103 protein-coding genes, 2 tRNA genes and 4 pseudogenes are annotated in these 115343 nt (G+C 66.3%); 35 read left to right on the forward strand and 74 right to left on the reverse strand.

Going from position 1 to position 115343, the window contains the following annotated elements; translation table 11 throughout:
- Positions 1-440: 440 nt before the first annotated feature.
- From tyrS to ACFVUS_RS38440, 3 genes are all read right to left on the reverse strand, one after another.
- The gene (gene tyrS, locus ACFVUS_RS38430) at positions 441-1730 is read right to left on the reverse strand and encodes a tyrosine--tRNA ligase (RefSeq protein WP_387778636.1); all 1290 of its coding nucleotides are present in this window, start codon (positions 1728-1730) and stop codon (positions 441-443) included.
- A 224-nt stretch (positions 1731-1954) separates the two neighbouring features.
- Positions 1955-2440, reverse strand: coding sequence for a DoxX family protein (locus ACFVUS_RS38435; protein WP_387778639.1), 486 nt, complete (start codon positions 2438-2440; stop codon positions 1955-1957).
- A gap of 74 nt (positions 2441-2514) precedes the next feature.
- Positions 2515-3183, reverse strand: coding sequence for a FadR/GntR family transcriptional regulator (locus tag ACFVUS_RS38440; protein WP_387778642.1), 669 nt, complete (start codon positions 3181-3183; stop codon positions 2515-2517).
- A 214-nt stretch (positions 3184-3397) separates the two neighbouring features.
- On the opposite strand from ACFVUS_RS38440, the pseudogene ACFVUS_RS38445 reads away from it, so the two are divergent.
- Positions 3398-4726: pseudogene (locus tag ACFVUS_RS38445) on the forward strand (2-isopropylmalate synthase); the annotation flags it as partial.
- 205 nt (positions 4727-4931) lie between these two features.
- Here the strand turns inward: ACFVUS_RS38445 and ACFVUS_RS38450 are convergent.
- The 5 genes and pseudogenes from ACFVUS_RS38450 to ACFVUS_RS38470 form a co-directional block, all read right to left on the reverse strand.
- Positions 4932-5351 (reverse strand): annotated as a pseudogene (locus ACFVUS_RS38450) (Clp protease N-terminal domain-containing protein); the annotation flags it as partial.
- Between the two features lie 93 nt (positions 5352-5444).
- Positions 5445-6059: a DNA-3-methyladenine glycosylase gene (locus ACFVUS_RS38455; protein WP_387778645.1), complete on the reverse strand. Its 615-nt coding sequence runs from the start codon at positions 6057-6059 to the stop codon at positions 5445-5447.
- A 194-nt stretch (positions 6060-6253) separates the two neighbouring features.
- Positions 6254-6577, reverse strand: coding sequence for a DUF3761 domain-containing protein (locus ACFVUS_RS38460; RefSeq protein WP_387778648.1), 324 nt, complete (start codon positions 6575-6577; stop codon positions 6254-6256).
- Positions 6578-6754: 177 nt separating this feature from the next.
- Complete coding sequence (locus ACFVUS_RS38465; protein ID WP_387778651.1) at positions 6755-7657, reverse strand: RNA polymerase sigma-70 factor; 903 nt, start codon at positions 7655-7657, stop codon at positions 6755-6757.
- 104 nt (positions 7658-7761) lie between these two features.
- On the reverse strand, positions 7762-8946 hold the full coding sequence (locus tag ACFVUS_RS38470; protein WP_387778654.1) for an NAD(P)/FAD-dependent oxidoreductase: 1185 nt from the start codon (positions 8944-8946) through the stop codon (positions 7762-7764).
- A 179-nt stretch (positions 8947-9125) separates the two neighbouring features.
- Here ACFVUS_RS38470 and ACFVUS_RS38475 point away from each other — a divergent pair, with 179 nt between their 5' ends.
- Complete coding sequence (locus ACFVUS_RS38475) at positions 9126-9851, forward strand: DsbA family oxidoreductase (RefSeq protein ID WP_387778657.1); 726 nt, start codon at positions 9126-9128, stop codon at positions 9849-9851.
- Between the two features lie 4 nt (positions 9852-9855).
- Here ACFVUS_RS38475 and ACFVUS_RS38480 read toward each other — a convergent pair whose 3' ends face one another.
- The 4 genes from ACFVUS_RS38480 to ACFVUS_RS38495 are packed head-to-tail and all read right to left on the reverse strand — an operon-like array spanning position 9856 to position 12914.
- On the reverse strand, positions 9856-10260 hold the full coding sequence (locus ACFVUS_RS38480; protein WP_387778660.1) for a hypothetical protein: 405 nt from the start codon (positions 10258-10260) through the stop codon (positions 9856-9858).
- Positions 10257-11525, reverse strand: coding sequence for a molybdopterin-dependent oxidoreductase (locus tag ACFVUS_RS38485; protein WP_387778663.1), 1269 nt, complete (start codon positions 11523-11525; stop codon positions 10257-10259). The genes ACFVUS_RS38480 and ACFVUS_RS38485 overlap by 4 nt, the downstream gene beginning before the upstream one ends.
- A 37-nt stretch (positions 11526-11562) precedes the next feature.
- The gene (locus tag ACFVUS_RS38490) at positions 11563-12252 is read right to left on the reverse strand and encodes a DUF2064 domain-containing protein (RefSeq protein WP_387778666.1); all 690 of its coding nucleotides are present in this window, start codon (positions 12250-12252) and stop codon (positions 11563-11565) included.
- Positions 12249-12914, reverse strand: a complete 666-nt coding sequence (locus tag ACFVUS_RS38495; RefSeq protein ID WP_364643048.1) for a glycosyltransferase family 2 protein — start codon at positions 12912-12914, stop codon at positions 12249-12251. Before ACFVUS_RS38495 ends, ACFVUS_RS38490 begins: the two co-directional genes overlap by 4 nt.
- Before the next feature lie 125 nt (positions 12915-13039).
- Here ACFVUS_RS38495 and ACFVUS_RS38500 point away from each other — a divergent pair.
- The 3 genes and pseudogenes from ACFVUS_RS38500 to ACFVUS_RS38510 all read left to right on the forward strand — a co-directional run.
- A pseudogene (locus ACFVUS_RS38500) lies at positions 13040-13666 on the forward strand (hypothetical protein); the annotation flags it as partial.
- 1220 nt (positions 13667-14886) lie between these two features.
- Complete coding sequence (locus tag ACFVUS_RS38505; RefSeq protein WP_387778670.1) at positions 14887-15582, forward strand: response regulator transcription factor; 696 nt, start codon at positions 14887-14889, stop codon at positions 15580-15582.
- The gene (locus ACFVUS_RS38510) at positions 15572-16606 is read left to right on the forward strand and encodes a sensor histidine kinase (RefSeq protein ID WP_387778673.1); all 1035 of its coding nucleotides are present in this window, start codon (positions 15572-15574) and stop codon (positions 16604-16606) included. Before ACFVUS_RS38505 ends, ACFVUS_RS38510 begins: the two co-directional genes overlap by 11 nt.
- Before the next feature lie 115 nt (positions 16607-16721).
- On the opposite strand, the gene ACFVUS_RS38515 is transcribed toward ACFVUS_RS38510, so the two are convergent.
- Entirely contained in the window at positions 16722-17777 is a 1056-nt protein-coding gene (locus tag ACFVUS_RS38515; protein WP_387778676.1) for an NAD-dependent epimerase/dehydratase family protein, read from the reverse strand.
- A gap of 158 nt (positions 17778-17935) precedes the next feature.
- On the reverse strand, positions 17936-19132 hold the full coding sequence (locus ACFVUS_RS38520; protein ID WP_387778679.1) for a low temperature requirement protein A: 1197 nt from the start codon (positions 19130-19132) through the stop codon (positions 17936-17938).
- A gap of 185 nt (positions 19133-19317) precedes the next feature.
- Here ACFVUS_RS38520 and ACFVUS_RS38525 point away from each other — a divergent pair, with 185 nt between their 5' ends.
- The 4 genes from ACFVUS_RS38525 (at position 19318) to ACFVUS_RS38540 (ending at position 23099) form a co-directional block, all read left to right on the forward strand.
- Positions 19318-20838, forward strand: a complete 1521-nt coding sequence (locus ACFVUS_RS38525; RefSeq protein ID WP_387778682.1) for a multicopper oxidase family protein — start codon at positions 19318-19320, stop codon at positions 20836-20838.
- A 145-nt stretch (positions 20839-20983) separates the two neighbouring features.
- Complete coding sequence (locus ACFVUS_RS38530; protein WP_387778685.1) at positions 20984-21715, forward strand: ABC transporter ATP-binding protein; 732 nt, start codon at positions 20984-20986, stop codon at positions 21713-21715.
- Positions 21712-22500: an ABC transporter permease gene (locus ACFVUS_RS38535; protein WP_387778688.1), complete on the forward strand. Its 789-nt coding sequence runs from the start codon at positions 21712-21714 to the stop codon at positions 22498-22500. Before ACFVUS_RS38530 ends, ACFVUS_RS38535 begins: the two co-directional genes overlap by 4 nt.
- On the forward strand, positions 22497-23099 hold the full coding sequence (locus ACFVUS_RS38540) for a TetR family transcriptional regulator (protein WP_387778691.1): 603 nt from the start codon (positions 22497-22499) through the stop codon (positions 23097-23099). Before ACFVUS_RS38535 ends, ACFVUS_RS38540 begins: the two co-directional genes overlap by 4 nt.
- A gap of 29 nt (positions 23100-23128) precedes the next feature.
- On the opposite strand, the gene ACFVUS_RS38545 is transcribed toward ACFVUS_RS38540, so the two are convergent.
- From ACFVUS_RS38545 to ACFVUS_RS38555, 3 genes are read right to left on the reverse strand one after another with little or no spacing between them, the layout of a single operon-like run.
- Entirely contained in the window at positions 23129-23350 is a 222-nt protein-coding gene (locus tag ACFVUS_RS38545) for a Trm112 family protein (protein ID WP_387778694.1), read from the reverse strand.
- 10 nt (positions 23351-23360) lie between these two features.
- Positions 23361-23927, reverse strand: a complete 567-nt coding sequence (locus ACFVUS_RS38550; protein ID WP_387778697.1) for a GtrA family protein — start codon at positions 23925-23927, stop codon at positions 23361-23363.
- A complete protein-coding gene (locus ACFVUS_RS38555) occupies positions 23924-26149 on the reverse strand; it encodes a hypothetical protein (RefSeq protein ID WP_387779873.1) in 2226 nt (741 codons plus the stop codon). The genes ACFVUS_RS38550 and ACFVUS_RS38555 overlap by 4 nt, the downstream gene beginning before the upstream one ends.
- A gap of 332 nt (positions 26150-26481) precedes the next feature.
- Here ACFVUS_RS38555 and ACFVUS_RS38560 point away from each other — a divergent pair, with 332 nt between their 5' ends.
- Entirely contained in the window at positions 26482-27516 is a 1035-nt protein-coding gene (locus ACFVUS_RS38560) for a glycosyltransferase (protein ID WP_375968228.1), read from the forward strand.
- On the forward strand, positions 27506-28645 hold the full coding sequence (gene rffA, locus ACFVUS_RS38565; protein WP_387778700.1) for a dTDP-4-amino-4,6-dideoxygalactose transaminase: 1140 nt from the start codon (positions 27506-27508) through the stop codon (positions 28643-28645). The genes ACFVUS_RS38560 and rffA overlap by 11 nt, the downstream gene beginning before the upstream one ends.
- 49 nt (positions 28646-28694) lie before the next feature.
- Here the strand turns inward: rffA and ACFVUS_RS38570 are convergent, their stop codons facing one another.
- Both ACFVUS_RS38570 and ACFVUS_RS38575 read right to left on the reverse strand, forming a co-directional pair.
- Positions 28695-29312, reverse strand: a complete 618-nt coding sequence (locus ACFVUS_RS38570; RefSeq protein WP_387778703.1) for a methyltransferase domain-containing protein — start codon at positions 29310-29312, stop codon at positions 28695-28697.
- A 169-nt stretch (positions 29313-29481) separates the two neighbouring features.
- Entirely contained in the window at positions 29482-32445 is a 2964-nt protein-coding gene (locus ACFVUS_RS38575) for an AMP-binding protein (RefSeq protein ID WP_387778705.1), read from the reverse strand.
- Positions 32446-32925: 480 nt separating this feature from the next.
- Between ACFVUS_RS38575 and ACFVUS_RS38580 the strand changes: the two genes are divergently transcribed.
- The 4 genes from ACFVUS_RS38580 (at position 32926) to idi (ending at position 36274) form a co-directional block, all read left to right on the forward strand.
- Entirely contained in the window at positions 32926-34332 is a 1407-nt protein-coding gene (locus tag ACFVUS_RS38580; protein WP_387778708.1) for a family 2B encapsulin nanocompartment shell protein, read from the forward strand.
- 12 nt (positions 34333-34344) lie between these two features.
- Complete coding sequence (locus ACFVUS_RS38585) at positions 34345-34746, forward strand: hypothetical protein (RefSeq protein ID WP_387778711.1); 402 nt, start codon at positions 34345-34347, stop codon at positions 34744-34746.
- Between the two features lie 92 nt (positions 34747-34838).
- Positions 34839-35708, forward strand: coding sequence for a geranyl diphosphate 2-C-methyltransferase (locus tag ACFVUS_RS38590; protein WP_364643083.1), 870 nt, complete (start codon positions 34839-34841; stop codon positions 35706-35708).
- The gene (gene idi, locus ACFVUS_RS38595; protein ID WP_387778714.1) at positions 35705-36274 is read left to right on the forward strand and encodes an isopentenyl-diphosphate Delta-isomerase; all 570 of its coding nucleotides are present in this window, start codon (positions 35705-35707) and stop codon (positions 36272-36274) included. The genes ACFVUS_RS38590 and idi overlap by 4 nt, the downstream gene beginning before the upstream one ends.
- Before the next feature lie 5 nt (positions 36275-36279).
- Here the strand turns inward: idi and ACFVUS_RS38600 are convergent, their stop codons facing one another.
- The 5 genes from ACFVUS_RS38600 to ACFVUS_RS38620 all read right to left on the reverse strand — a co-directional run bounded on the left by ACFVUS_RS38600 (position 36280) and on the right by ACFVUS_RS38620 (position 40965).
- Positions 36280-37512, reverse strand: coding sequence for a globin domain-containing protein (locus tag ACFVUS_RS38600; RefSeq protein WP_387778717.1), 1233 nt, complete (start codon positions 37510-37512; stop codon positions 36280-36282).
- An 8-nt stretch (positions 37513-37520) separates the two neighbouring features.
- The gene (locus ACFVUS_RS38605) at positions 37521-37979 is read right to left on the reverse strand and encodes an RrF2 family transcriptional regulator (protein WP_387778720.1); all 459 of its coding nucleotides are present in this window, start codon (positions 37977-37979) and stop codon (positions 37521-37523) included.
- Between the two features lie 90 nt (positions 37980-38069).
- Positions 38070-39560 carry an NCS1 family nucleobase:cation symporter-1 gene (locus ACFVUS_RS38610; protein ID WP_387778723.1) on the reverse strand — a complete coding sequence of 497 codons (1491 nt, stop codon included), beginning with the start codon at positions 39558-39560 and terminating at the stop codon, positions 38070-38072.
- An 80-nt stretch (positions 39561-39640) separates the two neighbouring features.
- Positions 39641-40366, reverse strand: coding sequence for a GntR family transcriptional regulator (locus tag ACFVUS_RS38615; RefSeq protein WP_387778726.1), 726 nt, complete (start codon positions 40364-40366; stop codon positions 39641-39643).
- A gap of 80 nt (positions 40367-40446) precedes the next feature.
- A complete protein-coding gene (locus tag ACFVUS_RS38620) occupies positions 40447-40965 on the reverse strand; it encodes a hypothetical protein (RefSeq protein WP_387778729.1) in 519 nt (172 codons plus the stop codon).
- 181 nt (positions 40966-41146) lie between these two features.
- Here ACFVUS_RS38620 and ilvA point away from each other — a divergent pair, with 181 nt between their 5' ends.
- A complete protein-coding gene (ilvA, locus tag ACFVUS_RS38625) occupies positions 41147-42361 on the forward strand; it encodes a threonine ammonia-lyase (protein WP_387778732.1) in 1215 nt (404 codons plus the stop codon).
- Between the two features lie 23 nt (positions 42362-42384).
- Here ilvA and ACFVUS_RS38630 read toward each other — a convergent pair whose 3' ends face one another.
- The 22 genes from ACFVUS_RS38630 to ACFVUS_RS38735 form a co-directional block, all read right to left on the reverse strand.
- On the reverse strand, positions 42385-42708 hold the full coding sequence (locus tag ACFVUS_RS38630) for a DMT family transporter (RefSeq protein WP_387778735.1): 324 nt from the start codon (positions 42706-42708) through the stop codon (positions 42385-42387).
- 508 nt (positions 42709-43216) lie between these two features.
- Positions 43217-44638: an argininosuccinate lyase gene (gene argH / locus ACFVUS_RS38635; RefSeq protein WP_375967861.1), complete on the reverse strand. Its 1422-nt coding sequence runs from the start codon at positions 44636-44638 to the stop codon at positions 43217-43219.
- Positions 44635-45552 (reverse strand): SAM-dependent methyltransferase, encoded by a 918-nt coding sequence (locus ACFVUS_RS38640; protein WP_387778738.1) that lies wholly within the window; start codon positions 45550-45552, stop codon positions 44635-44637. Before ACFVUS_RS38640 ends, argH begins: the two co-directional genes overlap by 4 nt.
- Before the next feature lie 65 nt (positions 45553-45617).
- A complete protein-coding gene (locus ACFVUS_RS38645; protein WP_387778741.1) occupies positions 45618-46820 on the reverse strand; it encodes an argininosuccinate synthase in 1203 nt (400 codons plus the stop codon).
- Between the two features lie 83 nt (positions 46821-46903).
- A complete protein-coding gene (locus ACFVUS_RS38650) occupies positions 46904-48406 on the reverse strand; it encodes a hypothetical protein (protein ID WP_387779876.1) in 1503 nt (500 codons plus the stop codon).
- A gap of 55 nt (positions 48407-48461) precedes the next feature.
- Positions 48462-48941: a hypothetical protein gene (locus ACFVUS_RS38655; protein WP_387778744.1), complete on the reverse strand. Its 480-nt coding sequence runs from the start codon at positions 48939-48941 to the stop codon at positions 48462-48464.
- A 1-nt stretch (position 48942) separates the two neighbouring features.
- The gene (locus tag ACFVUS_RS38660; protein ID WP_387778747.1) at positions 48943-49341 is read right to left on the reverse strand and encodes an Imm7 family immunity protein; all 399 of its coding nucleotides are present in this window, start codon (positions 49339-49341) and stop codon (positions 48943-48945) included.
- 12 nt (positions 49342-49353) lie between these two features.
- Positions 49354-50712, reverse strand: coding sequence for a restriction endonuclease fold toxin (locus ACFVUS_RS38665; RefSeq protein WP_387778750.1), 1359 nt, complete (start codon positions 50710-50712; stop codon positions 49354-49356).
- Positions 50713-50745: 33 nt separating this feature from the next.
- Positions 50746-51048 (reverse strand): WXG100 family type VII secretion target, encoded by a 303-nt coding sequence (locus ACFVUS_RS38670; protein ID WP_387778753.1) that lies wholly within the window; start codon positions 51046-51048, stop codon positions 50746-50748.
- Positions 51045-51368 carry a WXG100 family type VII secretion target gene (locus ACFVUS_RS38675; RefSeq protein ID WP_387778756.1) on the reverse strand — a complete coding sequence of 108 codons (324 nt, stop codon included), beginning with the start codon at positions 51366-51368 and terminating at the stop codon, positions 51045-51047. The genes ACFVUS_RS38670 and ACFVUS_RS38675 overlap by 4 nt, the downstream gene beginning before the upstream one ends.
- A gap of 107 nt (positions 51369-51475) precedes the next feature.
- Complete coding sequence (locus tag ACFVUS_RS38680) at positions 51476-51847, reverse strand: hypothetical protein (protein WP_387778759.1); 372 nt, start codon at positions 51845-51847, stop codon at positions 51476-51478.
- A gap of 6 nt (positions 51848-51853) precedes the next feature.
- Positions 51854-52252: a hypothetical protein gene (locus tag ACFVUS_RS38685; protein WP_387778762.1), complete on the reverse strand. Its 399-nt coding sequence runs from the start codon at positions 52250-52252 to the stop codon at positions 51854-51856.
- Between the two features lie 34 nt (positions 52253-52286).
- Complete coding sequence (locus tag ACFVUS_RS38690) at positions 52287-52817, reverse strand: arginine repressor (RefSeq protein ID WP_364643122.1); 531 nt, start codon at positions 52815-52817, stop codon at positions 52287-52289.
- A complete protein-coding gene (gene argF, locus ACFVUS_RS38695) occupies positions 52814-53755 on the reverse strand; it encodes an ornithine carbamoyltransferase (protein WP_387778765.1) in 942 nt (313 codons plus the stop codon). The genes ACFVUS_RS38690 and argF overlap by 4 nt, the downstream gene beginning before the upstream one ends.
- Positions 53752-54951, reverse strand: a complete 1200-nt coding sequence (locus ACFVUS_RS38700; RefSeq protein ID WP_387778768.1) for an acetylornithine transaminase — start codon at positions 54949-54951, stop codon at positions 53752-53754. The genes argF and ACFVUS_RS38700 overlap by 4 nt, the downstream gene beginning before the upstream one ends.
- The gene (gene argB / locus ACFVUS_RS38705; RefSeq protein WP_387778771.1) at positions 54948-55865 is read right to left on the reverse strand and encodes an acetylglutamate kinase; all 918 of its coding nucleotides are present in this window, start codon (positions 55863-55865) and stop codon (positions 54948-54950) included. Before argB ends, ACFVUS_RS38700 begins: the two co-directional genes overlap by 4 nt.
- Positions 55862-57073 carry a bifunctional glutamate N-acetyltransferase/amino-acid acetyltransferase ArgJ gene (argJ, locus tag ACFVUS_RS38710; RefSeq protein WP_387778774.1) on the reverse strand — a complete coding sequence of 404 codons (1212 nt, stop codon included), beginning with the start codon at positions 57071-57073 and terminating at the stop codon, positions 55862-55864. Before argJ ends, argB begins: the two co-directional genes overlap by 4 nt.
- Positions 57070-58128: an N-acetyl-gamma-glutamyl-phosphate reductase gene (gene argC / locus ACFVUS_RS38715; RefSeq protein ID WP_387778777.1), complete on the reverse strand. Its 1059-nt coding sequence runs from the start codon at positions 58126-58128 to the stop codon at positions 57070-57072. The genes argJ and argC overlap by 4 nt, the downstream gene beginning before the upstream one ends.
- 76 nt (positions 58129-58204) lie before the next feature.
- Positions 58205-59680 carry a GntP family permease gene (locus ACFVUS_RS38720; protein ID WP_387778780.1) on the reverse strand — a complete coding sequence of 492 codons (1476 nt, stop codon included), beginning with the start codon at positions 59678-59680 and terminating at the stop codon, positions 58205-58207.
- A gap of 10 nt (positions 59681-59690) precedes the next feature.
- On the reverse strand, positions 59691-60299 hold the full coding sequence (locus ACFVUS_RS38725; protein ID WP_387779879.1) for a bifunctional 4-hydroxy-2-oxoglutarate aldolase/2-dehydro-3-deoxy-phosphogluconate aldolase: 609 nt from the start codon (positions 60297-60299) through the stop codon (positions 59691-59693).
- Between the two features lie 8 nt (positions 60300-60307).
- Entirely contained in the window at positions 60308-61924 is a 1617-nt protein-coding gene (locus tag ACFVUS_RS38730; protein WP_387778783.1) for an amidohydrolase family protein, read from the reverse strand.
- 10 nt (positions 61925-61934) lie between these two features.
- Positions 61935-63254, reverse strand: a complete 1320-nt coding sequence (locus tag ACFVUS_RS38735) for an amino acid deaminase (RefSeq protein ID WP_387778786.1) — start codon at positions 63252-63254, stop codon at positions 61935-61937.
- A gap of 139 nt (positions 63255-63393) precedes the next feature.
- On the opposite strand from ACFVUS_RS38735, the gene ACFVUS_RS38740 reads away from it, so the two are divergent.
- The 5 genes from ACFVUS_RS38740 (at position 63394) to ACFVUS_RS38760 (ending at position 67874) form a co-directional block, all read left to right on the forward strand.
- Complete coding sequence (locus tag ACFVUS_RS38740; RefSeq protein ID WP_387778789.1) at positions 63394-64428, forward strand: sugar kinase; 1035 nt, start codon at positions 63394-63396, stop codon at positions 64426-64428.
- Positions 64425-65180 carry an IclR family transcriptional regulator gene (locus tag ACFVUS_RS38745; RefSeq protein ID WP_387778792.1) on the forward strand — a complete coding sequence of 252 codons (756 nt, stop codon included), beginning with the start codon at positions 64425-64427 and terminating at the stop codon, positions 65178-65180. The genes ACFVUS_RS38740 and ACFVUS_RS38745 overlap by 4 nt, the downstream gene beginning before the upstream one ends.
- A gap of 10 nt (positions 65181-65190) precedes the next feature.
- On the forward strand, positions 65191-65598 hold the full coding sequence (locus ACFVUS_RS38750; protein ID WP_387778795.1) for a RidA family protein: 408 nt from the start codon (positions 65191-65193) through the stop codon (positions 65596-65598).
- Positions 65599-65812: 214 nt separating this feature from the next.
- Entirely contained in the window at positions 65813-67297 is a 1485-nt protein-coding gene (locus ACFVUS_RS38755; protein ID WP_387779882.1) for an LCP family protein, read from the forward strand.
- Between the two features lie 76 nt (positions 67298-67373).
- Positions 67374-67874: a nitroreductase/quinone reductase family protein gene (locus tag ACFVUS_RS38760; RefSeq protein ID WP_387778798.1), complete on the forward strand. Its 501-nt coding sequence runs from the start codon at positions 67374-67376 to the stop codon at positions 67872-67874.
- Between the two features lie 137 nt (positions 67875-68011).
- Here ACFVUS_RS38760 and ACFVUS_RS38765 read toward each other — a convergent pair.
- The 10 genes from ACFVUS_RS38765 to ACFVUS_RS38810 all read right to left on the reverse strand — a co-directional run bounded on the left by ACFVUS_RS38765 (position 68012) and on the right by ACFVUS_RS38810 (position 75776).
- Positions 68012-68087, reverse strand: a tRNA-Glu gene (locus tag ACFVUS_RS38765).
- Between the two features lie 25 nt (positions 68088-68112).
- Positions 68113-68191, reverse strand: a tRNA-OTHER gene (locus ACFVUS_RS38770).
- Between the two features lie 152 nt (positions 68192-68343).
- Positions 68344-69075: a helix-turn-helix domain-containing protein gene (locus ACFVUS_RS38775; protein ID WP_387778801.1), complete on the reverse strand. Its 732-nt coding sequence runs from the start codon at positions 69073-69075 to the stop codon at positions 68344-68346.
- Positions 69076-69345: 270 nt separating this feature from the next.
- Positions 69346-69714, reverse strand: a complete 369-nt coding sequence (locus ACFVUS_RS38780) for a DUF6188 family protein (protein WP_387778804.1) — start codon at positions 69712-69714, stop codon at positions 69346-69348.
- Positions 69715-69733: 19 nt separating this feature from the next.
- The gene (locus ACFVUS_RS38785) at positions 69734-70777 is read right to left on the reverse strand and encodes a hypothetical protein (RefSeq protein WP_387778807.1); all 1044 of its coding nucleotides are present in this window, start codon (positions 70775-70777) and stop codon (positions 69734-69736) included.
- A 35-nt stretch (positions 70778-70812) separates the two neighbouring features.
- The gene (locus ACFVUS_RS38790) at positions 70813-71322 is read right to left on the reverse strand and encodes a PspA/IM30 family protein (RefSeq protein WP_387778810.1); all 510 of its coding nucleotides are present in this window, start codon (positions 71320-71322) and stop codon (positions 70813-70815) included.
- A gap of 78 nt (positions 71323-71400) precedes the next feature.
- Complete coding sequence (locus ACFVUS_RS38795; RefSeq protein WP_387779885.1) at positions 71401-72276, reverse strand: SDR family oxidoreductase; 876 nt, start codon at positions 72274-72276, stop codon at positions 71401-71403.
- A complete protein-coding gene (locus tag ACFVUS_RS38800; RefSeq protein ID WP_387778813.1) occupies positions 72276-73739 on the reverse strand; it encodes a flavin-containing monooxygenase in 1464 nt (487 codons plus the stop codon). The genes ACFVUS_RS38795 and ACFVUS_RS38800 overlap by 1 nt, the downstream gene beginning before the upstream one ends.
- A gap of 22 nt (positions 73740-73761) precedes the next feature.
- Positions 73762-74745, reverse strand: coding sequence for a PDR/VanB family oxidoreductase (locus ACFVUS_RS38805; RefSeq protein ID WP_387778816.1), 984 nt, complete (start codon positions 74743-74745; stop codon positions 73762-73764).
- A gap of 137 nt (positions 74746-74882) precedes the next feature.
- On the reverse strand, positions 74883-75776 hold the full coding sequence (locus ACFVUS_RS38810; protein ID WP_387778819.1) for a metal-dependent hydrolase: 894 nt from the start codon (positions 75774-75776) through the stop codon (positions 74883-74885).
- A 99-nt stretch (positions 75777-75875) separates the two neighbouring features.
- Here ACFVUS_RS38810 and ACFVUS_RS38815 point away from each other — a divergent pair, with 99 nt between their 5' ends.
- Both ACFVUS_RS38815 and rho read left to right on the forward strand, forming a co-directional pair.
- Positions 75876-76493, forward strand: coding sequence for a TetR/AcrR family transcriptional regulator (locus ACFVUS_RS38815; protein WP_387778822.1), 618 nt, complete (start codon positions 75876-75878; stop codon positions 76491-76493).
- A 262-nt stretch (positions 76494-76755) separates the two neighbouring features.
- Positions 76756-77862 (forward strand): annotated as a pseudogene (gene rho / locus ACFVUS_RS38820) (transcription termination factor Rho); the annotation flags it as partial.
- Positions 77863-77865: 3 nt separating this feature from the next.
- On the opposite strand, the gene ACFVUS_RS38825 reads toward rho, so the two are convergent.
- From ACFVUS_RS38825 to ACFVUS_RS38840, 4 genes are all read right to left on the reverse strand, one after another.
- Positions 77866-78636, reverse strand: coding sequence for an alpha/beta hydrolase (locus tag ACFVUS_RS38825; protein WP_387778825.1), 771 nt, complete (start codon positions 78634-78636; stop codon positions 77866-77868).
- Between the two features lie 116 nt (positions 78637-78752).
- Entirely contained in the window at positions 78753-81254 is a 2502-nt protein-coding gene (gene pheT / locus ACFVUS_RS38830; RefSeq protein ID WP_387778828.1) for a phenylalanine--tRNA ligase subunit beta, read from the reverse strand.
- Between the two features lie 35 nt (positions 81255-81289).
- Positions 81290-82351, reverse strand: coding sequence for a phenylalanine--tRNA ligase subunit alpha (pheS, locus tag ACFVUS_RS38835; RefSeq protein WP_387778831.1), 1062 nt, complete (start codon positions 82349-82351; stop codon positions 81290-81292).
- 154 nt (positions 82352-82505) lie between these two features.
- Positions 82506-83150: a nitroreductase family protein gene (locus tag ACFVUS_RS38840; protein ID WP_387778834.1), complete on the reverse strand. Its 645-nt coding sequence runs from the start codon at positions 83148-83150 to the stop codon at positions 82506-82508.
- A gap of 75 nt (positions 83151-83225) precedes the next feature.
- On the opposite strand from ACFVUS_RS38840, the gene ACFVUS_RS38845 reads away from it, so the two are divergent.
- Positions 83226-83597, forward strand: a complete 372-nt coding sequence (locus ACFVUS_RS38845) for a winged helix-turn-helix transcriptional regulator (protein WP_387779888.1) — start codon at positions 83226-83228, stop codon at positions 83595-83597.
- A 36-nt stretch (positions 83598-83633) separates the two neighbouring features.
- Here the strand turns inward: ACFVUS_RS38845 and ACFVUS_RS38850 are convergent, their stop codons facing one another.
- The 4 genes from ACFVUS_RS38850 to ACFVUS_RS38865 all read right to left on the reverse strand — a co-directional run bounded on the left by ACFVUS_RS38850 (position 83634) and on the right by ACFVUS_RS38865 (position 88893).
- Positions 83634-84164 carry a DUF6301 family protein gene (locus tag ACFVUS_RS38850; RefSeq protein WP_387778837.1) on the reverse strand — a complete coding sequence of 177 codons (531 nt, stop codon included), beginning with the start codon at positions 84162-84164 and terminating at the stop codon, positions 83634-83636.
- 57 nt (positions 84165-84221) lie between these two features.
- Positions 84222-86315 (reverse strand): hypothetical protein, encoded by a 2094-nt coding sequence (locus ACFVUS_RS38855; RefSeq protein WP_387778840.1) that lies wholly within the window; start codon positions 86313-86315, stop codon positions 84222-84224.
- Between the two features lie 439 nt (positions 86316-86754).
- Positions 86755-87324 (reverse strand): hypothetical protein, encoded by a 570-nt coding sequence (locus tag ACFVUS_RS38860; RefSeq protein ID WP_387778843.1) that lies wholly within the window; start codon positions 87322-87324, stop codon positions 86755-86757.
- A 117-nt stretch (positions 87325-87441) separates the two neighbouring features.
- Positions 87442-88893, reverse strand: coding sequence for an MFS transporter (locus ACFVUS_RS38865; RefSeq protein ID WP_387778846.1), 1452 nt, complete (start codon positions 88891-88893; stop codon positions 87442-87444).
- 104 nt (positions 88894-88997) lie between these two features.
- Here ACFVUS_RS38865 and ACFVUS_RS38870 point away from each other — a divergent pair, with 104 nt between their 5' ends.
- A complete protein-coding gene (locus tag ACFVUS_RS38870) occupies positions 88998-89567 on the forward strand; it encodes a TetR/AcrR family transcriptional regulator (protein WP_387778849.1) in 570 nt (189 codons plus the stop codon).
- Positions 89568-89576: 9 nt separating this feature from the next.
- On the opposite strand, the gene ACFVUS_RS38875 is transcribed toward ACFVUS_RS38870, so the two are convergent.
- The 5 genes from ACFVUS_RS38875 to infC form a co-directional block, all read right to left on the reverse strand.
- Positions 89577-91094, reverse strand: a complete 1518-nt coding sequence (locus ACFVUS_RS38875) for an APC family permease (protein ID WP_387778852.1) — start codon at positions 91092-91094, stop codon at positions 89577-89579.
- A 79-nt stretch (positions 91095-91173) separates the two neighbouring features.
- Positions 91174-91977 (reverse strand): TrmH family RNA methyltransferase, encoded by an 804-nt coding sequence (locus ACFVUS_RS38880; RefSeq protein WP_387778855.1) that lies wholly within the window; start codon positions 91975-91977, stop codon positions 91174-91176.
- A gap of 37 nt (positions 91978-92014) precedes the next feature.
- Entirely contained in the window at positions 92015-92395 is a 381-nt protein-coding gene (gene rplT, locus ACFVUS_RS38885) for a 50S ribosomal protein L20 (protein ID WP_043650578.1), read from the reverse strand.
- Positions 92396-92486: 91 nt separating this feature from the next.
- Positions 92487-92681, reverse strand: a complete 195-nt coding sequence (rpmI, locus tag ACFVUS_RS38890; protein WP_330181812.1) for a 50S ribosomal protein L35 — start codon at positions 92679-92681, stop codon at positions 92487-92489.
- 64 nt (positions 92682-92745) lie between these two features.
- Positions 92746-93468 (reverse strand): translation initiation factor IF-3, encoded by a 723-nt coding sequence (gene infC / locus ACFVUS_RS38895; RefSeq protein ID WP_387779891.1) that lies wholly within the window; start codon positions 93466-93468, stop codon positions 92746-92748.
- A gap of 341 nt (positions 93469-93809) precedes the next feature.
- Here infC and ACFVUS_RS38900 point away from each other — a divergent pair, with 341 nt between their 5' ends.
- Positions 93810-94178, forward strand: coding sequence for a DUF1844 domain-containing protein (locus tag ACFVUS_RS38900; RefSeq protein WP_387778858.1), 369 nt, complete (start codon positions 93810-93812; stop codon positions 94176-94178).
- Positions 94179-94185: 7 nt separating this feature from the next.
- Here ACFVUS_RS38900 and ACFVUS_RS38905 read toward each other — a convergent pair whose 3' ends face one another.
- On the reverse strand, positions 94186-95040 hold the full coding sequence (locus ACFVUS_RS38905; RefSeq protein WP_387778861.1) for an SGNH/GDSL hydrolase family protein: 855 nt from the start codon (positions 95038-95040) through the stop codon (positions 94186-94188).
- A 392-nt stretch (positions 95041-95432) separates the two neighbouring features.
- Here ACFVUS_RS38905 and ACFVUS_RS38910 point away from each other — a divergent pair, with 392 nt between their 5' ends.
- From ACFVUS_RS38910 to ACFVUS_RS38935, 6 genes are all read left to right on the forward strand, one after another.
- The gene (locus ACFVUS_RS38910) at positions 95433-96257 is read left to right on the forward strand and encodes an LppX_LprAFG lipoprotein (RefSeq protein ID WP_375968234.1); all 825 of its coding nucleotides are present in this window, start codon (positions 95433-95435) and stop codon (positions 96255-96257) included.
- A gap of 268 nt (positions 96258-96525) precedes the next feature.
- Entirely contained in the window at positions 96526-97989 is a 1464-nt protein-coding gene (locus ACFVUS_RS38915) for a fatty acid desaturase (RefSeq protein WP_387778864.1), read from the forward strand.
- Between the two features lie 99 nt (positions 97990-98088).
- Positions 98089-99249, forward strand: a complete 1161-nt coding sequence (locus ACFVUS_RS38920) for a type III polyketide synthase (RefSeq protein ID WP_387779895.1) — start codon at positions 98089-98091, stop codon at positions 99247-99249.
- 36 nt (positions 99250-99285) lie between these two features.
- Positions 99286-101256: an ATP-binding cassette domain-containing protein gene (locus tag ACFVUS_RS38925; protein WP_387778867.1), complete on the forward strand. Its 1971-nt coding sequence runs from the start codon at positions 99286-99288 to the stop codon at positions 101254-101256.
- Between the two features lie 45 nt (positions 101257-101301).
- On the forward strand, positions 101302-102171 hold the full coding sequence (locus ACFVUS_RS38930) for a helix-turn-helix transcriptional regulator (RefSeq protein WP_387778870.1): 870 nt from the start codon (positions 101302-101304) through the stop codon (positions 102169-102171).
- Positions 102172-102255: 84 nt separating this feature from the next.
- A complete protein-coding gene (locus ACFVUS_RS38935; protein WP_387778873.1) occupies positions 102256-103047 on the forward strand; it encodes an SDR family NAD(P)-dependent oxidoreductase in 792 nt (263 codons plus the stop codon).
- A 142-nt stretch (positions 103048-103189) separates the two neighbouring features.
- On the opposite strand, the gene uvrA is transcribed toward ACFVUS_RS38935, so the two are convergent.
- Together uvrA and ACFVUS_RS38945 are read right to left on the reverse strand one after the other, a co-directional pair.
- Positions 103190-106213 carry an excinuclease ABC subunit UvrA gene (gene uvrA, locus ACFVUS_RS38940; protein WP_387778876.1) on the reverse strand — a complete coding sequence of 1008 codons (3024 nt, stop codon included), beginning with the start codon at positions 106211-106213 and terminating at the stop codon, positions 103190-103192.
- A 125-nt stretch (positions 106214-106338) separates the two neighbouring features.
- On the reverse strand, positions 106339-107121 hold the full coding sequence (locus ACFVUS_RS38945; protein WP_387778879.1) for a hypothetical protein: 783 nt from the start codon (positions 107119-107121) through the stop codon (positions 106339-106341).
- A 225-nt stretch (positions 107122-107346) separates the two neighbouring features.
- Here ACFVUS_RS38945 and ACFVUS_RS38950 point away from each other — a divergent pair, with 225 nt between their 5' ends.
- Entirely contained in the window at positions 107347-109077 is a 1731-nt protein-coding gene (locus ACFVUS_RS38950; RefSeq protein ID WP_387778882.1) for a GAF domain-containing protein, read from the forward strand.
- Between the two features lie 49 nt (positions 109078-109126).
- On the opposite strand, the gene ACFVUS_RS38955 is transcribed toward ACFVUS_RS38950, so the two are convergent.
- Positions 109127-110269: a beta-ketoacyl synthase N-terminal-like domain-containing protein gene (locus ACFVUS_RS38955; RefSeq protein ID WP_387778885.1), complete on the reverse strand. Its 1143-nt coding sequence runs from the start codon at positions 110267-110269 to the stop codon at positions 109127-109129.
- Positions 110270-110494: 225 nt separating this feature from the next.
- Here ACFVUS_RS38955 and ACFVUS_RS38960 point away from each other — a divergent pair, with 225 nt between their 5' ends.
- The gene (locus ACFVUS_RS38960) at positions 110495-111829 is read left to right on the forward strand and encodes a diguanylate cyclase domain-containing protein (RefSeq protein ID WP_387778888.1); all 1335 of its coding nucleotides are present in this window, start codon (positions 110495-110497) and stop codon (positions 111827-111829) included.
- Between the two features lie 269 nt (positions 111830-112098).
- Entirely contained in the window at positions 112099-114384 is a 2286-nt protein-coding gene (locus ACFVUS_RS38965) for a HelD family protein (protein WP_387779898.1), read from the forward strand.
- Between the two features lie 65 nt (positions 114385-114449).
- Here ACFVUS_RS38965 and ACFVUS_RS38970 read toward each other — a convergent pair whose 3' ends face one another.
- On the reverse strand, positions 114450-114902 hold the full coding sequence (locus ACFVUS_RS38970; protein ID WP_375967940.1) for a universal stress protein: 453 nt from the start codon (positions 114900-114902) through the stop codon (positions 114450-114452).
- Positions 114903-115343 lie beyond the last annotated feature (441 nt).

Raw genomic sequence — 115343 nt, forward strand, 5'->3', positions numbered from 1 at the left:
ATGTCCGACCCACCCACACGGGGGTGTGGAAGGCCGGAACCAATAAAATATTGGCACTGACATTCATCGACACACTATTGAGTTCTCAAAGAACAGGCGCACAAATCATCCGGCCGCTTTAGCGACCCTCAGAAGAGGCAACTTTTCCAGCCTACCGGCCGCATCCCACAGAGTCAAACTCGGGGTTTTGGTTCGGTTCGCAGGCTGCCAGGCGCTCCTCGTACGACCTCGTTGTCCGGTTCCGCGTTTCCAGCTTCTGAGCTGGGCGTTTGGCACCCGGTCGGTGTCCGTGTCGCTCTGACCTGGAATAAGTTACGTGGCGGAAAACGGAGAGTCAAATCGCCTGGTCACGGGCGCGTCGTCGCAGTTCACGAGGGTGCGCTCCGGGGCGTTTCCCAGCCCGGGCCACGTTTTTGTGACCCAGGTCATGGAAAACATGATCATTCGGCTCGGCGAACGCCCGCGAAGTTCTTCTTGCCGCGGCGCAGCACCAGCCAGCTGCCGTGCAGGTAGTCCGAGTCCGAGGGCGTCCACTCCAGATCGGAGACCCGTTCGTTGTTCACCGATGCGCCACCCTCATTGACAGCGCGGCGAGCCGCGGCGCGACTCTCGGAAAGTCCGCTGGACACCAGCAGGTCGACAATCGTCGATTCACCGGTGGCCTCGGGGACCTTGCCCTCGACCGCGGCCTCGGTCAGCGCGGCGGCCAGGGTCGACTCGTTCAGGTCGCGGAGTTCGCCGCGGCCGAACAGCGCCTGACTCGCCAGCTGCACCGAGCGGGTGTTCTCCTCACCGTGCACGAGCGTGGTCATCTCGGCGGCGAGGCGGCGCTGCGCCTCGCGGGCGTGCGGGCGCTCGGTGGTCGCGGTCTCCAGTTCGTCCAGTTCCTCGCGGGACAGGAAGGTGAACCAGCGCAGGTAGCGGACCACATCGGCATCGGCCGTGTTCACGAAGTACTGGTACCAGGCGTAGGGGCTGGTCATCTCCGGATCGAGCCAGAGGCTGCCGCCGCCGGTGGACTTGCCGAACTTCTTGCCGTCGGCCGCGGTCACCAGCGGAACGGTCAGGGCGTGTACGTGTTCACCGTCGACGCGGCGGTTCAGCTCGACGCCCGCGATGATGTTGCCCCACTGATCCGAACCACCGACCTGCAACCGGCATTCGTGGTTGCGGCGCAGCTGGAGGTAGTCGTTGGCCTGCAACAGCATGTAGGAGAACTCGGTGTAGGACATGCCGTCGCTCTCCAGCCGTCGCTTGACGGTGTCGCGGGCCAGCATGACGTTCACCGAGAAGTGCTTGCCGATATCGCGCAGGAAGGAGACCGTGCTCAGCGGGCCGGTCCAATCCATGTTGTTCGCGATGATCGCACCCGTCGGGGAGTCGTCGATATCGACGAAACGCTCCAGCTGGGAGCGGATGCGCCCGGCCCACTCGGCCACGGTGTCGGTGGAATTCATCGAGCGTTCGCCCACGTCACGCGGGTCGCCGATGAGGCCGGTGGCACCGCCGGCGAGGACAACGGGGCGATTGCCCGCGCGCTGAAAACGCTTGAGCGCCAACAGCGGAACGAGGTGTCCGGCGTGCAGGCTGGCGGCGGTGGGATCGAATCCCGCATAGAGGGTGATCGGGCCCTTCGCCAGCTCCGCACGCAATGCGTCCAGATCGGTGGACTGCGCGATCAAACCGCGCCAGGTCAGTTCATCAATGATGTCGCCGCTCACGTGTCCCATCTTTCCGCACCTGGAATGCCCGCTGACCAGTAGGTCGGCTCCGGCCCCCGCGACGCCGCGTCACGGGGGCCGGAGCCTCATCGCTTCGTACCTGTCTCGCGGGCAGCCCCGCCCGGAGACATCGGCAGCGGATGAGCGCGGTGACCCGCCCTCATCCGCACGCGACCGATCCGCCCCCGAGTGTGCTCGAAGGCGGATCTTGCGTCGAAGCAATATTCATCAGGTCAGTGCTTGACCAGGTCTGTGAAGGTGGCGAAGGAGGCGCGGCGCTCGTAGGCGATCCAGGCGAACATGACGGCCAGCACCAGCGGGAAGGGCGCCAGGGCCGGGGCGTCGAGCAGGAAGGCCTGGGTCAGCGCGGCCAGCACGGTGGTGATGGACAGGCCCGCGGCGGCCGGTCCGGACAGGCGCGGCACCAGCAGGCCGATACCGCCGGAGACCTCGACGACGCCGGTGAAGTAGCGGAACCATTCGCCCCAGCCGATGTTCTGGAAGGCCACGACGGCGTCGTGCTGGCCGACCAGCTTGGGCAGGCCCGAGGCGATGATGAAGAAGAGGCCGAACAGGATCTGCAGGGTCCACAGCACGCGGTTGCGGATCTTGCCGGGGGTGGCCGGGGCGGAGGTGGCGGTGGTCTGGGCGGATGCGGCGATGGCGGTCATGATGAGTTTCCTTCTGGGGGTTGCGAGTTCGGGGCTGAACTCGGTCATGGGTTAGGACGGGACCCCCCGCGGAAACTCATCGGTGCCGCGAAAAGAATTTTCGAGATTGATCTTTTGCCTGGTCAGGCGAGTGCGGCCTGGAGCGCGGTGAGGTGGACACGGCTGGCGGTGGCGGCGGCCTCGGGCTTGCGGGCGCGGATGGCGACATAGAGGTCTTCGTGCGCGCGGTGGTCCGCGGGCGGATCGGCGATGGGCCGGATGCGCAGCATGTCGATCATCGAGCGGCGCAGGCGCGGGACGAAGGCGTTGAACATCTCCAGCAGGATGTCGTTGTGCGCGGCGACCACGACGGTGCGGTGGAAGGCGGTGTCCGCGTCGACCAGGGCTTCGATCGAAGCGTCGGCCTCGGCGCGGGCGGTGAGGGCGCGCAGGATGTTTCGCAGATCCGCGGGGGTGCGCCGGGCGGCGGCCAAGGCGGCGGCTTCGGCTTCGATGGCGATGCGGGCCTCGATGACGGCGGCGATATCCGCCCGGCGCAGCACGGTGTCCCAGTCCTCGGCCACATCCAGGGAGGTGACGAAAACGCCCGCACCCTGGCGGCTTTCGAGGACGCCCCGGCCCGCGAGTTCCCGGATGGCTTCGCGCAGCGTGGAGCGGCCGACGCCGAGCTGAGCGGCCAGGGTGGTTTCGCCGGGTAGCCGGTGGCCCAGTTCCCATTCCCCCGCGCGCAGCCGTTCGAGTAGTACCTCTGCGGCTTGTGCGGCGAGTGGGTGCCTCTGGACCTGGGACATATCCGTTTTGCCTCTCTACTTGTCTGAGGAGTTGTTTCCCTCTAGTCTAGGCCACATGCTTCAGGGTGTGCTGCTTCTGCTTCTCCGCCGCGACGGGGTCTGATCGACCGGCACCCCGTCCGCGGGTTGCAGTGCTGCGCCGGTCTGCCTTCCGAAGCGAAAGACAGCAACCGTGTTCACTGCCAGCAATTGGAATCGTCAGCAGCCCTCCGCCATGCCGTCACATCGGTACAGCGATGTGTACCAACGGGTTTCAGTACCCCTGACCGAGCGGCAATGGCCCTCGAACCGGATCACGCAGGCCCCGCTGTGGGTGCCGGTGGATCTGCGGGACGGCAATCAGGCCCTGCATGAGCCGATGGACCCGGAGCGCAAGCGCCGGTTCTTCGAAATGCTCGTGGCCATGGGCTACAAGGAGATCGAGGTCGGGTATCCCAGCGCCTCGCAGGCCGACTTCGATTTCGTCCGGCTGATCGGCAGCGAAGGGCTCGCCCCCGAGGATGTGTCGATCGTCGTATTCACACCCGCCCGAAGGGATTTGATCGAGCGGACGATCGAATCGGTGCGCGGGATCACCAATGACGTTGTGATTCATATGTATATCGCGACCGCTCCGACCTGGCGCGATGTGGTGCTGGGGGCGTCGCGGGAGCAGGTCGCGGACCTGATCATGGCGGGCGGGCGCGACATTCTGGAACTGGCGGGCGATCTGCCGAATGTGCGGTTCCAGTTCTCCCCCGAGGTGTTCATGCTGACCGAACCGGATTTCGTGCTCGATATCTGCGATCGGATCACCACGCTGTGGGATGCGACGCCGCAGCGGCCGGTGGTGCTGAATCTGCCGGCGACGGTGGAGGTGGCGACGCCGAACGTGTACGCCGATCAGATCGAGTACGTGCACCGGAACCTGGCGCGGCGGGACAGTGTCATCCTGTCGGTGCATCCGCACAATGACCGCGGCACCGGTATCGCCTGTGCGGAGTTGGCGGTGCTGGCCGGGGCGCAGCGGGTGGAGGGCTGCGTCTTCGGCAATGGCGAGCGCACCGGCAATGTGGATCTGGCGGTGCTGGCGCTGAATCTGCACTCCCAGGGGGTGAATCCGATGATCGACTTCTCCGATATCGATCGGGTGCGCGAGACGGTGGAGTACTGCACGCGGCTGCCGATCCACGACCGGCATCCCTATGCCGGGGATCTGGTGTACACCGCGTTCTCCGGGACGCATCAGGACGCGATCCGCAAGGGCTTCGCCGAACATCGGTCGCGGGCGGAGCAGTTGGGGCAGCCGGAACGTGAAATCCCTTGGCGGGTACCGTATCTGCCGATCGATCCGGCCGATGTGGGCCGTTCCTACGATGCGGTGATCCGGGTGAATTCACAGTCCGGCAAGGGCGGTATCGCATATCTGCTGGAGCAGGAGTACGGGATCGAGATGTCGCGGCGCACCCAGATCGAGTTCGCGCGGTATGTGCAGGAGTATCTGGATCGCACCGGGACCGAGGTGTCGGCGCTGACGCTGCGGGAGTTGTTCGTCGAGCGCTACGGGGCCGAAGCCGTGGCGTGAGTCAGGCGCCCGCGTCCTCTCGACCGCCGCCGAGCCGCTGCTCCAGCTCGGTGACGCGGCGTTCGAGGGCCGCGACTCGCTGTTCCATATCGTCGGAGCCGTTGGCGGGTTCGGGCTCGCCGACGGCTTTCGGGACTTGCGGGGCTTCCGGCACGAGCGGGGCCGCGTCGGTGATGCCGTGCGATTCGAGCACCGCGGCACGCACCCGGTCGGCGTGCGCGTCCATGGCGCGCAGCACCTGCGCGGCCACGCCCTCGCCCTCCACGACCAGGCCGAGCAGCAGATGTTCGGGGCGAATCTCGTTCTGCCCCAGATCTTTCGATTCGTAGAAGGAGATTTCCAGGACCCGGCGCGCCCTGGGCGTGAAGGGGATGTGGCCCGATGCGGCCGCCGTGCCCCGGCCGATCAACTCCCCCACCCGGTCGCGCACCGCGTCCAGGCTGATGCCGAGGTCGGCGAGGATGCGCGCCGCCACCCCGTCGTCATCGCGGAGCAGGCCGAGTAACAGGTGTTCGGTGCCGATGTAATTGTGATCGAATCCCAGGGCCTCTTCCTGGGCCAGGATGACGATTCGGCGGGCTTGCGGGGAGAAGCGGTCGAACATGGATGGACCCCCTTGCTGAGCACTGTGCTTTCCACGGTAGCCCGGGCCCGGGTGGTTCTCGCCGAATCCGCTGGTGTACTTCGGTTTCGGGTGTCAAGCGGGGTGCGGGGCGCGCGGGCTGCGACGGTAGGCCGATACCGCCGGTGAGTCGGTGAGCCACAGTCGCCAGGGCCGATCGGCGGCCAGGCTCACCCCGACGCGGGGACCGGCGGAAATCAGGGCGGGGTCGGTGATTTCGGGTCCGAGTTCCAGGCGGATCGGCGATTTCGGGTCGAAGAGGTGAATACCGTAGTCGCCCAGGGAGATTCCGAGGGCGCTGCCGACATTGCCCGGGCCTTTGGCGAGCGCGGCATCGGTGCGCGCGGCGGGACGGCGGGCACGCGCCTCGTCATGACCGGCGATGATCTCGCCCGCGCGAATCAGTACGGCGCTGGCGATGCCGTCGGGGCCGGTGGTGACGTTCACGCAGGTGTGCATGCCGTAACTGAAGTAGACGTACAGCACGCCCGGCGGGCCGAACATGACGGCATTGCGCGGGGTGCGGCCGCGGCCCGAATGCGCGGCGGGATCGTGCCAGGGTCCGGCCGGATCTCCCCCGTATGCCTCGACCTCGACGATTCGCATACCGACCGGCCCGGACCACAGCGTCGCGCCGAGCAGTCGCCGGGCGGCGAGCAGCGGTTCGACGGCCAGTTCTTCGGCATCCACGACACGCCATTGTTCCGGAATGGGATCCGGGCCGGGACTCGGGACGGCGGAATGACCCGGAGGGCACCGTAGTACCGCGGCGGAACCCAGCGGGCGGTACCGTCCCACCCCGGTGAACACGTCACCCGGACTCGGGCGGAGGTGTTCCGGTGCGCCGTCCCGGTAGGGATTCGGGACGGCGATCGGTCAATCGGTCACAGCCACTGGGAGACGCCGCCGTGGTGCGAGCAGGTGCCGCGGCGGGTCTGGCTGAAGCTGTAGGTGCCGTCGCCGCAGCGGGCGGTGGCGCCGTCGGGCGCGGTGTCCGACTGCTGCGGGCGCTGGACGCAATTGCCCGCGGCGTTCTCGTACTGGCTGGACGGGCAGGCCGCCTCCATCAGTACGGGTGCGGCGGTGGCCGGAGCGGAGGTGAAAGCGGCCGCGCCCATCATGACGGCGAACAGGGCGGGCAGGGTGGAGCGCTTCGCCAATGAAGCGGATCGGCTGATCAGGGCCGATCGGGTTCCCCCAGAAATCATTCGGAATCCTTCTAGCAGTGCGGTTTTCGACCGGAGGGAACGTGCATCCCCCCGGATTGAGCCGCGTTAGCGTAACGCGGGCCGGTTGCTCTACTCGATGGCCGATCTCAGGTTGGCACGGGATGACAGTGTTTTCCGCGATAGGTGGCGAATTCTGTCGGTCGTGAGCGGCGGTAGCTAATCCGTTGCGGGACGGAAGGATTCACCCGCGGCCGGCCGCAGTCCCGAGAGTTTGTCGGGATTGAGCTGAAAGCGCAGATTCTCGATGCGCCCGCCGACCAGATCGAATGTCAGCGCGCCGACGGCATACTCGCCGATCTTGCCCAGGATCCCGAGTTCGCCATTGATGACAGCGGGTTCGAGATAAATGCCCGCGCTGACCGGTTTGGCCATGACACCGAGCATCCAGCGCGCCACATGATCCGGACCGTACAGCGGACGCCGTGCGGCGGTGACCTTGCCGCCGCCGTCGTTCCAGAGCGTCACCTCGGGCGCGAGCAATTCCATCAGCGCATTGACATCGCCGCCGTGGCAGGCGGCCATGAACTTCTCGGTGATCTCGCGGCGCGCGGTGTCATCGGCGTCGAATCGCGGCCGGCGCGACTGCACATGCGAACGCGCGCGATGCGAGATCTGCCGCACGGTGGCCTCGGGGCGGTCCAGGAAACCGGCGATTTCGGCATGCGAGTAGCCGAAGACCTCACGCAGCACGAATACCGCCCGCTCGACGGGGGTGAGGGTTTCCAGGACGACCAGCATGGCGGTCGACACGGTGTCGGCCATCTCGGTCTCCTGTGCGGCATCGGTGGTGGTCAGCAGGGGTTCGGGCAGCCAAGGGCCGATATAGGTTTCGCGGGTGGCCCGGGCGGAGGTGAGGCGGTTCAGGCAGAGATTGGTGATGGCGCGCACCAGGTAGGACTTGGGGTGCTGCACCGAATTACGTTCGGTGGCATGCCATTTGAGCCAGGCGTCCTGTAGGACGTCCTCGGCGTCGGCGACCGAGCCGAGCATCTGATACGCCGTGCCGAAGAGCAGCCTGCGATGTTCGACGAACGGGTCGACGTCCTCGCGATGCGACACAGGGGTGTATCTATCCGGCATGGGAAACATCTCTACCCGGTCCTACGGTCCGATGGCAACGGCGGGCCGGGGATTCGCGTCATCCCCGGCCGCCGATTCCGGCGTCATGCCCGGCTGCGGGTGGCGCGGCCGCCCTTGGACAGCTGCACCGGCATCGGGACGCGCTTGCTCACCGCGTACGAGGTCAGGGGGCTGCCGCTGACCTGCTCCTTGTACGTAACGGCGGCCTTGCCCTTCAGGTACCAGCGCTTCGGGGTGTCATCGGCATTGGTGAACTGGATGACGGCGTCCTTGCGCCCCAGGCTCACCGGCTGATGGAAATAGCCGAAGCGGAACGGCTTGACGGTCTTGCCGCGCAACAGTTTCGCGATGGTTCGCGCGGTGTAGGCGGCGGTGGGCAGACCGCTCTGGCAGGTGCCGTGGACCGGTCCCCACGCCTGGTCGATGGCGGCGGCATCGCCGATGGCGTGGATATCCGGGTGCGAGATCGAGCGCAGGGTGGCGTCGGTGCGAATGAGACCCTTTGCGTCGGTGTCGATTCCGGCCGTCGCGGCGAGCGGGGAGACCCGAACCCCGGTGGTCCACAGGGTCATATCCGAGTGGATGAGTTCACCGGTGTCCAGGCGCACGGCATCGGGCAGCACCTTGGTGACCTTCGCGCCGACGATCCGCTCGATACCGAAGCGGTCCAGGGCGCGGTTCAGGTGGGCGCGGGCCCTATCGCCCATCATCGCGCCCGGTTCGGCATTGCTGATCAGGGTGACGGTGAGTTCCGGGTGGGCTTCGGCGATCTCGGCGGCGGCTTCGATGCCGGTGAGCCCGCCGCCGCAGACGGTGACCGAACCACCCTGTGCGGCAATCTCATTCAGGCGGATCGAGAAGCGCCGGGCCAGGCGCGGATCGTTCAGGGTCCAGGCGTGGTCGTTCGCGCCGGGCACCTGCCCGGTGTCGGTGGCGCTGCCGAGCGCGTAGACGAGGGTGTCGTAGCGCAGCGGGGCATGCCCGTCGCCGAGGGTCACGATGCGCGCGTCCGGATCGATGGCGGTGGCCGCGGCCTGCCGGAAGTCGATGCCCGTGCCGGCGACCAGATCGGCGATACGGTGATCACCGAGCTCCTGACCCGCCGCGATCTGATGCATGCGCAGCCGTTCGGTGAAGCGGCCCGACGGGTTCACCAGGGTGATGTGCGTGTCCAGTTTGCGGGTGCGGGTGGACAGTTGCAGTGCGGCCAGCAGGCCGGTGTAGCCCGCGCCGAGGACGACGATCTCGTGGGTGCCGGTGGTGTTCATCGCTTCGCTCCGAAAGGTGTGTTCCCGTGTGGTCGGCTATGGGACAGATCGGGGCCCGGGAACGTGACAGCACCGTCGAGTGACCTGCGTCACCGTGGAATCTTCGGCGGTTATTACCGGTTGGTTATTTCGATGGCCGGGTCTCCGGCCTGCGAATTTCCGCTATCGAGTGAGGTGTGATGGCCGTACAGGTCGAGATCTGGACCGATATCAACTGCCCGTTCTGCTATCTGGGCAAGCGGCGGTTCGAGGAGGCTCTGGAGGCTTTCCCGCACCGCGACGCCGTATCGGTGGTGCACAAATCCTTCGAGCTGGATCCGACGCTGCCGCGCGATCACAGTGATGCGGTGGTGCCGCATATCGCCGAGAAGTACGGCATCAGCGAGGCGCAGGCGGCCGCGAACGAGCGCGGTATCGGCGCGCAGGCCGAGGCGGCCGGACTGACGTATCTGACCTCGGGACGTGACTTCGGCAATAGCTTCGATATGCATCGACTGCTGCACTTCGCGCTCGCGGAGGGTCGTCAGGAGGCATTGCTGGACGCGCTGTACGCGGCCAATTTCGCGGTGGACGCGCCGCTGTTCGGCGATGCCGAGCGGCTGGTTCAGGTCGCGGTCGGGGCGGGCTTCGACGAAGCGGCCGTACGCGAGGTGCTCGACTCCGATGCCTACGCCGACGCGGTGCGGGCCGATGAGGCCGAGGCGGCCGCGCTCGGCGCGCGGGGTGTGCCGTTCTTCGTCATCGATCGCAAGTACGGGGTATCGGGCGCACAGCCGCCGGAGGTATTCGCGCAGGCGCTGGAGCAGGCGTGGAGCGATCACGCACCGCAGCTGGTGACGCTGGCCGGGGCCGCGGACGCCGAGGCGTGCGGGCCGGACGGTTGCGCTGTGCCGGAACGGAATTGACGGATCAGCCGGCAGCGGTGTGGACGCGGCGCAGTGCGATCGCGACCAGGGTCCACACCACCGCCAGTGCGATGAGTAGTCCCGCGAGGTAGTCGCGGTTCAAGATGGTGGGGTTGCTCGCGAGTGCGCCCGCGCGATCGATCACCGGGACGGCGATGAGCAGCAGCGTGACGGTGCAGACCGCGCCGCAGGCGACCGGACCCCACCAGGCGGGCGGGAGCAGGCGACGGGCCGTGACGCCGAGGACGGCGGCAATCGGCGCGAATACGCCGTCGTGCAGCAGAATTCCCCCGGCGAACCACAGCGCGATCGAGCGCAGATCCGCGGGATTCATTTCCAGCAGCAGGCTGATGCCGTACCAGCCGAGCCACAGCCCGAGCGCGACGAGCAGCACGCGAATGATTCTCACGAGAGCACCTCGATGGTCGAAAGCCATTTGGTTTGCAGGACTCCGGGACGATTCGGGGCGATGAGACGGCAGGGGTAGCCGTGGTCCACGGTGAGGTCTTCGCCATTGAGTCGCAGCGCCACCAGGGTGGCGTCGTCGACGGCGTGGCGGTGCGGCAGCACCGAGGTGCGGTAGAGGCCGCCGGGTTCGAGGGATTCGAAACGCACATCGCCGCCGTGGAATTCGCCGACCGCGGCGAGCAGATCGCGCAGGCGCACGCCGGACCAGTGCGCGGCGGCGCTCCAGCCTTCGACGCAGGCAATCGGCAGGGCCGCATCGGTTTGCGGTAGCGCCGCCAGCTCGGCGCGACTGAATTCGCGTGCGCCACCTGCCGTCCGGACCATGAGCCGGTAGGCGGGATTCCGTGCCTTCTCCCCCACTCCGGCGTCGGCGGCGGTGCGATTGACCGGAACGCCCTGTGGGCCTTCACCACCGCGTGGCGAAAGCACCGCCACCCAGCGCAGGAACGGGACGGTCTGCCCCGCCACCGCCAGACCCGCCACGACCGCGCCGATTCCGGCGGCACTCAGCACAGCTCGGCGAGAGATGCCGGAGGATGTCGAATCCTCATGCACCGCAAGTTGTTCCGCCTCAACGATCGGTCGGCTCAAAGCCGTTCGGATTACCGGCAGCTTCACCGCGAGATGGATGGCCAGCGCGCCCAGCGCCACATAGGCCATGGCGTAATGCGTCGTGGTGAAGAAGAACTTCCACGGATAGAACTGCGCCGTATTGAACAGTCCGGTCACCAGCTGGAAGATCACCGAACCCACCAGCAGCGCAATGGATCCGCGCTCCAGCATGCGCAGCGGATTGCCGATCAGCGGGCGGCTGAACAGGCGCGGATACACCGACCACAGCTTGACCAGCAGCAACGGAATCGCGATCACACCCGAGATCACATGCGCGCCCTGGGTGACCCGATACAGCCACACCGGATTCGCGGGCCAGTAGAACCACGTCGGCGGATGCTGAATCCAATGGCTGATCAGACCCGTCACGAAGCAGATGGTGATGCTGAGGCCCAATGCGATTCCGACCCGGGCCGCCACCGCCGGGCCGCGCGCCGCCGAAATCCGCTGGGCGAGCGGGGCGGGCAGCAGCAACCCCGACTGCTCGGCTGCCGCCGGGTTCGCCGCCGATACCGGTGCGGCCGCCGGTGTCTCCGGTCCGGCCGCATCGGTGTCGGCTCGATCATCCCGCGACTGTGGCGGTGTCGTATTCATTGGGCCGCATGCACTTTCGACTCGAGGCGGTGGGCTGTCACAGCAGGGCGGGGGTCGCTGCCGCGCCGAGCCGATCGAAGGTCGTGGCGAATTGGCCGGTGGAGTGCGCCGCGACGGTGACGGCGTCGGCGTAGGTGTCGACGTCGGTCAGGACCGGGAGGCGGTGGACGCGGTAGCCGCAGCCGCGCACGGCCTCCCGCGTGAGTTCGCCGGTGCGGGCGGTGGACATGGGGACCTCGGTCAGCAGGCGAGCCGGGCGGGGATCGGTCAATCCCAGTGCCCACCAGCCACCGTCGGCGGCCAGGCCGAGGACGGCGTCACCGCTGGCGGTCAGATGCATGATCGAGCGGGTGAGGAGTTCGGGACCGGCCTGCGGGGTGTCCATGCCGATTTGCAGGACTGGGACGCCGAATTGGGCGGCGTCGGCGTGCGCGTTGGCGAGGCGTTCACCGAAGGTGTTGCCGCGCTGCGGGATTACGGTGAAGTCGCGCAGCGCGAGGGACAGTGCGGCGGATTCCTGTGCGTCGTCGAGGTTTCCGGTCCAGGCGACCATGCGATGCCGAGCGCCGCAGGCGCGCACCGCCGCCAGGGTGTCCAGCAGGGCGGCGGCGGCCAGACGGGCGGCATCGCGAGGTGAGAAGGGCGGTGTCAGGCGGGTTTTGGCGAAGCCCGCGATGGGGGCCTTCGCGATCACGAGCAGGGTGGCGGGGACGGTGGACGACCTCATCGGACACTCCAGAAGTCTTTGGCTGCGCGCAGGGTGCCGCGCAGCGAGCCGGAAACCTTGGATCGGCCGTGGGTGCGCGGCCGGTAGGTGATATCGCGTTCGACCAGTCGCCAGCCGGAATGTGCCGCGGCGACCAGCAATTCGAGTGGGTAGCCCGAACGCGGATGCAGTGGGCCGAGGTCGAGCAGCCGGGTGCGGTGCACCACGCGCATCGCCGCCACATCGTGGACTGCCAGGCCGTAGCGGTGGCGCAGGCGGGCGGCGACGAGTTGATTGCCCAGCCGGGCGTGCCAGGGCCAGGCTCCCGCGCGATGGGCGCGGCGGCGACCCACCACCATGTCGACCTCGGGGCCGAGTTCGGCTACCAGGCCGGGCAATTCGCGTGGATCCATGGAGCCGTCGCCGTCCAGGACGGCCACCACCGCGGTGCGGGCGGCGTGCACGCCCGCTTGGACGGCGCTGCCGTAGCCGGGTTCTGGTTCGGCGACGACCTGTGCGCCCGCGAGTCTGGCGACGGCGGCGGTGGCATCGGTGGATCCGTTGTCCACCACGATCACCCGGTAGTCGCGCGGGATTGCCGAGAGTACGCCGGGCAGTGCGCCCGCTTCGTCCTTGCATGGGATCACGACGGTGACGCCGTGTTCAACCTCGGATTCGGTCACCCCATGACCGTAGGGCCGGCGCAGGCGTTGTCACCGCTGGAAACCGGTGACGAAAGTATGACGAGACCTGGACCGACGCTCATTTCGCGGTGGATCGGCGGGTCGGGCGGCCTAGGGTGGAACCCGTGCGGAAATCCCCCGTCCAGACTCCCCCGCGACGCCGCGCGCGTCGCGCCGATGTGTACTGCGCGACAGCCGGAGCGGCGCTCGTGGCAGCGGCTTTCCTGTATCCGCGAATCCTCAGCGAACAGGCGCGCGGGCGACTGTATGCCGGGGCCGCGCCGATCTTCGGCAATTGGCTGCCGCATATCGGCTGGGGCACCGCGCCCGCCATCGGCGTCGCGGCGCTCGTGATCAGCTACGGCCCGACCCTCGCGCGGCGCCTGCCCTGGCGGCGCGCCCTGGCATTGACCTGGCTGACGGCGATCGCCTGGACTTTCGCGCTGGCCATGGTCGACGGCTGGCAGCGCGGTTTCGCGGGCCGCCTCACCACCCGCGACGAATACCTGCACGAGGTCGGCGGCGTGCACGATATCGCCGCCATGCTGCGCGGCTTCTCCGGCCGCATTCTCGACTTCCAGCCCAACTCCTGGACCACCCACGTCTCGGGCCACCCACCCGGCGCACTCCTGACTTTCGTCCTGCTCGACCGCATCGGCCTCGGCGGCGGAGCCTGGGCGGCAACGCTGTGCCTGCTCGTGGGAACCAGTGCGGTGGTGGCGATTCCGATCGCCATCCGCGCCCTCGGATCGGCGGACCTCGACCACGGCGCGGGTGTGGCCCGCCACGGCGCGGCTACCGGCGATCAGCCGCGGTGGTTCAGTCGATTCGCCGGAAGTTCCGGTGCCGCGCCCGAATTCACCGATATCGCCGAGCAGCGCGCTCGCGCCGCACTGCCATTCCTGGCGCTCGCACCCGCCGCGATCTGGATCGCGGTGTCCGCCGACGCGCTGTTCGCCGGGGTGACGGCGTGGGCGGTGGCATTGCTCGCAATTGCCACCCGGGGGCAGCGACATTGGGTGGCCGTGGGGCTGGCCTCCGGACTGCTGTTCGGATTCGGCATATTCCTGAGCTACGGCCTCATCTTGATGGCCGTACCCGCCGCCTTCGTGCTCGCGGCACGCACATTCCGCCCGGCTATCCCCGCGCTCATCGGCGTACTGCTGGTCGTGGCCGCGTTCAAGGCCGCCGGATTCTGGTGGCTGGACGGCTATCACCTTGTGGTGCAACGGTATTACCAGGGCATCGCGAGCGAGCGACCATTCTCTTATTGGGTGTGGGCGAACCTCGGCGGCACGGTATGCGCCCTCGGCCTCGCACCGGTAGCGGCCCTGGCTCGGGTCGCGCGCGGCATAACACCGAATCTGCCGGGGCCCGCGTCCGCCACCGATTCGGCGGCACAACTCGCTCCGACTGCGGTAGCACCGCACGCACACCCGAACGCGGGCAACGCATTCGACCGCGAGGCGGGCGTCCCGGACGGGGAAGGCATGGTCGAGTTGTCCACGACGGGTTCACAACCGTCCGAGCTCGGTTCCCGCACCCAGACCTTGGATTCCGGCTCGGACACGACGCATTCCCCGGCGGTGCGCACTCGACCGGCCGTCACGGCGAATGCCACCGCCGCCGAAGTCGATCGGCATGCCACACACGGTGATGGGCGGATAAATCTCGACGGGTCGGCGGCAGGGTCCTCCGCACTGCTCAGCGCCGTGCGGGTACGCGTGCGGGACTGGCGCGCCATCGTCGATCCAGCCGCACTGCTTGCCGCGGCGGGGTTGGCCGCGCTGTTGCTCGCGGATCTGAGTGGGTTGAGTAAGGCTGAGACGGAGCGGATTTGGTTGCCGTTCACGGTGTGGGTGATCGCGGGGGCGGGGTTGTTGCCGGGGCGGTGGGGGCGGGTGTGGCTGGGGGTGCAGGCGACGGGGGCGCTGGTGCTCGTTCATTTCATTCTGACGAATTGGTGAGGCAGATGCGGATTTTGGTGGCCGATGACGATCCGGTGGTGCGCGAGGTGGTGCGGCGGTATCTGGAGCGCGATGGGCTCGAGGTGATCGAGACGGCCGATGGTCCGGCTACCGCGGCGGTGCTGGCGCGCGAGGATATCGATCTGGCCGTGCTGGATGTGATGATGCCGCCGCCGGATGGGATCGATCTGACCCGGGCGGTGCGGTCGGGGTCGCGGCCAGCGATGCCGATCATCCTGCTCACCGCGCTCGGGGACGAGGATGACCGGGTGATCGGATTGCAGGCGGGGGCAGACGATTACGTGACCAAGCCGTTCAGTCCGCGCGAGCTGGCGTTGCGGGTGGCCTCGGTATTGCGGCGCGCGAATCCGGCGGTGGCCGGGGATCAGATCTTGCGCAGCGGGAGTGTGGAGGTGCGGCGCGCGGCGCGGGTGGTGACGGTGGACGGAACACCGGTGGAGTTGACCGCACGCGAGTTCGATCTGCTGGTGTTCCTGCTGTCGAATCAGCAGCGGGTGTTCAGCCGGGACGAACTGCTCGCACAGGTGTGGGGGTGGACATTCGGTGATCAATCCACGGTGACGGTGCATATCAAGCGATTGCGCGCGAAACTCGGTGCGGCGCATCGCATCGACACCGTTTGGGGCCGCGGATACGCCTGGGGCCGCGTCGATGCCGAGGAGGCCGCTCGTGCCGACTGATATGCCCGGACTGATCGGCTACGCGCTGGCGGCCTCGCTGCCGGTGGTACTACTGGGCGCGCTACTGCTGCGCTATCTGCGCAACCGGTCCATGACCACGAGTATGGCCGTGCTGGTGCTGATTCCGACGCTCGCCACGCTCAGCGGCGTGGTGGCGGTGAGCGGTCTGATGTTCGGTGATGAATTCGAGCGGCTCGCGGTGGTGTTGGCGGTGGTCACCGCGGTAACGGTGCCCGCGGCGGTGCTGCTCGGGCGCGCGCAGGCGCGAACCATGGTGTGGGAGCGGGAAATGCTGGAGCAGGAACGCGCGGCCGAACGTTCGCGGCGGGAGTTGGTGGCGTGGGTGAGTCATGATCTGCGCACGCCGCTGGCCGGTATCCGCGCCATGGGCGAGGCGCTGGCCGACGGTGTGGTCGCCGAGACCGCGGATGTGGAGCGGTACGCGAATCAGATTGTGCGCGAGACGAATCGGCTCTCCACCATGGTGGACGACCTGTTCGAGATGTCGAAGATCAATTCCGGGGCGCTGCGGCTGAGCCTGGAACCGGTGGATCTGCGCGAACTCATCGACGAGGTGCTCGCCGCCAATCAGCCGACCGCGCAGCGCGCCGGGGTGACACTGACCGCGCGCCAGCCGCAGCATCGAATTCTGGTGGCGGGCAGCGATCACGCGCTCAGCCGGGTGCTCACCAATCTGGTCGCCAATGCCATCGCGCACACCCCGCCGGGCGGGCGGATCGATATCTCCACCGGTATCGATGACGGATATGCCTGGGCGCGAGTCGAAGACACCGGCCCGGGTATCGCCCCCACCGACCTGCCCCGCATCTTCGAGGTCGCCTACCGCGGCACCTCGGCCCGCACCCCGGCCGCCGACGAACTCGGCAGCAGCAGCGGGATGGGATTGGCCATCGCGGCAGGACTGGTGGAGGCGCACCACGGCGATATCACCGCCGAAAACCGCGAGCACGGCGCACGATTCCAGGTGCGCCTGCCGCTATTGACCGGTGTCGGGGCATCCTGACCGAGTGCGTGGATCCCGGCCAAAAGCACGCCGGGATGACGAAGTAGGGCTCCCGGGCACGGTAACGGGGAAAGGCCGCACCCGCCCCGCGAGCCGCACGCACAGATGACGGGAATCAGCGCCAGGTGGGTGCGCCGGTGCCTGCCGCGGCTCGGAGTGGGGCGTGGGCGAAGTCCGCCAGACCGTCAGCCGGGGTGATGGCCGCAGCGAATCCCAGTTCGCGCCTGGCTTTTTCGGGGCTGGCGACGATGTGGCGGACATCGCCGGAGCGGTAGTCGCCCGTGACCACCGGGGGTTTGCCGCCGCTGGCGGTGGCGAGGATGGATGCCACTTCGCCGATGGTGATGGGGTGGCCGGAGGCGATATTGAGTGGGGTGAAGGGCGTGAGGGGTTGTTCGAGGGCCGCGACGTTGGCGGCGGCGATATCGCGGACGTGGACGAAATCCCTTGCCTGGCGGCCGTCTTCGAAGACGCGCGGGGATTCGCCCGCTTCCAGGCTGGAGCGGAAGATGGCCGCTACGCCGGAATACGGTGTGTCCCTGGGCATATCGTCGCCATAGACGTTGTGGTAGCGCAGCGCCGTCACGGTCGAGGCGGTCGCGGTGGCCCAGGCCAGCGCGTAATGCTCCTGTGCCACTTTGCTCGCGGCGTACAGGCTGCGCGGGTGCAGGGCGGCGGATTCGTCGATCGGGATCCAGTCCAGCGCGGCACCGGACGGTGAGCGGTGGTCGAAGACGCCGCGGTCGAGGTCGGCGCGGTCGCGCGTGCCGGGGATGAAATCGCCTGGCATATCCCGGTATCGGCCTTCGCCGTAAACCACCATGGAGGACGCCAGCACCAGGTGCCGGCAGTGCGCGCGATCCATGGCCGCGAGCAGCACGGCGGTACCGAGGTCATTGTGCGCGGCGTACGCGGGCGCGTCCTGCGCGCTGACACCCGCGCCCACGACCGCCGCCTGATGACAGACGGCGTCGATACCGCGCAACCGGTCGTCGAGCGCCTCCGGATCCCGCACATCCAGCACCGAGACCCCGGGCGGTGGGGCGGCGTCGAACCCGTGCGCGGCGGGCAGCATGAGATCGACCGCGATCACCTCATGCCCCGCGGCGGCCAGCGCGCTACGAATGTGGGATCCGATGAATCCGGCCGCGCCGGTGAGCAATACCCGCATGTCAAGCCTCGCCGCTCGAGCGGTTGCTGAGATTCCAGGTCATGGCGTCGATTGTGGTCGCCGAGCGGGCAACGGGCGCGCCCGCGCGCGGCGTGGCGCGGATTCGTCAGTGTTTGGTCACCAGCGGTCCGCGCGTCGGCGTTCGACGCGCGGGCGGCCTATCCGCGCGGGCGCCGTACGCGGGGCGCGACGGGTGAATGGCTCAGGTATTTGCCCATTTCGCCGTCGCGAAGGCTGAGCACATCGTCGAGGATGACGAATGCGTAGCCGACCAGCACCAGTACCGCCAGCTGCCCCCAGGCGACCCACAGCACGCCGATCGGCGCGGTCGCGAGTACCGCGACCGCGCCGATCAGCCGCAGCCACGGGCGCGGCAGGCCGAGCACCCACCGGAATACGCACTGTCCGAGGAAGTACAGCGCCACACCGCCCGAGAGTGCCAGTGCCGCAGCGGTGCTCGCGGGTTCATTGCCGTGCGCGATGGTCATGCTGATACCGGCGGCGGTGAGGATGATGCCGACGAGCAGCATGTAGAAGGCGTAGTCGTAGGCGGCCAGCGCGGGCCGGGTGCGGTCGGCGGGAGCAAGTGCCACGAGCGCGTGCTCACCGCGTTCGTCGTCGAGGCCGAAGAACGCCCACCACAGCACGTAGACCAGGGTCAGGCCGAGCGCGACGGTGGCGACCAGTGCGGGCGTGATGTCCTGTCCGGCGAGTCCGGTGCCCAGCGCGACCACCGATTCGCCGAGCGCGACGATGATCACCAGCCCGTGTCGTTCGCAGAAGTGCGCGACCCGGACCGAGAACCCCTCCGGACCGAACAGGTACGGGGTGATGATCTGCACGCCGAAGGCCAAGCCCCACAGCAGGTATCGCGGCCATTCGTGGATCAGGCCGCCGCCGAGTACCAGGGCCGCGGACAGCAGATTCACCGGGCCGATCTGGCGGATGCCCGCCGCGCCCGCACCGCCCGAGGTGGCGAACATCAGCGTGTGCACGGTGTTGATCAGGAAGTAGGCCAGGCCGAAGGCCAGCCCGCTGCCGGTGAAGGCGCCCGGAATCGACAGTGCCAGTACGAAGAATCCGAACATGCCGATGAGCAGCCAGGTGCGGCGGCTGGAGCTGTTGGGCGCGACTTCATTGGTGAGCCAGACGTATCCGGCGTACATCCACCAGATGATGCCGAACATGAGTGCCACCTGTCCGAGCGCGGTCCAGCCCGGGTGGTGGGTGAAGGCGTGGGTCAACTGGGTCATGGTGAAGACGAATACGAGGTCGAAGAACAGTTCCAGGGTGGAAGCGCGCAGTTGGCCGCCTTCGGCCGCGTCCTCCATCGCACCGGGATAATCGCTGGTCACGCCGGAAATCGTAGAGGGTGCACCGGCATTTCACCATTCCAACCAGCCGGTATCTCACGGATTGGCTACCACACCGCAACTGCCCGGCGGGTGGATCGAGCAGGGGTGAACTCAGGGATAGATGGGGATCGGATGGGGGCGTTCACCCGATGTGCCGCCGGGCCCGCGTTTTCTACCGTCTGAACATGGCGTTCGGTAGGTCGCGGCTGCGGCGAATTCTCTTGATTCTCGGTGTGATCGCGGTGGCGATCGCGACGGTGGTGGGCGGCGGCTTCACCTGGGCCTACACCACCGCCGATGTCTCCACCGTCGGCGCGATGGAGTTCACCGACGAATTGCGCGTGCCACCGCTGGCGCCTTCGACCGTCGACGCGGACGGAATCCGGGTATTCCAACTCGACATGCGTTCCGGGACAAGGGAATTCCTGCCTGGAAAAGCCACCTCCACCTGGGGTTTCAACGGCGACCACCTCGGACCCACGCTGCGCGCCCGGCGTGGCGAGCAGGTGCGGGTGCAGGTGCGCAACGGCCTGACCGAGGCATCGACGGTGCATTGGCACGGCATGCACCTGCCCGCCGCGATGGACGGCGGACCGCATCAGATGGTGCCGCCAGGCGCGACCTGGACACCGGAATGGAAGGTGGATCAGGCCGCCACGACGCTCTGGTATCACCCACATCCGCACGGGGCCACCGAATCTCACGTCCGCAAGGGTCTGGCGGGAATGTTCATCATCGATGACGACGCCAATGATCCGGCGGCACTGCCGCACACCTACGGCGTCGACGATGTGCCGGTCATCGTGCAGGATGTCAAGTTCAAGGACGCGCAATTCGATACCGGCCGTGGCATGTTCGCCGATATCGGCGTGCTCGGGGACCGGACCATGGTCAATGGCGTGCTCGCGCCGTATCGGAATGTCGGCGATGAAGCGGTGCGGCTGCGGCTGCTGAACGCCTCCACCGCAAGGGTTTACAACTTCGGATTCTCCGATACTCGCCGATTCACCCTCATCGGCACCGACGGCGGCCTGCTGGCGCAACCGGAAAGCCTTGACCACCTGCGCCTTTCACCCGGTGAGCGAGCCGAGATCGTGGTGCGTTTCCAACCCGGCGAACGCGTGACGCTGCGCAGTGACCGCGTCGAGCTGGGACTGGACTTCTTCGGGCAGCGGTTCAGCGGTGGCGACGACCGCTTCGATCTGCTGGAATTCCGTGCGGCACAGACGCTTCGGCCATCATCGGCGGTACCCTCCGCATTGGTCGCGGCACCGCTGCCCGATGCCGGGGCAGCGGTGCGGGAGCGCGATTTCTCGCTGGAATTCGGCAAGATCAACGGTAAGCAGATGGCCATGGATCGCATCGATGCCACCGTCACCCGCGGCAGCACCGAAGCCTGGACGGTGCGCAATGCCGACGGTATGCCGCACAACTTCCATGTGCACGATGTGCAGTTCGCGGTCGTCGAGGTGGATGGGCACGCGCCGCCGCCCGCCCTGCGCGGACCGAAGGACACCGTCTTCGTGCCGCCGGGCGGCTCGGTGAAGTTGGCGCTGCGGTTCGACGGACCGTCCGATCCGAATACGCCGTACATGTTCCATTGCCATCTGCTCTGGCATGAGGATCTCGGCATGATGGGCCAATTCGTGGTGGTCGAACCGGGCCAGGAGGCCGGGCAGCCGCCGAGTCACCACTCCGGACACTGACCGCCCACCCCCGAGCGTGTCGCCGCGACCTGCGGCGACACGCTTTTTTGTGCCGACACGCAGGAGGGTCTTGCGCACGAACCCGCATTCGGCGCACAATTCATCACGTAGTGAATTCAACACTCGATGAATTGAGGGTGACCCAGTGACGGCACCGAGCCCATCGCCCGCGATAGCGATCGAACACCTGCGGGTGGATCGCGGCGGGCGGCCAATCCTGCAGGACATTTCGCTGACCGTGCCGCGCGGCAGCATCACCGGACTCCTCGGGCCGTCCGGCTGCGGCAAGACCACACTCATGCGCAGCATGGTCGGCACGCAGATCATCGCCGCGGGCACCGTGCGGGTACTCGGCGAGGACGCCGGATCCCCCGCCCTGCGGCGCAAGGTCGGTTATGTGACCCAGGCGCCGAGCATCTACGACGATCTGACGGTCACCGACAATGTGGCGTATTTCGGTGCGCTGTACGGCTGTTCGGCCGGGGACGTCGAATCCGCCATCGCCGCGGTGGGTTTGAGCGGGCGCGCCGGGAATCGCGGCAATCAGCTCTCCGGCGGGCAGCGCACCCGGGTATCGCTGGCGTGCGCGCTGGTCGCCGATCCGGAACTGCTGGTCCTCGACGAGCCGACCGTGGGCCTGGACCCGGTGCTGCGCGCGGATCTGTGGACCCAATTCCACGCGCTGGCGAAACAGGGCCGCACCCTGATCGTCTCCAGTCACGTCATGGATGAGGCCGAGCACTGCGATCAACTGCTGCTCATGCGCGAGGGGCATCTGCTCGCACAGCTCAGCCCCGCCGAATTGCGCTCGGACACCGGCGAATCCAGCCTCGAGAACGCCTTCCTGGCACTGATCAAAATGGGAGAGAAGTCGTGACCGCCACCCTGTCGCGCCCGGCCGGGCCGAAACCGCTGCGCTGCTACGCCGCCACCACGCTGCGCATTCTGCGCCAGCTGCGCGCGGATCGCCGCACCGTGGCGATGATTCTGCTGGTGCCCGCGCTGCTCATGACCCTGCTGTATTTCGTGTACCAGAACTATCCGACCGCGCCGGGCGCGCCGCGACTGTTCGACCGGGTCGGGATCACCATGCTCGGGGTGCTGCCGTTCGTGGTCATGTTCCTCATCACCGCGATCGCCATGCAGCGCGAACGGGTTTCGGGCACTTTGGAGCGGCTGATGACCACGCCGCTGTCGAAACTGGACCTGCTCGGCGGGTACGGCACGGCGTTCTCCATCGCGGCGGCGGGCCAGGCGGTGATCGCGTGCCTGGTGTCGTTCTGGCTGCTGGATCTGAACGCGGCGGGCAGTCCGCTGCTGGTGGTGCTGATCGCGATCGTCGACGCCGTGCTCGGGGTGGCGCTCGGGCTGCTGGCCAGTGCTTTCGCCCGGACCGAATTCCAGGCCGTACAGTTCATGCCCGTGATCGTGCTGCCCCAGTTCTTCCTGTGCGGACTGCTGGTTCCGCGCGGCCAGCTGCCCGGCTGGCTCGAGGCCATCAGCAATGTGCTGCCGCTCAGCTATGCGGTGGACGCGCTACAGCAGGTGTCCACGCACAGCGGGGTGACCGGGGTGATGTGGCGCGATATCGCGATCGTGGCCGGATTCGCCTGTGTCGCATTGGGTCTGGGCGCGGCGACGCTGCGGCGGCGCACCGCGTGAGCGTCGAGGGCAATTCCCGGAGCGGTCGGCGACCCGGCCGCTCCGGCACCCGCGAGGCGATTCTGGACGCCGCGCGGGTGCGGTTCGCCGAGGTGGGTTTCGATCGGGCCTCCATCCGCTCCATCGCGACGGCCGCGAGCGTGGATCCCGCACTGGTGCACCACTATTTCGGTACGAAACAGGAATTGTTCACCGCCGCACTGGAAATCCCCATCGATCCGGATGTGATCCTGGCGCGCATCGCCGCGGCGCCCCTGGAAGAGCTGGGCGAGACCATCATTCGAACGGTTGTCTCGGTCTGGGACTCCCCCATCGGCGTCCAGGCGGTGGCCGCCTTCCGCACCCTGCTCAGCAGCGCCGACCCGGCGCTGGCCCGCGCCTTCCTGCTGGAGATAGTCCTGAAAGACGTTCGCGTCCGCGTGGACTCACCCCCCGGCACCGGAACCAAACGCGCCGTCCTGGCCGCGTCTCAACTCGCCGGTCTCCTGGTGACCCGCAAGATCGTCCCGATGGAACCGATCGCCTCCATGCCCGTGGAAGAGCTCGCCGCCGCCGTCGGCCCCAATATCCAGCGCTACCTCACCGGCGACCTGACCTGACCGAAGCCGCCGGGAGTGCGCCGGCGGAATCAGGACTGGGTCAGGAAAGCGGTGTGGTCTTCGTCGGCGACGGGGCTGGCCTCATCGGCCAGCAGGACCGGGATGCCGTTGTCGATGGGGTAGGCCAGGCGCAGGCGGGGGTTGTACAGCAGGGCGTCGCCGGCCTCGATGCGGACCAGGTGCAGCGGACCCTTGTCCTGCGGGCAGGCGAGCAGGGTCAGCAGCGTGGGGTCCAGGATTTCCTCCGACATGGTCGTCAACCTACCGGTCCGCCGCGGCGGGGTGGGAATCGGTGCGGCGGAAGGAGATGTGGCGATGACCGAAGAAGCTCGCCACCGCGACCAGGGCCATGACCACGACCGCGGCGGGACGGGCCGGGGCGTGCAGGATCGAGACCGCGAACTGGAGCAGGGCCATGTTCAGCACCATGCCGACCGAGTTGACGCCGACGAAGGCGACGAAATCGCGCAGCAGGTGGCCGCGCACCCGAAAGACCAGGGTGCGGTGCAGGCCGAAGGCGATGAACACGCTCACCGTGTAGGCCAGGGCCACCGACAGCGCGGCGGCCACATCCTTGGACACCATGCCGTTCAGCACGGTCAGCCACATGATGGTCAGGGCCATGCCCAGCAGCGTGTTGAACCCGCCGACCAGCGCGAAGGCGATTTCCTGCCGCCGCACCAGCCGCAGCAGCGGACCGGGCGGAGCGCTCACCGGCTCCGGGTCGGCCGATGCGGCACCGGCCGTGCTCGCGGCCACCGCACCATCGACATTCGATGATGCGGCGCGCAGGTCGTCGGACATGCCGACGGATCGTTCGGTGGTCACGAAACCGATTCTGCCAGTTCGCGTTTCGGATCGGGGGTGACCGGGCCGGCGCCCTCGCCGCCGTCATCGCCGTCATCACCGTCCCGGCGGGAGCGCAGGTACATCCATTGCAGGACGCCGAGGCCGATGAGCCCCGCCCCGGCCGCGCCGATGCCGATCTTCCAGCCCGGCGGACGCCAGGTGACTTCCAGTTCGGCGGCCTTGGTTCCGGCCGGGATATCGACCGCGACAAAGGATTTCGCGACGGTGGTGAACGGAATGGTCTTGCCGTTCAGGGCGACGCGGTAGCCGGGCCAGCCCAGGCGGGCGAAGGTGATGCGGCCGCCGGTCTCGGAGGACACTCGCACCACGCTGCTGGTGCCGGATTCCGACAGTGACTTGGCATCCACATTGTGCGCGTCACCGATGCGGCCGTTGACCGTGGAGATCGGGCCGCCATCGCGCTCGAGCACCCAGATGTACTTCTCATGCCCGGGTACCGCGGTGAAATGCCAGCCCTCCGGGGCGGGTTGGTTCCCGGCCTCGGGGAACATGGCCTTCTGCAACACGATTCGATCGATCAGCATGAGATCGGCGAGCGGGCGGCCGGTGGTCGGCTCGGGCGCGAACATGCGCTGGTACGAGTCGGGGCAGGTGCTGCCGTCCCAGCGCATGCAGAGCATTTCACCGAAGTAGAAGTGCCCGTTGGGCGTATAGCCGTTCACGTAGTCGAGTTCGAGATCCTTGGCGTAGTTGCCCCACACCAGCGATCCGTACGCGCCCTCGAGGCTCTTGTCCGCGGGTTGCAGTAGTCCGCGATCACCGAGTTGCAGGGTGGTGCCGGTGGTGAACTTCGGGAACGCCGCCTTGGCCTCCTCGCGATTCGCGGGCAGGTTCCACGACATCGGCGTCGGCTGCACCGACCGCACCTGGAAGTACGCGATCGGAAGCATGGCGACGATGGTCAGCGCGACCGCCGCCGCCGTACCCCGGGTGCGGCCCAGCCACACCACGCCCGCGACCAGCGCGCCGACCACGAGCGCAGACAGCACATGCCAGAGCACATCGTGCGGATCGGCGGAGAAGGTGCGCACCCACAGCAGCAGGATCAGCACGCCCGCGGCGATCCCGCGATTGCGCCAGCTCCGCACCGTGCCGAACCGCCCGAGCAGTACGCACACCAGCACCAGCAGTCCCAGCGCCAGCATGGGCAGCACACGAGCGGGCCAGCGCAGCGGTCCGATGGTACCGGGCCCGGCGGTCCACATGAGCATCACCGCGGCGAACAGCGCGATGGAGCTGAGTTCCTTCCACTGTGCCTTGGCCGCACGCCAATCCACGAACGCCAGCGCCGGAATCAGGAACCAGGCGATGTAGACCATGGGCAGCGGCTGGATATAGCCCCACCACGAATTGAACGCGGGCAGCGTGCTCGGCAGGCTGGCATTGAGCGATTCCGACCACGGCACGGTCAGGAACTGGTCGTTATTGATCTGCGAGGTGCCACGCCAGCTGACCTTCGCGGACAGCATGCTGGGCAGGAAGGTGATCAACCCCGCGGCTCCGGCAGCGGCAGCGGCGGCGGTGAGCCGGGTCAGCGGAGCCCACGCGGAACGCCCGCGCCACACCAGTTCCCCGACCGCGACCGCGACCAGCATGATCGCGGCCTCGACGGCCGGGAACACGTACTGCACCGAGATCGCCAGGTACAGGTACACGAAGACCGGAATCGGCCCGCCCTTACCGCGCGCGTATCGCACCGAGGACGCCCAGGCGTGAATCATCCACGCGGTTCCGCTCATGGCGGTGAACCAGCTGGCCGAATCGAAGAACAGGAAGAAACCGGTGAAGGGGAAGGCCACGCCGGCCGCCGCCGCCCACTCCGGGCGCGAGCCGTACGCCAGGCATACCCGGTACACCCCGAGCCCGGCGATGATGGCGAAGATCAGTTTGACGATGGTCGCGTACACCGCGAGGTTCGGCACCGAGGGCGCGATCAGATCGATCAGCAGCTGCGGCGGGTTGAACAGGCCCGCTTCCTCATTGGTGTAATTGCCCGACATCCACTGCTGCGGCAGCAGGAACGGGAACTGGCCGTCGCGGAAGGCGCGGCCGAAGAACACCCATAGACCGGTGTATTGGGATTCACTGTCATCGGTATAGAAGTGGCGGGCATTGGCCAGCAGCACCGCGATATATCCGAGCGTCACACCGACGGCGGTGACAACTCCCCAGCGGTACACCTCGCGTCGCGCCGACCGTTCGGCGGGTTCGGTTCCGGTGGTCCCGGCCACCGTCGAAAATGCGCTTTCCACCACGAGTTCCAGACCCTACAGGGCGTCGCGCTCGCGGGCATCAAGCTGTGCGGCAAGAATGATGGCGTGATGATCTCTCGCCCCGGAAGCCGCGACCTGCACCGTGTTAGAGTTCTCCGCGGCTCGGGCTCTGTAATTTGGCGTGGAGTACCGGCGCGCTCCGTCATCGAAAGTCGATCCAGCTGATGCCGATTCCGTCTCGCCCGCTCCGCGCGCAGACCGCTCCGAGCGTCACCTCCGGCCCTTCCGGGTCGGCGCGGGTGCACGCCGTATCCGTTGTCGTCCCCGTATATCGCGGTGAGGACACCATTGCCGCGCTCGTGGCCGAGCTGGACAAGCTCAGCGGTCCGGTGCGCTCGCCCGCCGGAGCCGAATTCACCGTGAACGACATCGTGCTGGTGCACGATCACGGACCGGATCGCTCCGATGTGGTGTTGCAGGAACTCGAGCAGACCTACCCGCAGGTGCGGGTGGTGTGGATGAGCCGCAATTACGGACAGGACGCCGCCACCATCGCGGGCATGGCCGCCGCCGACGGCGACTGGACCGTCACCATGGATGAGGACGGCCAGCACGATCCGGCGTTCATCGGTGAATTCCTGGACGCGGCGCTGCGCGAGCGCGCGGATCTGGTCTACTCCAAGCCGGTCAATACCCGCCCGCACGGGTTCCTGCGCAATATCACCTCGCGCGGGGCGAAGATCGTGCTGGCGACCATTTTCGCCTTCCCGGATTCCACCCGGTTCGAGAGCTATCGGCTGATTCGCGGCGATATCGCGCGCCAGCTCGCGCAGGTCGCCTCCAATGGCGTGTATCTGGATGTGGCGCTCACCTGGGTGGTGAGCGATGTGGCGCAGGTGCCGGTGCAGCTGCGCGCCGAGGGGCGCGAGGAGTCCGGGTACAACTACCGGCGACTGTTCTCGCTGTTCTGGAAGATGGTGCTGTGCAGCGGAACTCGCGGGCTGCGGCTGGTGAGCATGCTGGGTGTGACGCTCGCGCTGGCGGGCGGCGGTATGGCGGCGTGGGTGGTCTATCACAAGCTCACCGACAGCGGCGGCGATCCCGAGGGCTGGGCCTCGCTGATGACGGTGCTGCTGCTGTGCTCGGGCGCGGTGCTGTTCTCGCTCGGGCTGATCGCCGAATATCTGGGTGTGGCCTTGCACGTGCTCGTGGGCAAACCGCTGTATCTGACGGTAGATTCGCCGACACCGCGCCCGGTGCAACAGCATTCGGAGCATGCGGACAAGGAATTCCAGTACGCAGGAGCGAGGGGGAACGACCCGGGTGAGCACTGATCGCATCATCTTCAGCCGTCCGTTCCGCGCCGCGGGTGAGCTGGCGAATGTGGAGGCCGTGCTGTCCTCGGATCACAGCCACGGCGACGGTCCGTTCACCGCGGCGGCCACCGCGAAACTGCGCGATATCACCGCCGCGCCGTACGCGCTGCTGACCACCTCGTGCACGCACGCGCTCGAAATGGCCGGGCTGCTACTGGAACTCGGGCCCGAGGACGAAGTGATCGTGCCGAGCTTCGCGTTCACCTCGACCGCGACTGCGATGGCATTGCGCGGGGCCACCGTGGTGTTCGCCGATATCGATCTGGCGACCGGCAATATCGATCCCGAATCGGTGGCCGCCGCGGTCACCCCGCGCACCAAGGCCGTGGTGATCATCCACTACGGCGGCGTCGGCGCGGATATGGAACGGCTGCAACAGATCGCGGACGCGCACGGCCTCGCGCTCATCGAGGACACCGCGCACGGACTGGGCGGCACCTGGCGCGGACGGCAGCTCGGCACCATCGGCACGGTCGGCGCGCTCAGCTTCCACGACACCAAGAACGTGCACTGCGGTGAGGGCGGCGCACTGCTGCTCACCGATGAGATCCTCATGGCGCGAGCGGAAATCGTGCGCGAGAAGGGCACCGACCGGGCGCGTTTCCTGCGCGGCGCGGTGGACAAGTACTCGTGGCAGGACATCGGCTCCAGCTATCTGCCGAGTGAGCTCAACGCGGCGGTGCTGGACGCACAGCTGGCGGAATTCGCGACGATTCAGGCCAATCGGCATCGGGTGTGGGATCACTACGCCGCCGCACTGCCGGACTGGGCCGCCCGCAACGACGTTCAGCTGATGACGGTTCCGGACGATCGCGAGCACACCGCGCACCTGTACTTCCTGCGCGTGCCCACCGAGAGCCGCCGCGACGACCTCATCAAACATCTCGGCGCACAGGGCATCTCGGCCCCGTTCCACTACATCCCGCTCGACTCCAGTCCCGCGGGCCTGAAGCTGGGCCGCACCCCGACCCCGTGCACCCGCAGCGCCGAATTCTCCGGAACCATTGTGCGCCTGCCACTGTGGCCGGGACTCACCGAACAGCAGCTCGACCGCGTGGTCGAAGGCATCACGGCCTTCACCGTCTGACCCGCGAATCCGGCCCGTCGTTCCGGGCCGGATTCCGTGCGGTTCCGGGTCAGTCCTTGGGTCGGGCGATGAGCACGTGCCCGGGAACCGGCTTATGGTCCACCGCACGGTCTTCCACCACCAGCCCGGCGGCCTCCAGCGCCGCGATCACCTCCGCGACCGGGCGCAGCCGGAAGCCGAATTCGGTGAACGGCATCTTGGCCATCCCGTCCGGATCCCCGATGCCGATCACGGCCCGTCCCTGCGGCCGCAGCACACGCGCGAATTCCGCACAGACACGGTCCAATTCGGGCACGAAGTAGATGGTGTTCACCGTAATCGCCGCGTCCAGACTGTCTTTCGCGAACGGCAGTTCGGTAAGCGAACCCTCCAGCACCTGCAACCGCCCGGCACCGATCTGTGCGGCGAAACCGGTCTTGGCCCGGTTCAACATATCCGGCGAAATCTCCACGCCCTGCACATTCCCGGTCGGCCCCACCCGATCCAGCAGCAGCGACAATCCGACGCCGCCCCCGAATCCGATATCGGCCACGGTCTCCCCGGCAATCGGTTCGGCCGCCCGCACCGCCTCCTCGATCAGGAATCGATTCACCCGATTGAGCATCAGGGCGGTCCCTTTACCCAGCAGACCATGAGGATTGCCGAGTTGACCGGCAATAGTGGACATCACACGCGCCGCAAGCGGATTCACAACTCGATGCTACCGGCGCGAATCCAGTGAACCCGTTGACCGAGCCCCCGACTTTCGGGGATGTGCCCGGATTCCCGTCAGCTCTAAGCTCGATCACTACAGCGGCGATCGGCCGGACCCCCGACCCGGCCGATCGTCGTTGGTATCAGGCGAAGAGCCGAGTGGCCAATTCCTCGGTGAGGATTTCGTAGTTCTCGGATTCGCGGTTGTACCACCAGGTGAGCTCGCCCGGTTCGGGGCGGCCCGCGGCCTGGACGGCCTTGGTGGAGGGGCGGAAGGTGGTGCTGCGCGGGATGTCCTCGACCACGTAGATGAGGTCGGGTCGCTGATCGGGGGCCAGATCGCGCAGCGCCTCGGTGACATCCTTGGGGGTCAGGCGCATATCTTCGCGGACACTGACCGCCGCGACCGCGAGGGTGCGGTTGCCCGCCGGAAGACCGTAGGCGACTTCGAGATCCACGGCGGTGATGTCGTTGAGTACATCGACGATCGGCTTGGTGTACACCGGCCCCCGCGGTGTGTGGATCACGGTGTCGCGGCGGTCCATCAGCCAGTAGTCGCCGTCGCTGTCGCGGCGGAAGAGGTTTTCGGTCGGCATCCAGGCGTCGCCGGGGGTGAAGACGCCGCGCAGGCCGCCCGCGGACAGGTCGACGGTGTCCGACGCGGTGCCGATGAGCAGCCCCACTTCGTTATCGGCGCAGCGGCGGGCGAAACCGTTGTCCGCCACCTGGATCTCGTCCGAGATGGGGTCGTAGGCGATGAGTTCGACCTTGGCGGTGCCGGGGACGGGACGACCCTTGGAGCCGATCTTCGCGCCGGAGACATTGGCGAGCACCACATCCCCCTCGATGGAGGCGTAGAACTCGAGGACCCGCGCCGGGGCGAAGCGATCCTGGGTGCGCCGCCACAGGCCCGCGGGCATACCGGAGCCGATGAAGAGCCGGATGGGATGCGGGTGACCGTTGGGGAAGGTGTCCGCGTCGAGGATGTCGCGCAGCATGGTCCAGGTGTAGGTGACCACGGTGACGCCGTAGCGGTGCACCTCCTCGGCGAACTGCGCCGGATCCAGCGAACGGGCCAGCGCGATGCGGCTGCCGCCCGCGACCGCGCCGCCCAGACTCACCAGTAAGCCCGACGAATGATGCAGCGGCGCAAGGCAGTACACGGTGTCCTTGCGCCCGAGATCGGCCGCCGAGGCGGTGCCGAAGGCGGACAGCGCCCAGCGGTGGTTGGTGACGTATTTGATGTCGAAGCGGTCGCCGGTGCCGGTCACCAGGATGAACGCCAGTTCGCGGGCCAGGCCCGGATTGGGCTGGTACCAGGCGGGCACGGTCACCTGCGCCGGATCGATCTGCTCGAGATCGGTGACATCGCAGCCCGCCGGAATGTCCAGTGCGCGGGCGTCTCCGCCGCCGAGCACCAGCACGCGGCTGCCGGTGGCGGCGGCGTCCTTCAGGTTCTCCGGATCGGCGATGAGCAGTTTGGTGCCGGTCAGTTCGGCGACCTTGGTCAATTCGCTCTTGGGTGCGAGCAGTACCGCGACCGCGCCGAGCCGGGACAGGGCGGCGATGGCGACCATGGCGCTGGGCCGGGTCTCCATGACCACGCCGACCCGGGTGGCCGGTCGCACGCCGACCGAGATGAGCCCGCGCACCACATTGTCGATGCGCTGGTTCACCGCGAAGTGCGTGTGCACGCGGTCCTCGAAAAGGAATGCCTCCCTTTCCGGTCCGCGCCGGGCCTGTTCGGACAGCAACCGGCCCAGTGAGATCCGGGTGTGCGGCTGGATCATGCCGAGCCGGGTCAGCCGCGGCAGGGCGCGCGCCGCCTCACCGGTCAATTCGACTGTGCCGCGCAGGGTTTGGCTGGCGACGCCCTCGATGGTCTTGCTCAGTCCGGCGCCGGCCTCGGCGAGGCTGCCGACGGCGTGCACGGCGCGGGTGAGCCCGGTGCTCGGACCCTTGCGCGCCACCTCCTGGCTCATCGGCACCACCTGCGCGGGCTGTTCGCCGCCCTGGCTGAGCCAGTTCACCCAGTCACGCACCACGGGCCAGGTGTACTTGGTCGCGGTGGAGCCGGAGACCAGGCCGAAATGTCCTGCCACCACGCTGGCTTCGTACACATCGGCATTGGGCGCGGCGCGCACGATGCCGCGCACGGCGGCGGGCTGGCCGATATCGTCCACCTCGCCGACGAAGGCCAGAATCGGGCATTTGAGATCGGCAAGCGAAATCGGCTGATCGCGAATGACGAAGCCGCCCAGCATCATTCGATTGTGCTTGATGAACTGCCGGAGCAGATCGGTGAGCGCGGGGCCGGGGTAGCCCAGCCAGCCGTCGGCCTCGAGGAAGCGGCGCTGCCGCTCCTTGGGCAGCAGCGCTTCCCGGTCGTGCAGCTGCCGCAGGAAGTCGATGCGCGCCTTGGCGGTCTTGACCGGATCGAGGGCCTGAAAGCCCAGTCGCACCATGGAATCGGTGATGGGCAGCCGGTTCAGTACGTGATCGGCGAGGAATTCGGCCGCGCCGGAGGCGACCCCGTAGGGAATACCGAAGGGGATGCCCGCGACCGCGTCCACGGGCGATCCGAACGTGACAATGGATTCCACGCCGCTGCCGTGCCGGTATGCCGCGGTCTGGTAGGCGAACATGCCGCCCTGCGAATAACCCATGAGATGCACACCGCGCCCGGTCAATTCGTTGACCGTGTCGATGGCGCTGCTGACCGCGAGCACATGGTCGGCGAGATCGCGATCCCAGCCGCCCTCCTCGGTGGTCGGCGAGCCGAAATCCACTACCCAGCAGTCGATTCCGGCGGTGTGCAGAATGCCGACCGCCCCGTCGGCGGCATTCACGTCCCAGATCTCGGCGGTGACCATGATGGGCGGCACCAGCAGCACGACCGGCCGGTCGGTTCCCTCGGTATCCGGGAAGTAGTGCCGCAGCCGGTACATGCGCTTACGCTCGGCGATCTCATACGGCGACGATTCGATTTCGTGAACCAGTCCCCCGAACCGGATCACCTCGAGCCCGTTCTGAGCGGTCGCCACTAGGCGCTGCATAGGACCGACAACGGACCTCGTATTGAATTTCACGGCTTCGCTCCCAGACATAATCTGCTCGTGACCTGCGTCATCCGCCCCAACGCGTCCAGATGAGCTTGCCATAGAGCCACTCTATCCCGTGGCCGCTGTGACCAGTACCATGCGCCCGCGCCGTCGGGCGCGCCGAAATCTACGTACAGCCCGGTCGGTTCAGCTATTTTTGTGAAGCTGCGAATGCGCCGCCCGCCAACCGCACCCGGCCGGTCAACACGCTGGTCGAATGCACCGCCGGAACGCTTGCGAACGCACGATTGCGAGGCGGCGAAGCTGCGACACGACGGCGATAGCAATACACCAGACATCATGTTTATGCATTTTGCTGCGGTTTCCAGATTCCGGGTCATACCATCGTTATCGCTGGAACGCAGTGTCGCGCTTGTCATTTCACTTACATGTCTAATTCCGCAGGCCCGTGCCGGACCTGCTCTATCGCCATGGATTCCACCGCCCTGCTGACGCGGTGGGCCCTTCTAAGGTGAGGACCACAGCATGACCATTGAATTGCCCATTGAGACCGCTAACCATCAGCGCAAAACCCTCAGCACCGCCGCCGCCAGCCAGCTGGCGCACACCACCAAGTCCGAACCGCAGATGCAGGGCATCAGCTCGCGCTGGCTCACCCGCAGTCTGCCCTGGACCCAGGTGAAGGGCGGCGTCTATCGCGTCAACCGGCGCCTCACCCACACCGTCGGCAACGGCGAGGTGGAGTACATCATCAATGGCTCGCAGGCCCGGGTCATCCCGCTGGAGTTGCAGGAACTGCCGCAGCTGCGCGGGTTCGACGACGAAGAGGTGCTGAGCGCCGTCGCGCAGCGCTTCGAACAGCGAGATCTGGCCCCCGGCACCGTGGTTGCCGAATTCGGCAACCCGATGGATCAGGTCCTGCTCATCGTGCACGGCAAGCTCACCAAGATGGGCACCGGCGAATACGGTGAGACCACCAAGCTCGGCATGCTGGCGGGCGGTGACTTCTACGGTGACGAAACCCTGGTCGATCCCGATGCCATCTGGCCGGTGACCATCAAGACGGTCACGCCGACCACCGTGCTGGTGCTCAGCAGGCAGTCCCTCAATCAGCTCACCGATCAAATCCCGGCACTGCAGGATCATTTGGCCGCGGTCGCCAGCCTGCCGGCCGCGCCGCAGAACAAATACGGTGAGGCCGAGATCGTGGTCTCCTCCGGTCACTCGGGTGAGCCGATGCTCGACGGCACCTTCGTCGACTACGACGGTCAGCCGCGCGAATACGAACTCAGCCTGGGCCAGAGCGTATTGCGGGTGCACACCCGCGTCGCGGATCTGTTCAACGATCCGATGGATCAGATCGAACAGCAGCTGCGCCTGACCATCGAGGCCATGTACGAGCGCCGCGAATACGACCTGGTGAACAACGAGGACTTCGGCCTGCTCAACAATTGCGATCTCAAGCAGCGCATCTACACCGAGTCCGGCCCGCCCACCCCGGACGATATGGACGAGCTGCTCAGCATGCGGCGCGGCACCAAACTCTTTCTCGCACACCCGAAGGCGATCGCCGCGTTCGGCCGCGAATGCAGTAGGCGCGGGCTGTACCCGGATCCGGTGGAGGTGGACGGTCATCGCGTGCCCGCCTGGCGCGGCGTGCCCATCTTCCCGTGCGGCAAGATCCCGGTGAGCGATACCCAGACCACCTCGATCATGGCCATGCGCACCGGCGAGAAGGATCAGGGCGTTATCGGCCTGCACCAGACCGGAATTCCGGATGAGTACGAGCCCAGCCTGAATGTCCGGTTCAAGGGCATCGACGATCAGTCGATCATCTCCTACCTGGTCAGCTGTTACTACTCGGCCGCGGTCCTGGTTCCCGACGCGCTCGGCATTCTCGACAACGTGCTCGTCGCACGGCAGTCGGACTGATCGGAGCAGGCCATGTCGGTGCCACCCCAGCCGGTGCCTCCCCCGGCACCGGAAGCCCGAGGCGCACTTGATGATCCACGCCTCGGTGTCTCGGATGCGGCGGAAGTACACCTGTCGCCCAAGCGGCTACTCGGTCCCATGGGGTTGGGGTCCGCGAGCCTGCTGGTGAATCTGCCGCCACCGGACACCCTGGCGATATCGGCGCCGCCCCGTCCCGCTCCCAGCGGGGTGGGGCGCACGCCCCCGCCGCCGTTGCGTCCACGCCGGATCGAACAGACACCGGCCGGGACCGACGTGAGGCGACCGGAGGCCACCAAGCCCCCGGAATCGACGGCGGTGCGCCAGCTTTCCCATCTCTTCCCCCGAGTGCGCGCCCTGCCGGTCGCGGGATTCTCCACCCCGCCGTGGGGATGACGACCGGCGGAAGTTCGCCGCACCACTGAAAACCCCTGCGCCGCAGGGCTTTTCAGTTTTTCTTCTGTTCCGCAAGCGAGAGGATGTTTCCTATGACCGCACTGCACCCCGAGACCGAGGTACTGCGCACCGACTACCAGAAGTCGGTCGCCGCGTATTGGAACAACAACCCCAATGACGATCGCGTCAACACCGTGCTCGGCGAGGTGGACGGGCTCTACCACCATCACTACGGCATCGGCGCGCCCGATCTGTCCGTGCTCGAAGGTCCGGAAGACACCCGCCAGGAACGTCTGGTGAAGGAACTGCACCGGCTGGAAACCGCGCAGGCCGATCTGCTGCTCGATCATCTGGGCGATGTGCGCCCGGGCGATCAGCTGATGGACGGCGGTTCGGGGCGCGGCGGCACCAGCTTCATGGCCAATCAGCGTTTCGGCTGCCGGATGGACGGCGTCACCATCTCCGAATATCAGGCCGGCTTCGCCAATGCGCAGGCCAAGGAGCGCGGGGTCACCGATAAGGTCCAGTTCCACTTCAAGAACATGCTCGACACCGGGTTCGACGCGGGCTCCAAGCGCGGTATCTGGACCAATGAGACGACCATGTACGTGGACCTTTTCGAGCTCTTCGCCGAATTCTCCCGGCTGCTGGAGCCGGGCGGCCGGTACGTCTGCATCACCGGCTGCTCCAATGACGTCTTCGGTGAGCGGTCCGCCGCGGTGAGCTGGATCGACGCGCACTACGGCTGCAATATCCATCCGCGCAGCGAGTACTTCAAGGCCCTGGCCGCCAATAATCTGGTGCCGGTCGCGGTCAAGGACCTCACCCCGGACACCATCCCGTACTGGGATCTGCGCACCCACTCCGAACTGGCGACCGGTGTGGAAAAGCCCTTCCTGACCTCGTACCGGGAGGGGAGCTTCCAGTACCTGTTGATCGCCGCCGATAAGGTAGGACGGTGACCGGCACTCTCGACACTCCCGACGCCTCGGCGGCGGTCGATCGCGAAACCCTGCTCGTCGAGCTGGTGGACGAGCGGGGCCACGCGATCGGATCGCTGCCGGTGGCGGCGGCCCACACCGCGCCCGGCCAGCTGCATCGGGCGTTCTCGGTGCTGCTGTTCGATGACAGCGGTCAGGTTTTGTTGCAGCAGCGGGCCGGGGTCAAAACCCGGTTCCCGCTGCTGTGGACCAATACCTGCTGCGGTCATCCCGCACCCGGGCAATCGGTGATCGCGGCCGCGGCGCAGCGCCTGCGCGAGGAGATGGGACTCTCGGCCGAGCTGTTCGAGGCCGGGGCCTTCACCTACCAGGCCGCAGATCCGGCCACCGGGCGGGTCGAGTACGAATTCGATCACGTACTGCTCGGACGCGTGAATGACGTACTGCCGCAACCGGATCCGGCCGAGGTGGCCGAGACCATGTGGGTGAGCATCGGCGAACTGCGCACCGCCATGGCGGCGGTTCCGGCGGGGTACACGCCCTGGCTGGCGCAGGTGCTCGAGATCGCCGAGCGCGGGCGGCCCTGACCCGGTTATCCGGCCGGTTCGAGCAGCCAGTCATTGGGTGCGAAGAGTTCGAAATGCACTCTGTCACCCGGAATCCCGGCGGCCAGCAGTTGACTGCGGACCGCCTGTAGAAACCCGTTGCCGCCGCACAGGTAGTAGTCGGCGTGCTGCGGCAGTTCGAGCTCGGACAGGTCCATCAGGCCGTGCCCCTCGGCCTGATACCAGCTCTCCAGGTTCGAATCACGCAGCGCGCCAACCAGATCGGTGACGGTGTCACGGAGCGGGTGGGCGGCCGCCGAACGGTCCGCGTGCAGGACCAGGGTTCGGCGGTCGCTCGCCGTCGCGGCGAGATATTCGAGGATTCCCACCATCGGGGTGACGCCGATGCCGGCGGAGATGAGCACCAGCGGGGTGGTCGCATCGGGATCGATGGTGAGATCACCGAACGGCAGGGTGATCTGCACGGTGTCTCCCGCACCGATGTTCTCGTGCAGCCAGCTGGAGACCTCGCCCTCGGGGCTACCGTCGGCGGCGATCACGCGGCGTACCGCGAAGGCCAGCCGATGCGTGCCGGGGCGATTGATCAGGCTGTACTGCCGCAGCTGGCGGGCACCATCCGGTAGTCGCACGCCGACCGAAATATATTGTCCGGGAAGGAAATCCGGAAACGGCTGCGCCGCATCCGCGGATTCCACGATGAAAGTGGCCGCGCCCGAGGAATCATCGACGCGCCGCACCACCCGCGCCTCCCGGAATACATCGCCCGGCACCACACCGGCGTCGGCGTAGAGCTTCGCTTCCAGATCTATGAGCGTGCCGGCCATCAGCCAGTACACCCGATCCCAGGCGGTCGCGACATCGGCGGTCACCGTTTCCACGCCCAGCACGTCGACGATCGCGGCGAACAGATGCTCATGCACGACGTGGTACTCGGCGGCCGTCACACCCAGCGAGGCGTGCTTATGTCCGATGCGGGACAACAACTCTCGCGGATGCGGCAGCGCCGGATCGATCAGATGGGTGGCGTAGGTGGCGATGGACGCGGCGAGCGCGCGCTGTTGCGCACCCCGGCTCTGATTGCCGCGATTGAAGCGGTCGCGCAGCAGTTCCGGATGCGCGGTGAACATGCTGCGGTAGAACAGCGCGGTGATCTGGTCGATATGCGCCCCGACCAGGGGTAGCGTCGCGCGGATCACGTCGATGTGTTCGGGTTCCAGCTCCGCAATGGCGTACGGGACCGAATCCTGCGCGATGGTCATGGTGTCTCCTAATCGTCGATCAGTGCCACCGCCGGAAAGACCGGCAGATGCAGCAGTTCCACGGTTCGCCGGTCCACCAGATCGGCGAGGGTGAAGTTGTCGAGTTCGGCGTAGAACGCCCGCTGGGCCTGGGCGAGCACACCGCGCAAACGGCAGGCACTCGCCAGCGGACAGGGATTCACGCCCTGACATTCGACGACTTCGGTATCACCCTCGAGTTCGCGGACAATGCGCCCGAGCGTGGTGGACCGTCCGGCGGGCGTGAGGAATATCCCGCCGGTCCGGCCACGCAACGACTCCACATAACCCAGTTCGGACAGTCGCGAGACCGCCTTGGCCACATAGTTCTCGGACGCGTTCACCTGTCGCGCAATGAGTTTGGCGGTGACGCGCTCCTGCGCCCGGTCACTGATCGCCAGCCGCATGAGGGCGCGCAATCCGAGATCGGTGAACCGGGAAAGCTGCATACCGATCACGCTACTAATTCCGCTTCGGAAAAGCAGATTTTGCGCGTGTGTGCTTGAATACGCGAATTCCTGCGGATTATGTCGGCCCCGTCACACCGTCATGGCAAACCTCGAGCGTTTGGCCAGGACGTAGTAGATGACCAGCGCCAGACCGCAACCGATGAACCAGCTGTACTGGGCGGCGGTGTACATCCCCGTGAGATTCTTGGCGAGCACCGGGAACACCGCCCCGATCGCGCCGACCACCGTGGCGATGACCGCGACCGGATTGAATCCCTTTCGGTACCAATAGCTTCCGGTCGGCGACAGGGTGAACAGCTCGTCGACCTTGATGACCCGATCGCGAATCAGGTAGTAGTCGGCGATCAGCACCCCGAACAGCGGGCCGATGAACGCGCCCAGCACCTCGAGCGTGTAGTGGATGACGTCCGGGTTGTTGTACAGGTTCCACGGCGTGATGATGATCGAGCCGACCGCGGCGATCATGCCGCCCATGCGCCAGCTGATGCGCTGCGGGCTCACATGCGAGAAATCGAACGCCGGGGAAATGAAGTTGGCGACGATATTGATGCCCACGGTGGCGATGGTGAAGGTCAACGCGCCCAATACGATCGCGAAGGTGGAATCGATCCGCGATACCGTCTCGACCGGATCGGTGATGAGTTCGCCGTACACCGGAATCGTGAGCGAGGCCGTGACGACCACCAGCAGCGAGAAGGCCAGAAAGTTCACCGGCAGCCCGAGCAGATTGCCGCGCCGCACCGCCTGCATGGACTTGGCGTAGCGGGAGAAGTCGCCGAAATTCAGCATGGGACCGCAGAAGTACGACACCACCAGCGCGATCGCACCCAGGATCACCGGCAGCGCGTCCCAGCCGTGGTACTTGACCGCGCCGAGCTGCAGATCGATCGAACCCCACCCGGCCTTGTAGATCAGGTAGCCGCAGAGCAGGAACATCACGACGTAGACCGCGGGTCCGCAGAAGTCGATGAACTTGCGAATGGACTCCATGCCCTGCCAGAACACCGCGGCCTGCACCACCCACAGCACCAGGTACGCGCACCAGCCAAGCAGTGACAGACCCAGGAAGCCGTAATCATCGGCCACCGCGTACGGGGCCAGGCTCGGCCACAATTTCACCGCGACCACGATCAGCGCCGCCGAGGCCAGATACGTCTGAATGCCGTACCAGGCCACCGCGATCAGGCCGCGAATAATGGCCGGGATATTCGCACCGCGCACCCCGAAAGCGCTGCGGCACATGACCGGATAGGGCACACCGGCGCGCTGGCTGGGCGCGGCCACCAGATTGCACAGGAAGTACACGATGGTGATGCCGATGAGCAAGGCCGCGAGCACCTGCCAACCGGCCAGCCCGAGCGCGAACAGGCTGCCGGCGGTGACATAACCGCCGACGCTGTGCACGTCCGACATCCAGAAGGCGAAGATATGGTAAGAGCCCCAACGTTGTTCGCGCAGCGGGGCCAGGTCCGCATTGGTGAGCGCGGGGTCGTAGACTGGTGCGGCCGGTGGCGAGTCCGGCGCGCCGGAGGTCGCGGCGGGGGTGACGATATCGGTCATGGTGCATCCGATCCGGAGAGCAATGGTCGGACCAAAATAGGAAGTGGCTATTGCCCTTCCGTTGCACATCTATTGCCCGCTCATTGCGGGATCGATATATCTTCCCGGGGCAGCAGCAGGCCGATATCGGTCGGCAAGGTGGCGATCACCTGCTCCAATCGGTGGTGATGTCGCCGGGCGATGGCGAGCAGCCGATCCACATCGCGATCCAGGAACGCGTCCAGCATGAGGTTGTGATCACCGTGCAGGCGTTCCCGATCCGCCTGTGCCACATGGACCATGGGCTGAATCGGTTCGGTGACATTCCAGGCCGCCTCGAGCATGTGCACGAGCCGGAACATGCGCGAGGGACGGGTCAGGGCGAGGTGGAAGGTGCGCGAATGCCGGTTGTAGGCGGTCGAATCATCGTCGTGGATCGCCTGTTCCAGTAGATCGTTCGCCGCTGTCAGGGCGGCACGGTCGGCGGCGCTCGCGTTCACCACCGCCAGCGCCAGCGCCGCCTCCTCCAAAGTCTGTCGCACCACATACATTTCGCGCAGTTCATCGGCGGTGAGCTGGGCGACGGAGTATCCGGCGTGCTGTTCATGGGTGACCAGACCCTCACCGATCAGGGTCTTGAGCGCCTCGCGCACCGGAATGTGGCTGACGCCGAACAGTTCCGCGATCTCGCGCAGCGGGATCACGGTGCCCGGCGGCGCGGCGCCATCGAGGATGACCCTGCGTAATTCACCGAGAATGATCTGCGGGCGACCCGGTTGGTCGACCACCAGGGTGGCCAATAGGGCGGAGCGTCGGCGTGGGGGCATAGCGCCACGCTATGTTTCGCATGTTGGCTCTGGCGGTCGGCCGTGTCACAACCAAGAAAAGTTACTACCGAATGGACGGGTCACATCATGCTGGCCGAGAGACGTCCCGGACCGGTCTTGACGCCCGCGCCCATGCAGCCCATGACCATGTCCGGGGTCATCATCTCGTATTCGGCGACCACCTTGACCCGGCTGCCCAGGCCTAGACCGTCGACCACTTCCATCGGGCCGACGGTGGGCTGGGACATGCCGACCGGCCACGGCGCCCACAGCGTGCTGACCTCGCCGTTATCCCAGGTGATCCGCACCGTGAGCGGGCCGTCCGCCGGATGCATGCAGTCCGACCAGGCGATGTGGACGCCGGTGAAGGTGCCGCTGGAGATATTGCCCGGACCGTTGCAGCCCCAGAGGCGGCCGACCGAGGTGAAGGTGAGCAGGGTCGGCCGCATGGTGATCGCGCCGTCGACCGCGGTCCAGCGGAAGTCGCCGCCGGAACAGCTGGCGATCGAATCGGCCGCCGCCACGGGGGTTCCCGTGGGGATCGCGCCCAGGGCGGCGGCGATGGCCGCGACCGCGAGGGCCTTCGGTGCTTTCGGCACAGCGTTCCTCTCTCCCAGTGCTCGGCAGTGCTTTCTCATGCCCGTAATCGGGCATCAGCGCAGGTCAGCGCCTATTGGAGAGAAGATAACCCGGCTACCGTCCAGCTACCTGGATTGGTGATTCGCACCGGGTCCGATCGCGTGGCGGACAGTTCGGCTATTACCTGGCAGCATGGCCGCCATGGACCTGATCGCACGGATCGACGCGGCGGCCACCCTGCTGGCCCCGGTGATCCGCCGGACCCCGGTGGTGGCCTCGCGGGTACTGGCCGAACGCACCGGCCACGACATCTGGCTCAAATGCGAGAACCTGCAACGCACCGGATCATTCAAACCGCGCGGGGCGTACAACCGGATCGCCAATCTGCCCGAGGCGGAACGGCGGCGCGGGGTGGTGGCGGCCAGCGCCGGTAATCACGCACAGGGCGTGGCGTGGGCGGCGACCTCGCTCGGTATCGAATCGACGGTGTTCATGCCCGTCGGGGCGGCGCTGCCGAAACTGGTAGCCACCAAGGCATATGGCGCGACGGTGCATCAGGTCGGCGAGACCATCGAAGGATCGCTTTCGGCCGCAAGGGAATTCGCGGAGCAGACCGGGGCGACCCTGGTGCATCCGTTCGACCACCCCGATATCGTGGCCGGGCAGGGCACGGTGGCGCTGGAGATTCTGGAGCAGCTGCCCGATGTGGGCACGGTGATCGTGCCGACCGGCGGTGGCGGGCTGCTCGCCGGAATCGCCGGGGCGCTGGCGCAATTGGCGCCGCACGTACGGGTGATCGGGGTGCAGGCGCAGGGTGCGGCGGCCTGGCCGGGATCGCTCGAGGCCGGTAAGCCGTTGCGGCTGGAACAGATGGCGACCATGGCCGACGGCATCGCGGTCGGGCTGCCGGGCGAGGTGCCGTTCGGGCATATCGTCGACTGCGCCCCGGCCATTGTCACGGTGGACGAGGACGCGCTGTCCAAGGCGCTGCTGCTGTGCATGGAACGCGCGAAACTCATCGTCGAACCGGCGGGTGCGGCCGCGGTCGCCGCGCTGATGGCTTGCGCGCCCGAGGAACTCGACCTGCGCGGTCCGGTGTGCGCGGTGCTGTCCGGCGGCAATATCGACCCGCTGCTGCTGACCCGGGTCATCGGTCACGGCTTGAGCGCGGCGGGCCGCTATCTCGCCGCCCGCGTCACCATTTCCGATCGCCCCGGCAGCCTGAGCCGCCTGCTCGCCGAACTCGGGAAAACCGGTGCGAGTGTGCTGGATGTGGTTCATTACCGCACCGGCGCCTGGCTGGCCATCGACGAGGTGGAAGTGCTGCTCACCCTCGAAACCCGGGGCCCCACCCATCGCGACGAGGTGCTGGACGCCCTCGCGGACGTGGGATATCAACTGCGCGTGGAGGATTGAGCGAGGCCGGGGTGCGGCGAATCTCAGTGCGCCCCACCGAGTTCCAGCGCCAGTACGCCCGCGATCACCAGTGCGATACCGCCAACCTGTATCGCGGTCAGTTTCTCGTCCAGGAACAGCGCGCCGATGACCGATACCGCCACCACGCCGACCGCCGACCAGATCCCGTACGCCACGCCGATCGCCATCCCACGTTTGAGCGCCTGCGACAGGAAGAAGAACGCCGCCCCGTACCCGATCACCACGATGATCGACGGCACCAGCTTGCTGAACCCGTCGGAGATCTTCAGCGATACGGTCGCGGTCACTTCACAGGCGATGGCCAATCCCAGTAGCAGCAAGGTCATTGCCGGAGCGTAACCGGCGACCGCCCGAGACCCGGACCACACACCCGCGAAAAAAGATGATGCACGATCGACGCGGATGTGGTTAACCTGATCCCCATGTGGATGCCACTCAACTTCTGAGCGCCTCGCGCCGCACACCCCTCGAGCTCTTCGCCTCCGTGTGCCCTCGCGCGACCGTATCGGCCCTGAGCCGACTCCCCCGCCGCCCCGCGGCATTTCCGTACTGACCGGCCACTTCCGGTGAGTCGGTCACGCATCCCCTCAGGAGGACATATGCCTGCCCATCCTTCGAATTCCGAATCGCATTCGTACGACTCGCCTTCCGGCGATCGCCAGCTCTCGCGTCGTGAGCGCCGAGGCAAAGCCGACAAGCAACAGCCGATCGGCGGCCGGGTACAGAACGCCGGACGTGCGGCGGTCCCGGCCTCCAAACACATGAATTACCGTCGCGGATAAGGGAATTCGAAGCCGCAGTCGTCGATCGTGACGACTACGGCTTTCGCGCTGGTCAGCCCAGCCAGGTGCGCTGTTCGGCGGCGGTGGAACGGACCTCTTCGAGCTGCTTGGCCACCTGGACGCCGGCGGTGCCGCCGCGGGAATTGCGCGAGGCGATGGAGCCCGCGACGGTGAGGACTTCGCGGACCTGCGGGGTCAGGGCCGGATCGACGGCGGCGAATTCGGCGTCGGTGAGTTCGTCGAGCCCGACGCCGCGGGCTTCGGCGGCGCGAACGCAACCACCGGCCGCCTCATGCGCGACGCGGAAGGGAACGCCCTGGCGGACAAGCCATTCGGCGATATCGGTGGCGAGGGTGAAGCCCGCCGGGGCCAGTTCGGCCATGCGGTCGGTGTGGAAGGTCAGGGTGGAGACCAGGCCCGCGATGGCGGGCAGCAGCAGTTCGAGCTGGGCGACCGAGTCGAAGACCGGTTCCTTGTCTTCCTGCAGGTCGCGGTTGTACGCCAGCGGCTGCGCCTTGAGGGTGGCGAGCAGGCCGGTGAGGTTGCCGATGAGGCGTCCGGCCTTGCCGCGGGTCAGTTCGGAGACGTCCGGGTTCTTCTTCTGCGGCATGATCGAGGAGCCGGTGGACCAGGCATCAGCCAGGGTGATGTAGCCGAATTCCGGTGTGCTCCAGATGATTACCTCTTCCGCCATGCGGGACAGGTCGACGGCGGTCATGGCCAGCACGAACGCGGCCTCGGCGGCGAAATCGCGGGAGGAGGTGGCGTCGATCGAATTGGCCGCTGCCGCATCGAAATCCAGATCGGCGGCGATGGCCTCGGGGTCCAGGCCGAGCGAGGAACCAGCGAGCGCGCCCGACCCGTACGGGGAGATGGCGGCGCGCTTGTCGAAATCGCGCAGCCGGTCGATATCGCGCAGCAGCGGATGCGCGTGCGCGAGCAGATGATGCGCGAGCAGCACCGGCTGGGCGGCCTGCAAATGCGTCTTGCCCGGCATCACGGCGTCCGGATGCGCGGCGGCCTGGGCGACGAGGGCGTCGACCACATCGAGCACACCGGCGGCGACGCGGCGCACGCCATCGCGCAGCCACATCCGGAACAGCGTGGCCACCTGGTCATTTCGCGAGCGACCGGCACGCAGGCGACCACCGAGTTCGGTGCCGACGCGTTCGATCAGACCGCGCTCGAGCGCACCGTGCACATCCTCATCGGAGTCGGCGGGACCGTACGCGCCCGAGGCGACATCCGCGCCGAGCTGATCCAGTCCGGCCAGCATGGCGGTCAGATCCTCGGCCGAGAGCAGTCCGGCCTTGTGCAGCACGCGGGCGTGCGCCTTGGACGCGCGAATGTCGTACGGCGCGAGCACCCAGTCGAAGTGGGTCGACTTGCTCAGCGCGGCCATCGCCGCGGCCGGACCGGACGCGAAACGTCCGCCCCACAGCGCACCCTCGTTCGTGCTGCCGCCCTCGGTCATAGCGTGTCGTCTCCTCGCGGTCGTATCGCGGTCATCAGAATGTGGTTGCCCATATCGGGCAGTGCCGCCTCGGGAACAGTACGGCCGTGCGCTTCCAGCAGGGCGACCGGATCGCCCTCCCGAACCAGCCAGCTGTGCATGGCGAACCAGGTGCGCGGGTCGGTGCGGCCTTCCCACGGGTACCAGAGTTGTTCCAGGTCCACGCGCAGTCCGGCCTGCGCCAGCGCTTCTGCGCGGCGCTTGCGGAATTCGTCGGAGACCGCGCGTTCGCCGGTGCCGATATTCAGCGCCATCCGGCTGCCGGGGGCGCTGAGTTCGGCGACATTGGCCAGCAGCCGGTCCTGGGCTTCGCCGGGAAGGTAGCGGAGCAAGCCCTCGGCGAGCCAGGCGGTCGGCTTACTCGGGTCGAAACCCTTGTCGCGCAGGGCTTTCGGCCAGTCCTGCCGCAGGTCGACGGGCACTTCGCGGCGGTCGACCTCGATCGGATCGTCGGCGAGCGCGTTCGCCTTGAACTCCAGCACTTTCGGCAGATCGAGTTCGAAAACGACACTGCCGGAAGGCCATTGCATGCGGTAGGCGCGAGCGTCCAGGCCCGAGGCCAGGATGACGAATTGGCGGACGCCCACTTCCATCGCATCGGCGAAGTACCGATCGAAGTACAGCGTGCGGGCGATGAGGAAGTAGCCCATCACCCCGCGAATGAACGCCCCGCCCGTTTCGCGCAGGTCCTCGTCCTGACCGCGCAGCATGCGGGTCCAGCTGTCCGACCCGACCGCGCCGACGAGCTTGCCCGCGTACGGGTCCTGGAAGACCGCGTCCTCGCGGCCGGTCTCATAGGCCCGCATGGCGGCGACGCCGATGGCGGTGGCGCCCACGCTCTCCGTGATGTCCCAGCTGTCGTCATCGGTTCGCATGAGCGCCTCCTGTTGCCGGTCGGGTCCCGGTCCGCAGGCTACTACTTCTCGCTGAGAGTCCCGCTCTACTTCTTGCTGAGATCCCGGCGGGCGGCGACCTTGGAGGACAGGCCGTGGATCTGCACGAATCCCTTGGCCAGCGACTGGTCGAAGGTATCGCCCGCGTCGTAGGTGGCCAGGTTGAAGTCGTACAGCGACTCATCCGAGCGACGGCCGTTGACCACGACGCTGCCGCCGTGCAGGACCATCCGGACATCACCGGAGACGTGCTGCTGGGTGTCCAGCACGAACGCGTCGAGGGCGCGCTTGAGCGGGGAGAACCACAGGCCGTCGTACACCAGCTCGCCCCAGCGCTGCTCGACCTGCCGCTTGTAGCGACCCAGTTCGCGCTCGATGGTGACCGCTTCCATTTCCTGGTGCGCGGTGATGAGGGCGATGGCGCCCGGGGCCTCGTAGATCTCACGGCTCTTGATGCCGACGAGCCGGTCCTCGACCATGTCGAGGCGGCCGACGCCCTGGCGTCCGGCGCGCTGGTTCAGCTCGGTGATGGCCTCGAGCATGCTGACCGGGCGGCCGTCGATGGCGACCGGAACACCCTTGTCGAAGGTAACGATGAGCTCGTCGGGGGCCTCGAAGTTGACGGTCGGGTCGACGGTGTAGTCGTAGACGTCCTTGGTCGGGGCGTTCCAGAGATCCTCGAGGAAGCCGGTTTCCACCGCGCGGCCCCACAGGTTCTGGTCGATGGAGAACGGCGACTTCTTGCTCACGTTGATCGGGAGCTTGTTCTCGGCCGCGAACTCGATGGCCTTCTCACGGGTCCAGGCGTAATCGCGGACCGGGGCGATGACCTTCAGGTCGGGCGCGAGCGCGCCGATGCCGACCTCGAAGCGCACCTGATCGTTGCCCTTACCGGTGCAACCGTGCGAAACCGTGTCCGCGCCATGGTATTCGGCGGCCTCGACCAGGTGCTTGACGATCAGCGGGCGGGAGATCGCGGAGACCAGCGGGTAGCGGCCCATGTACAGCGCGTTGGACTGGATGGTGGGCAGGCAGTACTCGTTGGCGAACTCGTCACGCGCGTCCACCACGATGGACTCGACCGCACCGCAGTCGAGCGCGCGCTGGCGCACATCGTTCATGTCCTCGCCGCCCTGCCCCAGGTCGATCGCCACCGCGACCACCTCGGCCCCGGTCTCCTTGGCGATCCAGCTGATCGCGACCGATGTGTCCAGCCCGCCGGAGTAGGCGAGTACGACGCGCTTGGTCATAGTCCGTGTGCTCCTCGATTAGTACGTGTAGGTCGGTTCCCCCGGCGTCCTACAAATGATTATGCACGATGATGCAATCCCATTCATAACCGGGGGTGGGCCAAGAGATATTGCCTGCTCAAGCCCAGTGCGGTCACGAGCAGGGCGGCTCCGATGTACACGGGGAGCAGGTGGATGAAGGCGGTGTAGTGGATGAAGAAGTGAATAGCCAGCGCACTCACCGACCCCGCGACCGCGGCCCCGCACAGCGACCACCACACCCAGGCCGCGCCCCGGCGCCAACCCCACAGACCGAGCAGTGTGATCGCGACGCCGGTCGCGATCAACGCCCCGCCGAACCCGGCGCGATCATGCGCGATGAAGGGCAGTAGATGTTCGTTGGCGGCTTTCAACGTGTCGGCATCGGTCTCCAGGAAGGTGAGGTCGGTGGGCACGAATACCTTCGTGAGACCGACCGTCGAAATCACGATGCCGCCGAAGATGACGCCCATGCCCGTCGCGACGGTGACGAGCTGCCCGACCAGCGCCCGTCGGCGGACACGTTCATCCCCCTCCGGCAACCGTTCCCAACTCGGCGGCCCGGGCCGATGCCGAACGGCGAGCACGAACATCGGAAACAACACCGCCGCCGCCAGAACATGAAGCGGCTCAACGAATCCGATCACCAGAAAGTAGAACAGCGTCGGAAACCCCACCAGCCCCGACAGCAACAGCGCATTCCGCGCCCACACGTGCCCCCGGCGCATCCCACCCCAGGCGAGCCCGCAATACAGGCATCCAATGGCAATCATATTGCCCGCCATGGTGATCCGATCATGCTGCAGGAAATGCACCAGATGATGGTTGATCCCGTGCAACCCATCCAGATCGGTCCCCAAATAGTCCCGGTCATACCAAAGCAACACCGGCCCCAGCGTTATCGCCGCGGCCCCCACCCCCGCCACAATCATCCCCACCCCAACCAACAACCCCCAAAACCACCCCGGCCACCGCCGCGGATCCCACGAAACATCCCGCAACCCAGGCGTTCTCGCCTCACTCTCGCCAGCGGCCTCGATAACCCGATTGAACCAACTCGGCCCGGCAGCAATCAGCACCGCAGGGTTGGCGAGCACAACGTCATCCGAGTCACGCAGCGCGGCAACAGCATTCGCGACCCCCGGCTCACTCAGATAAACCCGACCTCCCGCGACACCGACGACAACCTCATCCACGGCGTCCCCCAACGCGGCCGCGACAGCCTCGTCCGCCACCCGCGCAACCACCCTGCAAGTGCGCCCCCGAGCAGCATCCCGCACCACCTCCACATCCCCCGCCCCCACCGGCCCCACCTCGACAACCGAAGCCCCCTGCACGGCAAGCACCCGTATCGCCTCCCGCGCCACCCCCACCGGCACACTGGCCCCGAACCGCCCCACCCACTCCCGAGGCACCTCCACATGATCAAACACCCGCCTAACCGCCCCACCCCCACCCGGCACCGAAATCACCCATGCCAAAAACCCCAAAGCCCAAACCTGAGCCCTACGCTCCCCCACCACCCCATTCGCCAGCGGCCGCAGCGGCTGATAAGTCCAATCAGGCACGCCCGATATCGTCACACAGCGCATTCCACCCGGATACAGACGCCACTCCGGCTACCTAGTCGGGATCATCCCAACGGCTGAACATCAGCCTCCTCAAATCCCGCAACCCCAGCTTCGCCATCGGCGAAAGATCCGCCACATCAATCGAATTCGCGATCTCTATGACCGGGAATTCTCCCCCGAAATCGAGATTCTGCAGCATATACGCGATGTAGTCGACATCCGCGTCCTCGCGACGGGTCCCCAACCTGTCCAGCACCGCATGCAATCCAGCCTTACCTCCGTGACGAACTAGCACCTCCGCCGCATCAACCTCCACGGTGACGTTCGCGTCATCCATCATCTCGTCAAGACGCTCCCACGCCTCCGAATGCCCGATAAAAGCGCCCAGCTCGGCGACCGCATCCAGTCTGGTCCGCGTGTCATCGCTCCTGGACCGCATGAGCGCCGTGTTGAGGTCGGGACCGCTTTGTCCACCGGACACCGTCTTGTCGACTCGACGCCGGAAGCCGGTCCAAATGCGCAGGCGGAACACGCTACTCGGCGTCTTCGATGACAGGAATGCACGGCGACAGATACTCGTCACTCTTCGAATAGCTTTCACCCCTACGCATGACAATCATCTGAAACTCATTCTCATGCCCGGACGGATCCTCATCATCGCGTACGTAGAGAACACCATACGAACCCGGCGCAACACGTCCAATCCCGATGAAGGTTTCGACAACCTCGTCACCCTGGCCGCTGCGACGGTTTGTCAGTCCTGCGATATGAATCTGCGTAGCGCCGTTGACTTTTCGAATATCCGCAAGCCCCGGGGCCGTCTGCAGACCCTCCAAGATCGCGGCGGCCGCCGAGTGAGCCGCATCGCTCTCCTGGTCGGTCTCGTCTCCCGCGGAACTCTGAACAGTGACCCAACCGTGGTATTCGAACACAACACTCCTCAGCTAGAACGGCATTACATCGATAACCAGCTCGACGCCATACTCGTCGGCGTACTGTTGCAGCTTCTCTCGCACTCCCGCCTGCGGTGGACCGTCGAAATGGTAGTACACACTTCTGCCGGTATCCTGCGCCGCTTCGAAGGTGGCGCGCGCCTGCGTCCTGAACTTCTTGTTGACTTGAAAATTCGCGGGCTTGGCTTGTGCGATGTAGTCGTCGCTTACAGCATCGAACTCCCGACCTGCGGTATCGCCGTCGAACCGCACTCGTGACTCCCCACCGATCCGTTCGGCGAGTTTGTCGGCGTCAGGATCGAGTTTGTTGACCTTCACCAAGCCGCCCGAATACCTCCCTGAATTCGCTTGCGCACCTGCACTTTTCGGAGGCGTAGTGACCGCATCGTCCGCGACGGTTTCCAACTGCTTCGCTTCGTCGATGGTCTTGCGGGAGCGGCCCAGGTCGCGGAGGGCGAATCTGGCTCGGGCGGCGGCTATTCCGGTGCGCCAGGTGCTGACGGATTCGGTGATGCGGAGGGCGTAGCGGGTTACGGTGGCGGCGGTTACGCCGGTCATGGTTACGGCGGTGATGCCGAAGGTGAACCAGGCGGAGGCTATGGCGATGGTTAGTTCGCCTGCTACTGCCCAGGAGAGTTCGACCAGGATGCGGTGCAGGATTACGCCGCGGAGGTGGTCGAGGTCGGATTTGCAGGTGGTGCAGAGGTGGGCGAGTTCGCCGCAGGCGGCGAGGATGTCGTCCATTGCTGATTGGAGGTCGAGGAGGCGGCGGGTGAATTCGCTGGCGTCCTCGACATCGTTGCGGTCCATGACCGACGCGGCGTTTTTCAGAACCGAGGACAGTTCCGTGTGGCCGGTGTGCAGGCGGTTCCAGGCGTCGGCGGCGGTTTGGAGTTTGTCGGTATTGCCATCGGGGATATCGATTCCGACCTTGTCCGCCAAGCGGATCAGAGAGTCGGCGGCCTCGCGCAAACCATCGCTCGGGCCACCGGCCGATGGTGCGCTGCCGTAGTAGAGGCAGGCAGGAATCGGACCCGCGGGCTTCGCCGCGGGCGGCACCGTGGAGTCGAGGATGCTGTCGTAGTCCGCGAGGTAGTGGTTGTACCCGGCCTGGACGATTACGTTGCCGAGCTTTTGCAGACCTTCGCCGAGGTCCGAAACCATGGTGAGAACCTCGGCAGCACGAAGGTCATATTTCTGGCCCCATGCCGCACCGGTCTCATCGACACCGGCCATCGCACCACAGTCCGCCATAGCCCTGGTCTCGGCGAGAAACGCGCTCTGCAACGCGTCATTGAGCCCGAAACACGCTCTGCCGACCGCGTAGTACGCCCCGAAGTCAACGTTCACCACGTCATCCCCCGCCCCATGATGGCGTCCCGCTCACAGCCCGAGCATCTTCAAATTCGCGGCCACCGCGCCGCGGTAATTGCGATGTGCGGATGCGGCAGCGGCCTCCAACGCGTCGAGCCCTGCACGGACTTCCTGTGCTCCACTTAGCCATTCACGATGTGCGAGTTCGTACGCCGCGGCGGCCTCACTCGACCACGACCCCGACAACTCACCCGCCTTCTCATCAAGAGTCTTCAAGTAATCAGTCACGAATCCCTTGAACGCTCGAATCCGCGCGGTCACCTCATCGAGATGAGCCAGATCAACCGAATACCCCGCACCCGGACCGGTCACGGCAACTCCAGCGAATTCACGGCCGACCCGTATTCGGCGTCCGCATCGCGATAGGCCTCCGCCGTGACACCAAGCTTCGCGGCGAGCTCGAACAGTGCATCCCACACTTCGACAGCACCCAGATGCATCTCATCCCAACCCGCCCCATACGAAGTGGCCGCCGCCCCCTTCCAGGTATTCATCAACTCCCCGACCTCTCGATCGAGAGTCGTCGAACCATCCCGCAACTCCTCAGCCATCCGGAACGCCACCCGCCCGAACGCCCGAACATCATCCGGAACCACACTCAACCGCGCCGATTCCCCACCGGATCCACTCACCGCGCCCTCCCTTCAGCGCAGCATCCTAGGGCATCCGATCAGCTACCTAATCGGCTCATCAAACTTCGCACCCCAACACACCGTCAAAGACATGAAGCACAGCCATTTCAGCTCTTAAGACGCATCGCACCTGGGTCCGGCAGCACCTTCGGCCGCTCATCCGTCACCCACGTGAACTCGATTGCGGACAGATAGCCCTCAGTCACCCACACCAAAATCTCACCCACAAATCCACCGGCCTCGTCCCGAACCTCCCCCTCGACCGGCAACAGCCCATCCGCCACATCCGCCGCCCGAACTCCCACCGACACCGCCAAATCCACACTCGGCGACCCAACTCCCCATGTCGCCACCACCCGCACGAACGCCACCTGCGCCCGAAACTCAACCGCCCCAACGAAATCCCGCGAAAGAATCTTCCGCAAGACCGCTTCCTCCCGCAGCGACAACCGCCGCGGCACCACCGGACTCAAACCCACCCCGCATCACCCACCGATCAGCACCAACAACTCCCGCAACGCGACCGCCGCCTCCGCGGAAAGCTCGGCACGATCGATCACCGCCACAAGATCCAGCACCCGCACATCCCCCGACTGCTCCAATTCCGCAATCCGATACGCCAGGTAATCAGATTGCGGATCATCGCCCCTGCGGCCGAGTTCATCCAAAACCGAGATCAGCCCCGCGGCACCACCGTGCCGAACCAGCACTTCGGCCGCCTCCACCTGCACGGCAATATCACCGACATCACCTAGCATCTCCGCCAATCTCGAACGGGCAGCTGACAATTCGATGATCGCGCCGAGCTCGTGAGCGGCGGTGGCCCGGACTGCCCAGTCCGGGGAGATCGCATGTTCGAGGGCTGCCGCGAGTTCGGCGCTCATGTGCGCGTCAGTCGTTCGGGACGCATGTCACCGGTCAGGCGAGTTGTTCTATTTTGGCGGCTAGTTCGGCGCCGGTGAGGGGTTCTCGGGCTATGACGGCGATGGTGTCGTCGCCGGCGATGGTGCCGACTATTTCGGGGAGGGCGGCTCGGTCCAAGGCGCTCGCGAGGAAGTGGGCGGCGCCGGGTGGGGTGCGCAGGACCGCTATGTTGCCGCTGGCGTCGGTGGATACCAGTAAGTCGCCCAATAGTTTCGAGAGGCGTTCGGTGCCGCCGGTTACGCCTCGGACGGGGCTGCCGTCTTCGGGGACGACGTAGACGCCGGCTCCGCCGTCGGCGGCGCGGAGCTTCACTGCGCCGAGTTCATCCAGGTCGCGGGAGAGGGTGGCCTGGGTGGTGTCTATGCCTTCGCCGGAGAGGAGGGCGGCCAGTTCGGATTGGCTGCGGACCTCGTGCTGGGAGAGGATGGCCACGATTCGGGCTTGGCGGCCGGCTCGGGTGCGGGCTATCGCCGCACCCGATTTGCCGGAAACTGTTGCGGGAGAGCGGCGGTCGCCGCTGGTCACGCGTCACCTCGGTCGTGTTGGCGGAGCAGCCAGACCAGTAGGGCCTTCTGGGCGTGCAGGCGGTTCTCGGCCTCGTCCCAGACCGCGCTGTGCGGGCCGTCGATGACCTCGTCGGTGATCTCCTCGCCGCGGTGCGCCGGAAGGCAGTGCAGGACAGTCACATCGGAGGCCGCGCGGGCGAGCAGGTCGGCGTTGACCTGGAAGGGACGGAAGGGGGCTACGCGGTCGCGGCCGTCACCCTCCTGACCCATGGACATCCAGGTGTCGGTGACCAGGGCGTCCGCGCCTTCGGCCGCCGCCAGCGGATCATTGGTGAGGGTGATCGAGGCGCCGGTTTCGGCGGCACGCTTCTGCGCGAGATCGACGATCCACGGCAGCGGCTCGAAACCCGCGGGGGCGGCGATGGTTACGTTCAGGCCCGCCGTCACACCACCGAGCAGCAGCGAATGCGACATATTGTTCGCGCCGTCACCGAGGTAGGTGAGATTGCGGCCCACCAGGTCACCCTTGCGCTCCTGCAACGTCTGAAGATCGGCAAGCACCTGGCAGGGGTGGAATTCATTCGAGAGCGCGTTCACCACGGGAACGGTTGCCGCACCGGCCATTTCGTCCAGCCGCTCCTGGCCGAACGTACGCCATACGATGGCATCCACGTAGCGCGACAGCACGCGCCCGGTATCGGCGAGGGTCTCCTCGCGGCCGAGCTGGGTGTCACGCCCGTCCACCACGACGGCGTGCCCGCCGAGCTGCGCGATACCCATCTCGAACGAGAACCGGGTACGCGTGGAGTTCTTCTCGAACATGACCGCGACACCGCGCGGCCCATCGAGGGGCCGCAGCAGCAGCGGCGCGCGCTTCAAATCCGTTGCGATGGAGAGGATTTCGGCCTGTTCGGCGGGACTGACATCGTCGTCCCGCAGGAAGTGTCGAATGGTCACTTGCTGTTCTCCTTCGCCTTCGCCTGCGCGGCATCGAGAATGCCGGGAAGGTCGGACAGGAAATTGTCGGCCTGGGTTTCGGTGAGAATCAGCGGCGGCGCCAGCCGAATCACATTGGGCTTGGCGGGATTCAGCAGATAACCCGATTCCCGGGCGGCCTCGTCGACCTGCGCGGAAACATCATCGGTGAGCTGAATGCCGATGAGCAGCCCGGCACCGCGCACATGATCGACCAGCGGATGCCCGAGCGCGTCGATCCCGTCGACCAGGACCTTGCCGATCTTCTCCACGTGCGAGAGCAGCCCCTCCTCGTCGATGGTGCGCAGCACCGCCAAAGCGGCCGCGGCACAGACGGGATTGCCGCCGAACGTGGTCCCGTGCAGCCCCGGCTGCAACAGCTCGGCCGCCGGACCCTGCGCCAGCACCGCGCCGATGGGCAGTCCGCCGCCGAGCCCCTTGGCCAGGGTGATCACATCGGGCACGATGCCCGCCGCCTGATGCGCGTAGAACGCACCGGTGCGGCCGATCCCGGTCTGCACCTCATCCAGAATCAGCAGTGCGCCATGCTCTTTGGTGATGGCCCGCGCCTGCGCGAGGTAATCCGAGGGCGGCACCACGACACCGCTCTCCCCCATGATGGGTTCGAGAAACACCGCCGCGGTATCGGAATCGACCGCGGCGGCCAGCGCCGCCGCATCCCCGTACGCCACGTGCACGACACCCGCGGGCATCGGCTCGAACGGCGTGCGCTTGGCCGCCTGCCCGGTCAACGCCAGCGCGCCCATGGTCCGTCCGTGGAATGCCTCTTCCGCCGCGACGATCTTGGTCTTACCGGTCAGCCGCGCCATCTTGAACGCGGCCTCATTGGCCTCGGTACCGGAATTGCAGAAGAACGCCCGCCCGTGCCCGTCCCCGAAGTGCACGAGCAGCCGCTCGGCGAGTTCGATGGCGGGTTCGCTGGCATACAGATTCGATACGTGCCCGAGCGTGCCCAGCTGCTGGGTGACCGCGGACAGGATCGCCGGATGCGCGTGCCCGAGGCTGTTGACCGCGATACCGCCGAGGAAGTCGAGGTAGCGCTTGCCGTCGGCGTCGTAGACGACCGCGCCCGCGCCGCGCACCAGCGCCACCTTGGGGGTGCCGTAGTTGTTCATCAGCGCGGCATTCCACCGCGTCTGAATATCGGCTGTGCTCATGACTTCACTCCGTTCGAACTCACGCCGTCGGCGGGGGTCACCATGGTGCCGATGCCCTCCCCCGTGAACAGCTCCAGCAGCACCGAATGCGGTACCCGGCCGTCGATTACGTGCGCCGTGGGCACCCCGCCCTCGACGGCGCGCAGGCAGGCTTCCATCTTCGGGACCATGCCCGCGTCCAGGCTCGACAGCAACTTACCCAGTTCATCGGTATCGATGCGGGTGGTCAGCGAGGACCGGTCGGGCCAATTGGTATACAGCCCTTCGACATCGGTGAGGATGACGAGCTTCTCCGCGCCGATGCCCTCGGCCAGCGCGGCCGCAGCGGTATCGGCGTTGATGTTGTGCACGACGCCGAACGCGTCGGGCGCGATGGTGGATACAACCGGAATCCGGCCCGCCGCAATGAGATCCAGCACGGCTTCGGGATTCACCTGGGTGACGTCGCCGACGAGGCCGATATCGGTGGCTTCGCCGTCCACGGTCACCGTGCGGCGGGTCGCGGTGAACAACCGCGCGTCCTCACCGGAGATGCCGACCGCGTACGGCCCGTGCGCGTTGATGAGCCCGACCAGCTCCCGGCCGACCTGACCGAAGAGCACCATGCGCACCACATCCATCACCTCGGGCGTGGTGACCCGGAAGCCGCCCCGGAATTCCCCTTGCAGGCCAAGCTTTTTCAGCATGGCGCTGATCTGCGGCCCACCGCCGTGCACCACCACCGGATGCACACCGACGGTGCGCAGGAATGCCATATCCGCCGCGAACGCCGCTTTGAGCTCATCGTCGATCATGGCGTTGCCGCCGTATTTGACGACCACGACCTTGTCCCGGAACTTCTGCAGCCACGGCAGCGCATCAGCCAGCACATGCGCCTTGTCGAGAGCCGAAAGCTGTTCCCGCGCAGAGGTCATGAGCTGTACGCCGAATTCTCTTCGACGTAGCCGTGCGAGAGATCGGTGGTGCGAATGGTGGCCTCACCCGTGCCGAGCCCCAGATCGACCAGCACCTGAATATCCGCGCCGGACAGATCGACCTCGCGCGCGCCGGGTGCGCCCATACCGTTCACGCACACCGGATGCCCATTGAAGGACACCGTAATCTTGTCCTGCTCCAACTCGATCGGCGCGATGCCGATGCTGGCGAGCACCCGCCCCCAGTTCGGGTCGGAACCGAAGAACGCGGTCTTGACCAGGCTGTCCCGTGCCAGCGCACGCGCGCCGATGAGCGCCTCGTCCTCGCTGACCGCGCCGCGCACGGTGATGTGCACCCGCTTGGTGACGCCCTCGGCATCGGCCATGAGCTGTTCGGCCAGGTCATCGCAGACCGCGAAAACAGCGGCATCCAACTCGTCCTGGCTCGGCGTCACACCGCTCGCGCCATTGGCGAGCAGCAGCACCGTGTCATTGGTGGAGCAGGAGCCGTCCACGTCGAGGCGATCGAAGGTGAGCCCGGTGGCCTTGCGCAGCGCCGAATCCAGCTGTTCGGGCGTGGCCACCGCATCGGTGGTGAGCACGATCAGCATGGTGGCCAGCGAGGGCGCGAGCATGCCCGCGCCCTTGCCCATACCGCCCACGTTCCACTTGTCTTTATGGTGGAACGCAACCTCTTTCGGCACGGTGTCGGTGGTCATGATGGCCCGCGCGGCCTCGGCCCCGCCGGACAGCCCACCGCCCATCTCATGCACGATCTCGGTGACGGCGGGCAGCAGTTTGTCCATGGGCAGCCGGTCCCCGATGAGACCCGTTGAGCAGACCGCGATCTCGCCCGCACCGGTCTCGGTGCCCCAGTTGCTCAGCGCCTTCGCGAGCTCTTCGGCGGTGGTGTGCGTGTCCTGGAAACCACCCGGACCCGTACACGCGTTCGCGCCACCGGAATTCAGGATCACCGCGCGCAGTCGCCCGGTCTTCAAGACCTGCTGCGACCACAGCACCGGCGCGGCCTTCACCTTGTTGCGGGTGAACACACCGGCCGCCGCGTACTCCGGCCCCTCGCTGAAAACCAGTGCCAGATCCGGCTTCCCGCTGACCTTGATGCCCGCGGTGATACCGGCCGCGCGGAACCCGAGCGGTGCGGTCACGCCCTGGGTCCGGACCAGCTTGCCGTCGATGGATGAAGTCACGGTGCCACTCCTACGGTGGAAAGTCCTGCGGTCTCGTCGATTCCGAGAGCCAGATTCATGGATTGCACGGCGGCGCCCGCCGTGCCCTTGGCGAGATTGTCGATGGCCCCGATCACGACCAGCATTCCGGCGGCCTCGTCCACGGCCACCTGGAGCGTGACGGCATTGGAGCCCAGCACCGAACCGGTCTGCGGCAGTACGCCTTCGGGCAGCAGGTGCACGAAGGGCTCATCGGCATAGGCTTTTTCATAGACCGCGCGCGCCGCCGCGGCGTCCACGCGGGTCGGGGCGGTGCAGGTGGCGAGAATGCCGCGCGGCAGCGGGGCCAGCACGGGGGTGAAGGACACCGCGACGTCGACACCGCCGACGGCCTTCAGATTCTGCGCGATCTCGGGGGTGTGCCGGTGCGCGCCCGCGATGCTGTACGCGCGCAGCGAGCCCATCACCTCCGAACCCAGCAGGCCCACATCGAGTTTGCGGCCCGCACCCGAAGTGCCGCTCACCGCAACCACATTCACCTGCGGTTCGATGATTCCGGCGGCAATGGCCGGGGCGAGCGCGAGGCTGGACACCGTCGGATAGCAGCCGGGCACCGCGATCCGGGTCGCCCCGCGCAGTTGATCCCGCTGTCCCGGCAGTTCCGGCAGCCCGTACGGCCAGCTGCCCGCATAGGGGGTGCCGTAGTACTTCTCCCAGGCCGCGCCGTCGGTGAGCCGGAAATCGGCCCCGCAGTCGATGATGATGGTGGATTCGGGCAGTGCCTTGGCCAGCGCCGCGGACTGTCCGTGCGGCAGGCCCAGGAATACGACATCGTGTCCGGCCAGCTCCTCCACGGTGGTCGGGCCGAGCACCCGATCCGCGAGCGGCAGCAGATGCGGCTGGAGTTCACCCAGCAGGCTGCCCGCATTGGATCCGGCGGTCAGCGCCCCGATCTCGAGACGCCCGCTTCGATAGTCTGGATGCCCCAGCAGCAGACGCAGGACTTCGCCGCCCGCGTACCCACTCGCACCAGCGACCGCGACCCGTACCGAGGGCCCACCAGAGGTATCCGCCATGTGATGATTATGCACGACTGTGCAAGCTCATTCACAGCGGGGTCCGATGGGCCCGGTTCCCGATATCGGTCGAACGCTATGCGACCAGGGCAAACAGCACCGCGGCGACCGCGAAACTGACCACCGAGAGGATGGTCTCCAAGACCGTCCAGGTCTGCAATGTCTGCTTCACCGTCATATTGAAGTACTTGGAGATGATCCAGAACCCGCCGTCGTTGACATGGCTCAGCACGATCGACCCGGCCGCGATGGACATGGCGATCAGGGCCAGCGCGAATTGCGAGTACCCGTGATCGACCACCAGCGGTGCGACGATGCCGCCCGTGGTGACGATGGCCACGGTCGCCGAACCCTGCGCGATCCGCAGCCCACAGCTGATGATGTAGGCCAGCACGATCACCGGAAGCCCCGCGGCGGACATGGTTTCGGCCAGCGCCGAACCGATTCCGGTGGCGGAGATGACCTTTCCGAAGAACGCGCCCGCACCGACGACCAGCAGCAGCATGCCCACCGGGCGCAGCGATTCCGAGGTCAGGCTGCTGAGCTCCTGTACGGTCTGCCCGCGGCGGATACCGAGTACGTAGAACGCGATGAGCACGGCGATGAGCAGCGCCACGGCGGGCGTACCGAGGAAGGTGAGCACCTGCAGCGGTTGCGAATTCGCGGTCAAGAGCTGACTGCCGAAGGTCGCGCCCAGAATCAGGATCAGCGGAATCGCGATGATGCCGCCGATGAGCGCGACCGAGGGCGGAGCCTGCACGGCCGCGGCGGTGGTGGTGCCCGGACCGTCGCTCTTACCCGCGACCGTCGTGACCCCGCCCGTATCCGCCTGCGCGGCTTCCTTGTTCGCCTCGGCGACCAGGAATTCCTCGGGCACCTCGACCATGACGCGCTTACCGATCCAGCTGCCCCACACAATGCCCGCGGCGATGAATCCCGGGATACCGCAGATGAATCCGACCAGGATCAGCCAGCCCAGGCTCACACCCATCAGCCCGCCCAGGGCCACCGGCCCCGGATGCGGCGGCAGAAACGCGTGCGTCATGGACAGACCCGCGACCAGCGGCAGCACGTACCGCACCAGTGAACCGCCACCGCGCTTGGCCGCCACGTACACCAGCGGCGCGAGCACGAAGATGCCGATATCGAAGAACAGCGGAATACCGAAGATCAAGCCCAGCAGGCCCATCGCGACGGGCGCACCCCTGTCGCCGAAGATCCGCAGCAGTCGATCGGTGAGCACATCCGCGCCCCCGGATCGCTCCAGGATCGCCCCGAGCACCGTACCGAGGCCGATGATGACCGCGATATGCCCGAGAATCCCACCGAAACCCGTTTCCAGCAGTGAGTCACCGGCTTTGAGCGGTGAACCCACCAGCTTGGCCACCGGCAGTCCCGCCGCCAGGGCCAGACCCAGGCTCACGAGCAGCAGCGCGATGAACGGCTCCAATTTGACGCGAATGATCGCGAACAGCAGGACCGCGATGGCGAGTCCGCAGAGCACCAGCAGTCCTGGTGTGGTGGTGCGCAGCCAGTCGACTGTGGCGCCCATGGTGTACCTCTCAGGTCAGAGATCGAACGAACGATGCCGCGCGCGCGGCGATTTCGGCCCAGTGGCCGGCCGCGACATCCGCGGGAGCGACGACATCGGTTCCGGCGGTGACCGCTACCGCGCCCTGAGCGAGGAAGTCGGCCGCATTACCCGCATTGACCCCGCCGGAAGGGATCAGCTGCGCCTCGGGGAACGGGCCCCGCAGGTCCTTGAAATAGCCCGGCCCGAAAGCCTTGGCGGGGAAGATCTTCACCGCGGCGGCGCCCAGATCCATGGCGCGCATGACCTCGGTGGGCGTCAAAGCGCCCATGACAACGGGGATTCCGCGACGCGTGGCGACCTCGGCGACCTCTTCCCGGATGCCGGGGGTGACCAGGAACCGCGCACCGCTGTCGATCGCGGCGGCGGCCTGATCACCGGTCATGACCGTGCCCGCACCCATCACCCCGTGACCGGAATCGGCGGCCTTGCGCAGCGCCTCCAGCACCCCGGGGGTGGTGAAAGTCAGTTCCACGGCCCGGATTCCGGATCCGGCCAGGGCCTGCGCCAGTGCGGCGGGATCGGGAATCTCGGGCGCGCGCACCACGGTGAGCACGCGATCGGCGCGAATGACATCCATGGCGGAGGTCAACGGGTCTCCTTCCGAACGGAATTCATGCGCAGGGCACGACCGGCCCGTACCCCGGTGGGTTTGCCCGCGTCCATGGCGAATTCGCCGTTGACGAGCACGTACGGAATGCCGCGCGCCTGCTGTTTGGGGTTCTCGAAGGTGGCGGTGTCGGCCACGGTCGCGGGATCGAAGAGCACGAGATCGGCGGCGTAGCCCTCGCGGATCAGGCCGCGATCGGGCAACCGAAGTCGTTGTGCGGGACGGCCGGTCAGGTGATGCACGCAGTCCTCGAGCCCGAGCACGCCGAGGTCACGCGAGTAATGGCCCAGGTAGCGCGGGAAGGTGCCCCAGGCGCGCGGATGCGGCCGCTCCCCCACCAGCAGGGCGTCACTGCCGCCCATATGCCGGGGGTGCCGCATGATGGCGCGCACGTTCTCCTCGTGCCCGACGTGCTGAAGAATGGTGGTGGCCAACTGATCCCGGGTAAGCAGATCGAAGAACACCTCGACCGGCGGCATATCGCGCTCGGCGGCGATCTCGCTGACGGTGCGCCCGACGAAGCGGTCCAGCTCGCGATTGGCGACACCGCTGATCTGAATGGTCTCCCATTCCACGGTGACGCCGTGACAGCCGTCCGAGCCGTTCACGTTGACATCGGCCACAATTCGCAGCCGGGTCGGCAGATCGGCGATGCGCTCCAGCGCGGCATCGGGTCCGCCGGACATGGCCCAGCTGGGCAGCAGCGCCGAAAGCGTCGTGGAGCCGGGCAGATACGGGTAGGTGTCCAGGCTGATATCGCAACCGTCCGCCAGCGCCGCGTCGACCATGGCCAGGAATTCCGGTGCGCGCCCGCGATTCACGCCGAAATTCATGGTGGCGTGGGTCAGGTGCAGGGCGCAGCCGGTGCGGCGGGACAGTTCGATCATCTCCGCGTACGCCTCCAGCGCGCCCGCGCCGTAGGAGCGGGTGTGCGGTGCGTAGAAGCCGCCCGCCTCCGCCACCACCTCGCAGAGCGCGGCGAGTTCCGAAGTGTCGGCGTACATTCCGGGCGTATAGGTGAGGCCGCTGGACATGCCGACCGCGCCCTCGTCGAGGGCTTGGGCGAGCAGGGCGCGCATCCGCTCGATCTCGGCGGGCGTGGCATCGCGCTTGTCACTGCCGACCACCATCAGGCGCAGCGTGCCCTGCGGCACCAGATACGCCGCATTCGGTGTGATGCCCGCGGAATCCAGCCGGTCCAGATATTCCGCCACCGTGCGCCAGGAGAAGTCGAGATCGGCGGGATTGCCGTTCCAACCCGCGATCTGGCGGCGCACCACCGCGAGCGCGGCATCGTCGATCGGCGCGTAGGACAATCCGTCCTGCCCGATCACCTCGGTGGTGATGCCCTGGCTCAGTTTCGGGAAATGTCCGGGCTCGGTGAGCAGATGCAGATCCGAATGCGCGTGCATATCGATGAAACCCGGTGCCAGCGCGAGGTTCTCACCCTCGTCGATGATCCGATCGGCATCGGTCAGCGTGCCCGGCGCGGCGATGCGGGCGATCCGCCCGCCATCCACCAGTACATCGCCCCGATACCGGTCCGCGCCGGTGCCGTCGAAGATCTCGATATCGCGAATCAATAACTCGGCCATGGCGTTCCGCTCAGAAGAAGGTGTGCAGGAAGTCGACGACGCGGGGGCGCTCGGCCGCGGCGTCATCGATCACCGGAATGAGCCGCCATTTGTCGAAGGCCGTGCACGGGTGCGAAAGGCCCAGCCGGACAACCGCACCCACCGGAACCGCCTCGACATCGCCGCCGGGCAGTCGCAGGAAGGTGTGCTGATCGTTGAGCGCGCTCACGGTCGCGCCCTCGGGCAGTGGTTTGCCTGCCGGTCCCGCAATGATCTGCGGGACCGGCAGCCCCTCATCGAACGGCAGATCGCGCTTGCCCGCGTCCAACAGCGCCAGTCCCGGTTCCGGACGGGAGACGCTGCGCGCCCAGCCGTGCATGGCCGAGCGCAGGGGACGGGCGTCGCCGGTCAGCGACGCACCGCCCGCGGTCAAAGGCGAAATGCCGGAGTAGAAGCCGTCATCGTGGATGACGTACGCGCCGGAGCGCAGCACGACCGTGGTCGGAATGCCGTGCGCGCCTTCTTCATCCGCGAGACCGGCGAGACGTTCCACCACCAGGTCCGGATAGGCGCTGCCGCCGGCGGTGATGATTGCCCGGTCTTCGTAATACCCCTGCGCCGCCAGCTCCTTGTGCAGCACGCCCAGCTCGTCGAGGTAATGCCGAACGGCCGCAAGACCTTCGGGGGTGCGGTCATGCGCCAACGCACCTTCGTAGCCGCCGACACCGGCCAGGATCAGGCGATCGGATCGGTGAATGGCCTCGGCCACCTCGTGCGCCTCGGTCAGCGTGCGCGCACCCGTGCGGCCGTGCGGCCCACCGAGTTCCACCAGCACCGAGAGCCGCACACCGGCGGGAGCGGATTCCAGACCACGTTCCATGGCCCGGACGGTCGAAACGCCATCGGCCCAGCTGTAGAACTCGAATTCCGGATCGCGCGCCAATTCGCCCGCCACCCACTGCAATCCGACCGGATCGACCAGGGCATTGGCGAGCAGGATGCGATCCAGCCCGAAGGAACGCCCCACCTGCGACTGCCAGCCGGTGGCCAACGTGATGCCCCAGGATCCGGCGTCGAGCTGTTCACCCCACAGCTGCGGCGACATGGTGGTCTTACCGTGCGGTGCGAGCCGAACCCCTGCGGCCGCGGCCCATTCCGCCATGACGGCGAGATTGGAGTCCACCGCGGCTCGATCCACGGTGAGCACCGGCGTCTGCAACTGGTCCAAATACGGTGCCGTGGCCAGATATTCGCGCACCGTCAGTCCCCACGCGGCGGGCGGCAGCGATTTGTGCCGCGCGCTCAGCTCGCGATCATGCAGGGCTGCGACGACATCGTTGTCGAGAGCCACGACGCTCCTTCCGATTTCCCTCCGGCCGGATCATAGCCGAAGGCTATTGCATAGTCTGCAACGCTTGTTGCGTATTGTGTTCTCCGTGGTTATTCTGCACACGAAGGCCGAAAGCCGCAACCATTCGAAGGAGATTGGTGTGATCCAGGCGACCCCCCGCGCGGTCACCATCGGTGAGGGACTCGCCGTGCTCATCGCGCAAACCGGACCGCTGGAGGATTCGCACACCTTCGCGCGCGGCGCGGGCGGCGCGGAGGCCAATGCCGCCACCGTGCTCGCACAGCTGGGCGTGCCGACCGCCTGGGTCTCCCGGGTCGGCGACGACGGTTTCGGCCGCTATCTGGTACGGCATCTGAGCGAACGCGGCGTGGACACCTCCGCCGTCACCATCGATCCGGCGCGGCCCACCGGGGTCTATGTGAAGGAACGCGGCAGCGGTTCGGCGCGGCCGGATGATCTGCCCGCCGGGGCGAGCCGAATGCTGTACTACCGCACCGGTTCCGCCGCCAGCGCGCTCGCACCGCGGGATCTGAGCCTGGCCGCACCGCTGCTGGACAACGCCGAACTGGTGCACTTCACGGGCATCACCCCGGCCCTGTCGCCGTCTGCCACCGCCTGCACCGAAGCCCTGCTGGCGCGCCCGCGCGAGCGCCGCCTGATCAGCTTCGATCTCAATTTCCGCCCGGCCCTGTGGGAGCGGCGCACGGAGTCCGCCGCCGACATTCTGGCCCGGCATATCCGCGGCAGCGATGTGGTCTTCCTTGGCGCGGACGAGGCCCTGGAGGTCTTCGGCATGGGTGAGGCCGATCGGCTGCGCGAGCTCTTTCCCGAGCCGCGGCATCTGATCGTCAAGAACGATAAACACTCGGTGACCGGATTCATCGGCGCCGAACGCCTGGAGGTGCCCGCCCTGCGCCTGCGCGTCACCGAGCGGATCGGCGCGGGCGACGCCTTCGCCGGCGGCTACCTCGCCGCACTGCTCCAGGGTCGCCCGCATGAGCAGCTACTGCGCTTCGGACATCTCTGCGCGGCGGCCGCGCTCACCGGCACCGGCGATGTCGCAGAACTGCCTCCGCCGCACACCCTCGAATCACATTCGGCCCTCAGCGCTTCCGAATGGGCGGAATTGAATTACAGCCCGGCACAGCCCATCCCCGAGAATGTGGGCTCATGAGCCAGAGTCTGCTGCGCGCCCTCACCATCCTCGGCGAACTCGGCGAGGAGCCGAAATCGCTGGACCAGTTGGCCACCCGGCTCGGGGTGCACAAATCCACGGTGCTGCGACTGTTGCAGACCATGGAGGGCGAACGCTTCGTCACCCATGACGCGGAGCATCGATATCGGCTGGGCTCCAAGCTGTTCGAACTCGCCAACCGCTCACTCGAGGGCCGCGATGTGCGCACCGCCGCCCGGCCGCATCTGAGCGCGCTCAATGCCGCCACCGGGCAGACCGTGCACCTGGCCACCTATGAATCCGGTGAGGCCGTCTACATCGACAAACTCGATGCCACGCACAGCGTCCGAATGTATTCGCGCATCGGGCGTCCCGCCGCACTGCACTGCACCGCGGTCGGCAAGGTGCTGGTTTCCGCACTGCCGCACGAACAATGGCGCGGTATCGCCGAGGGCCTGGAATACAAGGCGTTCACCGACCGCACCATTCGAACCCCCGAGCAATATCTAGCCGAGTTGGAACTCGTTGCGGCCCAGGGTTATGCCGAGGACCACGAGGAACACGAGAGCTTCATCAACTGCGTGGCCGTCCCGATCCGCAATGGCACCGGCACGGTCGTCGCCGCGCTGTCCATGTCGGTGCCGGACATGCTGCTCGATCACGATCAGGTGCTCGCCATGCTGCCGCAGGTGCGCACCGCCGCCGATGCCGTCTCCACCGAATTGGGCTGGAGTCCCACCCCCGAGAAATGAAAGGCCGCAGATGACCGAGAAGATCGCCGTCCGCACCGATAAGGCCCCCGCCCCCGCGCACACCTTCTCCCAGGGTGTCCGCAAGGGCCCGTTCGTCCAGGTCTCCGGACAGGGTCCGGTCGATCCGATCACCAACGAATACCTGTACCCGGGGGACGTGGCCGCGCAGACCACCCGCACCCTCGAGAACGTCAAGGCGATCGTGGAGGCGAGTGGCGCGAGCTTCGACGATGTGGTCATGCTGCGCGTGTATCTGACCAAGCGCGAGGACTTCCCGATCATGAATGACGCCTATGGCGAATTCGTTACCAAACACACCTCCGGCGGCGTGCTGCCGAGCCGAACCACCGTGTTCACCGGCCTGCCGCGGGCGGAGATGCTGGTCGAGATCGACGGTATCGCCATCGTGGAAAACTGAGACCAGGCTGAGGCCGGAGCCCTCCGTTGTGACAAGTCGGTGGGGCTCCGGCAGACTCGACAGAGCCATGTACGACGACGACACCGAGCAGCTGCCCGTCTACCGCTCCGGCGGGACGCACGGAGCGGCGCAGACGCCTACGCCCGAGCCGCGCCGTGCCCGGCGTGCGGGGCCGACTTCGCATCGCCGCTCCGCACCGACCGAGTCGCATCGCATGCGGTACGCCGGGCGCGGGCTCATGTCGCTGTTCGCCGTCGGCGTCATCGGTGTCACCGGGATCGGCTGGTACGGCGAGACCAGCCTCAATGACGGCTTTCAGCACAGCCAGGTCATTCCCAAGGAGGATCAGTCCCTCGACGGCGATATCAATATGCTGCTCATCGGACTCGATACCCGCAAGGATCTGAACGGCAACGATCTCCCGAAGAACATCCTCGATCAGCTGCACGCCGGTGACGGCACCGAGGGCGGATACAATGCCAATTCGCTTATCCTGGTGCACATTCCGAAGGATCTCAAGAAGATCGTCGCATTCTCCATCCCGCGTGACGACTATGTGCAGGCGGTCGGGATTCCCGGCTACGACCACATCAAAATCAAAGAGGCGTACGGGCTCAAGAAGTTCTACGCCGAGGAGAAGCTCAAGGCACAGGGCGTCACCGACAAGATCGACATCGAGCGCCAGGGCCGCGAAGCCGGGCGCGCGTCGATCGTGCAGGCGGTGAAGACGCTCACCGGGGTGCCGATCAACCGCTTCGCCGAGATATCGCTCGTCGGGTTCTACGATCTGGCCGACGCGCTGGGCGGGGTCGACGTCTGCCTCAATCACGCGGTCGACGACAGCTACTTCTCCGGAGCCGTATTCCCCGCCGGGCCACAGCATCTCGACGCCGCCAACGCACTGTCCTTCGTGCGGCAGCGGCATGGGCTGGAGAACGGCGACCTCGATCGCACGCATCGCCAGCAGGCGTTCCTGACCTCGGTGGCCAAGCAGATCAAGGATTCCGGCACACTCACCAATATCGGCAAGCTCCGGGCGCTGATGGACGCGGCGCACCGCGATGTGGTGCTCTCGGACGGCTGGGATCTGAGCGACTTCATCACCACCCTGGGGCGCGCGAAATCCCCGGCGGTGGAATTCCGGACGCTGCCGGTGCTGCGCTACGACAATGTCGACGGCCAGGACGTGAACATCATCGATCCGGCCGCCATCAAGAAGGAAGTGCGCGCCGCGTTCGGCATCGAACAACCGACCGCGGCCGCCGCACCGAAGGTCACACCCACCTCCACCCTGGACGTGGTCAACGCGACCGGCACTTCCGGCATGGCGGCCAAGGTGTCGAAGTCCTTGGGCGGCAAGGGATTCCCGGTCGGCGATGTCAGCAATGCCACCTATTCCGACGGCACCTCCACCATGCTCTACTTCGGCACCGGCGCGGACACCGACGCCCAGGCGCTGGCCGATATGCTCGGCGGCAATGTCACCCCGGCCGCGTCCTCGAATGTCAGCGCCGGGCATATAAAGCTGGTGCTCGGCACCGATTTCGAGATTCCGGAGACGCTCGATCCGGCGGCCGCGAGCAGCACCACCACGGCCACCACCTCGAAATCGGCCGTCGCCACGACCACCGCGGACACCCCCAATAACGGCAAGCCGGTGACCACCACCATCGGCGGCAGCATCCCCTGCGTGAACTAGTCGCCCGCATCCCGCCAACTCACTGGACGCCATGTACAGTGAGCCGCGATACAACGGGCCGATCATGGGAAAACAGATGGCAGGCAACAGCTCCGAAACCGGCAACCTCACCCTGAGCGGCCGTTTCAACCACTACTCCAGCATCTACCTGGGCTTCGCCGCGCGCGCCTTCGCCCGCATGAACAGCCGCACCTACGCCCGCTCCGGCGGCACCCGCGGCAATATGCTGCAGGGCAAACCGGTCTTCCAGCTCATCGTCACCGGCCGCAAATCCGGCGAACCCCGCCCCGTCATGCTCATGCTCATCCGCGACGGCGACGACCTTTTGGTCTGCGGCTCCAACGGAGGCCACCCCGGCACCCCCAACTGGTGGCACAACCTCGCCGCCCAGCCCACCGCCGCCGTCCAGGTCGGCCCCGACACCTGGCCCGTCGACGTACACATCGTCACCGACGACACCGAATACGAAAAGCACTGGCGCACACTCAAAGCCGGATACCCCGACTTCCACACCTACGCCGCCCTCAGCACCCGCCGCTTCCCCATCGCCGTCCTGACCCGCCGCACCGAAGGCTGAAGCACACCTCGAAAGCACATGGCGCGGAAGGGATTGCGGAAAGCAGAGATGTCGATCCCCATCCCCCTCCCGGAGGACCGGCCGCTTTCGAGGCGGTGACGGACGCCGGTCCGCATTGCTTTCCCTGGTTATCGCCGTGACGCAGATCGGAATCGAACCGACGAAATCCTGAGTGAAAGTCAGGGTGCCCGTTACCAGCAGAGCAACTGCGCCGCGATTTCGCCCGAGCGAAATCCGGTGGGGGCGGTAGGGATCGAACCTACCGTGCTCGCGCACCTGTTTTACAGACAGGCTGAGCCACCAGGCTCCTCGCCCCCGCGGTGATGTGAATACGACTGAGCCGGAACGCTGTTCAGCGCTCTGACGACTCGTAGGAATAGCGTTCGGAGGTGAGATAGCCGGTCATCGCGATTCCTTTCGTCGTTGGTGAGAACAACGCTAACAGGCTGCGCCGCAGGGGGATAGCGAATTAATCCGCGGTGCGCACCGGGGTCAGGGCGTACATGTACCAGGAGCGATGCGGCATCTCGCTGCGGAAGACCTGCATCCGCATATCCACCCACTCGCCGGTCTCCAGGGACAGGAAGGCGCTGGGCCCGCGCACGATGGCGCCGGGTGGGATATCGGTCTCCCAGAAACGTTGCCAGTCAGGCGATTCCGAGCATTGGCTGGTGATCTCGGCGATGCGCTCGGGCGCGACCGTGCCGGGTGAGCCGTACCGGAACAGGTACACCATCATGTGCGCCTCGACCTCCCAATCCCGCATGACATAGCGGGCGATGGGATCGAGCAGCATCCACGCCATGATGTTGACCCCGGGCTCCAGCCCCGGAAATGCCCGGCGATACGCGGCATTCGCAGCGATCAGGTCCATCGCGGGCATGGTCTGATAGCAGGCCGGATACGGCATATTCTCCAGGAAGTCGAGTTCGAGCTGTTCCGGATAGCCACCGTCGGTGGTCAATTCGGTGAGTTCGGGCACCATGACATCGGCGATATAGCCGATGTACTGCACCGGCACATCCAACACCTGGAACAGCGCCCCCAACGACGTCGGCGTCGGCTGCCGCGTGCCCTGTTCGACCTTTTGCAGCAGCGCCTCGGAAACCCCGGCACGCTTGGCCAATTCAGCCCGGGTCAGTCCCGCCGCTGCCCGCCGCGACCGCAGATACACCCCGATGGCCGACTGTGCCTCATCCACGCCCGGCTCCTCCCATGCGCCACTATCCGCCGCACCGAACTTATGCAAATCCGGCAGGTGGGACAAATTGGGACAGGGCGATTCCTTGATCCGCACCCCGCCCATCCACGATGCTCGCATAGCCGTCCAACGCAGTTCGGCACCGACGAATACCCGGGGAGGGGACGGCATGACCGTGGATCCATCGCTGCCGACGATGGGCTCGCGCGACGTGCCGCACGGGAATTCGGCACGGCGGGCCGGTTCGGCACCGACCGTCGTGCACAGCACTCAGGCGTCCTGGGACCAGACGGCCAGTTCGCCGCCGGGCATGCAGGCGACGAGGTAGCGGCCCGGGTCGGTGACGTGCCAGGCCTCGAAGTACTGATCGGGTTCGACGACTACGCGGTGGCCGGAATCGAGGTCGATGCGGAGTTCGCCGGTGGATTCGACCGCGGCCGCGGTGATTACGCCCGCCACGACGGTGGCCAGGTCGTCGGGGCCGGATTCGCCCGCCAGACGATGCGAGGGTGAGCCGGTGGCGCGGTGCACCACCAACTCACCCTCGATGTGGATCTCGTAGACACCCGCGGCCAGCACGATCACGTACGGGCCGGGTGACATGACTGTGAGGCGCTCACCGGTGATCGGTAGTTTCATTGCGCCTCCAGCGTTCTCGTTACTTGGTGGCCTCCGCCAGCACGGCGATGACCTCATCGGACAGGAAGAACGGTTCCAGGCGTTCGCGAACCAGCTTGGCCAGCACGCCATTTCGCTTGGCGGCCTCGATGACGGCGGGACCGTAGCGCAGGATCTCGCCGGCGATATCCTCGCCCGACAGACCCAGTTCGGGCAGCAGCCCGGCGAGGGTGTGATCGCCGTACTTCTCGAAGAAGACCTCGACACCCTGATCGACCAGGACGCCGACGTACTCCTTCTCGCGGGTGGTCAGCGCGATGCGGTAGATGATCTGCGCGAGATCGGAAAGATCCTGCTGCGACAGGTAATCGCGCAAACCGCTGACCGGTTCACCCGCGTGCAGATCCCAGAACTCCATGGCGGCATCGTGCACGGGGGCGTCGCGCAGCATTTCGCGGATGGCGTTATTGGTGCGCTTGAGCGCGAATTGCGCTCCCTTGCCCGCCATTTCGCCCAGGAAGGTGCCGTCGCCGGTGGCCTTCTCGGCGGCCTTGCGGGCCTGCTTGGCGGCGGAGGTGCCGAACGAGACCAGCGAGCCCACGCCCGGGATCTTGTTCGCCATCTGGCGGTTGCTCTCCATGAAATCGTCGATCAGCTTGTCGACGAACTTGGAGGCCACGGTCGCCACCAGGGGGCTCTCGGTGAGCCGCTCGAGAATGCGCTCCTGCGCCTGGTGCATGCCGAAGATCTTCTCCAGCAGCTGTTCCACCGGCTCGCGGTCCACCACGTCGCCGAGGGTGTAGTCGTTATTGCTGGCGATATCGGTGTAGAGCGAATTGGCCAGCGTGCCGACCATCTCCCCCAGCACCGGGCTGCCGCCGATCAGATCGATGATTTTGGCCACGGTCTGCTTGGCCTGATCGATCTCCACCACATCGCGGAAGATGATGGTGTCGGCCACGCCGATCACCGCTTCCACATCGCGGCCGATCACCTCGGTGAAGCGGTCACCGCTCACCTCGGCGAGCAGGAAGTCCACTTGCAGGTCCAGCAGCCGTTCGGCGATTTCGCGCGGCTCGGTCACAGATTCCACCCATCGTCAAGAAGGGACCGCCGAGTTCAGTCGGAATCGTTGCCGTGCACCGATTTTCGAATCTGTTCCAGGCGTTCCCGCGCGGCTTTCTCCCGCGCGTCCCACTGTTCCTCGACGCTACGACCCACTGGTGTCTGCCGATCGAGCTCGCCCATCCCCTGTGCGGTGCCGTAGCGCTGCTCGACCTTATCGCGAACTGACTCGAAAGTAGGGACGCCGGTGTTCGTATATCCGCCGATGCCCGGGGCGACGGGGATACCCGCCGGAGGTACCGGCACCCCGGTGACCACCGGACCGCCTTCCACCTGCCCGAATGTATCGGGCAGCGCTACCGGCGGCAGCTCGGATTCCGCCTCCGTGTCCGGAGTCACATCGATGACCGCGGGTGCATGACCGACGGTGGCCGCCACCGACGCGGCCACCGCGTGCAGGGCGGCCAGCGCGGCCCGGCCTTCGGTGGCCTGCTCCACCGCGGCCGCCAATTCGGCGTCCGGCAGCCCCGCCAATTCCGATCCGAGATCCCTGGCATCGCTCATGGTGACCAGGCTACGCACGGTCCCGGGCGACATGCCCGAAATGCGGCTTGCCTGCGGGTTCGTCCGGTGAGTCCGGATTTACAGGCGGACCCGGCGCTGTTCGGCGCGCCGCACCAGATCGTGCACGCGCGGATCGGCCGCCAGAGCCCGATCCAGCACCACATTCACCAGACCGCGCAGCAGCGCGTACGGCTCCCAGCCGTAGGGCGCGATGGTGCGGGCCGCGCGCTTCTCGATACCGTCCGCGATCACCTCCGCGGCCCGGGCGGCGGTGATCCGCACATTGAGCGGCCACGGCAGCAGATCGTCCAGATCACGGCCCAGCTCATCACGATCCAGCGTGGCCCGCGTCATATCGGTGTCCACGATGCCGAAATACGCGATCCCGGCGGTCGCCCCGAACGGTGCGAGTTCGACCCGCAGCGCCCGCCCGAACTGCTCAACGCCCGCCTTGCTGATCATGTACGGCGCACCCGCCATCCCCGGCGCGAACGCCGCGCACGAGGACACCACCACCACATGTCCACGCGCACTGACGATCTCGTCCAGTGCCGGGCGCACGGTATTGAACACACCGGTGAGATTGATGCCGATGACGCGATCGAAATCCGCGCCGTCCATGATGCGCAGCGTCGCCGGGCGCGGCACCACACCGGCGTTGGCCACCACCACATCGAGTCCGCCGAAATGCTCCACGGTGCGAATCACGGCCTGGCGCATGGCTTCTCGATCGGCGACATCGGCGGTGACGGCGAAGGCGCGATCGCCCAGCCGATGCGCGATGGCCGCGACCGCGTGCCCGTCGATATCGACCAGCGCCACCCGTGCGCCGCGCTCGTGCAGCAGGACCGCCAGTTCATGGCCGATGCCCTGACCCGCACCGGTGATCAGCACGGTCTGCCCGGCGACCCGGTGGCCGGGCCGCTTCGGTGAGAGCAGGCTCAGCAGTGGCATCATCGGGTCACCTCGTAGTTCGCGCTGTCGAATGTGGCTGTGCGGCGGCGGTATTCGAAGCTCCAGTTGGGATAGAGCCCGGCATTGGTGCCGTCCGCGGTGGTGTAGTAGCTACGGCAGCCGCCGGTGAGCCAGACCGTGGTGGTGCTGCGGTACGCCATCTCGGCGAGAAAAGCCTGCTGGGCTCGTGGTCGCACCTGCACGCGTCGAGCTCCCCTGCCCCGCATGGTGACCAGCGCGTCGACGATGTAGGTGATCTGCGATTCGATCATGAAGATAGCCGACTGATTCCCGGCCGCGCCGAACGGGCCGAGCGTGCAGAAGAAGTTGGGGAAACCAGCCACCGCCACACCCAGATAGCTCTGTGGCTCCTTATCGTAGAGCTGCGCCATACTCCGGCCGTCGGACCCGATATAGCGATCGTAAACCGCCGGTATGGAAGTGAATCCGGTGCCGAAGATGATCGTATCCACCACGTGCTCGGTACCGTCGCGCAGCACGATCGATCGCGGGCGCACCTCGGCGATCGTCTCGGTGACGACCTCCGCGTTGGGCTGATCCAACGCGGGCAGATAGGCGTCGGAGAAGATGGCGCGCTTGCACCCGATCACATAGTCCGGCAGCAGTTTCGCGCGCAGGTCCGGATCACGCACCTGGCGGAGCAGCTGTAGGCGCGCGAGCGCCTCGTACGGATGCCGGAAGCGCTGATCCACCAGCGAGATGAGCCCGAACGCCTCGATCGCGGAATAGAATCCGCCCCTGATCATCTTCTGCGCCAATGGAATACGATCCAGCAGATACCGCTCTACACCCGAGGTGACCCGATCCATGCGCGGCACGATCCACGGGGCCGACCGCTGGAACAGCAGCAGTTTCCGCACCAGCGGTTGAATCTCCGGGACGAACTGCACCGCCGACGCCCCGGTGCCGATGACGGCGACGCTTTCCCCGGTCAGGTCATGCTCGTGATCCCAGTGCAGGGAGTGGAATGTCTTGCCTTCGAACGTGTTCAGCCCGGGCAGGTCGGGATATTTGGCATCGGCGAACACGCCCGCCGCCGAGATCAGGAAGTCCGCGGTGAGCGGACCCCGGCTCGTCTCGATCCGCCACCTGGATTCGTCCTCGTCCCAGCGCGCGTCCAGCAGTTCGACACCGAAGCGCATGAACCGCAGCACATCGTGGTCGACCGCAACCCCGCGCAGGTAGTCCAGAATCTCCCCCTGTCGTCCATACATTCTGGACCAGTTCGGATTCGGCGCGAACGAATAGCTGTACAGGTGCGAGGGCACATCGCAGGCGCAGCCGGGATAGGTGTTCGCCTGCCACGTCCCGCCCAGATCATCGGCGCGTTCGAGAACCACCAGATCCTCGAATCCGGCCTCCCGCAACTTGATCGCCAAACCGATCCCGCCGAAACCCGCGCCGACGATGGCGATGGGCGTGTGTTCGACCGCTGTGGTCATTGGTACCGACTTTCCTTCCAGATCACAGGTCGAGCACGAGCTGATCGCCCGCCGCACGCGAGACACAGAGCAGCATGCGTTGCGCGCGTGCGGATTCGGTGAGCAGCCGATCGCGATGATCGACCGCTCCGGCCAGTACGCCCACCTCGCAGGAACCGCAGAAGCCCTGCTGGCAGGAGTACGCGATATCGGGCAGCGCGCGGCGCACGGCGGCGAGCGCGGTCTCCTGCGCACCCACCCGCAGCGTGGTTCCGGTGCGCGCCAGGGTGATACCGAATTCCCGGCCGTCCAGCACCGGTTGCGCCGAGAAGCGCTCGGTGTGCAGTGATCCGGTGGGATTGAGCTCGAACAGACAGCGTTGCGCGGCGGCCAGCATCGGGGGTGGGCCGCAGACGTAGACGGCCGCACCGGGTTCGGCGGCGGCCAGCAACGCCTCGACATCCGGTACACCGCACTCGTCGTCGGGAAGTATTCGTGCCGAACCGATTTCATCGAGGAAAGGCATGGTTGTCCGCGACCGGCCGGTGTAGATCAACTGCTCGAGCGCACCCGCCGCGCGCACCATGGGCAGGATCGGGGTGATGCCGATGCCACCGGCGAGGAACAGGTACGAAGGCGCGTCCACCAGCGTGAAGGCATTGCGCGGACCGCGAATTCGGAGCCGATCACCGACCCACAGCTCATCATGCACCTCCGCCGAGGCACTGCCATCCGGAATCCTCCGGACGGCGATCCGATACCGGTCACGATCCGCCGGATCCCCGCACAGCGAATACTGCCGCTGCCGCCCCGAGGGCAGGAACACATCCACATGCGCACCCGGCCGCCACGCGGGCAGCGCACCGCCACCCGGACGGCGTAGCGTCAGGCTCACCACATCGTCAGCCTCACGGGTGCGTGCACCCACCACCACATCGATATCGAAGCCGCTGCGTCGCAACGGATTCGGCCGCGACAACAGTGGAGCGGCCGGACCGCTGACGAAGACCTTCAGATACGCGTCCATGACTCCGCCCAGCAGGCGCAGCGCCGCCGGACCGTGTACATCCCGGCCAGAAGCACGCCGGGATGACGGGGCCGGGGTCCGCTCGGGCCGTGTGGAGGGCGCATTCCTCGACACCTGGGCGGGATTCGTGGTCGCGGTCATCCGTTCGCCGCTCGGGCGGCGGGGGAATGGGCGAGGTAGCGCAGGGCGGTGTCCATGGGGCCCAGTTGGGAGGGGTGGAAGCCGGGGCGGAGGTAGCGCGGGATTTCCTTGAAAAATACTGTCCAGCTGGGGATCACGCCGCGACGGGTGGCATTGATGAATTGCAGGCCCCAGAAGCGGCCCTTGTCGGGGCTGGGATCCTGGCGGTAGAGGTAGCCGGTGGAGATGATGAACAGCGGGAGCAGGGTGGCGCTGGCGAGCAGCGCGGTGCGGGCCTTGCGGGCGTAGCCGCCGTCCACGTGCATGTAGGCGTCGTAGACGACGCTGCGATGCTCAACCTCTTCCGCGCCGTGCCAGCGCACCAGATCCAGCATGGCCGGATGCATGCCCTTGGTTTCCAGCACATCGGCCTCCAGCAGCCATTCGCCGAGCACCGCGGTGTAGTGCTCCATGCCCGCGAACAGGCCGAGCCGCTCCTTGAGCCATTCCTCGCGCGCCCGGCCGGTGAGGCCGTGATCGCCGAGAATGCGATCCACCAGCCAGCTGATGGCGCGCACATACGAATCGACATCGAGCCCGATGGCGCGCAGGTGGTCACGCGCGCCCTCATGACTGCTGGCGTGCATGGCCTCCTGGCCGACGAAGCCGGTCACCTCCTCGCGCAGGCGCTCGTCATCGATGTACGGCAATGCCTCGGCAAGCGTCTTGGCCATGGCGCGCTCCCCCTCCGGGAGCACCAGATGCATCACATTGACGATGTGCGTAGCCAGCACCTCGCCCGGAATGTAGTGCAGCGGAACGGATTCGAAGTCGAACCGGACATCGCGCGCGGCGATGGCGTGTGCTTCGGCGAGGTACTGGCGCGTCTTTGCGCCGTCCTGTGCAACCATGCTCCGAAAGTACAGTGCAACAAATTGCTTTGCAATGTTGCACGCAACAAATTCCGGGCGAATGTTGCAACGCGAGACCGCTTTGCTAGCGTGGTGGACGTGCCAACCGCATCGAAACCCCAGGCCGGCCGGGCCACGGCCGATGACAACACCCGGATTCTCGATGCGGCCCTGCTCCAGTTCCAGCGCGTCGGGGTCAAGAAGACAACCATCGAGGACGTGGCCCGCGAGGCCGGGGTGGACCGGGTCACCGTGTACCGCCGGATCGGCTCCCGCGACAATCTGGTGACCGCGGTGTTCAGCCGCGAAGTGGCGCTGGTATTGGCCGAGCTCGCGCTCATCCCGGAACGGCACGGGAATATCGGCGACCTGATAACCGATATGTTCATGACGGTGCTGAAACTCTGGCGCGCGCATCCGGTGGCCCAAAGCATGCTGACGCTCGAACCCGAACGGGTTGTCATGAAGCTGAGCGTGCACGGCGCGGATATCTTCACCATGGCCGTGACGGCCACCGCGGCCGCCATGGAACGCGCCGTCGAGCGCGGATTGCTCGCTCCCGCAAGCGATCTCACCGCACGCGCGGAAGTCGCCTGCCGCGTTGTGCATTCGCTCATCCTGCTGCCGCACGCGGCGCTCGAGCTCGAAACCGATTCGCAGCTCCAGGATTTCGCACGCGGCTATCTGCTGCCGATCATCACCGGGCAGCCCGCCTGAGCATTCGCCCCGGTGGCGCGCCTGTTCCAGACCCGGCCCTTGCGCCGAATCGGAACCGGGCGTACGGTGGTGGCGTCGCAATCTCGAGGATGCAGGTCGACAGCAGTCCCTCCCTCCGGATTTCTTCCCTCCCGAGTTCGAATCCAGCCTGAGCTCTGAATTTCATTCGAGCGCTGACGTTTACCCGAACTCGGTTCACCACACCTTCTTCAGGAGAACCATCATGACTACCATCAATCCCGACCTCGCCATCGAGGTCATCGAAACACTTTCTCCCGCAACGGGAATACTCGATATCAGCGGGCATACGGCGGTACTGCGCCACCGCGGATATCTGCCCGGTCCGGGCGATATCCATGTGCCGAATCACCTGATTCGCGAGCATGGACTGCGCCGCGGTGATGCCATCACCGGCCTGGCGCAGCCGAATGCCAAGGGCGGCAAGCTCGCCCCGCTGGTCCGGGTCGATTCGGTCAATGACTCCCCGACCGGCGAGGCCAAGGCCCGGCCGCGCTTCGCGGACCTGACCCCCATCCATCCCGATCAGCGCTTGCACCTGGAAACCGAGCCGAACAAGCTCACCACCCGGGTCACCGATCTGGTCATGCCGATCGGCAAGGGCCAGCGCGCGCTCATCGTCGCACCGCCCAAAGCGGGCAAAACCTCTGTGCTGCAAGCGATTGCGCACGGTATCGCCGCCAATCACCCCGAGGCGCACCTCATGCTGGTGTTGATCGGCGAACGGCCCGAAGAGGTCACCGAATTCACCCGGGGTGTGCCCGGTGAGGTCATCGCGGCAACCTTCGATCACTCCCCCGCGGAGCAGACCGCGCTCGCCGAACTCGCCATCGAACGCGCACAGCGCCTCGTGGAGCAGGGGCGCGATGTGGTGGTGCTGCTCGATTCGCTCACCCGGCTGGCTCGGGCGTACAACACCTCCGGACCGGCATCGGGCCGAATCCTTTCCGGCGGTGTGGATTCCACCGCTTTGCTGCCGCCCAAGAAGTTCCTCGGCTCGGCGCGCAATATCGAACACGGCGGGTCGCTCACGATTATCGCCACCGCGCTGGTGGAGACCGGTTCGCTGGCCGACACGGTGATCTTCGAGGAATACAAGGGCACCGGCAACGCCGAACTCAAACTGGATCGGACCCTGGCGAGCCGGCATGTGTTCCCGGCCGTCGATATCGCCAAGTCCAGTACCCGGCGTGACGAGCTGCTGCATACGCCCGCCGAGCACGCGGCGGTGAGCAAACTCCGCCGCACCCTGGCCGAGCTCGACGATCAGAAGGCCCTGGACCTCATGCTCGACGGTCTGCGGCGTACCGGCAGCAATGCCGAATTCCTGCTGAATATCACTCGCAAGTAAGCATTATCGGGTCGGCAGGACTTTCGCCACCCATTCCGCCACGGTGTTCGCCCACCCCGGTTTCAACACGATGTCATTGTGCGCACCGCCCGGATAGATCACCAATTCCTTGGGCTCCGGAGCCGCCGCGAACAGTTCGCGCCCCATCCGCACCGGCAGTAATTCATCGTGATCCCCGTGCATGATCAGCACCGGGCACGTCAGCCCGCGAATCCGCTTCAGACTCGGATACGCGTTGGGCACGAACACCTTCGGCAGATACGGGTACACCGCTCCCGCCGCATCCCGCAATCCCGTGAACGTCGACATGAGCACCAGCGCGGCGGGCGGATACACGGTCACCAATTCCGTCATCACTCCCCCGCCGAGCGATTTCCCCAGGTACACAACCCTTTCCGGATCGACACCGTCCTGGGCGAGCAAGGCCTCCCGAGCGGCCCGCGCATCCAGATAGGTCCCCCGCTCGGAGGGCCGCCCGGTACTGCGCCCATACCCCCGATAATCGAACACCAGCACATCGAACCCGGCCGCCGCCAGCAATGCCAGCACCGGCGACCGATCCCCGATATTCCCGCCATTCCCATGCGCGAAAAGTATGTGCCCCAACGGTTCCCCCACCGCCCGCACAAACCACGCGTTAACCGTCTCCCCATCCGCAGTCCGCAACCACAGATCCTCGAACCCCACCCCGAATTGCTCGGGCGTCGCATAGATCCGCCGATCCCCCGGAACATAGGTCAGCACATTGAGAATCGTCTCCGCCGGATGCCGCATACACCCTTCCTACCGCACCTGATCCATTTCGCTGCTTCAGGCACGAAACCCCGGACAACTGGGCATCAAACGCGCTGCCACAGTATCCGGGGTTTTATGTCTGATCAGTCTGGACGTCAGCCGCGCAGTACTGCTCCCACCGCATCGGCCGCGGCCGCCACTGCCGAGTCGCGGGCCGCGCTGGCCTCGTCTTCGGTGAGGGTGCGGTCGGGGGCGCGGAAGCGGAGGGCGTAGGTGAGGGATTTGCGGCCCTCGCCTGCTTGGGCGCCTTCGTAGACGTCGAAGAGGGAGATCTTTTCGAGGAGGTCGCCCGCGCCGGAGCGCAAGGCGGACTCGACCGATGCCGCCGGGACGGCCTTGTCCACGCTTACCGAGACGTCCTGGAGCACCGCCGGGAAGGCGGAAACGATTGGGGCGGGGCGGTTTTCGCGCAGTGGGAGGGCGTCCAGGTTAATGACCACGGCGCAGGTGCGCGGGGGCAGGCCCGAACGTTCCAGGACGGCGGGGTGCAGTTCGCCGGCGTGGCCGACGACGGTGCCGTCCACCAACAGTTCGGCGCAGCGGCCGGGATGCCACGGCAGGTAGGCCGTCGCGCGGCGCTCGATGACCAGGCCGGTGGTTTCGGCGACCACGTCGACCAGGGCGAAGGCGTCGGCGGCCTCGACCGGGCGACCCGGACCGAACGGACCCCGCGGTTCGCGCTTACCGGTCAGCACGGCGGCCACGTGCACCGGCTGCGCCGGCAGTGAGCGCAGCAGGACGTTGATCTCGTCCTCGGTGGGACGGCGATCCACCGGCAGCGGCCCGACCGGACCGGTGTCGGCGGTGCGGCGCACCACCTGGGCAATGCCGTAGATGGCCAGATCGCGTTCCCCGCGAGAGATATTGCGCGCGGCCACTTCCAGCAGACCGGGCAGCAGGGTGGAAGCCAGCTCCGGACGATCGGCGTCGAGCGGGTTGAGCACACGCATGGTGTCGCGACGCGGATCATCGGCGTCCAGACCCCAGACGTCGAACACATCGCGGGCCATGAACACCGGGGTCGGCACCTCGACGCAACCCTCGAACGCGAGCGCCTTGCTGATGGCGCGGCGACGCTTCTGCTCGGCGGTCAGACCGCGACCGGCCGGGGCGGACGGCAGCACCGACGGGATCTTGTCCAGACCCTCCAGACGCAGCACCTCCTCCACCAGATCGGCGGGCTGGGTGAGGTCGGGACGCCAGGTCGGCGGGGTCACGATGAGCTGCCCCTGACCGGCATCGCTGACACCGACCTCGACGGTGCAACCGACCTGCTGCAAACGACGAGTGGAAGCACCCGGCGCGTACTGCACCCCGGCGATACGATCGGCCAGGTTGATATCCATCGAGATGGGCGCGGCGGCCGGAACCGGCACGCGCACATCGGTGAGCACGGATTCGACTGTGCCACCGGCGATCTCGGCGAGCAGCGTGGCGGCGCGATCCAGCGCGGCCAGATTCACCTCGGGATCCACGATGCGCTCGAAACGACGGCTCGCCTCGGAACCGAGCTTATGGCGGCGTGCGGTGCGCGCCACCGCGATCGGATTCCAGGTGGCGGCCTCGAGAATGATGTCGGTCGACTCGTCGCCGACCTCGGTGCTCGCACCACCCATGATGCCCGCGAGCGAGATGACACCCGAATCATCGGCGATCACCACGTCTTCGGCATCGAGGGTGCGCTCCACCTCGTCGAGAGTGCGCAGCGTCTCGCCCTTGTTGGCGCGCCGCACCACGAGTCCGCCCGACACCTTGGCGGCGTCGAACGCGTGCAGCGGCTGACCCAGTTCGAGCATGACGTAGTTGGTGACGTCCACGGCCGGAGAGATCGGGCGCACGCCGGACAGCAGCAGGCGACGCTGCAACCACCACGGGCTCACGGCCTTCGGATCCACACCGGTCACCCGGCGCACCGCGAAACGCGTGCACAGCGAATCCGGGTCCAGGCACACCGACCACGCCTCGGCATCGGAATCGGGCAGCAGCCGTACGGCCGGATCCTGGAACTCCAGATCGAAGCCGCAGGCCAGCTCGCGCGCCAGACCGCGCGCGGAGAACGCGTACCCGCGATCCGGGGTGATGGCCAGCTCGATCACGGTGTCATCGAGTCCGAGCAGCTCATTGGCGTCCGCGCCGGGTTCGGCGGTGCCGGGCTCCAGCACCAGAATCCCATTGTGGTCCTTGCCGATCGCGAGTTCGGCGACCGAGCAGATCATGCCGTTCGAGGTGTGCCCGTAGGTCTTGCGCGAGGCGATCTTGAAACCGCCGGGCAGCTCACCACCCGGCAGCACCACGACCACCAGATCGCCGACGGCGAAATTCCGTGCGCCGCAGACGATCTCCTGCAGCTCCGGATTGCCGACATCGACCTTGCAGAACCGGATCGGCTTCTTGAACTCGGTCAGCTCGGTAATCTCGGCGACCCGCCCGACCACCAGCGGATGCTCGATCTCACCGCCCACCCGCTGCAGCCGATCGACCTCCTCGACCTCCAGGCCGACCCGGACGAACCCCGCGTCGAGCTCCTCCGGCGTCACCGACCACCCGGGGGTGGTGCGCTGCAGGATTTCCGTCAGCCAGGACTGCGCTACTCGCACTTGACGTTTCGCTTCCTTGTTAAGAGGGGGTCGGATCAGGCTTGGATGCCGAAGGGCAGCGTGAAACGCACGTCGCCCTCCACGATGTCGCGCATATCGGGCAGGCCATTGCGGAACTGCAAGGTCCGCTCCAGCCCCATGCCGAAGGCGAAACCGCTGTACACCTCGGGGTCGATACCGCTGGCGATCAACACCTTCGGATTGACCATGCCGCAGCCGCCCCATTCAACCCAGCCCGGGCCGCCCTTCTTGTCCTCGAACCACACATCGACCTCGGCCGACGGTTCGGTGAAGGGGAAGAAGCTGGGCCGCATGCGCGTGGTGGTGTTCGGGCCGAACAGCGCCTTCGCGAAATGGTCCAGCGTGCCCTTCAAATGCGCCATGGTCAGGCCCTTATCGATGGCCAGACCCTCCACCTGCGAGAACACCGGGGTGTGCGTGGCATCGAGCTCATCGGTGCGGAACGTGCGCCCGGGGCACACCACGTAGATCGGCAGCTCACGAGAAAGCATGGAGCGCACCTGAACCGGCGAGGTATGCGTGCGCAGCACCTGCCGCGAACCCTCCGGCGCGATATGGAAGGTGTCCTGCATGGTGCGCGCCGGATGATCCGGCAGGAAGTTCAGGGCATCGAAATTGAAATGTTCGGTCTCGACCTCGGGACCCTCGGCGATCTCCCAGCCCATGGCGACGAACACATCGCCGACCCGCTCGGACAGCGCGTTGATGGGATGGCGCGCGCCGACCGCGGCCCGCCGCGCGGTCACGGTGACATCGATGGCCTCGGCCACCAGCACCGCGGCATCACGCTCGGCGAGCAGCTGCGCATTGCGCGCCTCGAAGGCGGCGGTGACGCGCTGACGCGCCACGTTCACGCGCTTACCGGCCTCGGCCTTCTCATCCTTGGGCAGGGTGCCGAGGGAGCGCTGCGCCAGCGAGATCGGCGATTTACCGCCCATGAACTCGGTTTTCGCACTCGCCAGGGCTTCCAGATCGGCGGCAGCGGCGAAGGCCTTTTCGGCGGCTTCGGCAGCGGCGCCGAGGGATTCCTCGGTCAGCGCCGCAGTCTGCTCGGCACGGTCGATATCGTCGGCCACGATGCTTCGTCTCTCCCCTGGCTGGTCTGGGTCGGGCGGATTGCCTCCCCCATTCTTGCTGGTCGAATCGTAAGCCTTGTACTCAGCCCGGTTCACCCGGTTTTCCCGCAGGCAGCGCGCACCGCGTCGGCGTGGTGCGCGCCACCATCGGGACTCACGCGGCGGGGTAGGTTTCGCGGAAAACCGTATGGCGCACGCTCCGGCGACCGGGGTGAATCCGATCCTGCGCGGCATAGCCGACGGACATCAACAGGGCGATCGACAGATCCGGGCGATCCTCGATTCCGATGACCTTCTTCACCTTGTCCTCATCCCAGCCGTTCATGGGCGAAGTGGACAGACCCAGCTCGGTGGCCGCCAGCATGACGAAACTCGCGGCGATCATGGCGTCCTTGACCGCGTATTCGCGCAGCAGCCCGCGTTCGGCCAGACCCTGCTGGAATTCCTGCGAAGCGGCGGCGAATCCGGTGATGAATTCCTCGCTCCACGCGCCATTGCGCCGGGCCTGCTCGTAGACATCGGCCCGATCCTCTTGCCACGCTTGGGTTTCCGCGACGAAGACGAGCAGCACCGGCGCTTCCTGCGGTTGCGGCTGGCCGCCGGTGGCCCAGGTCAGGCCCTCGCGTCCGGCGGTATCGGTGATCACCACGATGGACCGATCCTGCAGGTTCCAGCTCGACGGCGCTTCCATGGCGAGTTCGAGCAGGGTGTCCAGATCGGCCGGAGCGACCGGATCGGGCCGGTAGTGCCGGACGGTGCGGCGGGTGCGAATGGCTTGGGCGACTGAGATCGTGTTCATGCCACTAACTATCGGAGAGTGACAATCTTCTGGGAAGTAGGCACTAATTAGTGCGCTACTCTCCTACAGGTGACGATGCTCGTGGAATCCTCCGGCCTGCCCGCCGACGTCTACTCCCCCAAATGCCCGACCCGCCAGGTCCTGGACCACATCGCGGGCAAATGGACCATCCTGATCATCGACGCCCTGCGCCAGGACGGCCCGATGCGCTACACCGAACTCTCCCGCCGCATCGGCGGCGTCTCCCAGAAAATGCTCACCCAAACCCTGCGCAGCCTGGAAACCGACGGCTTCCTCACCCGCACGGTAGAACCCACCATCCCACCCCGAGTCGACTACGAACTCACCGACCTCGGCCGCAGCCTCGCCGAACCCATTGCGGCCCTACGCAACTGGACCGAACAACACATCAACGAGGTCGAGCGCGCCCGCGCGCGGAACCTCTGATAATCCATCGATCTTCCTGCCACGCAAGCACTTTCGTCATTCTCCCCGCCACACGGTATCCAGATCGATCGCCTGGTTCGAACCCGTGTGACGGTCATTCTCATCCTGCCACGCCTGATGCGTTGGGCTGATCAGACGAACACTGCCCGATATGTCGCTGACTGCAAGCTCCAGCACCATATTCGACAGATCCCAACGCAACGTCCGATCCGGATCACGCCACCACCATCCGGTCGGCCGCTCCCCGACAAGATCGAATATCCGCTGTGCGAGGTCATCGAATGCGTTGGATAGCAACGGTTTCACCGTCGGATCGGCAAGGACGACGTCGGAGAAGAAGAACCAGATCTCGTTGATCGAGCGGGGGGTATCACTGTCGAGGAACACAAGGGCGTCCGGACGACCCACCTCGAGGTCGGTCGTAACCACCGGGGATAACGGATCGCGATTATCCAGCTGCCAGCCAACTCTTTCGGTGAAACCCGGCAGATCGTCAATCGTCCACGTCCAGTCGAATCCCATGGCCGCCTGCACAACATGGACGGCTCGATCGAAATCTACTCGCATCGCTGCTCTGTTCTCTCTTCGTATGGCACGGCGGAGGCGTTGAGGGAAGTCTTGCATCTATTTGAGGAGGGCTGCGCCATAGCCCAGAGCCTTGCGCACCTCGGTCCGAGCCAGGTCCGGCAGACAAGTGATGCTCAGCGTAAGCGGCCCGGTCTGCGTCGGCGCGACGTCCGGATGGTGCTGTTGTACCGGACTCAACGCGAGAACCGGCGGAATCAGCGCGGACAACGACTGCAATGTCGAGGACAAGGTTCGAGACGCGTCGGCAATCCACGGTTCAATCGGATTGACCGCCAACGCATTCGACGCGATGGGGATCGGTAACGCGACACCATGCAGCGTGGGCCCCGGATTGCCCTCGCCCTCCGGCGTTCCCGGCGGATTACCCGTGGTCTTGCCGATCTCTCCCGGGACCTTGTCGTCCTTCTTCTCCTGAGTGGCACCGTAGATGGCGATCTTGCCATCGGTATCGGTTCTCACCAGTCGATAACCAATCTTGGACGCATCCTCGTTCTCAACCGCCTCCAACATGCCGCGATCGATGAGCCACTGCCTGAACTCGGGATCATTCGCGGCGTCCTGTTTGAGCTTGTGCCACAGATAAGGGTCAGTCATCTGCTCACCCAGATACTGACCACCCGAACCATCCGGAAGCAACGCTTTACCCACATGCGGTGGACCCGGATTACCACCCTTGCTCTCGACGATCATCATCTGGCCGTTCTTGAAAGCGACCACGTCGTGCTTGTTGCCACCTTTGGGACGCAGGTTCACCTCCCAGTCATCGGATTTCAATACCGCGATCGCACCGGCTTGACCGAGCATCTCCTTCGCGCTGTCGATCGGAGCGCTTGCCTTCCACCAGGTCTTCACCGCGGCTCCGAGAATGCCGGCGCCGGCCTGGTCCAACTTTCCCTCGCCAATCAGCTTCGCCAACTCGGCCTTGAGGCGTGCACTTCCCCCGGTGAGTTCATCGATATCGGCGCCACTGGCAGTAGCGAGCAGTTGGATACCCGCGTGCAGCCCATCACGGAAACCTTGCGCATCGGCGATGAACGCAATCATGGCTTCCAGCTGAGGCCGGTACTTTTCGTCGACGTCCTCGAGTTTTCCCGACCAAGTGAGTCGGTAGAAGAGATCGGCCGAGAGGCTGATCTTGTTCGCGGTGTTGGGGTTTTCGGCAAATCCGGGCCGCATTCCTTGGGCATTTCCCTTCGGCCACACCAGCGCACCTCCTTGCCACTGGGTTCCTTCGACCGGAACCCATGGCTGCCCCTCGATTGCACTGGGGAAGAGGATCTGACCAGAGGTTGTATCAGGACCACCTGTAGTACTGGCAGGCGCACCCGGGACTACAGGAGGCGCTACGTTCTGGTTCGGCTGGTTGCCATTCGGTTGGGTGTAGGAGTTATTGTCCGGCAGGGAATTCGGATCGATTCGTCCGTCGCCATCCAACGTGGGCTTGTTCTTCGAGTTGTTATGGGAACTCTCATACCAGTAGCCCGCCATGAGGCCGAGGCCGACCACGAGACTCGCGGCAGCGCCGATTACCGCGCCAGGGGCGGCACCTACGCCCTCGCCACCGACCGCGCCGATCGCGCCGCCCAGTTCGGCGCCTTCGAGCACCATCGCACCGAGTTCAGCACCGGTGATACCTGCCGCCTCCGCAGTCCCCAATTGGGTGGCTCCGGTCGCCAACGCCGCGCCGGCGCCCACGCCGAGACCCTTAGCCGAGTCAGCGCTATTCGGTTGGTTCGCGGGCGCGATCTTGTTGCCGTTGGCATCGATGGTGAACAGGTATTCGCCCGCGGCGTTCAGGACCGCATATCGGGGCTGGCCGTTGACATCGGCGAGGCGGACCTTCGATGCCGCGTAGGGATCGCTGGCGGCAGCGGGCTTTTGGGCGGGGATGGTGACATCGGCCTGTGCACCGGTGCTCGGGTCATAGCTGTGCAGGGTGTGTGCGGGTTGCGGAGCGGCCGGAACCAGGCCGACCGCATTCGGGTTGTATGCCGGAATATCTTTTTCCGAAGGCCGTTGCGGCTGTTCGTCTTTGGGCTTGGGAAGGTTGATGCCTGGATACAGGAGGTTCAGGATCGCGGGGTCCTGAGCAGTCGTGGCCGGTTTCTCAGGGGTCGTCGAGTTCTGCACGGGACTGACGGCACTGCCGAGTCCGTGAGTCGACTGGGATTGACCAGAACCGATTTGACCTCCGAAGCCGGAATGTGAGGCGGCAGGCGGGACTTTGCCATCGGGACCAGAGGTGTCGGGCGAATTCGGCTGCGGGGCCATGGATCACACTCATTTCGGGCATGAAAATGCCCCGGCGGCCTCATAGCGAGTGTCTCCGGGGCGGATCGGAACGACATGCGCCGTACTCGGGCGACGATATCGAATAGGCCACTGCGCTCTTCGCGTGGCAGGAGGCGGCCGGATCACCGAACCCATTGCGAGGACGGTGTTTACAGATACCGATCCGACAGAATTCAACCTCGGATCAGTCTGTGCGACCAGGCAGTCAGCCTATCGCGCGTTCCGTGACGAACCGAGAGAACAACCCAACGACATTGCACAGAAAACAGGCACGCCCCTAGCGAGGTTGAGCGCGCCCGCGCGCGGCGAGGTCGGTGAGGGTGGCGGCGATTTGTTCGACGTGGCGGCGGCCGGTGCCGTAGTCGACGGCGGTGAAGCGGAGGCGGGGGTGGCTTTCGATCAGGACCGAGGAGGTGGCGGGGGTGGCGGATTCGACTGTGATGGTGAGGGTTTCGCCGAAGGTTTGCCAGGACATCGGGGTTTGGGCGGTGATGCGGCCGGTGGCGGCGTCCTCGGCGGTGATGCGTGCGAGGAGGGTGCGCAGCACCTGTTGGGCGAGGGCGTAGGACTGCTGGGGTGGGCGGGGCAGGTTGATGCGGGCGCGTTGGGAGAGACCCGGGTTCGCGGGGTCGGTGTAGACGGCCTGGCGGGCGGCGCGGAGTTGCCGGGTGCCGCCGAAAGCCGCGATCAGCGCACCGAAGATCACACCGGCGATGAGGCCGCCCAAGGCGGCGGACATGCTGCGAGCGAAGGTGATCGAGTCGTACAGGCCGATCAATACACCGAACGGGATGCCGGTGAGCAGGAAGATCCTGAGGTAAAGCCGTGCCGCGGCAGCCTGATTCATGAGTGCGCTCCAATCCTTCACCCTGAGTACGGCACGACCCGGGCATGAGTTCACCCCTCCCGATAACGGATCGGAAGGGGTGAATCGCGATATGGGAACGGCTACCGCGCTAACGCATCAGTGCACGAGTTCGGTTGCGCCGTCCCCGAGTTCGGCCGCGATGGCCTTGCGGCCGGGAATGAGCATCGCGATCAGCGCGCCGACCGCGACAATGGCCGCGCCGACCGCCACGGCGGGGGCCAGACCGTCGACGTAGGTCTGCGGGGTGCCGTAACCGCCCCGCGAGGCGAAGACCGAGGCGAGCACCGCGACACCCATGGCGACGCCGACCTCACGCACGGTGGAGCTGGTACCCGAGGCCATACCGCGATCCTCTTCGGACGCACTGGCCATGACGACCGTCGACGCCGGGGCGAAGGTCAGACCCATACCGATGCCGCCGAGAATGAACGGCAGCACGAACGAGCTGTACGCGACATCGACCTCGGCGATCAACGCCATCCAGCCCAGCGCCGCGGCCAGGAAGACCTGACCCACCACGACAAGTACGCGCGGCCCGACCCTGTCGACGAGCAGACCCGCTATCGGGGCCACCACCATCGGGGCCATGGTCCACGGCATGGTGCGGATCCCGGATTCCAGCGGCGTGTAACCCTGCACGACCTGGAAGTACTGCGACAGCAGGAAGATCGAGCCGAAGACGCCGAGCGAGAAGGCGAAATTGACCGTGTTGATGGCGCTGAAACCGCGCGAACGGAACAGGCGCAGCGGCAGCATCGGCTCGGCGATCCGCAACTCCCACACCACGAACGCCGCGAGCAGCGCCGCACCGCCGAGCAAACCGCTCAGCACCGGAGCCGAGGTCCAGCCGTCATCCGCGCCGTGAATGACGCCCCACACCACCGCCAGCACGCCACCGGCCGACAGCAGCAGCCCGACCACGTCCAAACGCCTTGCGCTGCCGAAGGATTCACTCAGCACCCGGGCCACGAACGGCAGCGCGAGAATGCCGATGGGCACGTTCAGCCAGAAGATCCACTGCCAGCTCAGACCGTCCACGACCGCGCCACCGACCACCGGGCCCAGCGCCACACCGAGACCGGTGATACCGCCCCAGATACCGATGGCGGCACTGCGCATCTTCTCCGGCACATGCGCGGACAGCAGTGTCAGCGACAGCGGCATGACCGCGGCCCCGCCGAAGCCCTGAATCGCACGGAACAGGATCAACATCCACGGCTCGGTGGCCATCGCGCAGGCCGCCGACGCGGCGGTGAACAGGGCGATGCCGATCAGGAACAGCCGCCGCCGGCCGAGCCGATCACCCAGCGCCGAGGCGGTGAGCAGCAGCGAGGCGAACGACAGCGTGTACGCGTTGATGAACCACTGCAGATCGCTCAGCGAGGCGTTGAGTTCGGTGCGAATGACCGGGAGCGCATTGGTCACGACCAGATTGTCCAGCACCACCATGAACATCGGGATGCCGACCGCGGCCAGTACCGCAGCCAGCGGCGGCGTGCGCACACCGGAAACCGGCTGCGCAGCGGGTGTTTCGAGTACTTCAGTCATGTCCGGTTCCCTAGTTGTAATCGACTGATAACTAGAGAGTATGCATCGACTGATAACATGTCAATGGTGCACCCGGTTCCGCGACGGCAAGGAGGCCGACAGCCATGACGAGAACACGCATGACCGCCAGCGAACGCGGTGAGCAGGTACTCGCGGCCGCCGTCTCCGCCTTCGCCGAATCCGGTTACACCGCAACGAAAACCGATGAGATCGCGCGCCGCGCCGGGGTCTCGCAGCCATATGTCATCCGGCTCTTCGGCACCAAACAGCAGCTCTTCCTGGCCGCCCTGCGCCAGGTCTGCGATCGCATCGAGGAACTGTTCCGCGAAGCCGCCGCGCACACCCCACCCGACGCCACCGTCGAAGAGTCGCTCAGCGGTCTCGGCGACGCCTATAAAGCCCTGCTCACCGAGCGCGATCTACCGCGCGTCATGCTGCACGGCTTCTCCGCCAGCAATGACCCCGCGATCGGCCCGGTCATGCGCGAACGATTCGGCGAGATCTACCAGCTGGTCCGCGATCTCACCGGCGCGTCGGCGAGCGAGGCGGGCGGCTTCATCGCCACCGGCATGCTGCTCACCGATATGGCGGCCATGCAGGTGGTCGGCCCGGACGCGGTCGAAACCCCGTGGGCGACAGAGATTCTCACCTGTTTCGAGGCCGAGGAGCTGTAGCGATCCGGATCAGCCGCGCGTCGGCGATTCGGCCTCGGCGGCGGGAGCATCGGCCTCGATGATCTGCTCGGTCGGTTCGGGCAGCCGCCGCGCCAGCACCTCACCGCGGAAGAACGGCGGCATCACGCGCGCCAGCGTCAGATAGATCGGAATGCCGATCAGCAGCGTGCCCACGCCCAATACGAAGATCGCGCTGAACCAGGACGTCACCGCCGTCCACCCCGCCGCGAACAGCAGTGCGAAACCACCCAGCGCGGGTAGCACGCCCTTCATGACGAAATCCCTTGGGCTGGAAGCAAATCGATCACGGTACAGCCAGGCGCAACTGAGCCCGGTGAGCCCGTAGTACAGCCCGATCGAAATGCCGATCGCCGTCACCGCCTCCGCGATGAGCCGCCCGCCCGAGGCGAAATTCAGGCCCACGTACAGCACCACCGACACCGCGCCGAACACGATGGTGGAGAACACCGGCGTCCGGAAGCGCGGATGAATCCGGCCGAACGCCGCGGGCAGCGCGTGATGCAGCGCCATCGAATAGGTGGCGCGCGCGGTCGGCAGAATCGTGGTCTGCGTGGACGCCGCCGCCGAGGTGAGCACCATCAGGAACAGCAGATGCACCAGCACCGAACCCACCGGTCCCGCACCGAACACCGCACTACCCAGTGCGCCGAGCACATCGTCGACATGATCGGGATTCGCGAGTCCGAGCCCCTCGGTCCCGGCCCCGACGAAGGCCTGTCCCGCCACGGTGACCAGGAGATACAGCGCGACCAGCGTGATGGTCGACAGCACCGCGGCCCGGCCCGGCGTATGCCGCGGATCGACGGTTTCCTGATTCACCGCGACCGCGGAATCCCAGCCCCAGTAGATGAAGACCATCAGCAGCATGGCGGTGACGAAGTCCGAGAACGACCCGATCTCGAAGGGATTGAACCAGGACCATTCCGGCAGATGCGCGCCCTCCGGAGCATTGCCGATCCCGACGCGCACCAGCGCCACCACCGAGAACACCACCAGCATCCCGAATTCGACCGTCAGCAGCCAGGATTGCAGTCGGGCCGACACATCGATTCCGTACACCGCGATCGCGGTCATGACCACGAGATAGACAATCCCCAGCAACAACACCCAGGGATTGGTTGCATCCGCGCCGATGCCGTGCGCCCCGAACAGATGGAAGGTGTACTGCGAACTGATCTGCGCCAGGCTCGCCATCACCAGCAGATCCGACACCACGATCGCCCACCCGGACATCCATCCGGTGAACGGCCCGAACGCGCGCGTGGCCCACACGAACGTGGTCCCCGGATCCGGTTCCACCGCATTGAGATCCCGGTATCCGATGGCCACCAGCAGCATGGGAATGAACGCCAGCACCACGATGATCGGCGATTGCAGACCCACGGCAGCCACCACGAGTCCGAGCGTGGCGGTAATGCTGTAGGCGGGTCCGGCCGAGGCCACCCCGATCACCACACTGGATGCCAGGGAAAGCGCACCGGAGCGCAGAGTGCTGGGCGAAGTCACCGGACAACATTAAAGGGCTATCACCCAGCACACCGAATCACATCGGACAGAAGAGACGAACAACGCCCCGCGCGAGGGCTCAGCGATTCGCGGCGTGCTGGACGCGGGCGCTGGCGTAGAGGCAGATCGAGGCCGCGGCAGCCAGATTCAGGCTTTCGGCGCGGCCGTGGATGGGGATGCGGACGCGATGAGTCGCGCGCTCGGCGATCTCGCGGTCCAGACCGTGCGCCTCATTGCCGAACAGCCAGGCGACGGGACCGCGCAGGATGTCATCGGCCTCGTCGAGGTCGACCTCACCCTTGGCGGCGGTGGCCAGGATGGTGATGCCCGCGGCTTCCAGGCCGGACAGCACCTTCTCGGTATCGCGCTGCCGCGCGATCGGCAGATGGAACAGGCTGCCCGCTCCGGCACGCACGCATTTGCCATTGTGCGGATCCACCGAATCTCCGGCCAGCACAACACCATTCGCGCCCACCGCATCGGCGACCCGAATGAGCGTGCCCGCATTGCCCGGATCGGCCATGCCGACGGGCACGGCGAGCAGGCGCGGCGCAGTGCGCAGCACCTCGGTCATCGGCACATCGACCTGGCGGCACACCGCGACCAGTCCGGGCGGAGTCACGGTCTCCCCCAGCGCTTCCGCCGCGCGATCGCTGACCAGCGTGGTGCGCACGCCGTTCGCGGCCGCCCCGGCGACCAATTCGGTCTCGCGGCTGGCGGCCTTGAGCGAATAGAAGAGCTCTTCCACCCGATCCGTATCCAGCGCCGCCTCAACCGAATTCGCGCCCTCGGCGAGAAACAGGCCGGATTTGCGGCGCACCGGCGCGCGGTGCAGCTTAACGGCCGAAACGACCCGCGGGTTGCGCTCGGAGAGCGCTTCCACGGGTCGTTCCGAATTCTGCTGTGTCGTCACGCAGGGCTTAGGCAGCCGGGGCGTTGACGTCGGCAGGCAGGGCAGCCTTGGCGACGGCCACGAGACCGGCGAAGGCCTCGGCGTCGGAGACGGCCAGCTCGGCCAGGATCTTGCGGTCGACCTCGACACCCGCGGCCTTGAGGCCCTGGATGAAGCGGTTGTAGGTGATGTCGTTCAGACGCGCGGCGGCGTTGATACGAGCGATCCACAGCTTGCGGAAGTCACCCTTGCGCGCGCGGCGGTCGCGGTACGCGTAGGTCAGCGAGTGGAGCTGCTGCTCCTTGGCCTTGCGGTACAGCCGCGAGCGCTGGCCGCGGTAGCCCTTGGAGGCCTCGAGTACGGAACGGCGCTTCTTCTGAGCGTTTACGGCCCTTTTGACGCGTGCCACTTGTCAGTCCTTGATCGATTCGGCGGGCGCTGCGGTCGCGCCCGGAGTGGGTCGGGGTCGGCGTTCGAGAACGCGAGTTGCTGTGCGGGTCTTAGAGACCGAGCAGCTTCTTGATGCGGGGAACGTCAACCGTGGCGACGGCCTCCGTGCCTTCCAGACGGCGGGTCCGGCGAGAGGACTTGTGCTCGAGCAGGTGGCGGCGGTTGGCCTGCTCACGACGGAGCTTGCCACTGCCGGTCACCTTGAATCGCTTCGAGGCACCGCTGTGCTTCTTCATCTTCGGCATGGATTCCTCTAATCTGTCTCGTCCCGAAGGCGCGCCGGAGCGCGCCGTCGGAGCCTGATCGTTATTACTGCTGCGGGGTCGCCGCCGAAGCCTCGACACCCGGCGCTTCGGCCGGAGCCGCCGCAACCTCGGTGGCCGGTGCTTCGGCCGGAGCCGCGGCCGCGGGCGCACTGCTGCGCTGCGGTGCCGAGCTGGCTTCGTTCTGCGCCTTCACCCGCGTCTTCGCGCCCTTGTGGGGTGCGAGGACCATGGTCATGTTTCGGCCGTCCTGCTTGGCCGAAGTTTCGACGAAACCGAGATCGGCGACGTCGGAGGCCAATCGCTGCAACAGCCGGAACCCGAGTTCGGGGCGCGACTGCTCACGACCGCGGAACATGATCGTGACTTTGACCTTCGAGCCGGCTTCGAGGAAGCGAACGACGTTGCGCTTCTTGGTCTCGTAGTCGTGGTCGTCGATCTTCGGGCGGAGCTTCTGCTCCTTGATCACGGTCTGGACCTGGTTCTTCCGAGATTCACGCGCCTTCTGCGCGGTCTCGTACTTGAACTTGCCGTAGTCCATGATCTTGCATACCGGCGGACGCGCGTCCGGTGCGACTTCGACCAGGTCGAGGTCAGCCTCCATGGCGACGCGTAGTGCATCTTCAACACGCACGATCCCGACCTGCTCACCACCCGGTCCGATGAGGCGGACCTCGGGTACGCGGATGCGATCGTTGATGCGAGTCTCAGTGCTGATGGGGCCTCCTAGGTCAAGCGGTTCGTCAACGACCGCAAGCAATAACTGCAACCCCAATTTCAACACGAAAGCCCCGGGTTGGTATTTCTCCAACACGGGGCCCGAGTCGACCGATCGACGACGCGAACAACTCGCATCGCACCTATACAGGGCGAACCCATACAGATACCCATCCGGAAAAGGATGGGCGACCGGAACCGCTAGCCTGATTCGAAGATCGGCGGACGGTGGGAGTCGGGCTCCACTTGATGCCCTGGGTAGTTACATGAAGATTGACAGCATGCAACGCTCCGGGGCGGTCGTCGCAGAAGAGTCTAACAGCCCATCGCCGAAGCTCCGAATCGGCCGCCCCCTCGACCAGCGGCAACCCGGTCGATGCCAAGATCTAGGGCATGAGCGAGGCACTACACGAACAGGAGTCGGCTCTCATCGACGGTGAGGTCGTGCGCGAGCTGGCCGATATCCCGGCGGTGGAGGTTATCAGCCGCGCCGCCGTCATGCTGATGAGTTCGGCCGCCGAGAAGCTCGGACTGGGCGAGGCCGATCCCGCGACCAGCCCGCATCTGGATCTGGACGAGGCGCGGCGGGTCATCACCGCGCTCGCCGGTCTGGTCACCGCGTCCGTGGAGTACCTCGGACCGCACGCCGGCCCGATTCGCGACGGCTTGCAGTCGTTGCAGCGCGCGTTCCGCGAGGCGTCGGCGCATCCGGACGCCCCGGGCACGGGTCCGGGCGAGAAGTACACCGGCCCGGTCTACTGATCCCGGGTCAACCCCGGTTGGCACGAATCGCGCGCACGATGATGTCCGCGACGCCGCGCATCCCCTCCAGTGTGGGGTGGTACGGGACCAGGGTTTGCGTGGCGATCAGCGGTTCGAACCAGCGCACTCCGGCGAGGGCGCACATATCGTGGCCGATCGAGTCGGGGCGGGTGTCTATATAGACAGCCCCGGCCGCGACGGCCTCGCGGGAGACGACACCGTTGAGACGGTCGAACGCGGCCTGGATATGGATCGCGTCCTCGGGTGGCAGGCCGACCAGATCCGCGCAGCCGCCCGGGCGGACATAGGTGGGCCAGCCGTCGACGTAGATCTTCGCGTTCGGCGAGAGCACTGAAATCTGATGCAGCGCGGTCGAATACGCGCTCGCGATACCGTCGATATCGGCATCCCAGGCCGGATCGGCGCACGGTTTCAGACCGGCCAGGTGACAGGTCAGGATGTACTTGGTCATCTGGGCGTCGTTCGCGCCGATGTGTACGGTCACCAGTTTCGTATTCGGCCCGAGGCCGTCGAACTGCGGTGCGATGCCCGGGCCCTGCGAGGTGGTCAGATGCGGGATCTTCGCCGAACTACAGGTGCGATCATCGAGTTTCAGACCCAGTTCCAGGGCGACCAGTTTCGGGGTGTTCGCGGTGGAGCGCGCGCATTGCAGCGGTGCGCTCGTATCGAAGTCCTGGACGCCGGTGGTCGCCGCGCCCGAATCCCCCAGTGCCACATACTCGGCGCCGCCGTCGGCCGGTGCCGCCGCCGCGGGTCCGGCCGATACCGATGCGGTGAGCGCCAGCAGTCCGGCCGCGAGCAACCCTGTGCCCCAATGGTTTCGCGGGGTTGTCAGCTTCAATTCGATCCCCTATGGATGAAAGTGGTACGCCTCGGTCTCAATTCAATTGTGACGCAGGTTACTCTCTGGGCATACACTCCGCAAGGATGCCCGCGGGGGCAGTAACCCTCCGGTTGCGCACACACCCCGGGGTCCCAGGTAACTCCCAGAATCGGTACATGAAACCGGTCCGAAAAAATTTGCGCACCATTTGCGGATTTACTGTTAACACTCTCAAACCTTTTCGCGCGGTGGCAGTTTCCCGATTACGGGACGGAAAACCTTGGCGCTCGAGACGCAGTGCTGGTTGGATGCCGGATGTAGCGCCCGATCGAGCGCTGCGCATATCAAGTCCTGCATACTGACGCGGGCAGCGGCAGCTGTCCGTCACGAACCTTCGGGGGTTGTACATGATTGACTCGATTACCCAAGAAATCTCCGGGTCGCGGCGGCGACGAGCGGTTGTTCCGGCCATGGTCGCGGCCGCCGCCCTGTTCGGCGCGCTCGTAACCGGTTGCTCCTCTTCCGATTCCGGCTCCTCCACGACCTCGGCCGCCGCGCCCGCCACCGGGCCGCTGCCCGACGGCGGTCAGCTCATCGCCGAATCCTCGCGCACCACCCAGACGCTGCAGTCCGTGCACCTGGACCTCAAGGCCACCGGCCTGGAGAACCTGCCGGTCGATTACGTCAAGGCCGATATCACCAACCAGCCGCAGGGCAGCGGCCAGGCGGTCGGCGAGGCCAAGGTGAAGGTCAAGGAGGGCGACGCCAACTGGACCGAGACCAAGTTCCTGGTCGTGGACAAGACCCTGTACGCCGGTGACGGCACCAAGTACGCACCGGTCGGTCCCGCCGAGAAGATCTACGATCCGGGCGTCATCCTGGACAAGGACAAGGGCCTGGCGCACGTCATCGCCGAGGTGAAGAACCCGAAGGTCGAATCCCGCGAAACCATCAACGGCGTCAACACCGTCAAGGTCTCGGGCACCATCGACACCGCGGTCATCGACCCGGTCGTGCCGCGCATCGGCCAGGCCGCGGGCGTGCTGCCCATCACGCTGTGGATCGCCGACGTCGCGCCGCCGACCGCCTCGGCCACCCCGCTGCCCTCCAGCGCCGCCTCGCCCGGCACCGGCCCGAACCTGGTTCGCGCCATCGTCACCAAGGACGGCGGCAATGTCAGCCTGACCCTGTCCAACTGGGGCAAGCCGGTCACCGTCGTCAAGCCGGGCAGCTAGCCGGCACCGACTCGGCCACCGAGTCTCACCACCCGGTCCGGGAAAGCGGAACGGCGGCAATGACTGCCGTCCGCGGTCCCGGACCGGACGCGTTCGCACGCAAGCTTCGCTACGGAAACACCGGTTAAGAAGTTTTTCAGTGAAATGCAAGGCTCCGCACAGACGATACCTACACAACGCTCAAACGCTGTGTGTGCGTATGGCTTTCCGGGGGCAGCGATGAACCTGATCGGCCGAACCGACAGCCGATCAGACATGGAGGAATGAGATGACGACCGACGACCGCCCAGAAATCGAGGAGCGGGAACTCCGTCAACCTCCGCCGGATGGCCCCCCTCCGGTATCGAACGTATGGGTTTATAACGGTAAAGCCTACGACCTCAGCGACTGGATTTCCAAGCATCCGGGCGGTGAGTTCTTCATCGGGCGAACGAAAAACCGGGATATCACCTCGATTATCGGTTCGTACCACAAGAATCCGGAAGGCATCGGCAAGCTGATCGAGCGCTACGCGCTCAATCGTGTTGCGCTGCCGGAGGATATCCATCCCAAGGCCAACGCGCCGGACTTCCTGTTCACCGAGGGCTTCGACAGCTGGCGCGATACCCCGAAGTACGCCTTCGACAACAAGAACGACCTGCTGCATCAGGTCAAGAAGCGGCTCAAGGAGCCGGAGCTGGCCGCCCGCATCAAGCGGATGGACACCATCTTCAACATTGTCGTTGCGGTACTTGCCATTTCGTACTTCGCCGTCCAGGGTCTGCGCCTGTTCGAGCGCAGCTGGATGCCGCTGCCGGTGTTCGTCATCGCCATGGTGCTGCTGCGCAGCTCGCTGGCCGGTTTCGGGCACTACGCCATCCACCGCGCCCAGAAGGGCATGAACAAGATCTATACGAATGCCTTCGACTTCAATTACGTCGCACTGGCTTTCGTCACCGCGGACGGTCACGCACTGCTGCACCACCCGCACACCCAGAGTGAAGTCGACATCAAGAAGAACGTCTTCACCATGATGACCCGGATCCCCCGGCTCTACCGGATCCCGATCCACACCATCCACAAGTTCGGGCACACCGTCACCGGTATGACCATCCGCCTGCTGGACGTGTGCCGCCTGACCCGCAAGGTCGGCATCAAGGATATGTACGGCACCTGGGGCGGAGCGCTACCACACTTCATCGGCTCGTTCGGCGTGCGCTTCCTGCTGCTCGGCGAACTCATCCTGTTCACCGTGATGGGCGACTTCTGGGCCTGGGCACTGCAATTCGTGATCTCACTGTGGATCAGCACCTTCCTGGTGGTGGCCAGCCACGACTTCGAGGAAGAGGTCGAGGAGATCGAGACCAATACCGAGGACTGGGGCGTCAACCAGATCGAACAGGCCTATGACCTCAAGGTGATCGGCAACCGCTACGTCGACTGCTTCCTGTCCGCCGGGCTCAGCTCGCACCGGGTGCATCACGTATTGCCTTATCAGCGCAGCGGTTTCGCCAATATCGCCACCGAGGACGTACTGCGGGAGGAGGCAGCCAAATTCGGGGTCGAATGGCTGCCCGCCAAGAGCTTCTTCACCGATCGGTTCCCGAAGCAGATCAAGATCTACCTGCTTTCGCGTTCCGATGATGCCAAAGAGCGGAACTGGGGTTTCTTCCGCGAGCACTTCGCGCCGTCGGCACTGAAGACCTGCGCGGTCTACACCGCACAGGGATTCACCGGAATCGGCACGGTCTGAACCGATTCCATTGACCGTCGCGCGCCACATTTTCACTGAAAGAAGGGGAGTAATTTCGTGACTATCACATTCAACGAGGGGGACACCGCGCCCGTTTCGATCGCCCGGCTTTCGGGTGGCGAGCACGGGTACGGCCGGGCCGGTACCACACTGCCGCCGGCCCCGCCGACCACCGTCGGCGTAATCGAAAGCATCGCAACGGGTTCCCCGCTGCCGGTGATCGATCAGGGCGAGGCGGCCCAGCGGGTCGCCGAACGGTTCAGCGATCCGGCGCAGCAGGCCCGCATTCCGCGGATCTACCAGAAGACCCGGATCGACACCCGCCGCCTGGCCATCGATCCGCTGGACGAGGAGTTCCTGCCGTTCAGCTCCAAGCCCGCCACCATTCGCGAGCGGATGAATCTGTTCTACGAGCACGCGGCTCCGCTGGCGGTCGATGTGGCGCGGCGCGCGGTCGCCGGGCTGGATGATCCGGCCGCGCAGATCGGGCTGCTGGTCTTCGTCACCAGCACCGGATTCATCGCTCCCGGAGTCGATGTCGCCGTGGTCAAGCAGCTGGGGCTGTCCCCCGCCGTGGGCCGCGTGGTGGTGAACTTCATGGGCTGCGCCGCCGCTATGAACGGTATGCGCACCGCCGTGGACTACGTCCGGGCCCATCCGGATAAGAAGGCCATGGTCATCTGCATCGAAATCAGTTCGGTGAACGCGGTTTTCGACGATGACATCAATGACGTCATCACGCACAGCCTGTTCGGCGACGGCTGCGGCGCGGTGGTGATCGGCGCGGGTCAGCCGCATCAGCAGCTCGCCCCCGGCAAGATCGTCATTCGGGACAGCTTCAGCTACCTGTTCGACGACGCCGAGGACGGCATCGTGCTGGGCGTCAACGACAACGGCATCACCTGCGAACTCGCCGAGAGCCTGCCGCAGTACATTCTGCGTGGCGTCGACCCGGTGGTCTCGGAAGTGCTGAGGCGCAATGGACTCGACAAATCCGATATCGACCTGTGGGCCATCCACCCGGGTGGACCCAAGATCATCGAACAGTCCGCCGCCTCGCTCGGCATCCCGGTCGAACAGGCCGCGGTGAGCTGGGATGTGCTGGCGCGCTACGGCAATATGCTGAGCGTCTCGCTGATCTTCGTGCTGGAAGAGATGGCGCGGCAGGCGGATTCGCCCAAGCCCCTCTCCACCGGCGTCGCGTTCTCCTTCGCGCCGGGCGTGACGCTCGAAGGCATCCTCTTCGACATCGTCCGCTGACAGTCCACGCGCACAGCACCTTTCAGAGAGCAAGCCATGCAACTCATCAGATTCCTCATCTCGATCTCCTGGATGCGGATCGCGGCCGTCATCACCGCCGGCCTGATCTGCGGCGCCGCCAACACCTACCTGGTGACGCTGATCCGCGGGGTCGTCTCACCCGAACCGCATCCGCAGGTGACCGTATGGGCCTTCGCGGCCACCGGTCTGGTGATCCTGGTGAGTGGCGTGCTCTCCCAGGTGCTGCTGGTGCGGCTGGCACAGGACGCCATCTACCGGCTCCGCGCGGAGCTGAGCTCGGGCATCGTCTCGGCTCCGCTGGAGCATCTGGAACGACTCGGTATGCACCGGCTCATGGCCACGCTCACCGAAGACGTTCGATCGCTGTCACAGGCGGTCACCGCGATTCCGAGCATCGCCGTCGATGTGGCGACCATCATCGGCTGCTTCATCTTCCTGGTGGTGCTGTCCGGGCCGATCTTCGCCATCACGCTGGTCGGCACCATTATCGGAATCTCTTCCGTCGAACTGTTTCTCAAGCGGGTGCGGGTGCTGTACCGCGAGGCGCGCGAGAACGATGACGCGCTGCTGCGCTCCTTCCAGGCGGTGACGCTGGGCATCAAGGAACTCAAGCTGCATCGCGGGCGGCGCAGGGACTTCATGGACCGGCATCTGCTGGGATCGGCTCGGGCACTGCGGGATCAGAACGTGGAGGCCGGATCGCGGTTCTCCATCGGACAGGGGCTCGGACAGGCATTGCAGCTCGCCACCATGGCGCTGATCCTGTTCGTGGTCGCCAAATCCCTTGGTGTGCACCAGGATGTCATGGTCGGCTACGTGCTGGTCACCACCTTCCTGGCGATGCCCATGCAGAACTTCATGCATCGGATTCCGGATCTGCTGCGGGGTGATGTGGCGCTGGCCAAGATTCGCGGCATGAACCTGTCGATGGAGACCGCGCACAATGAATCGCTGCTGCCCTACACCGATCGGCCCGCGGCGACCGAAGCGCGGCTGGAGCTGACCAATGTCAGCTACAACTACCGGTACGAGGCGCGTTCGCCCATGGACGAGGGGCCGGGCGGACCGCCGCCGGGCACCGGGCCGCATCCGGGCGGACGGCCGGAGGCGGCGAATACCGAAGGCGCGCCGACTCTTCCGGGTGGGGCACCCGGCGGACGTCCGGGCGGTCCGCCCGGCGGACATCCACCGCATCCGGGTGGTCACCCCGGGGGCGCGGGGGCGCATCGTCCCGGCGGGCCGCCGCCGCCGCGCCGCGGCGCGCATCCCACCGGACCGGACGTGAACGGCCATCGCTGGGTCGACCACGGTAAGCGCGATACCCGGCCGGTGCCGATGATGGCGCTCCCGGAGGCGGGTGAGGGCGACGGATTCCGGTTGGGCCCAATCGATCTCACCTTCGAACCCGGTCAGATCACCTTCATCGTCGGCGGTAACGGCAGCGGCAAATCCACGCTCGCCAAACTGATCACCGGACTGTACGTACCGCGCTCGGGCACGGTCAGCCTCAATGGCGAACGCATCGACCACGAGAATATCGAGTGGTTCCGGCAGAACGCCTCGGCCATCTTCACCGATTTCCATCTCTTCGACGACTACCTCGGCTTCGATCGCCCCGGCATCGATGACGAAGTACGGCACTACCTCGAGGAATTGCAGATCGCGCACAAGGTGACCGTGCAGGACGGCAAGCTCTCCACCATCGACCTGTCCCAGGGACAGCGAAAGCGGCTGGCGCTGTTGACCGCACTGCTGGAGGATCGCGCGATCTACCTGTTCGACGAATGGGCCGCCGATCAGGAACCCAAGTTCCGCGATGTGTTCTACACCGAGATCCTGGCCGAGTTGAAGGCGCGCGGTAAGACGGTCATCGTCATCACCCACGACGACCGCTACTTCCACCTCGCCGATCAACTGGTCAAACTCGACTTCGGCAAGCTCACCGAGGCCGAGGCCACCGCCGGACTCGCACCCGGCGCCGAATAGCGGTGGGCGCGGAGTAAGACCGGACCCGTCGTTGTTGCCCGAACCATGGTCAGCGAATCATCGGCTACGAAGCAGCGGCGACGGGAACAACTCCGCGATTTCCTGCGCACCCGCCGGGCGCGATTGACGCCCGGCGACGTCGGCCTCCCGCCGGCGGGCACGCGACGCACCCCCGGCCTGCGCCGGGAGGAAGTCGCACTGCTCGCCGGCGTCGGCGTTTCCTGGTACACCTGGCTCGAACAGGGACGCGATATCAACGCTTCCGCCGAGGTACTCGAGGCGGTGGGGCGGGCGCTCCAGTTGAGCCAGCCCGAACGAGCCCACCTGTTCGTGCTCGCGGGACTGAATCCGCCACCCGCACAGCGTGTTCCGGATTCGAGAGTGAGTCCCGAACTCCAGCAGCTGATCGACGCCTGGACACCCCGGCCCGCGATTCTGCGCGACCGGTACTGGAACATCCTGGCCATCAACGACGCCACCCGCGCGGTCTTCGGCTACGACGACAGCGATCAGAACTGCCTGATCACCTTCTTCACCAACGGCCGCTACCGCGGCATCCACGCACACTGGGAGCGAGTCGCGCCGACCATCGTTGCCGCCTTCCGCGCCGAAACCGCCCACCTGCCCGACGATCCGGAACTGCGCCGGGTGATCACCGAATTGACCGCGCTCAGCCCCGAATTCGCCGAATTGTGGGCGCAGCATGACGTGGCCGCACCCACCCAGGAGGTCAAAGCCATCACCCATCCGAGCGCGGGCGAACTGTATTTCGACACGACCACCCTCGCCGTCATCGACCACCCGGGGTGGTACCTGGAGCTGTACAACCCGAAGGCCGGGACGGGGACGCTGGAGCGGGTGGACGGACTACTCGCCGAGGCGGTGTGGATCCCGGCCACAAGCACGCCGGGATGACGGGGCGGTGATGAGCCTGGTGGTGATGGACCCAGGTTGACTGCGCACTGTTTGCTCGCGGCCGTGCTCGGCAGGCTGAATGTCATGACGCACAGCACTTCTCGATTTCAGGACAAGATCGCACTCATCACCGGCGGAACCAGCGGTATGGGATTGGCGACCGCGCAGCGGCTACTGGCCGAGGGCGCGAACGTGATCATTACCGGGCGGAGTAAGAAGCGGCTCGCGGACGCTGTCGCCGAGCTCGAACGGGGACTGCCGGAAGGCGTTGCGGGGGAACGGATTCTGGCGGTGCCGGGCGACGTGGGTGATCGGGTGGATTTGAATACGCTGATCGACACCATTCGGCAGCGGTTCGGGCGGCTGGACGTGCTGTTCGCCAATGCGGGCATCGGCTCGTTCGGCCCGGTCGGCGAGGTCACCGAGGCGGAATTCGATCGGGTGATCGGGGTCAACTTCAAGGGCGTGTATTTCACCATCCAGCAGGCACTTCCACTGCTGGTGGACGGATCGGCGATCGTGATCAACGCCTCCTGGACCCTGCATCGCGGACTCCAGGGCGCGACCGTCTACTCCGCGACCAAGGCCGCCGTGCACAATCTCGGCCACACCCTCGCCGCCGATCTCGCCCCGCGCCGCATTCGCGTCAACTCGGTCAGCCCCGGCTATATCGAAACCCCGATGTTCCACGAGGCCGTGTCGGTGGACGCCCACGCCGAAGTCATCTCAGCCGTAGCGGCAGCCCGACTCGGTACCGCCGAGGATGTGGCCTCGGCCGTCGCCTTCCTCGCCTCGCACGAGGCGTCGTACATCAACGGCCAGGACCTGATCATCGACGGCGGCCTGGTCGCCGCCATCCCCGGCGGCATGCTCTGAGAGCCTGCCCGGTGGCACGGCATGAAGGATCTTTCCCCCGTCATCCCGGCATGCTTTTGGCCGGGATCCACATCGGCGGCTGATGCAACCGTGGTGTGGATCCCGGCCAAGAAGCGCGCCGGGATGACGGAGGCGGCTGGCGTCAGCGCAGGGCGGCGGCCTTGCGGCGGGCTGCTGCGGCCTTTTTCGCTGCAGCGTCGGCGGGCTTCTTTTCCGCGGTCGTGGTCTTCTTGGCCGTGCTGCTGGTCTTGGCGGCCGCCTTCTTGGCTGGAGCCTTCTTCGCCGGGGCGGTTGCGGCCTTGGGGGCGGGCTGGGCTTCCAGGACGCCCTTCAGGAATTGGCCGGTGTAGCTGTCGGCTACGGCGGCAATGTCTTCCGGGGTGCCTTCGGCGATGACCTGGCCGCCGCCGGAGCCGCCTTCGGGGCCCATATCGATGACCCAGTCGGAGGTTTTGATGACATCCAGGTTGTGTTCGATGACGATCACCGAATTGCCCTTGTCGACAAGGCCGTTGATGACCTTGAGCAACTTGCGGATGTCCTCGAAGTGCAGGCCGGTGGTGGGTTCGTCGAGGATGTAGATGGTGCGGCCGGTGGAGCGCTTCTGGAGTTCGGCGGCCAGTTTGACGCGTTGCGCCTCACCACCGGACAGGGTCGGCGCGGGCTGGCCGAGGCGGACGTAGCCGAGGCCGACGTCGACCAGGGTCGCCAGATAGCGGTGGATGGAGGTGACCGGTTCGAAGAATTCGGCGGCCTCCTCGATCGGCATATCCAGGACCTCGGCGATGGTCTTGCCCTTGTAGTGCACCTCGAGGGTTTCGCGGTTGTAGCGCGCGCCGTGGCAGACCTCGCACGGGACGTACACATCCGGCAGGAAGTTCATCTCGATCTTCAAAGTGCCGTCGCCCGAACAGGCTTCGCAGCGACCGCCCTTCACATTGAAGGAGAACCGGCCGGGCTGATAGCCGCGCACCTTCGCCTCGGTGGTGGCGGCGAACAGGGTGCGGATCTTGTCGAACACGCCGGTGTAGGTGGCGGCGTTCGAGCGCGGGGTGCGACCGATCGGAGACTGATCCACCTGGACCAGCTTGTCCAGGTGATCGAGACCGTTCACGCGGGTATGCCGACCCGGAACCTGGCGCGCGCCATTGAGTTTATTGGCGAGCACGGTCGCGAGAATGTCATTGACCAGCGTCGACTTACCCGAACCGGATACACCCGTGATCGAGGTGAGAATACCCAGCGGGAAATTCACATCGATATTGCGCAGATTGTGTTCCACCGCGCCCACGACGGTGAGCTGCTTCTTCTTGTCCATCGGCCGCCGAATCAACGGCACCTCGATGCTCTCGCGCCCGGAAAGGTATGCGCCGGTGAGGGATTTCGGATCGGTCAGCAGACCCGGATACGGACCCGAGTACACGACCTCACCACCGTGTTCACCGGCGAGCGGACCGATATCGACCACCCAGTCCGAGGCGTGAATGGTGTCCTCATCGTGTTCGACCACGATCAGCGTATTGCCGAGAGTCTTGAGCCTGGTGAGGGTTTCGATCAACCGGCGATTATCGCGCTGATGCAGACCGATGGACGGCTCGTCCAGGACGTACAGCACGCCGACCAGCCCGGAACCGATCTGGGTGGCGAGCCGAATACGCTGCGCCTCACCACCGGAAAGCGTTGCGGCGGCACGCGAGAGCGACAGATATTGCAGGCCGACATCGAGCAGGAAGCCCAGGCGCGCCTGAATCTCCTTGATCACCTGCGCGGCGATCGCGGCCTGCCGGTCATCCAGGGTCAGCGAGTTCAGGAAGTCCGCGGCATCGCCGATGGACAGATCCGAGATATCGGCGATGGAGCGATCCTGCTCCCCCGCGCGCAATGTGACGGCCAGGATCTCCGGCCGCAGGCGCGCGCCATTGCAGACCGGGCACGGGATATCGCGCATGTACCCGTCGTAGTACTCCTTGGCCGATTCGGATTCGGTGTTGTCCATACGCCGCTGCAGGAACGGCATCACACCTTCGAAATCGGCGTAGTACGAACGCTTTCGGCCATACCGGTTGGTATAGGAGACGTGTACCTGTTCGGAACTGCCCTCCAGCACGGCCTTTCGCGCCTTGGCGGGCAGATCCTGCCAGGCGGTGTCCATGGAGAACCCCATCGCCTCGGCCAGACCGGACAGCAGACGGGTGAAGTATTCGGCGGTCTGCCCGCGCGACCACGGCGCGATCGCGCCCTCGCCCAGGCTCAATTCCGCATCGGGCACAACGAGATCCGGATCGACCTCCTTGCGAATACCCAGACCGGTGCAATCGGGGCAGGCACCGTAGGGCGAGTTGAACGAGAACGAGCGCGGCTCGAGATCCTCGATATCGAGCGGATGCCCGTTCGGGCAGGCCAGCCGCTCGGAGAACCGGCGCTCGCGATCGTGCGCGTGCTCATCGCGATCCACGAAGTCGAGCACCACGACGCCGTCGGCCAGCCGCAGCGCCGTCTCGATCGAATCGGTCAGGCGCTGTTTGGAGGTGGGCTTCACGGCGAGACGGTCGATGACCACCTCGACATCGTGCTTCTCCTGCTTCTTCAGCTTGGGCGGATCGGTCAGCGGATACACCACGCCGTCGACCCGCACACGCGAATAACCCTGCCCGTTCAGCGATTCGAAGAGATCAACGAATTCGCCCTTGCGAGTGCGCACCACGGGCGCGAGCACCTGGAACTTGATGCCCTCTTCCATGGCGAGCACCTGATCCACGATCTGCTGCGGCGACTGCTTCTCGATCAGATGACCGCAGGTCGGGCAGTGCGGGGTGCCCGCACGCGCGAACAGCAGGCGCAGATAGTCGTAGACCTCGGTAATGGTGCCGACCGTGGACCGCGGATTGCGGTTGGTCGACTTCTGATCGATGGACACCGCGGGCGAGAGACCCTCGATGAAATCCACATCGGGCTTATCCATCTGCCCGAGGAATTGCCGGGCGTACGCCGACAGCGATTCCACATAGCGGCGCTGACCCTCGGCGAAGATCGTGTCGAACGCGAGCGACGACTTACCCGATCCGGACAAACCCGTGAACACGATGAGGCTGTCCCGGGGTAGGTCGAGGTCGACCCCCTTGAGGTTGTGCTCCCGTGCACCACGCACCGTCAGGCGATCCGCCACCGGCTGCCATCCTTCCAACGTTTCGGCATCAAGACATACCCCCGACGCCATGCTAGGCGTGCCCACCGACAAGTTCGGTTACGCACACGGAAACGCTGGTCAGATGACGGAAATCAGGTGCGAAGTCACTCCGGGACGAGTCGGTCCGTGAACCACAACGCCCGTTCGGACCCGGATTGTTCCGGAATGTTCCGGCGCACACACGGCACCGCGATGGCCCGGGGCTGCAAACCGCGATCGCGCGGGCGTTCCTCCGAGCCCGCCGCGGTGACAAGGGCCAGGTCACCGTCGAATCGGCGATACAGCAGCCGACCCCGATGGGTGTCGGGATCGGTGTAGAACAGGTAGGGCGATCCGCCCAGGCATAGTCGTGCGGCGGCCTCGTCCTCGTGCAGTGCGGGCACGCTGTCGCGATGGCGGCGCACCGGCCGCACACCTTCGGCGCCGTTCCAGCACACCACCGCGTCCGCGCCGGTTTCGGCGTCGATATAGAGGTGCGCGTCGAAATCCATCGCGTCCAGGGTCCGGGCGGCCGCGCCGGCCGTGGCCACCTGTAGTCGGCAATCCTTGCGCCGCACGATCGGCCGCGGATCGGTAACCAGGGCCAGCGCGGGCCGCGCCGGATCGGGCCAGGGCCGGGACGCTTCCTCCGGTGGGCAGCCCAGCCGCAGGTCCAGGCGCTCCAAAGCGAAGGTGGTCGCGAAGCGTCCCGGCCCGGCGACCTGTACCCGGAACGCCTTCCCCAGCGTCCGGATCGATATTTGGGTCAACGTGTGCTCATCATCGGAGTCGGGCCAGTGCAGGCGTGCCCGCACCGGCCCTTCCACCCCGTGGCGCCGCAGGATTCTGCCCAGTCCGCGCACCACGCGGGTCACTTCGGCGGCCGGTACGGGCCCGCGCGTGGTCACCACGAAATCCTCATCACTTCCACTGGACCACACATCGAATCCGCCCATAGCCGACCCACTTTCCCGATTCCGACCCGGCAACCCGCTCCTATGACAACACGCTCGCGTACGTGGCCGACAGGGGCGAAGGTCCCAATCCGGGCTATTTTTTGGAAATTCTTCCGCTAAAAAGTTGGCGGATGGTTGCATGGGATCGAATCGGTTGCCGGACAAGGCAGGACGAGCATGCACGAGACGCAGCGCACCGGTCCCTACTCCGTACGCGACACACTGTCCCAACTGCGGTTACGGGAATTGCTCACCGAGGTCAAGGACCGGGTGGAGCAGATCATCGACGCCCGCGATCGCATCGACGGGCTGGTCGAGGCCATGCTCGCGGTCACCTCCGGGCTCGACCTCGATCAAACCCTGCGCACCATCGTGCGCGCGGCCACCAGCCTGGTCGACGCGCGCTACGGGGCGCTAGGGGTGCGCGGGCACGACTCGCAGCTCACCCAGTTCATCTATCACGGCATCGAGGAACCGACGCGGGTGCTCATCGGCGCGCTGCCCGAGGGCAACGGGGTGCTCGGACTGGTCGCCGAACAATCCAAACCCGTTCGGCTGGAGGACCTTACGCGGCATCCGGCCTTCGTCGGATTTCCCGAACACCATCCGCCCATGCGCACCTTCCTCGGTGTGCCGGTACGCATTCGCGGCGAGATGTTCGGCAATCTGTACCTGGCCGAGAAATCCGGCGGGCATCCGTTCACCGAGGACGACGAGGTGCTGATGCAGGCGCTGGCGGCGGCCGCCGGTATCGCCGTCGACAATGCCCGGCTGTACGAATCCGCGCGCACCCGGCAGGCCTGGATCGAGGCGACCCGCGATATCGCCACCGAATTCCTGGCCGATACCGATCCCACCAAAGTGCTCGCGCACGTGGTGGAACACGCCCGCGAGCTGACCGCCTCCCAGCGGGCGTTCCTCGCGGTGGTCGCCGATCCGGAGACGCCGCCCGAGGATGTCACCGAACTGGTGATCGCGCAGTGGTCCGGACCGGGCGGCGGACCGGACCGCGATACCGTGCGCACCATCGGCACCGCGGTCGGGCACGCGCTGACCACCCGCACCCCGCTGCGCTTCGATGACGCCCGCACCGTCGACCTGGGCAAGACCATCCCCGATATCGGACCGGCGCTGGTGCTGCCGCTGCACACCCCCGATTCCACACTGGGCGTGCTGATCACGCTGCGCGCCGCCGAATCCAGCCCGTACTCCGACGAATTGGTGGAGCTGATCGCGGCGTTCACCGATCAGGCCGCGCTGGCAATGCAATTGGCGGTGGCGCAGCGGCGTATGCGGGAACTCGACATCCTCACCGATCGCGATCGCATCGCCCGGGATCTGCACGATCACGTCATCCAGCGCCTGTTCGCCATCGGGCTCTCACTACAGGGCACGGTGCCGCGCGCCCGCGTTCCCGAAGTGGCGCAACGGCTTACCGACACCATCAACGATCTGCAGGATGTGGTGGAGGAGATCCGCACCTCGATCTTCGATCTGCACGGCGGCAACGGGCACAGCACCCGGCTGCGCCAGCGCCTCGAGCGCGCGATCAAACAGCAGACCGCGGCCACCGGTATTCGCGCGCTCATGCATGTGACCGGGCCGCTGTCGGTGGTCGAACCCGCGCTCGCCGATCATGCCGAAGCCGTTGTGCGCGAGGCGGTCAGCAATGCGGTGCGGCATTCGGGGGCCGACACCATCACCATCGATATCGGGGTGGCGGACGATCTCACCATCGTGGTCGCCGATAACGGCTGCGGTATTCCGGACGGCATCACGCCCAGCGGCCTGACCAATCTCGCGCATCGCGCCGAACAATCCGGCGGGCGGCTCGCGGTCTATCCGCAACGCGACAGCGCGGGTGAGCAGACCGGTACGAAACTGAATTGGTCGGTCCCGCTGCACTGAACGCGTCCGGCGGCCGAGGCGGGGTCGACCCGCCCCGGCCGATTGCGGTTCAGACCGGCCCGAGCACCAGCGCGGAGTTGTTGCCGCCCATACCGAGCGCGGTTTTCACGGTGATGCCGTCCCCGCCGGAGACCACCCCGTCCACCAGGCGGGCGTGCGCGGGCGCGACGATCGGCGACGACACCAGCACGCCGCGGTCGTATCCCATTGCCACCCCGGCGACTTCGACGCCCGCCGAGGCGGCCTGACAGTGCCCGGTCAGCGGTTTGGTCGCGCAGACCAGCGGTCGATTGTCGAAAAGGTCCGCCAGCAGCGCGGTTTCGGCGTCATCGCACTGCTGGGTGCCCGAGCCGTGCGCGTTCAGGTACGCCACCTCGTCCGGTCGCACATCAGCGTTGGCCAGCGCGCGCCGCACGCATTCGAAGATGTGCTCGTGCGAAGGCTCCACCGAGATCACGTGATAGCCGTCATTGGTCATGGCCCCGCCGAGCACCGCGGCGTAGGGCCGGTCCGCCTCGCGGGTGACCACGAAGGCCGTGGACGCCTCCCCCCAGCTGAAGCCGCGACTGCCCTCCTGGAAGGGGCGGCAGGCGACGAGGGGTTCCACATCGGTGACGGCCGCGCCGAGAGATTCGAAGTGCTCCACCATGTCCGGGGTCGCGGACAGATCCGAGGCGACCACCACCACATCGTCGGCGATGCCCTGTGCCAGCCACAGCTGCGCGGTGATCAACGCCGCATTGGCCGAGGAACACGCCGCCGTCACATTCATGGCGGGACCGTGGAACCCGAACTCCCGCATCAGGTTCGCGTTCGGCGTCGAGGGCAGTAATCGCAGATAGTCCCGGGCGCGCCGATGACCGTGATCCTCGACATAGAAATCGCGCCACTCGTACACGTTGCCGAGCACGATGGCGTGCAGCAGACCCACGGTGCGACCGGGCCGCCAGCCGCGCGCGGTGGCGTCGGCGACGGCCTCGCGCACCGATTCCTGCACCGCGCGCACATAGCGGCTGGGACCGATTTCCGGATCTCCGCCGTCCGGCACGCGGGCAACCCACCCGTGCCGATCGCGTCCGGGGCCGTACCCTGGATGCAACCGGGCTGCGGGCTTACCGCTCAGCAAACCCTCCCAGAGGGCTTCTCGACCCCAGCCGTACCCGGTGACGGCACCGATTCCGGCAATGGTCATATGATCTTGGTGCTGTATCGCAGTGTTCGGAGCGGGGTTGGTGCCAGGCATTGCATCGATCCTTCCCAGAGCCGGTGCCTGTAATGATCACCACCAACAGGCCGATGCTGTGCGGAACTGTGATTGATCCAATACGTTCGGCGCGGTTTCCAGCAAACCCCGCCGCTCACACCATAGTGCCGTGCTCCAGCGAAGCGTTTCAACGACGACCAGGGGGTGCTTGAGGTGGTTGGTAACGATCGGGCAAACTCCCCGACCGATGCCGAACAGCTGGCCCAGCGGTACCGCACGCTGGTGGAACACAGCCCGGACGGGGTTGTGGTCCACGAACGCGGCACGATCGTCTACGCCAATCCCGCCATGGTGCGGCTGCTCGGGGCCGACGAGATCGATGAAGTCGTCGGACAGCCGGTCACCAATTTCGTGATGGCGCGCGATGTGCCCGCCATGCTGGAACGCATTCGCAGACTCACCATTGCCGGAACCGCTTCCGAGCCCGCCGAATTGGTGCTCGTGAAGATCGACGGCAGCACCGTCGAAGCCGAAACCGTCTCGGTGCTCACCGCCTGGCACGAACGACTCGCCTATCAGGTGGTGGTGCACGACCTCACCCCGCAACGACGCGCCGAGGCCGCGCAGGCGCGCGCCGAACAGTTCTTCACCACCGTGGTCTCGCAATTGGAGGAGGGCGTGGTGGTCATCGACCGGGACGGGCGCATCGAATCCGCGAATCCGGCCGCGCGCCGCATATTCGGTTATGACGCCGACGATCTCGTGGGCACCCATCTCAACGACATTCCGCTGTGCCTGCTCGACGCCAACGCCCAGCCCATGCCGCCGTCCTGGTATCCGGTGATCCGCACGCTGGCGACCGGGGAAACGGTGACGCGCTTCGTATTCGGGGTGGACCGGCCCGACGGGCAACGACGCTGGCTGTCCGCGAGCAGCCGGTTGCTCAATCCCGAGGACCCGAATTCGCCCGCGGTGTCGTCGTTCAACGACATCACCGAATTCCGGGCCAGCCGAAGGCAATTGGAGTATCAGGCCACGCACGATCCGCTCACCGGGCTGGCCAATCGGGCGCTGGTGCTGTCCCGGCTGGCGGGGGCGCTGGGCACCAGCGAGGCGCTCCCGGTGTCCACGGTGCTGTTCATCGATCTGGACGGTTTCAAGACCATCAACGACACACTCGGGCACGCCATCGGCGATACCGTGCTGCAGATCGTGGCGCAGCGGCTGCAACGCGGACTGCGCTCGGACGACATCGTGGGGCGCATCGGCGGTGACGAATTCCTGGTGCTGCTGTCCGGGCGCACCCTCGGCGAGGATCTGGACGCACTGGTCACCAGATTGCGCCAGACCATGGCCGAGCCGATCATCGCGCGCGGGCATCGCATCCAGGTGAACGCGTCGATCGGCATCACGCCGCTGCATCCCGGCGACGGGCGCACCCCCGAAGCGGTGCTGCACGACGCCGATCTGGCCATGTACCGGGCCAAACCGCCCGGGCACCGGGACACCACGCTGAGTCGGCGCAGTGATTCCACGCATGCCTCCTGAACCGATGCGCGGTCGCGGTTCGTGCGCCACGCGTCACGGTTGACCTGCCGGTACGGCGCGCCGGGCAAACGGGAACTAGACTCGATAACTCTGTTCTCGATGGTTCGCGCGCTGTGCGCGTACAGCACCGCGTGGTGACAAGGAGTTCCGTTTTGCCCGACCTCACCGAGGAGCGTTCTGTGTCCGCGTCCAGTTCCGATGCCAAGACCGCGGCGGATCTGGAACGCGAACAGCAGCACCTGACCCTGCTCTACGAGCGGCTCGACGGAATGCGCGAATATGCGCAGCGACGACTGAAGACGGTACTGCTGGAGACCGGTGGGACACCGCAGGCCCGCAGTGAACGGGAATCGTTCACCCAGCTGTACTCGGAGGATCTATCCAAGTACGACGCGGCCGAGCACGGATTGTGCTTCGGGCGTATCGATCTCGTGCCCGAGAGCGCGGACGACTCCGGAGACGGCGCTTCGGGCAACGGGAGCTCCGCCAATGGCAGCTCCGGTAATGGGAGTTCGGCGAACGGGGACGCCCCGCCCGAGAGCGAGCGCCGGTACATCGGGCGCATCGGCATTCTGGACGAGGCCGCCGATTACGAGACGCTGCTGCTGGATTGGCGCGCACCCATGTCGCGGCCGTTCTATCTGGCCACCACCGCCGCACCGGACGGGGTGACCAGGCGGCGGCATATCCGCACCCGCAATCGCAAGGTCACCTCGGTCAACGACGAATACCTCGATCTGGAGACCGCCCGGCGCGACGGCGTCATCAACGATGACGGCGGCGTGGGCAGTGAGAGCGCGCTGCTGGCCGCGCTCAATGCCGCGCGCACCGGGCATATGAACGACATCGTCGAAACCATTCAGCACGAGCAGGACGCCATCATCCGCTCCGAGCACAAGAGCGTGCTGGTGGTGCAGGGCGGGCCGGGCACCGGCAAAACCGCCGTGGCGCTGCATCGTGCGGCGTACCTGCTGTACACCTACCGGCAGCAGCTGGACAAGGCCGGTGTGCTGATCATCGGACCGAACTCGACATTCCTGGACTACATCGGGCAGGTGCTGCCCTCGCTCGGTGAGACCGGGGTGCTGCTGTCCACCATCGGCGATCTGTATCCGGGAGTGCGCGCCACGCTGGAGGATTCGCTGCGCGCGGGGGAACTCAAAGGTTCGCTCGACATGCTCGAGGTGCTCAAGAAGGCCGTGCGGGATTGGCAGGAGATCCCCAAGGATCCGATCCGGTTGTACTTCGACGGGCGCGAACTCACCCTGGACCGGCGCATCGTCACCAAGGCGCGCGGGCGGGCGCGGTCCTCGCGGCGGCCGCACAACCTGGCCCGGCCGATCTTCGCGGCGGGCGTGGTGGACGCGCTCACCGATCAGCTGGCGCAGCTCATCGGCACCGATCCGCTCGGCGGGCGAAACCTGTTGAGCCAGACCGATCTCACCGAGATCCGCGATGAGATGCGGGCCGATGCCGATATCCAGCGCGCCATCGCCGGACTGTGGCCGCTGCTCACCCCGCAGGATGTACTGGGCGGGCTGTGGGCCGATGCCAAACGACTCGCCAATGCCGCCTCGCAGCTGAGCCCGCAGGATCGGGCCGAATTGGCGCGCTCCGACAGCGGCGAATTCAGTGCCGCCGACGCGCCGCTACTGGATGAGCTCGCCGAATTGCTCGGCATCGATGACAGCGAGGAACGGGAACGCTCCCGTCGCCGCTGGCGCGCTCAGCTCGCCGAGGCGCAGGACGCCCTCGATATCCTCACCGGTTCCGCGCCGCAGGACCTCGAGGATGAACTCGATCCCGAACTGCTCATGGCGTACGACCTCATCGACGCCGGTCAGCTCGCCGAACGCCAGCAGGTGCGCACCAGCCAGACCACCGCCGAACGCGCCGCGGGCGATCGCACCTGGACCTACGGGCACGTCATCGTCGATGAGGCGCAGGAGCTTTCGGAGATGGCGTGGCTAATGGTCATGCGGCGCATCCCGAATCGGTGGATCACCGCCGTCGGCGATGTGGCGCAGACCGGTGATCCGGCGGGCGCGTCGTCATGGCAGCAGGTGCTGGAACCCTATGTGGCCAAACGCTGGAAGCTCACCGAGCTGACCGTGAACTACCGCACCCCGGCGGAGATCATGGCGGTAGCGGCGGATGTGCTCGCCGAGATCGATCCCGGCGCGGCCATCCCGCGATCGGTCCGCGATTCGGGCTTCGCACCCGCCGCGCATCGGGTCACCGCCGGGCAACTCGCCGACGAGGTGGGCCGCCTGGTCACCGCCGAGGCGGCGCACCCCGGCACCACCGCGGTCATCGTGCCGCACGAACTGGCCGCGAAACTCGCACACCTGACGGTGGATTCAGCCCGCGTACTCACCGTGCACGATGTGAAGGGCCTGGAATTCGACGCGGTCATCCTCGTCGAACCCCGGCAAATCCTGGACGAATCCCCCCGCGGCATGAACGACCTCTACGTCGCCCTGACCCGCGCCACCCAGCGCCTGGCCGTGGTGCACACCGAGGATCTACCCCCGGTACTGAACCGCCTGGCCTGACGAGTACCCCCGGACAAAGCGAAGCGGCCGTGACCAACTGGTCACGGCCGCTTCGTCGTTCAACTTCAGCGCACTGTATGCACGATCAGGACGTCGCTGCGGGACTTGCGGGCCACGTCCGAGGGGACGGAGCCGAGCAGGCGGCCCGCGAGCGTGTTGAGGCCGCGGTTACCGACGACGAGCAGGTCGGCGTCGACTTCCTTGAGCAGGGCGAGCAGCGATTCGACGGGTTCGCCGACGACGGCCTTCTCGACCACGTTGGCGGCGCCGGCGGCGGCGGCCTTATCGCGTGCGACGCGCAGGATCTCGCTCGTCGGCGCGGAGCCGCGCACCTGGTAGGCCTCGTCCTTGAGCACGTCGGCGGCGGCGGCGACATCGCGGTCGTCCGTCGGGTAGTACGCGCATGCGATGTAGAGCGTCGCACCCTCGTCGCCGGCCAGAGCCGCGGCCCGCTCGACTGCGACGTACGACGAGTCCGAGCCATCGGTACCGACGACAATCGTCCGGTAGGCGGTCATTCTCTCCTCCAAGTACAAGGGTCGGGGTCGTGGCGTCCACGTTCGTGGTTACCGCCTCGACAACTGCGCCTGACAATAGCGGCATAACCGGCGGAAATTTTCGATATCGCCCCACATCACACTCGCGTGCCGTGCCGGATACCACGCACATTCTGTGACGTCGGCCGATACGGCCCGCCTTACCAGCGAATTCGGCGGGCGTTTGTGAGACCTCCCAGAAATGGTCAACCGCATTGCGCGCCTGGGACTTTCATCACAACACCGAATTTCGCCCCGGATACAGGGCGGCCCATCCGGTGCGAGGCGCACACCGGATGGGCCGTGAAACCGCTACCTCACAGCTCGTGATAGTCGGCCCAGAACCAGCCGAGAATCACGCTGAGGATGGTCATCCTCACTCCTGTCGCTACGGCCGATCAATGACGCGCAATACTAGCGCGC

It is taken from the genome of Nocardia sp. NPDC058058, from assembly GCF_042885355.1.
Classification (GTDB): domain Bacteria; phylum Actinomycetota; class Actinomycetes; order Mycobacteriales; family Mycobacteriaceae; genus Nocardia.

Excerpts from the sequence above, each read along its gene's own strand:
- ACFVUS_RS38800 (WP_387778813.1), bottom strand. The coding sequence starts at position 73,739 with ATGACCACAGCGGTCGAACACACGCCCATCGCCATCGTCGGCGCGGGT.
- ACFVUS_RS38865 (WP_387778846.1), bottom strand. The coding sequence starts at position 88,893 with ATGACTGAAGTACTCGAAACACCCGCTGCGCAGCCGGTTTCCGGTGTG.
- ACFVUS_RS38870 (WP_387778849.1), top strand. The coding sequence starts at position 88,998 with ATGACGAGAACACGCATGACCGCCAGCGAACGCGGTGAGCAGGTACTC.
- ACFVUS_RS38575 (WP_387778705.1), bottom strand. The coding sequence starts at position 32,445 with ATGTCTGGGAGCGAAGCCGTGAAATTCAATACGAGGTCCGTTGTCGGT.
- ACFVUS_RS38850 (WP_387778837.1), bottom strand. The coding sequence starts at position 84,164 with ATGCGAGTAGATTTCGATCGAGCCGTCCATGTTGTGCAGGCGGCCATG.
- ACFVUS_RS38570 (WP_387778703.1), bottom strand. The coding sequence starts at position 29,312 with ATGTCCACTATTGCCGGTCAACTCGGCAATCCTCATGGTCTGCTGGGT.
- ACFVUS_RS38725 (WP_387779879.1), bottom strand. The coding sequence starts at position 60,299 with ATGGATGTCATTCGCGCCGATCGCGTGCTCACCGTGGTGCGCGCGCCC.
- argC (WP_387778777.1), bottom strand. The coding sequence starts at position 58,128 with ATGGCGGATACCTCTGGTGGGCCCTCGGTACGGGTCGCGGTCGCTGGT.
- ACFVUS_RS38955 (WP_387778885.1), bottom strand. The coding sequence starts at position 110,269 with ATGACCATTGCCGGAATCGGTGCCGTCACCGGGTACGGCTGGGGTCGA.
- ACFVUS_RS38755 (WP_387779882.1), top strand. The coding sequence starts at position 65,813 with ATGCGGTACGCCGGGCGCGGGCTCATGTCGCTGTTCGCCGTCGGCGTC.
- ACFVUS_RS38935 (WP_387778873.1), top strand. The coding sequence starts at position 102,256 with ATGACGCACAGCACTTCTCGATTTCAGGACAAGATCGCACTCATCACC.
- ACFVUS_RS38900 (WP_387778858.1), top strand. The coding sequence starts at position 93,810 with ATGAGCGAGGCACTACACGAACAGGAGTCGGCTCTCATCGACGGTGAG.
- ACFVUS_RS38470 (WP_387778654.1), bottom strand. The coding sequence starts at position 8,946 with ATGAACACCACCGGCACCCACGAGATCGTCGTCCTCGGCGCGGGCTAC.
- ACFVUS_RS38585 (WP_387778711.1), top strand. The coding sequence starts at position 34,345 with ATGTCGGTGCCACCCCAGCCGGTGCCTCCCCCGGCACCGGAAGCCCGA.
- ACFVUS_RS38685 (WP_387778762.1), bottom strand. The coding sequence starts at position 52,252 with ATGAGCGCCGAACTCGCGGCAGCCCTCGAACATGCGATCTCCCCGGAC.
- ACFVUS_RS38860 (WP_387778843.1), bottom strand. The coding sequence starts at position 87,324 with ATGAATCAGGCTGCCGCGGCACGGCTTTACCTCAGGATCTTCCTGCTC.
- ACFVUS_RS38485 (WP_387778663.1), bottom strand. The coding sequence starts at position 11,525 with ATGAATACGACACCGCCACAGTCGCGGGATGATCGAGCCGACACCGAT.
- ACFVUS_RS38440 (WP_387778642.1), bottom strand. The coding sequence starts at position 3,183 with ATGTCCCAGGTCCAGAGGCACCCACTCGCCGCACAAGCCGCAGAGGTA.
- ACFVUS_RS38700 (WP_387778768.1), bottom strand. The coding sequence starts at position 54,951 with ATGAGCACAGCCGATATTCAGACGCGGTGGAATGCCGCGCTGATGAAC.
- ACFVUS_RS38825 (WP_387778825.1), bottom strand. The coding sequence starts at position 78,636 with ATGCGGCATCCGGCGGAGACGATTCTCAATGTGCTGACCTATGTTCCG.
- ACFVUS_RS38750 (WP_387778795.1), top strand. The coding sequence starts at position 65,191 with ATGACCGAGAAGATCGCCGTCCGCACCGATAAGGCCCCCGCCCCCGCG.
- ACFVUS_RS38460 (WP_387778648.1), bottom strand. The coding sequence starts at position 6,577 with ATGATTTCTGGGGGAACCCGATCGGCCCTGATCAGCCGATCCGCTTCA.
- ACFVUS_RS38645 (WP_387778741.1), bottom strand. The coding sequence starts at position 46,820 with ATGACCAAGCGCGTCGTACTCGCCTACTCCGGCGGGCTGGACACATCG.
- ACFVUS_RS38745 (WP_387778792.1), top strand. The coding sequence starts at position 64,425 with ATGAGCCAGAGTCTGCTGCGCGCCCTCACCATCCTCGGCGAACTCGGC.
- ACFVUS_RS38845 (WP_387779888.1), top strand. The coding sequence starts at position 83,226 with ATGCTCGTGGAATCCTCCGGCCTGCCCGCCGACGTCTACTCCCCCAAA.
- ACFVUS_RS38840 (WP_387778834.1), bottom strand. The coding sequence starts at position 83,150 with ATGAACACGATCTCAGTCGCCCAAGCCATTCGCACCCGCCGCACCGTC.
- ACFVUS_RS38790 (WP_387778810.1), bottom strand. The coding sequence starts at position 71,322 with ATGAGCGATGCCAGGGATCTCGGATCGGAATTGGCGGGGCTGCCGGAC.
- rpmI (WP_330181812.1), bottom strand. The coding sequence starts at position 92,681 with ATGCCGAAGATGAAGAAGCACAGCGGTGCCTCGAAGCGATTCAAGGTG.
- ACFVUS_RS38930 (WP_387778870.1), top strand. The coding sequence starts at position 101,302 with ATGGTCAGCGAATCATCGGCTACGAAGCAGCGGCGACGGGAACAACTC.
- ACFVUS_RS38965 (WP_387779898.1), top strand. The coding sequence starts at position 112,099 with ATGCGCGAATATGCGCAGCGACGACTGAAGACGGTACTGCTGGAGACC.
- ACFVUS_RS38580 (WP_387778708.1), top strand. The coding sequence starts at position 32,926 with ATGACCATTGAATTGCCCATTGAGACCGCTAACCATCAGCGCAAAACC.
- ACFVUS_RS38970 (WP_375967940.1), bottom strand. The coding sequence starts at position 114,902 with ATGACCGCCTACCGGACGATTGTCGTCGGTACCGATGGCTCGGACTCG.
- ACFVUS_RS38950 (WP_387778882.1), top strand. The coding sequence starts at position 107,347 with ATGCACGAGACGCAGCGCACCGGTCCCTACTCCGTACGCGACACACTG.
- argH (WP_375967861.1), bottom strand. The coding sequence starts at position 44,638 with ATGACCGAGGGCGGCAGCACGAACGAGGGTGCGCTGTGGGGCGGACGT.
- ACFVUS_RS38490 (WP_387778666.1), bottom strand. The coding sequence starts at position 12,252 with ATGAGGTCGTCCACCGTCCCCGCCACCCTGCTCGTGATCGCGAAGGCC.
- ACFVUS_RS38915 (WP_387778864.1), top strand. The coding sequence starts at position 96,526 with ATGACGACCGACGACCGCCCAGAAATCGAGGAGCGGGAACTCCGTCAA.
- ACFVUS_RS38435 (WP_387778639.1), bottom strand. The coding sequence starts at position 2,440 with ATGACCGAGTTCAGCCCCGAACTCGCAACCCCCAGAAGGAAACTCATC.
- ACFVUS_RS38795 (WP_387779885.1), bottom strand. The coding sequence starts at position 72,276 with ATGCCACTGCTGAGCCTGCTCTCACCGAAGCGGCCCGGCCACCGGGTC.
- ACFVUS_RS38615 (WP_387778726.1), bottom strand. The coding sequence starts at position 40,366 with ATGCCCCCACGCCGACGCTCCGCCCTATTGGCCACCCTGGTGGTCGAC.
- ACFVUS_RS38730 (WP_387778783.1), bottom strand. The coding sequence starts at position 61,924 with ATGGCCGAGTTATTGATTCGCGATATCGAGATCTTCGACGGCACCGGC.
- ACFVUS_RS38515 (WP_387778676.1), bottom strand. The coding sequence starts at position 17,777 with ATGCGGGTATTGCTCACCGGCGCGGCCGGATTCATCGGATCCCACATT.
- ACFVUS_RS38720 (WP_387778780.1), bottom strand. The coding sequence starts at position 59,680 with ATGGGCGCCACAGTCGACTGGCTGCGCACCACCACACCAGGACTGCTG.
- ilvA (WP_387778732.1), top strand. The coding sequence starts at position 41,147 with ATGGACCTGATCGCACGGATCGACGCGGCGGCCACCCTGCTGGCCCCG.
- ACFVUS_RS38810 (WP_387778819.1), bottom strand. The coding sequence starts at position 75,776 with ATGGTTGCACAGGACGGCGCAAAGACGCGCCAGTACCTCGCCGAAGCA.
- ACFVUS_RS38605 (WP_387778720.1), bottom strand. The coding sequence starts at position 37,979 with ATGCAGCTTTCCCGGTTCACCGATCTCGGATTGCGCGCCCTCATGCGG.
- ACFVUS_RS38630 (WP_387778735.1), bottom strand. The coding sequence starts at position 42,708 with ATGACCTTGCTGCTACTGGGATTGGCCATCGCCTGTGAAGTGACCGCG.
- ACFVUS_RS38610 (WP_387778723.1), bottom strand. The coding sequence starts at position 39,560 with ATGACCGATATCGTCACCCCCGCCGCGACCTCCGGCGCGCCGGACTCG.
- ACFVUS_RS38925 (WP_387778867.1), top strand. The coding sequence starts at position 99,286 with ATGCAACTCATCAGATTCCTCATCTCGATCTCCTGGATGCGGATCGCG.
- tyrS (WP_387778636.1), bottom strand. The coding sequence starts at position 1,730 with ATGGGACACGTGAGCGGCGACATCATTGATGAACTGACCTGGCGCGGT.
- ACFVUS_RS38600 (WP_387778717.1), bottom strand. The coding sequence starts at position 37,512 with ATGACCATCGCGCAGGATTCGGTCCCGTACGCCATTGCGGAGCTGGAA.
- ACFVUS_RS38780 (WP_387778804.1), bottom strand. The coding sequence starts at position 69,714 with ATGAAACTACCGATCACCGGTGAGCGCCTCACAGTCATGTCACCCGGC.
- ACFVUS_RS38475 (WP_387778657.1), top strand. The coding sequence starts at position 9,126 with ATGGCCGTACAGGTCGAGATCTGGACCGATATCAACTGCCCGTTCTGC.
- ACFVUS_RS38525 (WP_387778682.1), top strand. The coding sequence starts at position 19,318 with ATGGCGTTCGGTAGGTCGCGGCTGCGGCGAATTCTCTTGATTCTCGGT.
- argB (WP_387778771.1), bottom strand. The coding sequence starts at position 55,865 with ATGACCTCTGCGCGGGAACAGCTTTCGGCTCTCGACAAGGCGCATGTG.
- ACFVUS_RS38760 (WP_387778798.1), top strand. The coding sequence starts at position 67,374 with ATGGCAGGCAACAGCTCCGAAACCGGCAACCTCACCCTGAGCGGCCGT.
- ACFVUS_RS38545 (WP_387778694.1), bottom strand. The coding sequence starts at position 23,350 with ATGTCGGAGGAAATCCTGGACCCCACGCTGCTGACCCTGCTCGCCTGC.
- ACFVUS_RS38640 (WP_387778738.1), bottom strand. The coding sequence starts at position 45,552 with ATGCGAACCGATGACGACAGCTGGGACATCACGGAGAGCGTGGGCGCC.
- ACFVUS_RS38590 (WP_364643083.1), top strand. The coding sequence starts at position 34,839 with ATGACCGCACTGCACCCCGAGACCGAGGTACTGCGCACCGACTACCAG.
- ACFVUS_RS38505 (WP_387778670.1), top strand. The coding sequence starts at position 14,887 with ATGCGGATTTTGGTGGCCGATGACGATCCGGTGGTGCGCGAGGTGGTG.
- ACFVUS_RS38805 (WP_387778816.1), bottom strand. The coding sequence starts at position 74,745 with ATGGACGCGTATCTGAAGGTCTTCGTCAGCGGTCCGGCCGCTCCACTG.